A 115,343-nucleotide genomic window follows, 5' to 3' on the forward strand; every position below is an offset into this window, starting at 1 on the left:
ATTTAAAGGAATTTTCAGAACGAAATAATTATTTGGTCCTTTTAATGATTGTTCTATTCTATCTGGCCACATGGTTTGTTAAAGCCTTTTTAGCATACATCCAAGTAGGCGTATTTGTATAAGGCGGGTGAAAAGGATGAGCGGGAAATGGAAAATAGCAGCAGTCTCGATTGCGTCGATAGTGTTAATAACCGTTAACATATACCTTATTGAAAAAAAAGAAAGCAAAGTGGAACGAACTGTTTTCGTTGAACACTGGACAAAGGTAAAAAAAGATACAATTGCGGATACTATTCAAACAAATGGGGTAATTAAACCTGTAGAAGAGTATGATATCTATTTCGATACCAAGAAAAATGATTTTAAGAAATTCCTTGTAAAAGAAGGCGATGCGATTACGGCTGGATCCTCGTTGTTTGAGTATACGACGACCGAACTTGATGCGCTTAAAGCGGATTTAGAAGCGGAGAAAACGGCAGCTGAGGGGGAAATTGCAGGAATTGAAGAATACATAGGCAAGTTGAGGTCTTATCAAGGGACCCTGACCAGTGATTCTGGAAAAGCCGCCATTGATGAATCGGTGGAAAAAAACTTGAATATTGATATAACAACAAGCTCGACGGAACTTATTAAAAGTAACATTGAGCAAGAAATGTACAAGCAAGAACTGGAAAAAAACAGTTTAAATGAAAAAGTGAAAATGCTTGACGCTAAATTAAGTTCAATTGAGGAGCAGTCCAGTGCGATCGTAACGACGAGCGAGGCTGATGGTGTAGTTAAAAATATCAATAAAAACCTGAATAACCCCATTATATCCATTGTTTCAACAAATATGGCAATTGAAGGGTATTTCTCCGAAAAGGAAATGAAAAAGGCTGAAGTGGGCATGACTATAAAAGCAAGTTCCTCTGATTCAAAAAAGGCATTGAAAGGAACGATAGGCCGTATCCATTCCTATCCAGCTGAAGAGCCGTCGTTAAAAAAAGATAACAGATTTCCATTTCAGGCTTTAATCGAACCGGAAGGCGAAGAAACGGAACCTTTGTTGGTGGGATCCAAAGTGAATCTTACTGTTATAACCAATGAGAAAGCCGGTGTACCCTCCGTTCCTATAGAGGCGGTACATTACCAAAAACAGCCTTATATTTACAAATTGACTAAAAAAGGATATATGGATAAACATTACATTACAAAAGGTCTTAAAGCAGAAGGAAAGCAAGAAATCATAAAAGGACCTTCGGTAGGTGACGTCATCCTACTGAAGCCGAATGTGGCAGTGAAGAGCCATTCTTATTTTATTACTCCGATTCAATTTGAAAAAGTGAAAGTTAAAACTTATAAAAAATTCACCTCTAGGGAAAAAGTAAGATATCTGTTACTTGGCATTTTGGAAAAATAACCGTTCCTTTAACAAGAGAGGTGATGTCAAATTATTTATTAATTATATCAATATAACTTAATGTGAATAAAAATCGGGAAGAGTAATTATAGATACAATAGCTGTTAATACAGAATATTCAGACATATTTAAAGATTTTTTCTAGAACGGATGCGAATAAATATTTACAGATTATCATTTTTAGTATAATATTTTATTATAAGTTAACTCGCTTAATCTTATTCCAAGAACGGGGGACCCATTTTTGTGGATTTTATCCGCTAGGGGTGAATTCAGAAATGAAAGGGCTTTGTGTTTCCAATTCCTAACCCGACAGCTAACCTCGTCAGCGTCTTTAAGGGAACATGTGTGAATATTCACGCCAATAAGAAATCGACACATGAAGTGTCTTTTTTTTCGGCGTAAAGACAGAGTTTTTCAAAAAAAGAAAAATTACTTTCTTTTATTAGTATACTGTTTCCCTTACCGAGACAAAAATGTTTTTGCATCAAAGACTTTATGGAAGGTGAGGAAAGTAAATGAAGAAATTCAAATTAAGTTTAGCTAGCCAAATTTTCATTGGTTTAATTTTAGGGATTATCGTTGGTGCCATTTTTTATGGTAGTGAGACGGCCCAAAACTTTTTACAGCCATTCGGAGACATTTTCCTACGAATGATTAAAATGATTGTAGTGCCGATCATTGTTTCAAGCCTTATCGTTGCAGTTGCAGGTGTAGGCGATTTAAAATCAGTAGGTAAACTTGGAGCTAAATCAATATCATACTTTGTAGTGGTAACTATGATAGCGATTGCTGTTGGTTTAATTTCAGCGAATATCATCCAGCCTGGTGTTGGTGTAAACATGGATAAGTTAGAACAAACTGATATTTCTACCTATGTTGATACAGCTGAAACTAAGCAGCATGAATCTTTTGTAGATACAATCGTTCACATTGTGCCATCCAATCCAGTTAAAGCCATGGTAGAAGGCGATATGCTAGCGATCATTTTCTTCTCCGTGTTGTTTGGACTTAGTATTGCGGCCATCGGTGAAAAGGGTAAACCAGTATTCCGTTTCTTCCAAGGTGTAGCTGAAGGAATGTTCTACCTAACTAACATGGTCATGAAATTCGCTCCTATCGGTGTATTTGCACTAATCGGTGTGACGATCTCCAAGTTCGGTTTGGAATCTTTAATTCCGCTAGGAAAGTTAGCGCTTTCTGTTTACGGAACAATGATTTTCTTTGTAGTAGTCATTCTTGGTATTATTGCGAAATTTGTCGGATTCAATATCTTTACGTTGATTAAACTTCTAAAAGAAGAATTGATCCTTGCTTTCTCTACTGCAAGTTCAGAAGCGGTTCTTCCGAAAATCATGGAAAAAATGGAGAAAGCGGGATGTCCGAAACATATTGCTACATTCGTTATTCCGACTGGATATTCTTTTAACCTTGATGGTTCTACATTATACCAAGCGTTAGCAGCAATCTTCATCGCTCAAATGTACGGAATCGATTTAAGCATGTATGAGCAAATTACGCTAATGCTAGTGTTAATGATCACGTCCAAGGGGATTGCGGGTGTACCGGGTGTATCTTTCGTAGTTCTTTTAGCGACATTGGGAACTGTCGGTATTCCTATTGAAGGTCTAGCATTTATTGCCGGTATCGACCGTATTCTTGATATGGGACGTACAGTAGTAAACGTTATAGGTAATTCACTTGCAGCAATCGTCATCTCTAAATGGGAAGGTCAATTCAACCCTCCTTCCAAAAAAGAACTAGAACAAGTTTCTTAATACAAAAAATCCAGAGTGAAATATCACTCTGGATTTTTTGTATTAAAATGCTCTTCCTGATTTTTGAACGATCCAGAAGCGGCAATCGGAAGAGAAATCGTTGACATCTTCGTTTTCATCAAATAATTCACTGCGGTAAAAGCTCTCGATGACCGTAAGCCCTGCTTCCTCTAGGCAATCATTTACTTCAAGTTGTGTTGGGATATGGAGGTAAGTTTCTTTTTGAAGTGGTCCGGATGTGAGAATATCCCCAAACTCATAAAGCCTCTCATCTTGCTTACCTCCACACCAAATAATTTCCTCCTGCTCCCAAAAGTTCAAGTAATTTTCGTTTTTATCACGGTCATGTGTTGTGAAAATGAAGATTCCTTCAGGTTTTAAAATACGGTTGATTTCTTTTAAAGCCGATGTGCGGTGTTGTCGCTGGGGAATTTGCATTAAGCCATTAAAAGTGAAGATTGCTTTATCGAATGAAGCGTCCTTGAAAGGGAGGTTCGTGGCATCTCCAAGGATAAAGGGGATGTCCAGGTTATATTCATGCGCTATTTTTTCGGCTTCATTAAGAATGGCAGGGGTTAGATCGATTCCCGTTATGTTTTGAAAACCTGTTTTATATAGTGCGAAGGTGGTTTTTCCTGTACCGCATCCGATATCAAGGATTGCATCATCCTTTAATAAATATTTTTTGAATGCATATTTCTCTGATTTCCAAAGACCTAATTTTTTAGTTACATCAGCATAAAGGGAAGCGGCCTCATGAAAAGAATTAATGATAAAACCTTTTTCAATTTTATCCATGATCAATTCCTCCAAAATTTTATTTTTTACTATTATATGGATATTTATGGTTGTCGGGTGTGTTCCTTAACCTTAGGTTAATATGGAGGGTTATATAACTTACGTGAAAACCCAAAAGTTTGATAAAATAAAATTATTGATAGTGAGCTCGGAGGGGATTAGGTTATGAAGAATGATAGTAATGATATCTTATATATGCATATGCAGGCTTCCGAACGGTTTGTCCTTTTTAATGGACTCAATTTTCGTGAATTCGTCTATTCGCTGCCATATACCTTGGATTCCATCTTATTATTGAAACATCAATTTGATGGTGGGGAATACAATTTGAATGTCCTGCTAGAGAGCGCTTCATCTGAAGATATTGCAAAGCTCGTTAAAGAAAATGTCCGTGCATATGGAGATTTCTGTTGGATCGATTTTGAAGAAGCGGAAGGTCTGGATGAATTGGATGGAAGGGAAATAGCGGAACTTTTATATTTAGGGCACACAAAAACCCATCTGGATCCCCCATTTTTCCGTAAATTGAATAATCAATTTGTGTACCTTGCCCAGGATGATGGCTGGTTCAATAAAATTTATTTTCGTTCTCTTTCGACATATTATATGATGTTAGGTAGCCTGATTCCGCTAAAGCTGGAGCCTTTAAAAGTAGAGAGGACGTGGCTTGGAATCAGAAAGAAAAAAGAGCTGACGGCGATTCCGCCAGAAATCATTTCTTCCTTGGCTCATATTCTTGCAGAGGGGCTCGTTTTTTCCTTTCGTCATGTTAAGTATACAAGAACGAAAATTGAGATACCGGCATGGGTCGTAGGGGATTATTTAAACATGGATGAAATGCATGATGACTTTTCGGATAGAGATATTAAGGAGCCAGATGCCTTTATTACCTTCAATCGAAAAGAAAAGGTATGGGAAAGCGTTATTAAAAATACATCATCCTCCTAATTATCCCAACTTCTAAGGTTCGTGGATTGGATTATTTGAAATCCTTTTATTTTTTAGGTGTAAGACTTACCATCTCATGCATAAAAGATAAGAGAGGGCGACGCACAGGCTGTGCTCCGTTGATAGTAATCATTGGAAAAGCACCAGTGATGGAAGTATCGCTTTACCCCGCATAAACAGGCTGTAGGGTAGGCGGGTGTAAGTTGTAATAAAAAAGAAATGTGGAGTTTGCTTTATCCGTTTTAGTGTAAAGTGATACAATGGACATGGTTAAAAGAATATTGGAGGGTAATAACTCATGAAAACTAAACTTGGTTTGCTTTATGGTGGAAAATCTGCGGAGCATGAGGTTTCTATGCAGACGGCTTTAGCGGTCATTAAAGCTCTCGATTTAGCAAAGTTTGATATATATCCGATTTACATAACAAAAGAGGGTTCATGGATTAATGGACCGAAGTTAACAGGACCCGCTGAGAATGTGGAAGCTTTGACATTTTCACCGGAAAAATCTAGCTCGCCTCTTGCCTTGCAGGCACATTCAACTGATGAAAATAGTGAATCAACAGGGTATGACGTAATTTTCCCATTGCTTCACGGACCAAATGGAGAAGATGGGACCGTACAAGGGATGCTGGAACTATTGAACCTTCCTTATGTAGGCAATGGCGTTTTAGCTTCATCAGCAGGAATGGATAAGGTCATCATGAAAAACATTTTTGCCCAGGCGGGACTTCCTCAAGTTAAATACACTTGGTTCATTCGTTCTGAATGGGAGAAGAATACTGAAAGTGCCATTAAAAAGGTAGCGGATGAATTGGGGTATCCTTGTTTTGTCAAACCTGCCAATTTAGGCTCGAGTGTGGGTATCAGCAAATGTAATGATGCTGATGAATTGGAAAAAGCGGTAGCGGAAGCTTTTCAATTCGATCGGAAGATCATCATTGAAGAAGGGGTAGTTGCTCGTGAACTAGAGTTTGGTATTCTTGGTAATGATGAACCGTCATGTTCCGTGGCAGGTGAAATCATCCCTAAGAAAGATTTTGCCTTCTATGATTATTCAGCAAAATATGTAGACGGTAATTCAGCGATGGTCATCCCGGCGGAGATAACGGAAAGCGAGTATGCAGCTTTATCCGAAATGGCCATTACTGCCTTTAAGTCATTGGATTGCTCTGGATTGGTTCGCGCTGATTTCTTCTTAACGAATGAAGGGCAAATCTATATTAATGAAGTGAATACAATGCCTGGGTTTACTCCTTTCAGCATGTTTCCGTTATTGTGGAAGCACACAGGTGTCGACTATCCAGCGTTAATTGAAAAACTCGTGAAACTTGCCTTGGAACGTCATCAGGAAAAACAACAAATCAAATATACAGTTTGATCATGCAGGTAATGTATCAGTAAACTTCACAATCCATCAAACTTTGATTTGATGGATTCTAATCAGCAGGAACCGGTCGATTTAAACTGGTTTCTGCTTCGTTTGGTTAATGGAAGAAGAGAGCGATTAACGGTTCGATGAACGTAGGAGGAACAAAATGATAAAGAGAACGTTAAAACAAGTACATGAAATGGCAGAGGGATTGAATGATATCAGTCCATTCCAGTCCAAAGTGATTAATGGGGTTACCATCGATTCAAGAACGGTTAAGGAAGGGTGTTTGTTCATTCCGCTTAAGGGTGGGCAGGTTGACGGCCATCAGTATGTCAAGCAAGCTTTAGCGCAAGGAGCGGCGGCTTCTTTTTGGCAAAGGGATGTTCCGAATCCTCCTAATGATTTACCGATAATCATTGTCGAAAATACCGAAAAGGCACTTCAGCAATTGGCGCGTTCTTACCGTCGGCAGTTGAATATAAAAGTCATTGGGATAACAGGCAGCAACGGTAAGACGACTACGAAAGATATGACAGCTGCGCTGCTGGCTACTACCTATAAAGTTCATAAAACCAATGGGAACTTCAATAATCATTTAGGTTTGCCACTAACGGTGCTTTCTATGGAAGAGGATACTGAAGCGGCTGTTTTGGAAATGGGAATGAGCAGCCGCGGTGAGATTGAGTTCTTATCCAAAATGGCAAAGCCTGATGTAGCGATCATTACCAATATCGGTGAATCACACTTATTGGATTTAGGATCACGCGAGGAAATCGCGAATGCAAAGTTGGAAATTGTCGAAGGTTTGGCGAAAGATGGAACGCTGATTTATCATGGTGATGAACCATTGCTTCGCAATCGGATCAAAAAGGATTTTCCTGATTTAAACGTAATATCTTTTGGACGTACGGAACAAAATGATTTATATCCACAGACAATTAGCCAAGGAGCAGACAGTACTAAGTTTACAATCGCAAGTGATGAAAAGGAAATTAATTATGAGATACCCGTTTTAGGCAATCATAATGTTCTCAATGCATTGGCTGCCATCTTGGTTGCCAAAGAATTCAATGTGGATGATTCAGCGATCCGTAAAGGTTTATCAACCATTCAGTTAACTAATATGAGGATGGAATTGGTCGAGGGCGCAAAAGGGCAGAAAATCATAAATGATGCGTATAATGCCAGCCCAACTTCAGTTAAGGCAGCAGTGGAGTTAGTTGAGGGATTATCTGGATTCGAGAAAAAGATACTTGTATTGGGAGACATGTTGGAGTTAGGGCCACAGGAAAAAGACTTTCATTTAAAAATTGGTGAATTGATTTCCAGTGAGCGGATTGATATGATCTTCACGTATGGTCCTTTAGCCGAGTTTATTGCCAAGGGAGCGAGCAAGGCTTTTTCATCGGAGAAAGTTCGTCCTTTTCAAGATAAGCAGGAGCTTATAGAGGAACTTAAGTCGTCTACACAGGAAAATGACATCATTCTTGTCAAAGCTTCTAGGGGCATGAAGCTGGAGGAAGTCGTTCAAGCCTTACAAAAATAAAAAAGCGTAGAAAGGGCCGTTTCTTTTTTGAAACGGCCTTTTTTATCGTGGTTAAAAAAGTGTCCCGGCAATAATGCAGATGTCATCGTTAATTACTGAATGCCTCATCCTTGAGACCAATAGCTCCTGAAGAAGGTCATGTGTATCGAGATGGACATTTTTGATGAATTCCCTTTCGATATTGTCAGATCGGTCAATGGCGGAAGGGATGGGCGTTTTAGAGAGTCCATCTGTATATATGATGAAACGGCTTCCTGGTTCATAATGAAATACTATCTTTTTCATGGGCAATTCGGGAATCGGTCCGCTTGGTGTGGCCCCTTCGTTCAAATTGAGAATTTGATTGGTGCATGGAGAATACAAAAAGGCTGAAGGAAGTCCGTAGTTCACATATTCGATGAGTCGATCCTTTGTATTCACGTATGCGATGAAGGCTGTAATACGAACATGGTTTTTATTTTCCTGCTTAACTCCTTGAAATAGATTCCGTATATGTTTGTCCAGTTCCTCTGTTATGAAAATGGGGTCTTTTACACGTTTGATAAGGTCGGGCATCAATGTGCGTATGGACATGTTTATAAGTGCTGTATGGATGCCCTTTCCGAATACATCGATCATTATGAAGCCGTAGATTCTGTCATCAACCTCGGTCCAGTAAAATAAATCCCCTGAAAGTTCACTCGAAGGCTGGGAAAGACCTTTGACCTCTATATCTTCATTATTGATCGACAAAGGTAGACCAGAAAGTTGAATGCCCTTAGCGATTCGCAGGCTCCTTGCTGATTTTTGGTGTATCTTTTCAAGCTCTTGCCCCTTCATTTTTGCCGAAAACAGTTGCATGCTGATGTTTCGTAGTGACTTTAATTTAATCCTGACTTCTACTGAATCGGCAGGGACCGCCATGGTTTCATATAAGGTCTTTTCTGGTAAATCCAGAGGGGGCTCCATTCCTAAAGCACGTTTGTAAATGAATAAGATAGGGATTTCGTGAGATTCAGCTAAGGCGAACAAAGAAGTTTGCTGCCAAGAATCTTTTGATATGTGTAAAGGTAAAATAAATAATGATTTCATTAAGTCCGTTGAATCCTCGAATAGATGACTTTGATTGAGTGGATCCTCCAAAAAGGTGACTTTCTTGTTCATTTTCTTTAAGATTCGACAAAAATCCTTACATAAAGGAACATCTATTGTGAATATATTCATATAACCCCCTATTGTTTTGTTGATAGGTCAATCATACTGCATTTAGACTTATTTACTATAATTTTTGAGTGAAAAGATGGAATTTTCGAAAATTTAATGATGCCAAATACCTGGAAATTCAAAGGGGATCATAATAAGTCCTTTCTTTTTTCAACGGAGGTAACCTTGGAAGGTGTCCATTCATTCGGACTAATCCTTCCGGAAAAAAGGTTTGTTGAAACTATTTGATTTACACACATATCATGTATATAAATGGATGTTCGTTTTGTGAAACATATAATATTTCTGCTGCAGTTTTAAGATATAAATAAAGAATCCATTTACTCATAAATGGATACAGTTAGTCGACAAGGGGGTTCGGAATGGTCTCATAAAACAGGACTAGTTTACTGTTTTATGAAATCCTTCTAACTGGATTTCTGAAAACAACTGAAACGTTTTTTAAAGAAAAAAACTGTATGCAAACTCGCTTTCCTCGAATTTGTCTACAGTCTGAATCGACTTTCGCATGAATGGATATAGTAACTACGGTAATCCTATTGAATAAATAAGGCTGCATAATTTTCAGGTAGAAATATCCAATTTCTTCGTTTTTGAAACGTTCTAAAGTTTTTAGTAACTCTGAATGGGGCGATATCCTTTATTGCATTAACAGTTTGAAAATGGTAATATGAGTATGAGTTTAAATGTCTTATCATTGATGATTATTTAAATTAATCAGGTTGAGGCAACAAAATTGTATGTTCTTACATGTTTCATGAGTTCATTCTTGAGATTATTTTAGATTAAATAGGCCGCGCGTCTGGTCATATATAAAAGCTGCATCTCTTGGCGGCTTTAGTAGCTATTAGGGAATCAAGCCGCATTTAAGCGCTTTTCCACTTCTGCAAATCCTCAACGCACCGGGCCTGTTTTGTATAAGAATCTTGGCTCTCGTCAAGTTTTGTTCATACAGCCTTTTTAAGTCTGATGAATAATAGGTGCAGCAGCCCTCACCTGAATAAAACGGTGAAACACCCGTTTATGCTACTTTTAATTTTCCATATTGAATTTAATTTTGGTTACATGTACTTTTAAAAAGATGAGCGTATGTTAATGATAAGCCTACACGTGCGCGAAGTTAAAAATGCCAGTGAATGTCCATACTGGTATATTTCCTTTTTAAAAAATCATATTGAGTTCATTTGAACTAAAAGGCAGACATACTTTTAGGTGATAATGATAAACTTTTTATAAGAGATAAAGAAGAACATCCGTCATGATGATGAGGATTTGAACTAAAACATCTGTGCATGATCCATGAATGCACGTGTAAATTTACGATATAAAAAGGAGTACGAAAACATTGACATTGTTTAGCGAATTAGGATTAGATAGAACGTCCATGAAATCAATAGAAAAAATGGGGTTTGAAGAAGCGAGCCCGATACAATCCCAAACGATACCTCTAGCACTTGAAGGTAAAGATATCATTGGTCAAGCGCAAACGGGAACAGGTAAAACAGCGGCATTCGGTATTCCATTGATGGAAAACATCGATATTAATAACGAAAACGTGCAAGGGATTGTCATTGCACCTACACGTGAGCTTGCGATTCAAGTTTCCGAGGAACTTTTCAAGCTTGGTTACGGAAAACGCGCTCGTGTACTTGCAGTTTATGGTGGACAAGACATCGACCGTCAAATCCGTGCTTTAAAGAAAAAACCACATATTATCGTTGGTACGCCTGGTCGTCTTTTAGACCATATCAAACGTAAAAATATTAAATTAGGCGGAGTTCACACTGTAGTTCTTGATGAAGCGGATGAAATGCTTAACATGGGATTCATTGAGGATATCGAATTGATCCTTTCAACTGTTCCTGACGAAAGGCAAACATTGCTTTTCTCAGCTACAATGCCTGATCCAATCCGTAAAATTGCTGAAAGATTCATGCGGGAACCCGTACTTGTACGTGTAAAAGCAAAAGAAATGACAGTGGATCGTATCGAACAATATTACTTGGAGTTAAAAGAAAGTGAAAAATTCGATACACTTGCACGCCTTTTCGATATTCAAACACCGGATCTTGCCATCGTCTTCGGACGTACGAAACGTCGTGTTGATGAATTGGCATCTGCATTGAATATCCGCGGTTATATGGCTGAAGGCATTCATGGTGACCTTAGTCAGGCAAAACGCCTTTCTGTATTGAAAAAGTTTAAAGACCGCAGCATCGATGTACTCGTTGCTACTGATGTGGCTGCACGTGGACTTGATATTTCAGGCGTTACTCACGTATACAACTTTGATATCCCTCAAGATCCGGAAAGCTACGTTCACCGTATTGGACGTACAGGACGTGCGGGTAAACATGGTATTGCCATTACGTTTGTAACACCAAGAGAAAGAGGCCAACTGCATGCAGTTGAACATACAACGAAAAAACGTATGGAGAAACTTAAGACTCCTACGTTAACTGAAGCGTTGGAAGGTCAACAAAAAGCAGTAACGGAAAAAATCCTTAATACAATCGAAAATGAGGATTTAACATTATACCTTGGTCAAGCGGAAGAATTATTACAAAAACATAGCGCAGCGGATTTAGTTGCAGCTATGCTTAAATCAATGACAAAAGAACCGGATCAAACGCCTATCAAGTTAACGGAAGAATCTCCATCTCCAATGCGTCGCAATCGCGGAGGAAGCAGTTCTTCTAGTAACAGACAGCGCAATGGCCGCAGTTCTTCAGGCAGAAAAGATTACGGTAGCGGATCAAGTAAACGCCCAAGCACGAACCGTAAATCGAATGGTTACGGAAACCGCAGCACGAGCCAAAAAAGAGAAAAAACAAATAAGATTTAATTGAATTGGAAATGCCGCTCATTTGAGCGGCATTTTTTTATGTGCATCTCCATACTTTATAGGGTATCCGAATGGTTGGCGGTTTTTGGATGGACTACTCATTGCCTTTGTTTGAAAAGGGGTTAATTTCCAGTATTTAATTATAGTATAATGGATGAAAGCGAGGGATGGATGATGAAAATTGTTTTAAAATTACCTGTCCAGAAGAGGAGAAGCACATGGAACCTGAAAATCGTATATCTAATAAGGCCTTGACCGTATGGAAAATCAGTGGGCTTATAAGCTGTTCAATAACTTGGATTATAAGCATCGCCGTACTCGTGCTTACAATCATTTTTGATTGGACATATTGGGCGTTTGGAGCGTTGATCTTAATTTCGATTATCCAATCCTATCTGGCCATCTTTCTGATTCCATCGGTGAAATGGAAGAGATGGCGTTACGAAGTAAGAAATACCGAAATTGATATTCAAAGTGGTATTTTCGTCATTAAAAGAACACTCATACCCATGATTAGGGTTCAGCATGTTGAAACGAAGCAAGGGCCATTATTAAGAAAATACGATTTAGCCTCCGTTGAAATTTCCACTGCAGCGACCCTTCATGTTATCCCTGCTCTGGACCTGGCTGAGGCAGATGAACTGCGGCACTATATTTCTAGAATGGCAAGTGTGGAGGAAGAAGATGTCTGAACCTAAAAGGCTTCACCCTATAGCTGTATTGCTTAACATTATTAAATCGATTAAGGAGTTAGTCATCCCTTTTTTATTAGTGGTCGTCATTCCTGGGAAGAATGAAGGGATTCCTGGATGGATACAACCGTTGGTCATTGCCATTATTATACTTTTAATTATAAGTAATGCATTCCTTCAATGGGTACGTTTTACATATCGCATGGAAGATGGTGAATTTAGAATTGAGTCTGGAGTATTCGTAAGGAAGAAACGGTATATAAAGTTTGATCGGATCCATAGTATAGATATATCAGAGGGGATCATCCAACGGATATTCAGCCTGGTGAAGTTGAATATTGAAACGGCAGGCGGGTCTCAGGCCGATGCCGTATTATCAGCCATAAGCAAAAATGATGCGGATCGAATCAATGCTTTTATAAGTGAGGAAAAAAATGCGAATAATCCTTTTGATAAGGATAAAGATGAGGTCACTGATAATGAATATGCAGCAAAAACGTCTTCCGTCTTTAAGCAGACGCTGCCGCAACTATTCGTTATGGCTGCCACTTCGGGAGCGGTGGGTGTCTTCCTATCTGGGGCAATCGCTTTTATTTCACAGTTCGATGAAATGATACCCTTTGAGAGGATATTTAAGGATTATGAAGATTTTATTGAAATGGGGACCATCATTCTGACCGTGTTTGCACTTTTGGGCTTATTGGTGGTTTATGTACTGGCCACATTAAGTATGGTAATTAAATATGCTTCCTTTACCGTGATAAAAACGGAGGAGGAAATCGTTATTTCCAGAGGGCTTCTCGAGAAAAGACAGCTGACAATCCCTATCCATAAAATCCAAGGTATCCGGATCATGGAGAATTTGATTAGAAAGCCATTGGGATTGGCTACGGTTTATATTGAGTATGCGGGAGGCAGTATGGAAGATAAAGAAAGTCTATCCATCATGCTGTTCCCTTTAATCAGGAAGAAGTATTTACATGAAAAAATCCTGGAAATTTTACCGGTTTATGAAACAACCACGGAGATGACACCGATACCTAAGCGTGCGCTTTCCCGGTATGTATTTCGTAAGGTTCTATACATAATCCCGATCATTGGTGCCATGGTATGGTTTTTCAGACCTTGGGGTTATCTTTCCCTTTTGCTTGTACCATTGGCGATTTTTTGGGCTTACATGCAATATAGAGATGCAGGATGGAGCATAGACGGGGATTTGTTGCTATTGAGCGGCCGTTTTTTCTCAAAGCAAACATTGATCATGCAGAGAAGCAGAATTCAATCAATCACATATAAAAAAAGTTGGTTTCAGAATCGAAAAGAATTAGCTACGATTTCAGCATCGATTAAATCAGGAATCACCTCCCGGGTCGGCATGGTTGCTGATGTGGAAGAAAAGGATTGCCTAATAATTAAATCATGGTATTTACCTAAAAAAGCAGTCGACTCCCAATGATTGAAAGGAAGAGTCGGCTGTTTGTCCTACCATTTTTTTCTTAAGTATAATGGAGCTGTTAAAAAGCCGGTTGCTAGTCCAGCCAAATGTCCGACAACGTTGATCTGTGGTTGAATGAAAGTCATGATAATGGCAATTCCGGTCAGTGTATATACTGTATTTCTTTCGTTGTTCGTAAAATTGGTTTTATTGAACAGTACAAGATATAGAAAGAATCCGAGTAAGCCAAAAATTGCTCCGCTGGCACCAACGTGGTTATATGTCAGTGGGTTAATTAGGAAGGTTGCAATATTGGCAAGGATTCCTGTCGATAAAAAGAAGATTGAAAACTTAACGGTTCCAAGTAATTTCTCTAGGAATGGACCAAAGATGGCAAGTGAGAATCCATTAAACAGTAAATGTGTAAACGTGCTATGTAGAAAGATGGGGGTGATCAAACGCCACCATTGTCCATCAGCGATATATAAGTTCACACCTGTGCCATAATAAAAGAGTACATTACCGGGAAATATGGGGAAAAGGACGAGAACGAAAACAATCATCATAATGAGTATGAGCACAGTTACAGCTCGATATGAATTTGCGTATTCGCGGAAGCCTTCTGTTCTTGTAAACATAAATTCCTCCTTATTATCATTTTTAATTAGATACAATATTATCATTTTCAGGTAAAAGAGTCCTCCTAATAATATGCAGCTTATTAAATGAATAGAAGAGGTGTCAAAGTGATTAAAGGTATAGGCGTAGACATTACTGAGTTGGATAGAATGGAAACATTGATTAATCGGCAACCCCGTTTAAAGGAGCGTATATTAACAGAAAGTGAAATCTTGATTTTCGAAAAGTTAAATGGAAAAAGGAAGGTCGAGTATTTTGCTGGGCGTTTTGCGGCAAAGGAGGCTTTTTCAAAGGCAAACGGTACAGGGATCGGTAAGCACTTATCCTTTTTGGATATTGAAATCATCTCGGATGATAAAGGAAAGCCGGTGATTTCAAAGCCGTTTTCTGAAGGGGTCCATCTTTCGATTAGCCACAGCAGGGATTATGCAGTTGCCCAAGTCGTAATTGAAGGCTGAATGGAGTTTTGTCCAATCGGGTCATAAACCTTAAGGTTGTCTCATATACATTTAGTGCTATAGGGAGACAAGGCCCGGTAAAAGGTACATGGCAGAGTAGGTGCTCTCGAAAAGTTTTTAGCCGGATCGAGAATTTGTCCGTGTCTAAAATACTGAGGAATCTAAGACATCAGTCGAGCCAATGTCCGGATCCTGCCTTTTCCTCTCCCTTTTACGTTCAAATGACAAAAAGGGGTTGAAAAGATGAAGAAGATGTTAATGCTTTTTGCAGGGATCATGCTCTTGCTTGCTCTTTCTGCTTGCGGCCAAAAATCACAGAGTGACGTAGTGAGTGAATTGAATGAGAAGCTTGGCGAAATGAAAGGATATAAAGCTAACGCGAAGATGACATTAAAGATGGGGACGGAGCCTCAAGTGTATAATGTGGAGATTTGGCATAAGGACCCTTCTTTTTACCGCGTAAATCTGAAAAATGAAGAGAAGGATCAAAGCCAGATGATATTGAAAAATGATGATGGTGTATACGTTTTGACGCCAGCTTTGAATAAAAGTTTTAAATTTCAAAGCGAGTGGCCGGAGAACAGCAGTCAGGCCTATTTGTTCGAGTCGTTGGTGAAAGACATTACGGAGGATAAAAGTGCGACATATAAAGAAACGGATAAACATTATGTCTTTGAAACGAAAACGCGCTACCAAAACAATAAAATGTTGCCATATCAAGAGATTACTATAAACAAAAAGGACTTGTCTCCAGTCAGTGTAAAAGTCATGGACCCCGATAAGACCGCGTTGGTTCTTGTTGAATTCTCAAAAGTTAAATTCGATACGACTTTTGATAAAGATTCATTTGATATGAAGAAAAACATGACAAGTGCACAACTTGAAGCGCCCGTTATGGCAGAAGTCCAAAATGAGGGGTTTGCGGTGAAATACCCTGAAAATATTGGTGATATGAATTTAACGGAAGAAAAAGAAATTACGACGGAAAAGGGAGAGCGTGTCGTTTTGACCTATGAGGGTACAAAAAGTTTTACATTAGTTCAGGAAAAAGCTGAGGTAGTTCAAACTTCCGTATCGACGAATGTGAATGGAGAACCGGTTGATTTGGGTTATACTGTCGGAGCCATGACAGGAAATACGATTGCATGGACTTTTGAAGGTGTCGATTATATGCTTGCATCAAAGGATTTGGAACAGGAAGAGATGATAGAAGTCGCCCGTTCGGTTGGGGAAGATCCAGTCAAATAGGATTACATAACATGCTGATGTTTCCCGTCTCCTTACGAAGGCTTCTTCTAGGTAGGATAGGCGGGGAAGCAGCTTGTTGACATTTTTAATCCTTCTATTTGATTTAGGCTGGCAGCTGGGAAATTAGAATCAAGGTGAAAAAGCACTTTATCTTTCTAGCTGTTGGTTATAGAATGTTCCTATAATGAAACGAAAACTTCACTACTGGGAAGAATCTTATTGTGAGTGTAGGAAAGAAGGAAATGGTCTTGGAAACGAAAATATTTCATCGAGATACGTGGGCAGAAGTAAATTTGGATAATATTTTTGAAAATACCTCTTCAATGAAAAGAAGACTGGGAAATGGCGTTAGTCTTTTCGCTGTCGTTAAAGCGAATGCTTATGGCCACGGGGACTATGAAGTGGCTAATACGGCGCTTGAAGCGGGGGCAGATTTTTTAAGTGTCGCTTTTTTGGATGAGGCTCTCGCCTTACGAAAAAAGGGAATATTGGCTCCGATTCTTGTACTTGGGGCATCGAGGCCTGAAAGTGCAGCACTTGCTGCCGAGTATGGGATTTCCGTGACGGTTTTCGATGTAGCATGGTTGGAGAAGGCGAAGGATTTGTTGAAACCGGGACAAGTTTTGCAAATCCATGTAAAAGTGGATAGCGGCATGGGGAGAATCGGCATTCGTGATAAAGGCCAACTCATGAAAGTGGAAAATTTGCTTGAGAGGGAAGATTGTTTCAATTTCCAAGGGATATTCACTCATTTCGCGACGGCGGATGAACTGAAGACCGACTTTTATGAAAAGCAGCTCGCTTTCTTTAAAGGGATGCTTTCAGAATTGATTAGAAGGCCGGAATATATTCATGCAGCCAATAGCGCAGCTTCTTTAAGGTTCACCGATCCTGAATGGAATGCAATAAGATTGGGGATTTCCATGTATGGTTTGAGTCCTTCCGTGGAGATGAAGCCGATATTGCCATATCCATTAAAACAGGCTATATCATTGAGAACGAAGATGGTCGCGGTTAAACAGCTTGCAAAGGGTGAAAGCGTTAGTTATGGAGCGACTTATACGGCTGAAGGTGATGAATGGATTGGGACTTTGCCAATCGGTTATGCAGACGGCTGGATCCGTAAGCTGCAAGGCCAGGAAGTTCTTGTGGATGGAAAAAGAGTGCCCATAGTCGGAAGGATTTGCATGGATCAATGCATGATCAAGCTGCCTGGCCCATACCCTGTAGGAACAGAGGTCACGCTCATGGGGAATGATGGGGATGAATCGATTACTGTCGATGAGATAGCGGCAAAGCTGGAAACAATCAACTATGAAGTAACATGTATGATAGGAGCTAGAGTGCCCCGTGTATATATAAAAGATAAACAGATGAATCATGTACGCAACTTCATTTTGGAATGACCGGATTGTAAAAAAATCCTAAGAATGTGAATAAGATTTCCTTTATTATGCTGATAATAGGATTGAGAATAGAATATACTCTTTGCAGATAGGCATTTTAATGGTAATATTGAAAAGGATATATAATAAAGGTGTGTAGTGATGGTGGAGGTGTATGTTTGTGTCTGAATCCAGCGCAACAAGAGAGATATTAATTCGATTACCTCAAAATTTTTTAACAGAGTTAGATGGGTATGCGAGTGAGGAAAATGTAAATCGCAGTGAATTTATTTATCGTGCCACAAAAATGTATCTTCGCGAACGTAAAAAGAAAGAGTTTCGTGAATCGATGAAACGCGGTTATATTGAAATGGCGGCCATTAATTTAACGATTGCTTCTGAAGCCTTCCAGGCTGAATTCGAGGCTGGTCATTGCGTTGAACGATTAGTTAGCGGAGGCTGAGCCATTGATTGTTGTTAAGCGTGGTGACGTATACTTCGCAGACCTTTCCCCGGTAGTTGGTTCAGAGCAGGGTGGGACCCGTCCGGTACTAATTTTACAAAATGATATTGGTAATCGCTTTAGTCCGACTGTGATCGTGGCAGCCATTACAGCTCAAATTCAAAAAGCGAAATTGCCTACACATGTTGAGATTAATGCAAAAAAGTACGGATTCGAGCGGGATTCCGTCATTTTATTAGAACAGATCCGGACAATTGATAAGCAGCGTTTAACTGATAAAATTACGCATCTTGACGAACCGATGATGCAAAAAGTCAATGAAGCTTTGCAAATTAGTTTAGGCCTCATTGAGTTTTAAAGAAAATTTTTCCCGTTAAACCGGGCGTTATTATAATACAAATCATTCTTGATATTATTTAGATGGCACGATTCCTGTAACTGTGGGAATCGTGTTTTTTTTGTGAAACCACATAAACAAGTGTCCAAAAAGTATACAGCAGGAAATATGAGGAATTTGACGAATAAAAACAGTATACAGTTAGATATTGGATAGAACATTCATTATTTTTTTAAAATTTCTCCATAACTTTTCTTTAATTGATGTTTTTCTTCCTTAAATTTCGGGTATGTAGTTATGTTGTAAATACTTGAAAAAGCAAAAGTTGTAATGGGGATATTCAAAGAAAATCAAAATGGAAATAACATCATTACAGTTAGTTAACATCCTTGTGACGAGGACAGGGAAACATAGCAATTGTGTTAGAATGGGAGGATATTATGAATCAATTGGTTTACGATTTTATTAAGCAAAATCAGGATTACATCCTTACTGAGTGGATGGGTATCATGAAGGAAAGTACGGACGAAAGATTAATTAAAGTCGTCTCAGATCGAATGTTCACGCAAACGAGCAGTGAATTTATAGATATGATCATCGCGAATGTTGATAGTAAAAACAAGGAATTCACATTGAAGCTTTCAGATTTTGCCGAGAAAGTCGTCCAATTGGGATGGCCTCTTACATTCGTCAATGAAGGACTTCATAAATTCACGTTAATTGTCATTAATGGAATGGTGGAAAAGGGTCTGGTGACTCCTGATAATCAAGTCAATCTTGTTAACCATTTGGATAAATGGGCGACACCGATAAATAATGAAATAGTCAATATATATACCCAAACTTGGGAAAGAACTGTTTCCATGCAAAAAATAGCGTTGCAAGAACTTTCGGCACCGCTCATTCCTGTATTGGAAGGCATTACGGTTATGCCGCTTATTGGTACAATTGATACAGAACGTGCCAAACAGATAATGGAAAACTTGCTGACTGGCGTGGTTAAGCATAGATCTGAAGTTGTTCTCATTGATATAACGGGCGTGCCGGTCGTGGATACCATGGTTGCCCATCATATCATTCAGGCAGCGGAAGCAGTCCGATTGGTGGGCGCTAAATGTATACTTTGCGGCATTCGCCCTGAAATAGCCCAAACCATCGTTAATCTTGGAATTAATTTAAATGAAGTGATTACAAAAAATACATTAAAAAAAGGGATAGAAGTTGCGTTGGAATTAACGAGCCGTAAGATCGTAAAGGTGGAGGGGTAAGTATGAGGATTCCGATATTAAAGCTTTATGACTGCTTGTTAGTCTCTATACAGTGGGAATTGGATGATGTGACAGCCCTTCAATTTCAAGAGGATTTACTGCATAAGATTCATGAAACAAGCGCGAATGGGGTTGTTATAGATATTACCTCAATAGATTTTATTGATTCTTTTATCGCAAAGGTATTAGGCGATGTCTTTAGCATGTCTAAGCTTATGGGGGCCAAGGTTGTAATTACGGGGATCCAGCCTGCTGTTGCAATAACATTAATTGAACTGGGAATTAGTCTTGATGATGTTCTGACAGCATTAGACTTAGAGAAAGGCCTGGAGAAATTACAACAGGAATTGGGGGATTAAAGAATGGAGTTCCAATCCTGCGTAAAAATCATAAATGAATGGGACATCGTAGCTGCAAGGCAGCTCGGAAGAAATGTCGCTAAAGAGTTGGGATTCGGTACTGTAGACCAGGCCAGGATCACAACGGCTATTAGCGAATTGGCCCGAAACATATACCTATATGCTGGACAAGGCAGTGTTAGCATAGAAAAGCTAAATATAAATGGGAAGTCAGGATTGAAATTCATTGCAGAGGACCAAGGACCGGGCATTGAGGATATCCGCAGAGTCATGGAAGATGGATATACCACCTCAGGGGGGTTGGGCGCAGGTCTTCCTGGAGCCAAACGTTTGATGGATGACTTTGATATTGAATCGATACCAGGTGAAGGGACTAAGATTATCGCTACGAAATGGCTCCGTTAGGGGGGGACTATGGATATTAGGGAGAACATGGAGAAAAAGTATCATGAGGCGCTTTCTACTTATCTTAAAGACCAAAATGAGCAGGCACTCTACCAAGGGCAAAAGATTAGCCGCCTACATATCAAATACAATATATCTCCAGAAGAAATCATCAGTATGCATAAGAATAACTTAATGGAACTTTACCCGGAATTACCGGGAAAAGTATTGGACTCTTTCGATTTTCTGCTAGAAGTCATGATGGGCTACGGCATTGCATACCGTGAACATCAAAGCCTTAGACATCAACAGCAGGAACTGAAAACGGAAATCGAGATTGCGGCAAACGTTCAACATACTCTTTTGGAAACGAAAATTCCTGATATCAAAGCTCTTGAAATAGGAGCAATCAGTGTTCCGGCGAGACAGATGACCGGGGATTACTATCACTTCGTCCAAGATGAAAATGAGCGTATAGGGGTAGGGATAGCCGATGTCATAGGAAAAGGGATTCCTGCTGCATTGTGCATGTCGATGATCAAATATGCGATGGACAGTCTTCCGGAGCATCGTCATGAACCGAATAGTGTGCTTGAGAGTTTGAACCGTGTTGTGGAGCATAATGTGGATCCAAGCATGTTCATAACCATGTTCTATGGTTTATATGATCCGCATGACAGGCAATTTTCCTATGCTTCAGCCGGACATGAACCTGGTTTTTACTATGACGCCGCAACAGGTACTTTTAGCGATTTGGATGCAAAGGGCTTGTTGCTTGGAGTTGATAAAAAAACAAGGTATCGCCAATATGAAAAAACGGTGAATCGCGGGGACATGATCATTTTATTATCTGATGGAGTAACGGAGTGCCGGACGAATGATGGGTTCATAGAAAGGGAAACGCTTATTGGTTTCATTAAAAAGAATATGCATTTGCAAGCCCAGGAAATGGTGAATAATATATATAAACAATTGGAGAAAATGCAAAACTTCCAACTGAGGGATGATTTTACATTAATAATTTTAAAATCAAAGGTTTAGTATCTTTCCTGCGGGGTATAGATATAGGAATGAAGAGGATTTGAAGAGGTGGGTCAAGGATGAATATAACAGTGGATGTTAATGAATTAAATACTGAATTTATTGTAAAACTAAAAGGTGAAATCGATGCCTATACTGCACCAAAACTAAGAGAATCACTATTTCCAATTTCAGAGCAGGACAATGTTTCGATTACTATTGATTTAACTGAAGTTTCTTATATGGATAGTACGGGACTTGGGGTATTTGTCGGTGCTTTTAAAAGCGTAAGGGCACATAATGGCGAATTCACTTTAGTTGGCTTATCAGAAAGGTTACGACGTTTATTTGATATTACAGGTCTTGCAGATATTATTGATATAAAAAGTGGTACAGAGGGTGGGTTAGAATGAGTCAAGTATATGATTACATCGAAATGAAAATACCTGCAAAACCAGAATTCATCGGTGTCATTCGTTTAACGCTTTCTGGAATTGGAAGCCGGATGGGATTTGCGTATGATGAAATTGAGGATTTGAAAATCGCTACCAGTGAGGCTTGTACAAATGCGGTACAGCATGCATATAAAGATTCTGAAAAAGGTGAAGTGAAAGTAAGTTTCGGCCTTTATCCCGACCGTTTGGAGGTCATGGTTTCTGATAGTGGTAAGAGCTGTAATTTCGAAGAGGTTCGTCAAGGACTCGGTCCATACGAAAATGGACAAAAAGTCGAACTCTTGAGAGAAGGAGGCTTGGGTCTTTACCTCATTGAAACTCTGATGGATGATGTAAAAATTCACCAGCATGACGGGGTTACAGTATTTATGACTAAGTTTTTAGAAGGAGAGCAGGTGGAGATGGATGCAAAAACAGTCTCAACCTAATCAGGCACAAAGAGAACAGGTAAATGAATGGATAAGAGCTTACCAGCAGAATCAAGATGATGAAGCACAGAGTAATCTAGTCGTCCATTATAAAAGTTTGGTTGAAACAATCTCCCGTAAGTATGCGAAGGGGAAATCATTTCAGGAGGATATCTCCCAAGTAGGCATGATTGGTTTGTTGGGTGCCATTCGACGATATGATGAATCTTTCGGTAAGAGCTTTGAGGCGTTTGCCGTCCCTACCATAATCGGCGAAATCAAAAGGTTTTTGCGTGACAAAACATGGAGTGTCCATGTGCCAAGGAGAATTAAGGAACTTGGTCCGAAAATCAGGGTGACTGTCGAGGAATTAACGACAACTCTGCATCGTTCACCAAGAATAGATGAAATAGCCGATAGTATAGGCGTGACGGAAGAAGAAGTTTTAGAAGCGATGGAAATGGGAAAAAGCTATCAAGCTTTATCTGTGGATCATTCCATTGAGGCAGATTCTGATGGCGGTACTGTCACATTGCTTGATATATTCGGGAATGTCGATGAAGGTTTTGAAAAGGTCAATCAGCGTCTTGTGCTTGAAAAGGTGCTGCATGTGCTGAGTGACCGTGAAAAGATGATCATTCAGCATACTTATTTAGAAAATTTAAGTCAGAAAGAAGCGGGCGATAAACTTGGGATTTCCCAAATGCATGTGTCTAGGCTCCAACGCCGCGCGATAAAGAAACTTCAAGAAGCCATTAATGCTGAAAACTCGGAGTTAATTCAGTGATCAAAGATATTCTGAGGGGAGAAAAAATAGAAGTCCTTGTCTCTCAATCGTCTAAAAACGGGATGGTTTATTGTGGTGATGATTACTATTTTCTTCATACGAAAGAATACTTTGTGTGTGTACTGGCAGATGGACTAGGCAGCGGGAAAAATGCTTACGATTCCTCCCATGCCGTCATCGAGGAAGTTAAACGTAATCATGAGTTGGATGTAGAATCACTAATGGCAGTGTGTAATCAAGTTTTAATCGATAAGCGGGGGGCAGCCGTTTCCATTTTGAAGATATTTTATGACAAGAATGAATTTGTATACAGTTCAGTGGGGAACATCCGCTTTTTTCTGTATAATCCAAGCGATGATAAACTAGTTTACCCTTTACCTGTTACAGGGTATTTATCCGGCAGGAAACAAAACTACAGGACGCAGAGATACAAATATGAACCAAATGCAAAATTCATTCTTCATTCAGATGGTTTAGAACTTAAGGGAGCTAAATCTTTTTTGAAAAGACTTGCCCCTATCGATAAGAACGCCCAATGCATATTAAAAAGCAGTCCATTAACTGCAGATGATACAACTTTCATTTTAGGAAGCTTACTTTCGCCATAATTCGGAAGTGAGCTTTTTTGTATGGAATTCGCAACTTCATCACTCATTTGCTAGACTATACATATTAGATTAAAAGGTTGGAGGTAAATATAATTATGGTTGTAGAAGATACATTAAAAGAATTGATTAAACAAATATCCAATGAGCTAACTTTGAAAAATCATCAAGTCCAAAACGTCATACAGATGCTGCAAGAGGGTAATACTGTCCCTTTTATTGCGCGGTATAGAAAAGAAATGACGGGTTCACTTGATGAAGTGCAGATTCGTTCCATTATGGAAAGATGGAATTATCTAGAAAACCTTGGTCAAAGGAAAGCGGAAGTTACGCGTTCGATTGGTGAACAGGGGAAATTGACGGAAGAATTAACAAGACAAATCGAGAAGGCAACGAAACTGCAGGAAGTCGAGGATTTATACAGGCCATTCAAACAAAAAAGGAGAACGAAAGCGACAGTTGCTAAAGAAAAGGGTCTTGAACCACTGGCTAATTGGCTTCTGGAATGTCAAATGCATGCTCGAGTTAGCGAAAAAGCCGCAGAGTTCATATCGGCAGAAAAAGAAGTTTCTTCTATTGAAGAGGCTATTACGGGAGCGCAGGATATCATTGCTGAACATATTTCTGATGATGCAGAATTAAGGAAGTGGATAAGGGCTGAAATTTTCAAAGCTGGAAAAGTGGTTTCAACTGTGAAAAACGAAGAGAAGGACGAGAAAAAAATCTTTGAGATGTACTATGAATATGAGGAGCCGGTTCAAAGGATCGTACCACATCGGGTGTTAGCGCTAAATAGAGGTGAAAAGGAGGAGGTTTTACGAATCTCCATTCAGCCTAGGACTGAGATCATCATTGGTCATCTGGAACGGAAAATCATTAAAAATAACAAATCTGAAGCCCAGGTTGTTCTTAAATCTGCGATTGAGGACGGACTCAAGCGTTTGATCATGCCTTCTGTAGAACGGGAAATCAGAAAAGAGCTGACGGAAAAAGCTGAGGATCAAGCTATCCATATTTTCTCTGAAAACCTCCGGAACCTGCTCTTGCAGCCCCCGCTTAAAGGGAAAGTGGTCCTAGCCTTAGATCCGGCATATCGGACTGGCTGTAAGTTGGCTGTCATTGATGAAACCGGAAAGGTACTCGATATCAGTGTAATCTATCCGCATCCTCCTGTTGCGAAGCTTAATGCTGCCCGTGAAAAAACGATCGAAATACTACAGCGTTTCTCGGTTGAGATCGTGGCAATCGGCAATGGTACCGCATCACGTGAATCAGAGCAATTCATCGCAGATATTTTAAAAGAAGTGAAAGGGAATATTTCATATATAATTGTTAATGAAGCGGGAGCCAGTGTGTATTCAGCCTCCGATATTGCCCGTGAAGAGTTTCCAGATCTTCAAGTTGAACAGAGAAGCGCCGTTTCGATAGGCAGAAGGCTTCAAGATCCCCTTGCTGAACTTGTTAAAATTGATCCCCAATCCGTGGGGGTAGGTCAGTATCAACATGATGTGTCGCAGAAAAAGTTAACAGAGTCCCTCACCTTTGTAGTAGAAACAGCTGTTAACCAGGTTGGAGTGAATGTCAATACAGCTTCATCGTCTCTATTACAATATGTAGCTGGTTTATCAAAATCGGTTGCTCAAAATATTGTGAAGAAAAGGGAAGTGGAAGGGAAGTTTTCAAGCAGGAAGGAATTAAAGAAGATTCCACGGCTTGGTGCCAAAACATATGAACAATGTATAGGGTTCTTACGTATCATTAATGGAGATGAACCTTTGGATCAAACCGCGATACATCCTGAGAACTACAGTGCCGTGAATAAATTATTGAAGAAAATGGGATTCAAATCTGAGGATTTAGGCAGTGGTGCACTGAATGAAGAGTTAGGTAAACTAAATCCGGCTGATTTGGTCAATGAATTGGAAATTGGTGAAATTACGATTAAAGATATCATAGATGATTTGATGAAACCTGGAAGAGATCCTCGGGATGAATTATCAAAACCGCTGCTTAAGCAGGATGTACTAAAAATGGAGGATCTGCAAACTGGGATGGAATTACAAGGTACAGTGAGGAATGTTGTGGATTTCGGTGCGTTTGTGGACATCGGTGTTAAACAGGATGGACTGGTGCATATTTCTAAACTGAGCAACCGGTTTGTAAAGCACCCATTGGATGTAGTTGCCGTTGGGGATGTTGTTACGGTTTGGGTCGAACAGGTTGACTCCCAAAAGCAAAGGGTATCTTTAACGATGCTCGAGCCAAAGGATCAAAACTAGCCTATGGTAAGCTCCTTCTATATTAGAAGGGGTTTTTTTGAAGTGATGTATTTATATTTTGAACAAAGTTGAATCTATAACCTGAGACTTTCTTTTTTTTGATAAAAAAACCAACATTGATTCAACATCTTCACTTGATAATAATCCTTTTCATAAAAGGCTTTGCGGATTTGATTTTGGAACCAATTAGGCATAGCTTTTCCTCCTTTAGTTTCCTATTGTATTATTAGTCTATGTTATAATGGGTTGTCATGTTACCAAGGAAAGGGAGGGGGAAATGGATAATCGGCAATTGCAAAAACTAGTAGAAGAAATTTCGTTGAAAGACTTTAAAAAGGCCTTTAGACACCAAGCCAGCTTTAATCCGCGTCTCCGAACAACAGGAGGCCGATACTTGCTCCGTTCACATAATATAGAAATCAATAAGAAGTATCTTGAAGAACGCGGTGTGGAAGAAATCATTGGAATCATTAAGCATGAATTGTGCCATTATCATCTGCACATCGAGAAGAAAGGGTACCAGCATCGTGATGCTGACTTTAAGCATTTACTTAAAAAAGTGGGGGCACCGAGATTTTGCGAGGCGCTGCCGTCTAACCAATTAAAGAAAAAGATGAATACTATTCAATATAAATGTGAAGACTGTCAGCAGATGTATATAAGAAAAAAACGAATCGACACTACCCGTTTCGTTTGTGGTAAATGTCGTGGAACGTTGATTTACCAAGGGTTTAAGGAATGAAAAACAAAAATATAAAAAAAAACAAAAGAACCCTTGACTTTAAGTTGTAACCTCTTTATAATCATAAGAGTCGACAAGATAACAACTTGTTCTTAACGACAAACACTTAGGTCCTTGAGCGTGAAAAAGGAACCCAATTTTCATTATTCCGCAGTAGCTCAGTGGTAGAGCATTCGGCTGTTAACCGAACGGTCGTAGGTTCGAGTCCTACCTGCGGAGCCATTTTTTTTGGGGAAGTACTCAAGAGGCTGAAGAGGCGCCCCTGCTAAGGGTGTAGGTCGCGTAAGCGGCGCGAGGGTTCAAATCCCTCCTTCTCCGCCAGCTACATATTTCATCAAGGCCCATTGGTCAAGCGGTTAAGACACCGCCCTTTCACGGCGGTAACACGGGTTCGAATCCCGTATGGGTCACTTTCTTTTAGAAAATCATAATACTGGTCCCGTGGTGTAGCGGTTAACATGCCTGCCTGTCACGCAGGAGATCGCGGGTTCGATTCCCGTCGGGACCGCCATTTTTTTAAAAAAACACTTGTAAAAATAATGTTATCGTGATATAATAATATCCTGACTGTTAATCAGTATTTGATTATTGGGCTATAGCCAAGCGGTAAGGCAACGGATTTTGATTCCGTCATGCGAAGGTTCGATCCCTTCTAGCCCAGCCATTATATTTAGAGCCATTAGCTCAGTTGGTAGAGCATCTGACTTTTAATCAGAGGGTCGAAGGTTCGAATCCTTCATGGCTCACCATTTATTTTCGCGGGTGTGGCGGAATTGGCAGACGCACCAGACTTAGGATCTGGCGCCGCAAGGCGTGGGGGTTCAAGTCCCTTCACCCGCACTGATATTTTTCTACTTGACATCAAGTTGAAAAGGTGTTAAACTTACAAAGTCGCTTTCGCGGTCGTGGCGGAATGGCAGACGCGCTAGGTTGAGGGCCTAGTGGGGGAAACCCCGTGGAGGTTCGACTCCTCTCGGCCGCACCAATAACATCATAGAAATTAGCGCCCGTAGCTCAATTGGATAGAGCATCTGACTACGAATCAGAAGGTTGTAGGTTCGACTCCCGCCGGGCGCACCATATTTTACGGGAAGTAGCTCAGCTTGGTAGAGCACTTGGTTTGGGACCAAGGGGTCGCAGGTTCGAATCCTGTCTTCCCGACCATTCTTTCTGAAAATATTTTAAAATTAAATGCGGGTGTAGTTTAGTGGTAAAACCTCAGCCTTCCAAGCTGATGATGAGAGTTCGATTCTCTTCACCCGCTCCATTATTGCTCTTTGAAAACTGAACAAAACAAAGCGCCAACGTTAAATTTTAAGTGAGCACACACTATCAAAAAAGCAAATGAGCAAGTCAAACATTTCTTCGGAGAGTTTGATCCTGGCTCAGGACGAACGCTGGCGGCGTGCCTAATACATGCAAGTCGAGCGAATCGATGGGAGCTTGCTCCCTGAGATTAGCGGCGGACGGGTGAGTAACACGTGGGCAACCTGCCTATAAGACTGGGATAACTTCGGGAAACCGGAGCTAATACCGGATACGTTCTTTTCTCGCATGAGAGAAGATGGAAAGACGGTTTACGCTGTCACTTATAGATGGGCCCGCGGCGCATTAGCTAGTTGGTGAGGTAATGGCTCACCAAGGCGACGATGCGTAGCCGACCTGAGAGGGTGATCGGCCACACTGGGACTGAGACACGGCCCAGACTCCTACGGGAGGCAGCAGTAGGGAATCTTCCGCAATGGACGAAAGTCTGACGGAGCAACGCCGCGTGAACGAAGAAGGCCTTCGGGTCGTAAAGTTCTGTTGTTAGGGAAGAACAAGTACCAGAGTAACTGCTGGTACCTTGACGGTACCTAACCAGAAAGCCACGGCTAACTACGTGCCAGCAGCCGCGGTAATACGTAGGTGGCAAGCGTTGTCCGGAATTATTGGGCGTAAAGCGCGCGCAGGTGGTTCCTTAAGTCTGATGTGAAAGCCCACGGCTCAACCGTGGAGGGTCATTGGAAACTGGGGAACTTGAGTGCAGAAGAGGAAAGTGGAATTCCAAGTGTAGCGGTGAAATGCGTAGAGATTTGGAGGAACACCAGTGGCGAAGGCGACTTTCTGGTCTGTAACTGACACTGAGGCGCGAAAGCGTGGGGAGCAAACAGGATTAGATACCCTGGTAGTCCACGCCGTAAACGATGAGTGCTAAGTGTTAGAGGGTTTCCGCCCTTTAGTGCTGCAGCTAACGCATTAAGCACTCCGCCTGGGGAGTACGGCCGCAAGGCTGAAACTCAAAGGAATTGACGGGGGCCCGCACAAGCGGTGGAGCATGTGGTTTAATTCGAAGCAACGCGAAGAACCTTACCAGGTCTTGACATCCTCTGACAACCCTAGAGATAGGGCTTTCCCCTTCGGGGGACAGAGTGACAGGTGGTGCATGGTTGTCGTCAGCTCGTGTCGTGAGATGTTGGGTTAAGTCCCGCAACGAGCGCAACCCTTGATCTTAGTTGCCAGCATTCAGTTGGGCACTCTAAGGTGACTGCCGGTGACAAACCGGAGGAAGGTGGGGATGACGTCAAATCATCATGCCCCTTATGACCTGGGCTACACACGTGCTACAATGGATGGTACAAAGGGCTGCAAACCTGCGAAGGTAAGCGAATCCCATAAAGCCATTCTCAGTTCGGATTGTAGGCTGCAACTCGCCTACATGAAGCCGGAATCGCTAGTAATCGCGGATCAGCATGCCGCGGTGAATACGTTCCCGGGCCTTGTACACACCGCCCGTCACACCACGAGAGTTTGTAACACCCGAAGTCGGTGAGGTAACCTTTATGGAGCCAGCCGCCTAAGGTGGGACAGATGATTGGGGTGAAGTCGTAACAAGGTAGCCGTATCGGAAGGTGCGGCTGGATCACCTCCTTTCTAAGGATAATTACGAGAGCGCTTTTGTTTTGTTCAGTTTTGAATGAGTAATTCATTCAAATAGGAAAGACAAACATCACGATGTGATGGATTCTTTCTGCTTTGTTCCTTGAAAACTAGATAATAGATAGAAGGCAATTAATTTTTTTCAAAGCATCTGTAAGATCTTTTTTAACGGTTAAGTTAGAAAGGGCGCACGGTGGATGCCTTGGCACTAGGAGCCGATGAAGGACGGGACTAACACCGATATGCTTCGGGGAGCTGTAAGTAAGCTTTGATCCGGAGATTTCCGAATGGGGAAACCCACTGTTCGTAATGGAACAGTATCTTTACCTGAATACATAGGGTACTGAAGGCAGACCCGGGGAACTGAAACATCTAAGTACCCGGAGGAAGAGAAAGCAAATGCGATTTCCTGAGTAGCGGCGAGCGAAACGGAATTAGCCCAAACCAAGAGGCTTGCCTCTTGGGGTTGTAGGACACTCAACATGGAGTTACAAAGGAACGGGGTAAATGAAGTGATCTGGAAAGGTCCGTCAAAGAAGGTAAAAACCCTGTAGTTGAAACTTCGTTCCCTCCTGAGTGGATCCTGAGTACGGCGGGACACGAGAAATCCCGTCGGAAGCAGGGAGGACCATCTCCCAAGGCTAAATACTCCCTAGTGACCGATAGTGAACCAGTACCGTGAGGGAAAGGTGAAAAGCACCCCGGAAGGGGAGTGAAATAGATCCTGAAACCGTGTGCCTACAAGTAGTCAAAGCCCGTTAATGGGTAATGGCGTGCCTTTTGTAGAATGAACCGGCGAGTTACGATTTCATGCGAGGTTAAGTTGATAAGACGGAGCCGCAGCGAAAGCGAGTCTGAATAGGGCGAATGAGTATGAGGTCGTAGACCCGAAACCAGGTGATCTACCCATGTCCAGGGTGAAGTTCAGGTAACACTGAATGGAGGCCCGAACCCACGCACGTTGAAAAGTGCGGGGATGAGGTGTGGGTAGCGGAGAAATTCCAATCGAACCTGGAGATAGCTGGTTCTCTCCGAAATAGCTTTAGGGCTAGCCTCAAGATGAGAGTATTGGAGGTAGAGCACTGATTGGACTAGGGGCCCCCAACGGGTTACCGAATTCAGTCAAACTCCGAATGCCAAATACTTATTCTTGGGAGTCAGACTGCGAGTGATAAGATCCGTAGTCGAAAGGGAAACAGCCCAGACCACCAGCTAAGGTCCCAAAGTATACGTTAAGTGGAAAAGGATGTGGAGTTGCTTAGACAACCAGGATGTTGGCTCAGAAGCAGCCACCATTTAAAGAGTGCGTAATAGCTCACTGGTCGAGTGACTCCGCGCCGAAAATGTACCGGGGCTAAACGTATCACCGAAGCTGTGGATTGACACCGTATGGTGTCGATGGTAGGAGAGCGTTCTAAGGGCGTTGAAGTCAGACCGGAAGGACTGGTGGAGCGCTTAGAAGTGAGAATGCCGGTATGAGTAGCGAAAGAAGGGTGAGAATCCCTTCCACCGAATGCCTAAGGTTTCCTGAGGAAGGCTCGTCCGCTCAGGGTTAGTCGGGACCTAAGCCGAGGCCGAAAGGCGTAGGCGATGGACAACAGGTTGATATTCCTGTACCACCTATACATCGTTTGAACGATGGGGGGACGCAGAAGGATAGGGTAAGCGCGCTGTTGGATATGCGCGTCCAAGCAGTTAGGCCGGAAACGAGGCAAATCCCGTTTCCATTAAGGCGGAGCTGTGATGGCGAGGGAAATATAGTACCGAAGTTCCTGATTCCACGCTGCCAAGAAAAGCCTCTAGTGAGATGTAAGGTGCCCGTACCGCAAACCGACACAGGTAGGCGAGGAGAGAATCCTAAGGTGTGCGAGAGAACTCTCGTTAAGGAACTCGGCAAAATGACCCCGTAACTTCGGGAGAAGGGGTGCTTTTTAGGGTGAATAGCCCAGAAAAGCCGCAGTGAATAGGCCCAGGCGACTGTTTAGCAAAAACACAGGTCTCTGCGAAGCCGCAAGGCGAAGTATAGGGGCTGACACCTGCCCGGTGCTGGAAGGTTAAGGGGAGAGGTTAGCGCAAGCGAAGCTTTGAACCGAAGCCCCAGTAAACGGCGGCCGTAACTATAACGGTCCTAAGGTAGCGAAATTCCTTGTCGGGTAAGTTCCGACCCGCACGAAAGGTGTAACGATCTGGGCACTGTCTCAACGAGAGACTCGGTGAAATTATAGTACCTGTGAAGATGCAGGTTACCCGCGACAGGACGGAAAGACCCCGTGGAGCTTTACTGCAGCCTGATATTGAATTTTGGTACAGCTTGTACAGGATAGGTAGGAGCCTGAGAAGCCGGAGCGCTAGCTTCGGTGGAGGCGTTGGTGGGATACTACCCTGGCTGTATTGAAATTCTAACCCGCGCCCCTTATCGGGGTGGGAGACAGTGTCAGGTGGGCAGTTTGACTGGGGCGGTCGCCTCCTAAAGAGTAACGGAGGCGCCCAAAGGTTCCCTCAGAATGGTTGGAAATCATTCGTAGAGTGTAAAGGCACAAGGGAGCTTGACTGCGAGACCTACAAGTCGAGCAGGGACGAAAGTCGGGCTTAGTGATCCGGTGGTTCCGCATGGAAGGGCCATCGCTCAACGGATAAAAGCTACCCCGGGGATAACAGGCTTATCTCCCCCAAGAGTCCACATCGACGGGGAGGTTTGGCACCTCGATGTCGGCTCATCGCATCCTGGGGCTGTAGTCGGTCCCAAGGGTTGGGCTGTTCGCCCATTAAAGCGGTACGCGAGCTGGGTTCAGAACGTCGTGAGACAGTTCGGTCCCTATCCGTCGCGGGCGCAGGAAATTTGAGAGGAGCTGTCCTTAGTACGAGAGGACCGGGATGGACGCACCGCTGGTGTACCAGTTGTCTTGCCAAAGGCATAGCTGGGTAGCTACGTGCGGACGGGATAAGTGCTGAAAGCATCTAAGCATGAAGCCCCCCTCAAGATGAGATTTCCCATGGCGCAAGCTAGTAAGATCCCTGAAAGATGATCAGGTTGATAGGTCAGAGGTGGAAGCGTGGCGACATGTGGAGCTGACTGATACTAATAGATCGAGGACTTAACCAACGCTTTAAAAAAATGAAATACCTTCTTCTTATTATCTAGTTTTGAAGGAATGAAAATTTCTTCTTGCATTCTGATCTCATACATGATATGATAATGGATGTACTTCGAAAAAAGAGAATATGTTTGGTGGCGATAGCGAAGAGGTCACACCCGTTCCCATTCCGAACACGGCAGTTAAGCTCTTCAGCGCCGATGGTAGTTGGGGGTTTCCCCCTGTGAGAGTAGGACGCCGCCAAGCTATAATCTTTGTATTCTTTTTAAGTAAATGGGAATACTTATTTATAAAAGTAACATTTATACCGTCGCGGGGTGGAGCAGTCCGGTAGCTCGTCGGGCTCATAACCCGAAGGTCGCAGGTTCAAATCCTGTCCCCGCAATCATGAAAAAAACGAAACTTTGGTTTCGTTTTTTTGTTTTATCTGAAATTCGAATAATTATGTCCCTAACTTATTTGTTTCTTCTTTTGAAACAAGGTAAACTACATATAGAATGGTTGTTGTTCCATAATATTGCGTTTATGGTACTCGATATGAACTATAGGACGTTTTCCTAATAATGATAAAGGTGATTGATATATGCAACATGTTGAATTGATTTCTCAGAATGAGGAAGAAACAGCGCAATTTGCGCATAAATTGGCACAAAAGCTTTCGAGTGGAGATGTACTGGCTTTAGAAGGTGACTTGGGAGCAGGGAAGACGGCATTCACAAAAGGGCTGGCTAAAGGATTAGGTGTTACGAGAATGGTGAATAGTCCTACCTTTACGATAATAAAGGAGTACATGGGTCGCTTGCCTTTATATCATATGGATGTTTATCGGGTAAGTGAATCCGAAGAAGATTTAGGCTTTGATGAATATTTTGATGGTGATGGTGTGACTGTCGTTGAATGGGCCCATTTAATAAAGGATCACCTTCCAGAGGAAATCTTGACCATTTATATTTATCGTCTGGGCGATACAAGCCGGCGTATTGTCTTGGAAGCCAAAGGCGAACGATATGTAAAGTTATGTAAGGAGATTATTTGATGAAGGTTTTAGCTATAGATACATCGAATTTTACATTAGGGATTGCACTGGTTAACGGGAGTCAAGTAATTGGCGAGTATACGACGAACCTAAAGAAAAATCATTCGGTGCGGGTAATGCCAGCAATTGAAACGTTGCTGAGGGACTGTGATACTAAACCGAAGGAATTGACTAAGATAGTGGTCGCTCAAGGTCCAGGCTCCTATACAGGGGTCAGGATTGGCGTGACGATTGCGAAAAGCTTGGCCTGGACGCTTCAGATTCCGTTATCAGGTGTTTCCAGCTTAGAGGTTTTAGCAGCTAATGGACGTTATTTTAACGGCTTGATATCTCCCTTGTTCGATGCAAGAAGAGGGCAGATTTATACTGGATTATATGAAATGGAAAAGGATTCTCTAAAGACAGTCATTGAAGATTGTAATATTCTATCCTCTGATTGGGCGATTCAATTAAAGGAATTAAATCGTCCTGTTTTATTTGTTGGTCAAGATGTGGACATCCATAGGGATGCAATTACGGATGCATTAGGCAATTTAGCGGTATTTGCTCCAGTACAGTCATATAATTCAAGGCCAAGCGAACTGGCCTTCATTGGTCTTGATAAGACTGAAGTGGATGTTCACCAGTTTGTACCGAATTATATCCGCATGGCTGAAGCAGAAGCTAAGTGGCTTGAACAGCAGGGGAAATAAACAAGGAAAGCGACCGATTATTATGAGTAAAACATTGACATTCCGAAAGATGAATACGGAAGATATCGACCAAGTGCTTAACGTGGAAAAGCAGTCCTTTACTTTACCTTGGAGCCGGGAAGCTTTTTTTAATGAATTGAATCATAATCAATATGCTGTATACATGGTGATAGAGGATGAAGGGAAAATTGCCGGTTATTGCGGTGCATGGATCGTCATTGATGAATCGCACATAACCAATATAGCGATATTACCTGAATACCGAGGGCAAAAGCTTGGAGAAGCTTTGCTCAGGAAGATGATTGAAATCTCCATTTCGATGGGTGTGGTGAGGATGACGCTTGAGGTCCGTGTCAGTAATGCAGTAGCCATTTCGCTTTATGAAAAACTAGGTTTCCAAAAGGGTGGAATCCGAAAAAATTATTATACAGACAATCAAGAAGATGCTTATGTTATGTGGGTGAATTTTTCATGAAAAAAGATCAATTTATATTAGGAATTGAAACGAGCTGCGATGAAACTGCGGCAGCTGTCATAAAAAATGGAACGGCAATACTGAGTAATGTTGTGGCTTCACAAATCGAAAGCCATAAACGTTTTGGCGGTGTTGTCCCAGAAATAGCTTCCCGTCATCATGTAGAACAAATTACGATTGTTCTTGAAGAAGCACTGCTACAAGCCGGTGTGACATATGAAGACTTGGATGCCATTGCCGTTACAGAAGGTCCTGGACTTGTAGGAGCACTATTAATAGGTGTGAATGCGGCTAAGGCTGTAGCTTTCGCACATGGAATCCCGATTGTCGGTACGCATCATATCGCGGGTCATATCTATGCAAATCGTCTTATTCAGGAGATCGAATATCCTGCGCTTTCTTTAGTCGTTTCGGGAGGTCATACGGAATTGGTGCTTTTAGAAGAACCGGGTTCTTTCAAGGTGATAGGGGAAACGCGGGATGATGCAGCAGGAGAGGCGTATGATAAAGTAGCTCGAACCTTGGGGCTCCCTTATCCTGGTGGGCCTCATATCGATAGGCTTGCACAAGAAGGCTCACCATCTTTGAAACTGCCTAGGGCATGGTTGGATGGCAGCTACGACTTTTCTTTCAGCGGGTTGAAATCAGCGGTGATCAACACTTTGCATAATGCAGAACAGCGCGGGGAAAAAATTGAACCTAAAGATTTAGCGGCAAGTTTCCAAGCAAGTGTCATAGAAGTGCTTGTAATGAAAGCTGTAAAGGCTGCAAAGGAATATAATGTGAAGCAGGTATTGCTTGCTGGAGGAGTTGCGGCAAATAAAGGCCTTAGGGAAGCATTAACGGAAGCTTTTAAGGATTTACCTATGGATATATCCATTCCGCCACTATATCTTTGTACGGACAATGCCGCCATGATTGGTGCTGCTGGCAGTGTCATGTTTGAAAAGGGAAAACGATCTGGTTTGGATTTGAACGGAAATCCTGGATTGGATATAGAAGCATTTTAATTGACGAGAAGGCAGGATCCCAAACTTCGGAATCCTGTCTTTTTTATCCTGTTAATAAAAAAATAGAATATTCTGTGGATAAAGTTTTTTTGATAATCATACTGCATGTGTATAAAGTGGTGTTTTTGTGGATAAGTGGATATGTTTCTGTGGATAATGTGCATAACTCAAATTAATGGCTAATGAACGGTAAGTGATTTGTTAACAAGTTTGTGGATAACTTTCGTGAAACATTTTAATTGGAAAGGAAAAGACCGAGTCATTTGACTCGGTCAATTGTCATTCTTCCAGTTCAGCCCATTCTTCGAGAAGATGATCCAAACTTTCCTGTGCATTATCAAGCTTTGCTTGGACTTCCATTACTTTTTCGTGGTCCTGGAAAACATTTGGATCACAAAGGAGGTCATTATATTCGTTTATTTCGGTTTCAAGAAGCTCCATGGCTGTCTCGATTTCCTCAATACGACGTTTTCGCTGGCGTTCAGCTTTTTTTGTTTCTTTATCAATTTTGTAATTTGTTTTTTCTACGGCTGTATCTAAAGTTTTCGCCTGATCCTGCTGTTCAAGTGCTTGGATTTCCGCTTGCTCCTGTTTCTTCTCTAAATAGTAATCATAATCACCGAGGAATTCTTCGTTGCCGTCTTTGGAGAGCTCTATCACTTTCGTTGCTATCCGATTTATGAAATAACGGTCATGTGAAACGAAAAGAATGGTTCCCGGATAATCGATCAATGCGTTCTCAAGCACCAATTTACTATCGAGGTCCAAATGGTTCGTTGGTTCATCAAGAATTAAAAAATTCCCCTTTTCCATCATCATTTTAGCTAGAGCAAGCCTAGCCTTTTCGCCTCCGCTTAGAGTGGAAACTGTTTTCAATACATCGTCCCCGCTAAATAGGAAATTACCGAGTACGGTGCGAATGTCCTTTTCCGGTTTAAGGGGATAGTCGTCCCATAATTCATTGAGTACTCGTTTATTGGAAACAAGGTTAGCCTGTTCTTGATCGTAGTAGCTGACTTCTACGTTCGTTCCAAAACGGAAGTCCCCAGAAAGTGCAGGCAGCTTAGAGATGATCGTTTTCAGTAACGTTGATTTTCCAACTCCATTTGGGCCAACAAGAGCTATGCTCTCTCCTTTTGTCATCCGGGAATTTATATTCTTTGATACCGTTTCCCCTTCGTATCCGATAGCCAGGTCCTGAAGGTGGAGCACTTCATTTCCGCTTTGCCTATCAATCTGAAAAGAAAAATTCGCGGATTTTTCATCACCTTGCGGCTTGTCCAATACATCCATCTTTTCGAGTTGTTTGCGTCTGCTTTGTGCTCTTTTCGTGGTGGAAGCCCTTGTGATATTACGTTGGACAAAGTCGCGAAGCTTTTCAATTTCCCCTTGTTGCTTCTCGAACAGTTTCATGTCCCGCTCATAATCTTCCGCTTTTCCCTCTAGGTAAGAACTATAATTACCATGGTATTTTTTCATGTTATTCCGGGAAATCTCATATACCAGGTTTACTACTTTATCTAGAAAATAACGGTCATGGGAAACAATAAGGACAGCTCCCTGGTAGCTTTGTAAATATTGTTCAAGCCAAGAGAGGGTTTCGATATCCAAATGGTTCGTCGGCTCATCCAGAATCAATATATCCGGTTTCCTTAAAAGCAGTTTTCCTAATGCAAGCCTTGTTTTTTGCCCACCGCTTAAAGTGGAAATTGGGGTAGAATAGTCAAAGTCAGCAAACTGAAGTCCATGCAGTACGGAACGGATATCCGCTTCATATTGATAACCGCCCTTCTCTTTGAATGCCACCATCAAAGTGTCGTATTCATTCAGCACTTTTTGGTAAATTGTTTCGTTTTCAAAGATATCAGGTCTGGCCATATCAGACTCAAGGCGACGCAGTTCCTTTTCTTGCTCTATAAGGTCCGTGAATACAGTCAGCATCTCATCCCAAATGGTCAGTTCGGATTCCAATCCCGTATCCTGGGCCATATAGCCGATGGTGACGCCTTTTGGTTTGATTATTTCACCGCCATCATGGGAAAGCTGTCCGGCTATGATTTTTAGCAGAGTGGATTTACCGGCGCCATTTCGGCCAACAAGTGCAATTCGATCTTTATTTTGAACTTCGAGCTTCATATTTGATAAAATAAGTTCAGCTCCATAATATTTCGATAGTTGATTGATTTGTAATAAAATCATAGATTTCACCTCAATTGATTATTGTTAGTGTAACGTATTTTAGTTATTATCGGCAACAGCTTGGTTCCAAGCTAAAAGAAAAGCTGTTACATAAAGTGGAATAATAGTGTATGATTTAGGAGGGGTTACTTAAATGGGAGACTTAACGCATTTTAATGAACAGGGCAGGGCCAAAATGGTCGATGTGAGTGCTAAGCCTGAAACAACCCGGACGGCAGTAGCTCAATCGAGCATTTTATTGAATGATGAAATATATGAATTGGTCACGAACCAGAAAATGAAAAAAGGTGATGTACTGGCTGTTGCACAAGTTGCAGGAATAATGGCCAGCAAAAATACATCCAATATAATTCCGATGTGCCATCCCATTGCTCTGCAAGGGGTCAATATAGCCTTTGATTGGGAAAAAGAAGAACAAGGATATAGGCTTAGGATTGAAACGGAAGCTAAGACAAAAGGGAGTACAGGTGTTGAAATGGAAGCGTTAACAGCTGCATCCGTGACTGCCTTGACTGTTTATGACATGTGTAAGGCCCTTGATAAGGGAATGGTGATCGGGCCTACATTCTTAGTGGAGAAAACAGGCGGAGTTTCCAGTAACGATTATAAAAGACAAGTAAAACAAACAGATAGAGATTAAGTTGAAAAGCATGTGTGAAGGCGGGGAAAAACAATGAACCATGACCCAAAGATACCGCAGGCGACTGCCAAAAGGTTGCCATTGTATTATCGATTTTTAAAGAACTTACATTCCTCAGGCAAACAAAGAGTTTCCTCGGCAGAGCTAAGCGAAGCTGTAAAAGTGGATTCTGCTACCATTCGCCGTGATTTTTCCTACTTTGGCGCGCTTGGGAAAAAAGGGTACGGCTACAATGTCAATTATTTATTATCCTTCTTTAGAAAAACACTAGATCAAGATGAATTGACCAAAGTCGCTTTAATTGGGGTAGGAAATTTAGGAACCGCTTTTTTAAATTACAATTTCATGAAAAATAATAATACAAAAATTGAAATGGCTTTCGAAGTTTCTGAAGAAAAGGTCGGCAAGCGAATAGCTGATGTGCCAATCTATCATATGGATCAAATCGATACACTATTGCAGGAAAATAATATTACTGCGGCTATATTGACAGTGCCTGCACAAGTAGCCCAGACAATAACCGATCGTCTAGTCAAAGCTGATATAAAAGGAATATTGAATTTTACTCCTGCACGGCTGACCGTGCCTCCATCCATAAGGGTTCACCACATTGACCTGGCCGTGGAGCTTCAGTCGCTCATCTACTTCCTGAAACATTATCCTGTAGTGGAAGAAGCCGCATTGGAGGAATGAAAAAACGCTGCATCATTGCAGCGTTTTTTTATTTTTTATTATTTTTTTGTGCGGCTTTAATCTTAAAGTGCAGCAGGATCATCCGTAATCCCGATCCAAAGTCAAGAGTCGCAATAAGGACGAGTATGTAGGCGAAGATTCCCCATCCGGAAGAATTGACGGTTTGAATCGCGATAGCGGTAAAAAGAGCTCCTAAGCCTGCATAGATGATGCCCATGAATAATGGTGATTGACGTTTCATAATAAACCTCCGATGAAGGCCTGTGCAGTATCTAGCATCTTCTCAATATCCTCCCGATATACCACTTGAAGGATGATAACAAGCGTATTCATCGCAATATGAGCGCTCATGGAAACGAGAATGCGGCCTGTTTTTGCATAAAGGAAAGCAAAGGTGAAGCCCATTGCTGTATATAAAAGAAGATGTTCAAATTCACCATGCGCCAAGCCGAAAATAACTGAGCTGATTAAAGCTGAAATAAAGAAGTTAAAGCGTTTATGAAGTGATCCGAAAATGATTTTCCGGAAAATTAATTCTTCCAATATAGGTCCAATTACTGAAGTGACGAAAATGACCATGGGGACTTTGTAAATGAGTGAAATGAGTTGCTGCGTATTTTCAGATTCAGACTCCACCCCAAGCATTTGTTCAATGCTGCCGGCAATACTTTGCGCAAAAAGAGCCATGAAAACTCCTGCAATTGCCCATAATACGGACATGGGAACGGAAGTTTGATTTCTTGTGTCCAACTTTTCCCTCATATCTTTTCTCATTAAAAAAAGAATCAAGAATAAAGCAGCGAGAAAACTGAAGACTATCCAGTATGCTGCAGACTTCACATCGAGCTCATCAGCCGGCATTCCGGTATAAGACCCGATCAGCATGAAAATGGGTACCCCAACAATACTGGATAATTGCATGGCAATATAAGTGATGATGACGAACCAATATTCTTTTTTCAAAAATGAAAACTCCTTTTATTTAGTCACCCATTCCGCTCGGAACATATGGGGACAATCTATAAACGCATACTCCAAAATGGTATCAAATATTTAGGCAGAACACCACTTAAAGGTACCCCTAACAAAACATTTTAATTACTTTGTTCAGTAAATCATTATGCTAAAGTAGTATACCCGTAATTTATCAGAAATTAATAAAAAATTTTCAATAAGATACTTGCAAAAAAGGCTCGGTTTATTTAATATTATAAATGTGTTAGCACTCGATGATGAAGAGTGCTAATAATCATGAAACAAATTATCAAGAGAATATGAGGAGGTTGTTTCACTTGTTAAAACCATTAGGTGATCGCGTTATTATTGAACTAGTTCAAACTGAAGAAAAAACTGCAAGCGGTATTGTTCTTCCTGATACTGCTAAAGAAAAGCCACAAGAAGGTAAGGTAGTAGCAGTTGGTACTGGCCGTGTCCTTGAAAATGGCGAACGTGTTGCTTTAGAGGTTGCCCAAGGCGATCTAATTATCTTCTCAAAATATGCAGGTACTGAAGTTAAATACGAAGACACTGAATACTTAATTTTACGTGAAAGCGACATTCTAGCTGTTATCGGCTAATTATACATCATACTTAACTGAACGAAAATTTTCTTAAAATTTTAGGGAGGTACTTATAAATGGCTAAAGAAATTAAATTTAGTGAAGAAGCTCGCCGCTCCATGCTTCGTGGTGTGGACGCACTTGCAGATGCAGTTAAAGTAACGCTTGGACCAAAAGGTCGTAACGTGGTTCTTGAGAAAAAATTCGGTTCACCGCTTATCACAAATGACGGTGTGACGATCGCTAAAGAAATCGAATTGGAAGATGCATTCGAAAACATGGGTGCGAAATTGGTTGCTGAAGTAGCAAGCAAAACAAACGACGTAGCTGGTGACGGTACAACTACTGCAACGGTTCTTGCTCAAGCGATGATCCGTGAAGGTCTTAAAAACGTAACAGCTGGTGCTAACCCAATGGGTATCCGTAAAGGAATCGAGAAAGCGGTCAATACTGCAATTGCAGAATTGAAAGCCATTTCCCAACCTGTTGAAAACAAAGAATCAATCGCACAAGTTGCTGCCATCTCTTCAGCTGATGAAGAAGTGGGCCAACTGATTGCGGAAGCAATGGAGCGCGTTGGTAACGACGGCGTCATCACAATCGAAGAGTCTAAAGGTTTCACAACTGAGTTGGACGTAGTAGAAGGTATGCAGTTCGATCGTGGATATGCTTCTCCATACATGGTTACAGATTCAGATAAAATGGAAGCTGTCCTTGAGAATCCATATATCTTGATCACAGATAAAAAAATCACGAATATCCAAGAAATCCTTCCTGTACTTGAGCAAGTTGTTCAACAAGGGAAACCGCTATTGTTGATTGCTGAAGATGTAGAAGGCGAAGCGCTTGCAACTCTTGTTGTGAACAAACTTCGTGGAACATTCAACGCAGTTGCGGTTAAAGCTCCTGGATTCGGTGACCGTCGTAAAGCAATGCTTGAAGACATCGCAGCTCTTACAGGCGGCGAAGTAATCACTGAAGAAATCGGACTTGACCTTAAATCTGCAACAATCGATTCATTAGGTCGTGCGTCTAAAGTGGTTGTTACAAAAGAAAATACAACTATCGTTGAAGGTGCTGGAAATACAGCTCAAATTCAAGCTCGTGTAAACCAAATCCGTGTTCAATTAGAAGAAACAACTTCTGAATTCGACCGTGAAAAATTACAAGAACGCCTTGCTAAATTAGCTGGTGGCGTAGCGGTAATCAAAGTCGGTGCAGCTACTGAAACAGAATTAAAAGAACGTAAACTTCGTATTGAAGATGCATTGAACTCCACTCGTGCCGCTGTTGAAGAAGGTATCGTAGCCGGTGGTGGTACAGCACTTCTTAACGTATACAATAAAATCGCTGAAATTCAAGCGGAAGGCGACGTAGCAACAGGCGTGAAAATCGTTCTTCGTGCCATCGAAGAGCCTGTACGTCAAATCGCTCACAATGCTGGACTTGAAGGCTCTGTAATCGTAGAGCGCCTTAAAGGCGAAGCAGTTGGTACTGGCTTCAACGCAGCTACTGGCGAATGGGTGAACATGATTGCTTCCGGTATCGTCGATCCTACTAAAGTAACTCGTTCAGCTCTACAAAACGCTGGTTCTGTAGCAGCTATGTTCTTAACAACAGAAGCTGTTGTTGCTGACAAACCAGAACCTGCTGGCGCTGGCGGCATGGGCATGCCTGATATGGGCGGCATGGGCGGCATGGGCGGCATGATGTAATAGGTTTTTAAATCCCTTTGATATAGGGGTTTAAAGAGTATTTAGAAATAAATGCTCACCTATTTGCTCACCTAACATGTAAATATCTTTTAAAGTTGAAGGTCTTCCATCAGTTTACTGAACTGATGGGAGGCCTTTTCTTCCATGTTGTCAGTCATATGAGCATAGATATTCATCGTTGTTTGAATATCTGTATGTCCTAATCGTTGTTGAATTTCTTTCAACCCCACTCCTGCTTCGATCAGTAAGGATGTATGCGTATGCCTGAATGAATGCAACGTTATTTCCTTGTGGATATGCGGTAACTTCTTAAGAAGACGTTGTAATCGTTTTGCAGGAAGTTTTTGAACCAATGGAAATCCCTCCGGTGAAGTGAAGACAAAGTTTTCATCCAAGTAATGATGCCTGTTTTGGATTTTCATTTTATTTTGCTGTTGCAGATGCTTTTTTAGCAACTTCATGACCTGATCGTCCATTTTAATCGTACGTATAGATCCTTTTGTTTTTGGTGTAAGCAATGTGTAATTTATCTTGTTGTTCGTGGGATTATATAAAGTCTTGGATATTCTTATAGATCCACTCTTAAAATTGATATCAGGCCACTTGAGAGCTAAAGATTCACCTATCCGAATGCCTGAATAGGCTAATAGCGAAAACAGCGTATAATCATTACTAAGTCCTTCAGTACGAGCAAGGGATAAGAATCCTATGAGCTCGTTTTTTTCTAGAAATTTCTTTCTGAGATTCTCTTTTTCAACTTCCTCAATAGTAGCTTGTTGTTTAGGAAGGCTATAATTTTCTGTCGGATTCTGTTGTAACCATTCCGACTCAACGGCAAATTTGAAGATCATTCTGCCTGTTGTATGAATACCATCCATATAGTTCTGTGAATACATTTTGCTTAGCTCATTTAAATATTCTCTATAAACAGACTTACTAATACTTTTTATTGGTGTGTTTGTCCACTGTTTAAGTAATACGTTAGATTCCTTCGTTCTAGCACGAACACTACTTACTTTAGATTGAGTAGAATAACTTTCAATCCACTTTTCTGCTAACGTATGAAAGTTCATATTAGAGTCTTGTACGAATTCTCCTCTAGAAACTTTGAATTCCATCTCTTTAGCTGCATCTTTAGCTGCTGTTTTAGAAAAAAATCCTGATTTTGTAATTTGTTTTCGCTTTTTTGTAATAGGGTCTATGCCTAAGTTGACGGTGTAACTCCACTTATCCCCCCGTTTACGAAAGTAAGCCATTATGTGCCTCCTTTATTAGTCATCTTCCAATAACAATTTCAGCATCGCCTTTACTTTTTCTATTTCAGATTTTGTTAACACTTTATCTTTATATAAAACATCATGTTCCTTTTGATTGAGTAAGTTATCGAGATTGAAAAAGTTTCTTTCTAATTCTTCATAAGTGTAAGTTACGTAATACTCGACTCCATTTTCATCTGTCTTTTTATACACAGACTTTACACTGAAAGATATGGTTTCAGTGTCGCTTTCATTGTAATCCCTGATATAGCTTTCTAAAGTCTTGCTCCTTACTACATCTCTAAACCATTCTCCAAAGTTTCCTACACTTAATATCTCTCCTATTTTTTCTCCATATTCTTTAAGAAGAGATGAAGAATTTTTGAGGTTCTTTTCAAGTGTCTGATAAGTCTTACTATCCATATTTAAATGATTTGCCATTTCTTCAATGTCTATATTCCTGTGTATTCTTAGTATTTTTAGAAAGTCACCAGCAGTAGCACTAGTTGAAAGGAAAGCTTCGAAAGAATCATTAATCTCGTCTATGTCTTTGTCATCGTAATGAGACTTATCTATGGGTACCATTTTATTAGTACCTTGAGCCCAAAGTTTATCAATTTCGGTTTTTGGATTATCAAACTTGGGGAAAGAATTAAACTGGCGAAAGCGATAATCATAAAGAATTTGCTTTTTGTCCTCGATGGGAAAAGTTTTTATTAGTTCCGGTATGTTAACTGATTCTTTTTCAACTTCAAGGTTCATGAAACCCGCAATTCTCATTAAAAAAAAGTAATTGACTCCTAATCCATTTGCAATTTTTTTAATTAATTCAGGTTGTGGTACATCTCTATTACCATTTTCAATCTGAGAGATATAAGAATGAGATACCCCAGATTGTTCGCTTAGAGATCTAATAGACATTCCTTTTGACTTTCTAATTCGCTTAATTTCTTCACCAAAAGGACTCACTTTTTTCATACAACACCTTCTTTCTTATTAATCCCCTTAACTTTATCACAATTGTGAACAAATGTGTAAAATTGGTTGCAAAATTATAGGTAATGATTTACACTTCTTGTGTACACAGTTGCAACCATGTTAGTTTCTATTGTAATCAAAATAGTTAGGGGGAGAATATATGATTAGCTTTGAAATTGATCAAGAGTTGTTGAAGGCACTTTACATTCAGAAGGTAGAGGAACACCTAAGGGAGATTGAACAAGAGGTATTTTTCATGGATTCAAAACAGTTGGCAACTTATTTAAACATGTCGTGGAATACCATCGTCTCGAACCTTTTATATGATGAAGATTTTCCCAAAGTCAGATTAGGTTCGAAATGGTTGTTTAATAGAAAAGAAGTTCAAGAGTTTATGAAGGCATATTACGTTGAAGTTCGAAATAATGGCGGTGATATTTTGAAGTATAAACGAAAGCTATAATTTTTGGATGGATGTGTTTGTGATGGAAGAAAGACCAAAAAACCCACTAACTCATAGGCGTGAGTTAGTAGGCGTAAAAAAACATTACACTCTTATTTTATATTCGAATTAAGGAATAAGCAAATGCAAAAATATAAGGGGGAAGTGCTATGGCTAATGGGAAATCAGTCACTCAAAGTGTAGAAAAAGTTCTCCCAGGTGCGAAAATTATTAAATGTCTAGGTTATTTAAATGGGAATACCAACTATAGTGTAGCTAAAAGACCGTTTGAGTCATATAAAAATAAAGAAAGTTTAACTGAAGAGGAAATACAAGAACACTTATCAAAGGGTGGATGGATTGGAGCATTAATCCCAAGAGGATTAATTGTAATCGATGTAGATATTCTAGAGCATGCTTCTTATCTTGTAGAGTTGCTCAGAGGAGAAAAGATCCATCATCATCTAATCAAAACACCTAGAGGCTTTCAATTTATTTTTAAGGCAACTTCTAATGAGAACGTGCAAGTGAAAATGATTAGTCACTTCTTCTCCTCCTTAGGGATTGTAGTAGACACTCGCGTTGGCACAACTAATAGTTTAATAGTATTTCCGACTTATAACACAGAAGGCAGGTTCATATCTCAAATAACTAATCACCCCACTGAACTGCCTTGGTTCTTAAGACCAGTTTGGAATGCTGAAAGAACAAAAGGTTATGAGTTTTCAATCCCTATGCAAAATGGATCACGTAATCAATCTCTCTATGATTTTGGAAGAAGGTTGAAATCTACGGGAGTACCGATGGAGCAAGTTGAGAAAAGCATGCTATTAATCTACCAGTATTTTTGTATTGATAAAGACGCTAGCTACACTATAAATGATGTAAAGGCCTCTATTGCTAGTATTGGAAAACTAGAGTCTACTACAAGAAAAACGCAGATGGAACAGTCAGAGCTAAGCAACAATGAAATTAATAAAGTATCAGGATTTGTCATACCTGACCCATATCGTATAAAGCATGATTCACTTTATAGAGTGGAAGTGAAAAAGGTCAACGGAGAATTACAAGACATTGAAGTCTTTGTGAGCAGGAATGTTCCATTCATAACTAAGTACTTGGAACATATTGAAAAAAGCGAGATACATTATGAAATTAGTTGGCGTAACAAAGGAAAGGACTATAAGGAAACTGTTCCTGCGGGTATGTTAGCTTCAAGGCGTGAATTATTGGCACTTGCAGATAAAGGGCTAAGTTGCAATGATTCAAACTCTAAACACCTAATTGAATACTTTGATTTGTTCATAGGACTAAATGAAATACCGACAGTCAAAATGGTAAATCGGCTAGGGGATGTAAAGGGAAACTTTATACATCCAATTTCAACTAAAGACATACATATAGTTCCGAGTGATGGGGGGGAATATCAAATACTAGAGTCCTTTCGAGTGAAAGGAACTGTTGAAAGTTGGATTAAAAATGTATTTAACTTAGTGAAGGATCATCCAAAGGCTGTGTTTCCTTTACTAGCATCTTTTTCTTCGGTTATTTTACATGAGTTTGATATGAAGCCCATAGTTGTTGATGTATCAGGAGAATCCAGTAGTGGTAAAAGTGGTTTACTTCTACTCTGTTCATCTGTATGGGGGAGCCCTAAAGAGTATATTGGATCTTTTAACACAACCAAAGTGGCAGTTGAAAGAAGATCCGCATTCCTAAATTCTTATCCTCAGATACTTGATGATTCAAATGGAGTAAACGACACCAAAATGATTCAAACGATGATCTATCAATTTGTGAATAACATAGGAAAGCTAAGAGGAAGTATTACGGGCAGTCAACACACCGCATCATGGAGATCAATTATGTTAACATCCGGTGAAAATGAAATCTTGGCCTATGCAGAAGCTCAAGGAGTAGCTGCAAGAGTAATTCCTATTACTAAGTTCTCGTTCGAAGGTGAGGACGAAAGCTTTTCAGGAAAACTTTACACCTCATTTACTGACAATCATGGTGCAATTGGAATTGAGTTCTTAAATCGTTGGAAAGATAAGCGAACTACTTATTCACGGGAATTTGAAGAGTACAGAAAAATGTATTTGAAAAAATCAGTTGAGAATGATGTTGCGAGAAGAATTTCTCTTCATTACTCTTTTATAGTGTTTACTGGAAAGGTGCTAAATGACCTTTTTAATCGTGAAGGATTAGATGTGGATTTAAACGCTCTTGAGGAACTTTTCTACAATATATCAAATGAGAACAAGGCTGTTGATAGGCCTTTATTAGAGCTGGAACAGTTACTTGAAGAGATTGATTCAAATCGTAATAGATTATACGTAGATTATGAACCTACACAAACTATTAGTGCTCTATATCACAATGGGGAATTGTATTTAACTCCTGCGTACATTAAAGAGAGTTTAGGGGTAAATGCAAAACAAATTCGAAGTGCTTGGTTGAAGAGAAAGGTCACAAACACTTTTAAAAACAAGGACTTGGATGTTGATTACACAACAATTAATAAAAGAGGAAGGGCACATAAAGGAATTTTAATTAATAAAGATATTATCAAAAAGTTGGGATTTGACTTCAGCACAAAAGAGTATTGAAATAAATGAAGGGTTACATGAGGATACGTAAATTGTATTCTTTTGTAACCCTTAAAGCGTTGGTAGAGTACCTTTTTAATGATTTAAATACAATAATACAAATATTACAAGTGTTATTATATATTTATATAGACTTTGTTATTATTAGCGCTTCTAAAATATAGTATATTAATGATTTTTTTTCTTGTATTTTTGTAATTTTATCTAAAATTCAGCAAAAATATCGTTGATGTGTCAATGTTTTAAATGAATACAAAGTAGTGAATTTCAGTCCTTTTTTTGTAACTGCAAGTAATCCCATTTCCAATAATAATGAGTTTTTTCAAACAGGACGACCAACAGGAATATAGTACTTGAGAAAATAATTCGTTTTATAAAAACGACTTCAAGAATATAATTATTGTGAACTCCCTTTACTTTTTTTCTTGATGGGGAGTTGCGCGAGTAGGTATGTGAGTAGCAAATTATTAGGTAGGTTGCTACTTAAAGAGTAATAAAAAAAGATCGTTAAGAGTTTCTTGTCAAAGTAATAGGTAGCGTTACTTCAATAAGTGAATTCTATTAAAAAGAATTTATTTTAATAATATAATAACCTCCTACATATAAATGAACCACGGAGGTATCTAATGGACTTAGGTGTAAATATAAGGCCTGATGATATTAGAAGCTTTTTAGAAAGTGGACTACCTGGCTTATCAGCTTACGATTATGAAATTGCAGTTGCCGGAGAAGGATAAAACAGTATTTATTTATCAAGATCATATTTAAGAATCTCACCCACCTAAAAATATCTCAATTATTTACAATAAAATCACTTTTCTTTGCATATATATTGTAAAATAAGTATAGGTATTTTTAACCATATATATTACATTAAAAATACTTATACTGGTTCAAAGTGATTTTAAATCTTTATGTAATTTTTATGGAATATCAAATACAAAGTAGTAACTTTTTTTGGGAATTAATTAAGGAGGTACATGGTGGATAAGATAAGGATTAGAAACTTGAGGAGTTTAAAAGATACAGGTGAAGTAGAATTAAAACCACTTACATTATTGGTCGGCAAAAACAGTTCAGGGAAAAGTACATTTTTAAGAGTTTTTCCTTTGTTTAAACAAACATTGGAAACAAATACCAACGAACCGATATTATGGTATAGTAGCAGGTATGTTGATTTTGGAAGTTTTAATGAAAGTCTCAATAAGTTGGCAAAAAAAGAAGATACTAATGATAAATTCATTAGCTTCGATTTTGAATTTAGTCTGTCTAAAGACATTGTTAATAGAGAGACAAGATTAAATAACAGACTTTTTTATTATAGAGATTTGAAAAATTTTGATAATTCTCAGATTAATGAAGGTAATACACAATTTCGAGTAAGTATAGATACTAGTAAAAAGCATTTAAATAAGATTACTATACAGTTAGAAGACCATCATTTGGAAATAACTATAACAAAAGATGATAAGATTAATAAATGTGTACTAACAATTAATGGGGAAATTTTAACTAATAATCTTCAAGTGGAATATTCTAAAGATTATTCACATTTACTTCCAAAGCTCTTTGCTGATAAAGATCTTTTATCAAGTGATGAATACTTCAAATCTAAATTGTTTACAATTTTGCAAAGTATGTCTCATGCGGCAACTAAAGATGAAACTATTGATGATTTTATTACCGGTATAAGATTTGGTAATTCTGAAGACTTTATGAAAAGTTTAAAAGAGCAAAGTACAACTGCAAATATTTTATTAGAAAAAATCAGGGCTTTAGATCCAAAGAGTGAAATATTAAAAGAAATATTGAATAATTATTTAGGGATGCAAATAAATCGCTTTATTTCTATATGCAATAATTATATTGAACAATATTTTAGCTCAGTGAATTATATAGCACCTTTAAGAGCAAGTGCTGAAAGATATTATCGAATTCAAGGCCTGTCAGTAGATGATATTGATCCGCAGGGTGAAAATATACCAATGATTTTTCATAACATGAGTTTTCAGGAAAAATATGAATATAATATATGGTTACTAGGAAATTTCGGCTTTCAAATTACTAGTAATTTTGAGGGTGGCCACTCTTCAATCAGTATAAAATATAATAATGGTCAAGAAGTAAATCTAGCTGATACGGGTTTTGGTTACTCGCAAATATTACCAATAACTATTGTTTTATGGCAAATATCTAAAAAGCAAGAAAAAGAAGAAAATTCGTTGTATATGTTCTTAAATCCAAAGTATAAATTTTTTAATATTGTAATCGAACAACCAGAATTGCATTTACATCCTTCACTTCAAGCTAAGCTTATTGATACATTTGCTAAAATAATTGTTCTTTGTAAGGCGAGAGAAATAGATGTGAAAATAATTATTGAAACACATAGTGAGACTATGATTAATAGGGTTGGTTATCTCATTGCAAAAAAAATAGAGAGTTTTAATAAAGACTTGGTTAATGTTGTGATTTTTGAAAATGATGAAGTGTTTGATACAAAGTTAGAAACAACGGGTTATTCAGAAAAAGGATATTTAATAAAATGGCCATTAGGTTTCTTTGAACCGGAGGGCATTTAATGTTAATTAAGATTGATGATTCATTAGTAGAATATATAGACCTAAATAAAAGTAAACCAGATTTAATAAGTTTAGAATTACAATCACTTGCAAATTTGACGTTAGCCTATAGAGACGGTAAGCATATATTAATTGGGTCATTAGTGGCATTAGAATATCTGAAAAATCTTAATTTATTGGAAGAATCCTCTAGAAGAATCTTTAGTTTTTTGTATACAAGGTTTTCTTTTCTTGCTTCCTATGAAGAAATTTTTACAGAGCATATTATAGTTAAGAGTAGGGACTATGGATTCCAAAGAATTATAGATGATACAAACCAAATATTTGAAGTGCCAATAACCACATTTATTAATTTTGAAAGTGTAAATAAGTCTGTTTTAATATGCGAGGACATAAGTGACTTTGAATTTTATAGTGGTTTAGCTGAAAAGTATTTTACGGAAGTCTTCAAAAACCAGAATATTAAACTTGAATTTGAATTAGCCAATGGAGGTGGCGATAATACTTGGAAATTGTTTAAATACCATTCTGATAATAAGAAAATATGTATTGCGATAGCAGATAGTGATAAAGATCATCCAAATGGAAAAGTTGGGGGAACTTTAGGTAAATTAAAAAAAGAGTTTTCAAACCATAAAAATATAAGTATATCAGACTTAATTGAACTTAAAGTAAGAGAAAAAGAAAATTTGATTCCGCCTTCTTTATATCTAATTTGTTCTAATAACTCTATTAAAGAAAGATTAAAAAAGCTTGCATTATTAGAAACTATACCATCTCATCAAGAAAAATTATTATTTATTGACTACAAGGAAGGTTTAAAGGTTGGAAAGTATAAAAATGATCCTGTTTTAAGAGAATACTTTGAAAATCTATTTTCTGAAATGCATGACCTTACAGCATGTAGTATAGATGAAATAGATCAACTTAGTGATGAATCTTATATTATAGAGGGATTAGGCACTAATATTATAAATTATTTTTATAATGGGGTAATTAAGAATGGTTTAGAAAAAGAGTTAGAAAAAAAATTAAGTCTTGATGGAATCAATCCGGAAATTTTAGATGAACTGAAATTAAATGTGCAAAAAAAGGAAAATATATTTAATAATATACCGGATTTTATTAAACCACATATTGAATATATTTGTAAGAAATTAATTGCATGGGGTTGCTCTAACGGAATTATAATTTCAACATAAATATTATTTTTGAATTTTGTAAATGTATAATATTTTGAAATGTGATTTTACCAACAATACAGAGCTCGTGAAATTAGGGTTGCTAGAGAATAAGAAAAGTAGAGGAATTCCTGAAAGATTGGGTTTTGTTAATGAAGGTTAATTAGACAAGCAGAATGGTTGTATGACCATATTGTTTACGGTATGTTAGCTAAGGATTCGAATAAGTAGTAATTCATATCTTAATGAACTAACGGGTGCCTTAGCTTAAGACCGGAGCTGTCTTTAAGGCAGCTTTTTATTTATGGAATTTTCGCGGCAGGTTAGTTCAACAAGATATAAAAGTATAAATATTTTCTATTGAACAAGCTATTCCTAATGTTGAAATATGAGAGGCATTAATATGAACGAGCTTTTATAATAGGGACAGCCATCTTAGCTGTAATAACTACATTTATGTTTTCTTTTGGCTATGTTCTAATAGAAAGTTGCTACAAGTACAAGTATGGATGTTTTGTATGTCTAGTGATACTATATACAACTACTGGGTGCGCTATAAAGATAAAAGGGTATGTGCTTTCTTTTATTTATTTAGGTTTTTTATAATTTAGCTTTTGATAATTGAATTAGTAATAGAGGCACACCAAATGGATAAAATGAAATCCTTACTTTAATAAGCAAGGATTTCATTTGGGTATTCATCATATGTTCTATTATCTAATTCTCTACCATATCGATGTTTCTGAACGCCTCCCCATTGTTTAAAGAAAAATGCTACCTTTTGAGTTTTGCATTGGTCACGGATTGATCTAACCCAATCTGCTTCCATTGGTCTTGCACCTGGGCCTGACTCCCCACCAACTATGACCCAATGTATTCTGGTTAAATTAAGGTCATCAAGTGGACCAAGTAAAGGTTCGCAAGATAGAAACCTAACTTTTGCAGGCACTTGTTTTAAAAGTTCAATCCTATTAATAACTTTTACGTTCTCGACACTAGTTCCCATCCAAATATTAGGGGTGAAGTTTAACCTATCAGAAAGGTCTACAGCTCTTTCAGGCCGTTTAGTTAAAACTTGATAGGAGTGTTGGGGTGTCTCATTCATGGTCTTGAATACCTGTAGAATAAATTCAGAAGGTATCTGCTCATGAAATAAATCTGACATTGAGTTAACAAAAATTTTTTTAGGTTTAACCCACTTTTTAGGCACATCTATTAAATCATGGTGAAGTGTCACATTAAATTCATTTTCATATCTAGGGTTACCCATCGCATGTAGGCGTTTTGCCATTCTTTCTGCATAGCAGTGTTTACAACCATCTGAAACCTTGTTGCAACCAGTGACAGGGTTCCAAGTTGCTTCAGTCCACTCAATACTTGAATTACCAGCCATTTTATCCCTCCTAGGCATAGTATACATTAATAGTGCATCATTGGGAAGTTTTTACAAGAACAAACGTTCTATTTTAAAAAGGTGATCTTTACTTTATCGCCCATTGTTTTTAATCCATTCCTATTTGGCCTTTTTATAGCTGGAGGGTCAGCAATAATATAACCTTCATCTTCTAATCTCCTTAGAGCTTCTTTAAAGTTAGAAGAAGTAAAAGGGGTACCTACTTGGTGATAATCAAAAATCTGTTTAACAGTCAATGTTTGTCCTTTAAATATACTTGTTAACTCTTTTCCTAAGCTATCTAGCGGTCTCTCATATTGTGCCAAGAGAGATAATTGAACATTCTGATATTTCTCTATGTGTTTTACAGGTATGTAAGAAAAACTAGCCACACCATCATCCTTCATAGTACTTTCATTAACCATTATATCCTTCATAATGGTATATCCAAGTGTATGCTTTGAGACGAAGATTAAATAATGACTTGTTTTATTCTTCTTCTCATCTAGGAAACGGAAAGGTAAAACTAAGTTTGAATGTTCATCAGAAAGAGCTTCGGCTAATTCGTTAACTATATAAGCTTCTTTTTCTTCAGAACTCAAATCTTTAAGTTTTACACGCATCTCGTTTGCTCTTTCTTTTCCAAATAGTGCGTTCATATGTTGTACAACTAACGGATTATTAATTCCCATGCTAATACGATTATAATTAAAAAAGAAAATACAGTCCGAACCAAAGTCCTTTATGAGTGCATTTATTAATTTGGTTGTTAATCCTTTATATCCCCAAGGGTCAATAAAAGCAAGAATAGGAATTAGTTTTTTTGCAGAGAAAATACCTGCAATCTCATCTCCAACTTCAGTATTTAGAACTTGAGGTTTAAATTTTAAAGTTCCTAAATGTGGTAAATCCATAATGTTATCCTTTAATTGCTGACTAATATCAGGATGCGCATCGTTAAAAACTGTAACTATACTGTTGCGTAACTTATCATCATTGATACACTTTTCTAAAATGAGAAGTGGAGTTGATACGCTGCCATCACTAAACTTGCCTGGCCCACTAAATAAATCAACATAAGCTATCTTTCCGTTTGACCTCGGAAGAATAATTTTAGTCCAAACATCGAAATATTTAGTAAGAATTGCAGTTTTGATTCTTGATTGTTCCCTTTGTTCCACAAAAAAATTAACATCAGCCATAATAATCCTCTCCTATCTGTTATTTCATTATTGATTAAGAAAATTATACTATATTTTTACATAATAGGTGTAGGTATCCATATTTTATTTGAATTATAAATAAGGACATGGTTTAATAGCTAATTTTAAGGAGGTCTTTTAAATGACCGAACCTATAATAGTTAAGAGTTGAGATACTCATTAAGGGTAATTTTCGGAAAGTTACTTACTAACCCATTTAATATTTCATAATCGGATGAGGGAATCTAAAGTATAGTTGAATAAAATAAAAGTAAGAATAGTCTTACATTTTTAATTTATGTAAATTTTGGATATTAATAAAAAGAAGCTATGTTTTTGGGGAGTGGTATAAATGAAGAAGAGTCTAGCAAGTGAATATCCGGAATTGGCCAATGAATGGGACTATGAATTAAATGGGGATACAAAGCCTAGTGATGTTCCTCCAAAAGGAAGACAGCATGTATGGTGGAAATGCAAGGAAGGACATCCAAGTTATAAGGCTAAATTAGCATCTAGATCTAATGGAACAGGATGCCCATGTTGCAAAGGTTCAGAAGTGTGTTTTGAACGTTCATTATTAGGAAAAAGACCGGATCTAGTAGCCATGTGGGACAAAGAGAGAAATAGTTCATTAACTCCAGATATGGTGCTTGCTGGATCTGGAATTGTAAGTTGGTGGATTTGTGAAAAAGGTCATTCGTTTGATATGCCAATTAAACAAATGACTAGAAAAAGAAGGAGTAGTGGGTGCCCATTCTGTCGAGGTTTAAGGGTGAATGAAACAAACAGTTTAGCTAACCTCTATCCGCATATTGCATATGAATGGGTTGAATGTATTGATAATAAAAGTAAGACTGCAAAAGATGTCTCACCTGGCTCATCTTACAAGGTTTTATGGAGATGTAAGAAGGGACATGAGTGGAAAACAACTCCAAAACATCGGACAAGTGGTGGGACAGGGTGTCCAAGGTGTAATACAAGGAAGAAAGTGTCAAAACAATCATATGCACTCTTTTATTATTTTAAAGATCATTTTGATGATGTTGAAATGGAAACATCACTTTTAGGCACACGTATGGTTTTGGATATTTACATTTCTTCGATTAATTTAGTTATAGAGTATGACGGAGGTCTATATCATAAGGATTTTAAGCGTGATATAAAAAAAGACATTGGGTTACTAGAAAAAATGCCATATACAAAGATCATTAGAATTCGAGAACCGGAATGTCCTACATATAAATCACCAAATCCAAATACATTTTTTTATGATCTTAAAAATCATTCAATGAAAGCATTTCAAACGTGTCTTGAAAAGATATTTACTGATCATATTCAACAAAGTCCCGATATAAATATTGAAAGAGATAACGTGTTTATTCTAGATTTAATGGATCGTTGGGAATATGAAAATTCATTAGCCAATGTTAGACCCATACTTTTAAAAGAATGGGATCACCATAAGAATGGGGGGTTAAAACCAGAAAATTTTAAAGTTGCAAGTCATGAAAAAGTAAATTGGGTTTGTATTCATGGGCATCAATGGTCTGCTACAATTGCAAGTAGAACAAAAGGAGGCAACAACTGTCCAGATTGCGGGAATAGAAGGTTGCATACGGATAATAATTTAGCTGCTGTAAATCCAGAACTAGTTAAAGAATGGCACCCAACTAAAAATGAAAAAGGTCCTCAAGCTTACTTTGCAAACTCTCATTTAAAAGTTTGGTGGTTATGTAAAAAATGCAGTCACGAATGGGATGCACAAATATACAATAGAAATGGTAATCAAAGTGGTTGTCCGAAGTGTTATGAGAACAATCTTAAATATAAGCGAACAATCGCTTCTTGTGCTAACGAGCAGGTTTGTAGAAGAAGAAAAGGATACATTTGAGCAAACCTGTATCCTATTTAATATTAGTTGACATCGAAAGTGTTTACACCTCTAATAATTCCTTTGACCAATTCCAATTGCAAATTTTAAAAGTATTTGTAACATGACGTACTTTACTTGCCCCAATTATTGCAACTACTCGAACCTTAATTATTCTTGTTCACTCTCTATTTTCTCTACAAAAAAGGATAGCCATGCTAATGCAATTCCTAGATAAGTAATTAGAGGAAATAATATTTCTTTTAAAGATAATCCAAATAAGCTCGCTGTTATGGTAGCAATAATTGCTAAATATAATCTTATTCTTACTTTGATTTTTTTTGTCGAAATATCCTTTACTGAAATATGATACATGAAATAAACTATTGAAAATAAGGCGGACGTTAAGAAGAATAAATTATAACACCACCAACTTAAATCAAAATTATAATTAAATATAATACCAATTGCATAAATAATCATTCCAATATAAAGCGAGAAAAAAAACGAATAAATTATTATTCCATACAGAAAAGACCTATGACTAAATATATGAAATAGTTGTGCAGGATTTTTTGTTTCTTGACGAATAAATTTTAGAATGAATTTTGGTCGCTCACTTAAATAAGCCCTTAGATTATAAACAACAAATGGATAACACATTGTAATCATTAATAATCCTAAAATTATGGTATTTAGCACATCACTAACTCTATTAAAAAAGTATAAGATGCATATTAATAAAATAAATATTATAGCCCATATATTTACCGCTTTTAAGCTCAGTAACCCATTCATCACTTTGCTGGATTTAAAAAATATGTTTTTAAATTTTTCCTTCATTGAAAACCCCCCATGTCTAAATAATACTCCTTTTCGTATACAACAAAATATGTCAAAAGTTATAAATTTACTAAATGAAATTGGTAACTTTACATATATAATCAGATTTGGAGTATATCCTTTTTTAATTTCTGAGTCTGTTTTTTTAATAAAATATTTTTTTGAAAATATAGATAATTATATATGTTTTAAAGTTTTATAGTGTATTCTACAAACATTTAATAATAGGCACTTTAAGTACTGCAAAGGGTTGTTACGTGAAATTACTGCTAAATTGATATTTTCTATCCAAATTACAAGGATTTTTTGGGGGATATGAATATTATTATCTCTTTATTTCTTTTCTTTTTTTACATACCGTATTTCTTATAGAACTAACGGGTGCGTTAGTTCATTAATAGGGGTTGCTGCGGCAGCCTTTTTCTAATGGAACTATCGGGGCAGGATAGTTCAATTCGTACTGTGAATTAAATGCAATACAATTTGCACTACTCTGTATGAAATGGTAATATTTAGTGCTGAGGTGTTTATGAAAAAATTATATCTGGTCCCTATTTCTATACTTATTGCAGCTCCATTGTCATCGTTTCTTAGTGCTTCAATTGATAGTTTAATATCTTTAAATGAAGAACTTCCAAAAGACGAATATTTTCCTTTTTTAAATGGAGTAATTATTGGCACATTATATGAATTAGCAATATATTGCATTATTGGTATTCCTGTCACTCTAATTATTGATGCCATAACTTATTTAGTAGGTTTACGTACAGATTTAAAAGTATATCTTTTACAATTTTCTTTATATTCTATTTCTGCAATCACTCTTACCTACATATTATTCACTGATAATTATTGGGCTTATTTAATTGTAGGAATAGCAGTGCATACCTATTTTCATATATTGTTTTTTTTGAAAAAAAAATATAGCAAACCCTAAACAGAATCTATTACGAAATATTGGTCAACTCTAAAATATTCTTATATCCTGTGTGTGTTAACTAACGGGTGCTTTACTTCAATAAGAGAGGTTGCTGAGGCGGCCTTTTTCTGATGGCACTAACGGGGCAGGATAGTTCCATAAGGAATACCTAAATATTAGATCTAACGAGGAAACTATTTTAAGGAGGAAAACATGAGCTTGGAGCATGTTTTCCTCCTTATTTCTAAGATGATATAAACGTCAGCTCTATAAAGGAACGAAAAAATCTCTAATCTAAACTTTTAGAGATTTTTTTAATGCAAAAACACAACTTTTATTTAGCTAATACGTCTAAGTATTGAACATTCAAGAAAAGGAGGGTTGGTAACTTGTCGAAGTACAGAAAAGAAGAAATTTCAGATTGGTATGACCAACATAGTAAATCCATTTTAAGCTTTATTTTATTGATGGTTAAGGATTATCAACAAGCAGAGGATCTGACCCATGATACCTTTGTAAAAGCGTATTTATATCATAATTCATTTAATCAGCATTCGAGTGAAAAAACATGGCTATTCAGTATCGCTCACAATTTAACGGTCGATTTTTTAAGAAAACGTAAACCCAGCACGTTCTTTAAAGAAGTATTTCTTTTGCAAAAGAACAATAACTCATTGCCTGAAGAAATGATTCAAATAAAAGAGGAATCATTTGAACTATATAAAGCGTTAGGAGAAATCAAAGATACATATCGAAAGGTGATAGTTTTAAGAAAAATCAAAGGTTTTTCTATTGAGGATACGGCAAAGATATTGAGCTGGTCTGAGAGTAAAGTTAAATCGACTCTTTTTAGAGCTATTCCAGCATTGAAAAAACAATTAATAAAGGAGGGGTATTTGGATGAAAAAACAATATGAAGATACTGATTTTGATAGTTCCTTTAAGAAGTTAAATGCCGATTTAATGTGGAAAACAAAAGAAAAACAAGAACTGAAAAAACGAATCTTTACTGATATTGAAAAGTTGGAGTCCCAAAAGAGAAATAAAAATCCCCTCCTATCAACTCGTATCAAAAAAGTAAGTTTGATCAGAAAATTAACATACGCTGGAATCGCGTTGATATTATTATTGGGTTTATTTATTGGCTCAACATTTGTCTCTCCAGCTATGGCCCAAATTGCAGCTAAAATTATGCCACTGAAAATTACTTCAAGTTTTTCAGCTAATAATATAGATGAAAATCTTCATCAAAAACTGATAAAGATCATAGAAAATCAAGGATACAAGGTGGACTCTGTAGGATCGATTTATGATCCATTTACTATTGATATTAGTCTCATACTCTCTAACGAACAACTAAAGGAAGCAAAAGAGCAACTTACTCCATTGGTGAAAGAAACATTAAGTAATCATGGAATTGACGACTATAATTTACTGATTAGAAATATTGAATCATCTGAAAGATCTACTAGCTCATCAAAAAGAGATGTTAAAAGGCGAGTTATGTACGATTCTTTACGTCAAATCGTATTCGATGTTTTTACTAAATACGGATATGAGGAAGAGGCCAATTATGAATTAGCAGGTTTGGACCAAACATGGTTTTCAAACATTTTACTGTTAGATATGCCTGATCATATTAAAGAACGAAATTCTATTATCTCAGATATTCAACAAGAAATCGAAGCACAAAATCTAGATATCAAAGATATTAAAGTCCATTCGTTTAACTTTGAACATCGAAAGCAAGACGGTCGTTGGTCTTATATTGCTACCGATCTCCATGAATCTCTAGCTGGTAAATCGACTTACAAAGTCACTGGCTTGTCTTATCAAGTGAAAAAGGGACATGCCTATATCGACTTAGGAACAAATTGGACTACTACACCTAGCAAACAATTACTAGATGAGCTTGAAAATGCTATTAAGACGTATCTAGCTTTACCCGACGTGAAAAAACAAATGCAAGGAGATCCATATACAATCAAATTATTAATGGAAAATGGTGAAGATTTCATGGTCATTTCACCTGAGGGGTGAGTTCAACAAGGAATATAGATTTTTTATGATAAAATTAACTAGTGGGATACTCGGCAAACTCCTTTTAAAAACAGCTTTATTTCAATAAGGAAGGTTGCTGTGCTAGCCTTTTGCTTATAGAACTAACGGGTGCGTTAGCTGAAGATGAGAGCTGTCTTTTAGGCAGCTTTTTGTTATGGAACTAACGGGGCAGGATAGTTCCATAACACAAATTGGAAATATATGTGGTAATATGGGAAGAAATATATTTAAAGTAGGTAAATTTGTTTTGGAACTCTTAACAGAAAAATTAATTCTTATATCTCTATTTATATTTATTATCCATTCTATCGAAACACTTGCATATGCAGTCAGATTATCTGGTGCAAGAGTAAGATTGTTAGCTTCAGCTCTATCCTTATTTAACTTGATGGTTATGATTTCTCGATTAGCGAATATGATGCAGCAACCATTTACAGGGAGCCTGGTTGATAATGCTCCTAAAGTAAATACACTAGAGTTTGTTGAAAACCAATACAGGATCATTATTGGTTCATCAACATTAGGAACAATATTAGGTATTCTTTTACTTCCTACTTTTATTGCTATTTTTTCAAGGGCTATTGTTCATTTATCTGAAGAAAGAGGTTCTATACCATCTTTGATTAAAAAGGGGTTAACTTTCGAATACATTAAGCGTGGGGTAAAACACATTCATTTACCAAAGTTTTCTTACTTAAAGGATATTAGATTGAAAGATATTCCCATAAGATTGTTTTTAATTAATATGGTAATAACTGCAATCTATACAATTGGAGTGTTATCTGCGTTATATGCTGCTTTAATAGCTCCAGAAAGGGCAACAACTGCTATTATGGCATCGGGTCTTATAAATGGAATAGCTACAATTTTACTTATAATTTTTATTGACCCTAAAATATCTATTCTTGCTGATGACGTAATAAATCAAAAGGGAAGTTACCATAATCTCAAGGGTGTATCTCTTATGATGGTTACTTCTCGTTTATTAGGAACGATTCTAGCCCAAGTATTTTTTATTCCAGGGGCAGGATATATTGCGTGGTTTACTAAATTTATTGTCTAATAAATATCTGATTTCTTAATGAACTAACGGGTGCGTTAGCTGAAGAACGGAGCTGCCTTTAAGGCAGCTTTTTATTATGGAACTAAAGGGGCAGGTTAATGCCATAAGAGGGAATATTTAGAAGGACGTCGAATTAGGTAATTTAAAGGGAGTTATTCAAGTAACATAGCAAGTTCAGATATTATTTAGTAATTTATATTTAGCTTTGTTGGGTAGTCTTCTTCAGAAGGCTATCTTTTTTTATGAAAAAATTTGATAATTATTGTTTACTTATCGAATACTCAATCGTTAATAGTGTAGGAGGGTGGTCATGGATGAACAACAATTAAGCTTGTACCTAAATAAAAAATTGAAGGCTGTGTATTTCTTTTTGCTAAAAATGGGAGCGATCAAAGAGGATGCGGAGGATATTGTTCAAGAAACGGCTTTTCAATTTGTGCAATATCTAGATACTCTTCAGGAAGAGTATGTTGATGCGTGGCTTTACAGAGTAGCAATTAATAAATATTACGATAGCTTAAGAAAACTTAAGTATAAAAATAATTATGTAAATACATTTAATCTCGAAGAGTTACTGGATTGGACAACACCAGAGCAAATTATTATAGAGAATGAATTACATATAATGCTATCAGAGTGTTTACGTAAAATACCACAAAAATATGCAGAAATACTGTTACTCAAATATAGTGGAGATTTGTCCTTAAAGGATATTGCTATTATTTATGGTACAACCGATAAATCAATTAAAACACAGTTAGCAAGAGCAAAGAAAATAATGAGAAAGATGATTGAGGAGGTAAAATGATTTGGATAAAGATTCAATTTTCAATGCCAAGGACGGGTTCCAACCATTGATAAAAAAAGCGAAAAAGAAATCATTAAAGAAGATAATTATTGTATCAACCATTGTGACGGTAAGTATCTTTATGGTTTTAGGAATAATTTTCATCATTGCGTATAATCAAATGCAACATTCAATGTCAGAGTATTTTTCAGTGAAGTTTGAACAAAGCGAAGTTTATGGTGCGAATATCCATTATGATAAATCTACAACTAGTTTTAGTATAGATTCCTCTATTACACAGGACCAATATGTAAAAGATATTGCAGGGATTCCATACACATGGTACAACGAACAAACTTGGTTTAAAATTTATGATTCACCTACAACTATTTATGATAATTCAATAACAAAATCAACAGATAGTCGGCGATTTTATCGAAATGGACAAAGGGTGGTTAATTTTTATGTTCCTGGTGGAAAAAAAGTAGAAGATGATCGTAAGTTACTTCAATCCGTAGCTTCAACTAGTGTGGTTGAAATAGGCGTTTCATTTAAGAAAGAAATGAATACAAATCAAGTGCTGAAACAATTTCCAAATGCTCAGTGGGCATGGGTGCAAAACCCTGATGTAGAAACATCAATTGTGCCTGGGTATGTAATCGGAGACTATGCATATGGTTTTACAATTACATCTCCTGAAAAAGGGACTGACAGTATAGCAAAAGACGTAAAAAACTTCGAGAAGGTATTATCAAATTTATCTCAAAAAGACGAGAAAGATACGAATGTAGAGCCATTAATAAAATCAATCAAACAGAAAGGAACTGTTCAGGTGAGTGGTATCATATTAACAGGGAAGGTAAAAGACTTATTACCACTGATTGAACAAGATTCAGTAAACTATGTGAGCGTTGGAGTTATAATTCCTTATTAGGGATAGGAATATGATTCTCATGAAATAATTAATGTTCAACTAAATAAAGCTTTCTAAATAAAAATATGCTAGTAGCAATAAATGGATTTCACCAAATCAACATCTTAATCATACTAACGGGTGCGTTAGCGCCATAAGAAGGCCGCCAATTGGCGGCCTTTTAAAAGTATTTTTTATACAATCATACATTCAAATTAAAGTGAAAAAATCTAAGAATTGTTGAGTCCAGTCCAGATAGGTAAGAGAATATACATTTTAAATTGTGATTAGTCATTTTTAATTTGGAGAAAACAGAACCATTTTTCTATGTGAATCGTCTAACTATAGAAAAAGAGGAGGATATGAATGCACGTGAAAAAGAAAATGGAGGAGGCTTCTTTTTTTGAAGTCAATGAGACCACCGAAGAAATTCATCTCGAAACAATTATGGAGCAATATGGCGATATGGTCGTACGCCTAGCTTATACATACGTGAAGCAAAAGCCATTAGCAGAAGACATAGCCCAAGAAGTGTTTATAAGTTGTTATCAACATATGGATAAGTTCCGTAATCAATCGTCGGTAAAAACATGGATTTATCGGATAACCGTAAATAAATGTAAAGATGAACTAAAAAGCTGGTCTTTTAAAAATTTGTTTTATACCGATTTAATCAGTTCCTTTTTTAAAAATGGAACGAATACAACGGAGCTTAAACTTTTAGATTTAGAAGAAAATCGGTGGATTTCGAAAATAATTCTATCTCTTCCCCTGAAATTGAGAGAAGTAATAATCCTCTATTATTACGAGGATCTTTCCATTTTAGAAATAGCAGATTTATTAAATGTTAAGGAAAATACAATAAAGACTAGACTCTACCGTGCACGAAATTTATTAAAAAGTATATTTAAGGAGGGAAATATGGATGGAAGATAAAATGAAAAACCTCCAAGATAAAATGAATAAAACCGTACTGAAAGAAATACGCTTTGAGGAAAAACATAAACAAAATGTTTTGAGAAAAGTTGGACACTTAAATAAGACATCTAACTTTGAAAGAACCAAAAAACATAGGTACAGTTTAGGGAAAAAAATCACTTATTCTGTTTGTTCAGCCCTATTACTATTTACACTTCTCATTGGCTCTGCATTTGTCTCTCCAGCTATGGCTAGAATGCTATCCGAAATTCCGTATTTAAGTTATTTTTTAAATCAGGAAGATCAAATCATAGATATAGAGAGAATTATTTTGGATGTAGCCAACAAAGAGGATTATGATATTTGGGACATACAAGTTTCAAAAGCAGATAAAGAAATCATCCTAGCTATCAGAGATCCAGAAAATAAGCTGTCTTCTTTGCAAAATAACATTAGAAAAAGCGTGAATGATGCACTTCAATCGGAGAATTTAGGTCCATATTCAATTAAAATACAAAGATACGAAGAAGACCCTCTTGAGAAAGAGCTAAACGCGAAACAAGATATAAGGATGGCTGAAGTCAAGTTACTTTCCGATGAACTTTCAAAAGAGTTAAAAAAACAGAATTTCAATATTTTGGAATTGCGAGTGAACTATACTGAAGAGGCTCGCTTGATTAAATTAGAAGTACCCGACACTGAGAACCAGATAGAAGAAATAAAAGAAGAGATAAATAAAGTTATCCAAAGTGAAGAATTAGATTCCTACAAAATTGAAATCGATAAAATTAACTTGAAAATTAGGGAACGAGAACAAAGGTGGAAACCCATTACTAACGTATTGGAAAGAAGGTTACAATTTAACGAAGATTACAAAATTAATCTTTTATCATTCTCATTCGAATCCTTACCAGTAACATTTACTATAAATACGTCGGTAAAATCTTCTGATTCGGATGCTAAGGAATATGGTAATATGATTGAAAGAGAAATTAAGCAGTACATCAAATCTGACGAATCTTATGAAGTAGTGAAAAATGACCCTTATAAAATCATTGTATATAGCGAAGATAAAAAGAAAATAAATTAAACATTGGTACTAAATTAGCTATATTTGATTAAAAAAATATCCCCCTTCAACTAACGGAGCAGCATTCCTGATAATGAATAAAAATGAGTTTTGAGCACATCTTTCTTATTAAACAAAACCAGCTAAGTTTGTGATTTAATACACTTAAACTAACGGGTGCGTTAGCTGAAGATCAGAGCTGTCTTTAAGGTAGCTCTTTCTTTATGCAATTATCGGGACAGTTTAGTTGAGTGAAATTGAGAAACATTTCCAATAGAAAAATAAGCTAATACAGGTTAAGGTAAGCCTTTAAGAACAGAACAGGAGGTTTTGATGTTGAAACCACATACTCAAAGTTTCATCGCCTGCCTTATAGCGGTCATTTTAGCTGCGTTAGCTATTTGGTTTAAGTCTGGAACAGTTAATTTAGAACTTATAATATTTTTTATTACTTGCCTCTATGGTACTTATCTTCTCATTTCTTTTTTTTATAGTCGAAAAAGTAAAAACTAGGTTGGTTCCTCAACGAGTCGTATTAGTTAAAGAACATAGATTGATTGGGACAGTTTCTTTTTTATGGAGCTAACGGGGCAGGTTAGCAAGATTGTGAAGGTTTGTAATTAAACTAACGGGTGCTTTACTTCATTATCAGGAGCTGATCAGCAGCTCCTTTTCTTATGCAACTAAAGGGACAGAATAGTTAAATAAGATATTAAAAAAATTATTTAATAACAGAGGGGAAATTTATGAAAATAATAACTATTGGCATAATATTGGTTGTTGTTGGATGTAGCATTTTAGGGTGGCTAATTAAAGAAGCCTACAAAAATAATAAGGATGAAAGTACAAAAAATAAAATTCTCTATTTATTATGGGTAATATTAGGTGTCTTACTAGATACAAGTGGATTAATCATTATCTTTGGTCTTATTTTATTAGGAGTTCTTTTAATAATCTATTACCCACTCTTCAACTAACGAGTGCGTTAGCTTTAGATCAAGCTGTCTTTAAGGCAGCTTTTTCTTTATGCAACTAACGGGGCAGGTTAGCTCAATAAGGGACTATGATACAATTACAAAAAACAATGTACATAGAAACCAATAAAGGTTTTAATCCAAGGAGATTTTTATGAATAATCACTGCTGCGAAACTATGAAAGACCAAGTTAATATTAAGTGCAAGATTCACGCTAACCCATTTGATTGTCCAGACATTTTGATTACCTATGATAAAAAGTTTGATGAATATGGGTTAATAATTCACGATGGAGGCAGCTCAAGTATAGAGATAACCTATTGTCCTTGGTGTGGCTCGAAATTACCTGATTCTAAAAGAGATTTATGGTTTGAAATCCTTGAACAATTAGGATTTGATGACCCTGTTGAGCAATCGATTCCAGAGGAATTTAAAACAGATAAATGGTATAAAAAATAGTAAATGAGCAGAAGATTCACTAGCTTGTTGAGAGATGCTTTGGGAGCTTTTTTCTTATTTAAAACAAAATTTGTGAAGGATTGTACTTAAACTAACGGGTGCATTAGCTGAAGATCGGAGCTGTCTTTAAGGCTGCTCTTTTCTTATGGAACTACCGGGGCAAGTTAGTTGAATATGCGTAGTGTATTCGTACTATACGAAAATAAATTTACTGATTTTTTCACTATTTGATAGAATATGAAAAAGGGGTATTTTTATTTTAAATAATCTTCCAAAATACATTTTTGATTTTATCCTTGCACTAATTTTTTTAATTTTAGGTATCGTAATTTCACAATTTCAAACCCCTGCCATTGCTATCACTATTTTCGGTACTTCTTTCCTTATCTACTTAGTTAGAGGCTTTTATAATTTAAGGAAAAATAAACAAAAAAGTAATATGGATTAGCCGATGCATTGACTTCGGCTTTTTTTATGCACAGTTTGTGTCAACTCTACAATAAGTCTTAAGAAACTAACGATTGCGTTAGCTAAAGATTGGAGCTGTCTTTAAGACAGCTTTTTCTTATGAAACTAAAGGGGCAGTTTAGTTTAATAAGGATTATAATCTGGTTGTAGGAATAGAACCCTATAAGGTGGTTAATAAATTGGAAACAAATGCTTTATTTTACAAGATTCATAAGAGAACTATTTGGACTGAGGATTATGTAAATTGGTCGCACAACTTGTTAAAAACCGATGTGTCATCACCATCCGTAAATATTATTTCTTCATTTCCATTTGACGAAAATATTTTCGAAGTGGAAGTTTATTTTAAAAGAGCTTTGAATGAATTGGTAATAGAGAAACCAACCCTTGAGATATGTGCTAGAGCCTATATAGGTCATTTAGCAAATGAAATTATTAAAGAAAATAACCATTCATTGACCTTTGATTTTGCTTATATGATTTATCGGATTGTTGCTTCGGATTTAGATTATCCAAATGATTTGATGGAGTGGTATGAGATAAGTGAAATGATTGATGAACTACGAAATGGTGATATACCTTTAGAGTTTAATGAGAACGATGTAATATCAAGGATTAAAAATGAGGCAGGTAAATATCTTGTTAGGGATTAGTATTTCTTCTTCAACTAACGGGTGCGTTAGCTGAAGATCGGAGCTGTCTTTAAGGCAGCTTTTTCTTATGCAACTATAGGGGCAGGATAGTTCATCAAATTTAATGGATATTTGTGGTAAAACTTATTAAGCTAACGTGGCAGGTTAGCAAGATTGTGAAGATTTGTACTTAAACTAACGGGTGCGTTAGCTGAAGATCGGAGGTGTCTTTAAGGCAGCTCTTTTCTTATGGCCTAACGGGGCAGTTTAGTTGAACAACCGCATCAGCCATAGAAATGAGGATGCAATGATAAGTAAAATGATTGTTGATAACTGCCTGTTCTCAACAGAAACAACCTATGATAAACTTGAATTTCTACAATTTACCAAATGTTCGATATTTGTTTATTTCAGTAAGGAGGCAAAATTGTTGATGAAACATTAATATTAGGGAGTTGAATATGAAAAAGATTATATATGGAAGTTTAATATTTCTAATCTTATCAATGCTAGTAGCGTGCACGAATGAAAAAGATGATTTCGCTCGAATTCATCCAAATCTTTTACCTAGTGAAGGTCACAGGTATTCGCTACAAGCTGTTGGAAAAGAAATTACAGTGGATTTACTAGAGGACAACAACATAACCAATGTGGGACCTATTACAAATACATCATCTTATGAGTCATTGAATGAGCAATATCCTAAACTTGAATTAAAGAAAGAACCTGCATTCATTGTGTTCGATGAAAATGGTTTGGTATTAAAAACATATGATTATGAAGAAATGATTGATTTTTTACAAAATCCAGACAAATAATTCTAACCTTCATAGCTTAGATAAAAGAAAAAGGGAATAAGAAGTATGATGGCGGTGGGAGATATGCAAAATTATTCACCAAATGGTGGACCGACGGTGAATTAATGGTTTCAACCAGAAATATTTGGCTGAACTTATTTTACTAACGGGTGCTTTACTTCAATAACAGGGGGATAATTAAGCTGTGAAAGATTTTCTTTTAGGCATTCTTTCCGCAGGATTCGGTGATAATTCTTTGGATACTCGAAAAATTGATCGAAATATAGAAATGCTGAAGAATCATACTTGGTTTAAAGATATATACGAAGATGAAAAATATCATCGATTGTTTTTTTGTAAATAGAAATGTTAGGCAGTATTTACAAAGTACAATGCGTGTAAAAAGAATTATAAAAAGGGAAAAATCTCAAAGAGTATTTCTTTTATTTTTAAATAATCAGTTAAAAAATAAAATATCCTTAATGAACTAACGGGTGCTTTAGTTCAACAAAAAGACCGAAATAATTCGGTCTTTTTGTTTTTCTTGTTATTCAGCAGTGAATGTAAATGTTTCTTTTAAAGGTCTACCTTCGCTACCCTTTTCAGTCCAAACGATTTCCACTTCCAATTCTGTTGCTTTTTCAGCCAAAACGAAATTGCTAAATCTATAAGGATACCCATCATTCATTTGATCTGCTAAAGAAATCGCATCTTCAAAGCTGTTTTTATTGCAATCCACTTCACCAGGACAACCGAAAAGTGCAAACTTCGTCGTAGAATTAGGTTCATTTCTATACATATAAATTTTCGCAGATAATACATCCTTACCAATGTTATCAACCTCTAAAGCATAAGTATGAAATTTCCCCTTTTCGGGCATTGCTAACCCCTTACCTTGTTCAGCTTCGCCTACTTGAACTGACCATTGTTTCGATGTTTGTTTGGTTGGTAATTCATCAAAGGTTAAAGCTTTTGCTTCTAGAGTTGGTGCGACTATGTTCAAAAGAAATAATGTACATATAGCAAGTATCGTTTTCTTAACCATGACTGCCTCCTTGTTTTAGTTACAGTTACTTTGCCCAAAATGGAATGGAATATGTTTTGAACTAACAGGTGCTTAATATCAGGAAGGTTGCTGCGGCAACCTTTTTTCTTACGGAACTAAAGGGGCAGGTTAGTTGACGAAGACCCTTTTGCTTTATGGTATAGTTTATTAAATTCAGTTTGTAGTTTATGGGGGAAATTTAGTGTCAAATAAGTTGAAATATGTAATGGGATTGTTTTTTGAAAAAAGAGAAAGTACTAAACGTACTAAACCATTTATACTGATTGGATATTTAATGAGAATATTAATGGGCTTAATTTTAATCTTAGTTATAATTAATGATTTTAATTTTAATTTCATAAAATATATAATTCTTTTATTAGGAATTGGTTCAATAATAGATGGATTTGAAAGTTTTTTAAAAAAGGAAAATAAGAGGCAGATGTTATTAGATTTTGGCATTGCTTTTATATGGTTCGTGGTATTTTTAGTATCGTAATGTTTTTTATAGAACTAACGGGTGCGTTAGTTCATTAAGGATCACTAAAAGTAAAAGCTCTTCTCTGGAATAGGCATTTTTTTCTGCCTTTCATAAGAACGTTAGTTCGTATATAATGAATGAAAAGGAGGAATCTTTCTAATGGGTACAATTCGTGATAGAGGAATCATTAAATGGCAAGCAGCATTGATGTTACCAGAACATAAAGCATTAAATAAAAAAAAGGATAAGGACGATTATTTCTTAAATAAAAAACCTATCCTTGATGAATACCAGGTTGAAGAATTTGAAAACAACATTCATTATGCAATGGAATATCATTTACCGATAAGCTTTAGATTGCATAACGAGGGAAATCCAATTGAACTGCATGGATACTGTGTGTATATTGATCCTGTCACGAAAGAGTTAAGTATTCAGAAGAAAGATAGTTCCTTCGAGAAAATTAAATTTAATGAAATTATTAATGTGATCGTTGAGGATTAAAAAAAGTCCTTTTTAAATTCAGGAAGGAAAAGACACAGAGATTTAGGAGTATACAAAATGGAAATTCAGATTGAGGTTCAATTGTTTGCGAACGGTGCTAAGTTCTTACAGTCTGGTAGTTGTACAGTGATAACAACTGATTTTAGAAAAGAACCGGAATGGACAGCTGCTGTATCAGCTTATGAGTGGTTCCTAAAGATAAAAAGCTCTGTTGGCTATCCAGATGACTTTCAAATTATCAGGGTTGTTTACAATTTAGAAAATGACATTACAAGTTTAGTAAGAAAGGTACGCCCTAAAATAAAAGATGATTTACCTTTTTAAAATTAATTAACTAAAAATTTGGACTGGACAACTCTTAAACCAAAGAATTAAGAGGGCTTTTTTTATATTCATTTCCATTGTTTTTTTTACATGCGATAATAAAGAAAAAAAGCTAATTTTCGGGGGAAAGATATGTTCTTAATAGGAGCAGCAGTTCAAAGTACAGGGTTACCACCCAGTTTTTATGGTTCATTAATCGGTTCATTTATATCAGGTTCGGTAGCAGTAGGAATATTGATTTACAACAACTGGAAAAAACAAGGAATTTAATTTTCGTTGCTACGGTACAATGAAAGTTATTAAAGATCGGTTGATTCAACTATCTGAGGCGGAAGATATGACAGTGGAGGCTTTAAGAAGCGTGCTCGCATACAAAGAAATAGGCGAAGAACTTTTAAACCTTCTTACAGCTAGCAAAGGTTTTTTTGAAAAAAGTCATTCATTTTTAGAAAAAGAGAGAGCAAATATCCCTTATGACTTTACAAGCAGGTACTTCACAATCAAAAGTGCCATCAACTCGGTCATTGTTGGATATGATGTACTCATGGAGGAACCTAGCAATCTGAAAAAATTCAAACCTCTTATTGATGATTTGGAGTATTGTAACAAATTGATAAAAGAATTTAACAAGAATACTACTCAATACCTGAGAAACGTGGAAAAGAAATATAAAATACAAGATTTTTATTAATTAGGGGGGTGTTAATAAAATACCAAAATTATCTATAGTCTTTATCTGTGCATGTTTTAGTCCCTGCAACCGAAGACTGGAATACTTGGAAAACGTCTCGTATGATTTATGATGAAAATGGAATAGAAAATAAAACTAAAAAGAAGACGTTATTTTCTTAAAGATTACATTTTAATATCGATTAGTACTTAGAAGAAAAAAGGAAGGGGGGAATCCTTCCTTTTTAATTATCAATTTCAATATACAATTTATTATTCCTTGAATTTATTTGCTCTTTTACATTTTGAATTAAACAAAAATTCTTCAAGAAAATATATCAAATGGTTTGTTTATTCCTCCATGAGTTCATATATTAAATTCTGAAGCATTTCAACAGCCTCTGTCATTTTTTCCATGACGATAATATTTTTTGAAATAATCATTTCCAGCCGCATGTCTTTTTCATTTTGTTCCTTTTCATATGCTGATTTTTCAATGACAGCTTTTAAAATTTCTTGTCTCGAAATAGATTTTTTCTTTGCCATTTCATCAAATTTTTTTACTGCGATTGGGTCTATGTTTCTTAAAAATATATCCATGATTTATCTCTCCTTTTGGATAAAAACCCAAATTGGGTTAAAGGCTTATAGAGTTAGAAAGAGCATAAGGAAAACCTGATATCACCAAGGGTGATATCCTAGGCAAAGCCTAGTGTTTTATATGATATCGTTAATTTTTTTTAGGTGGGCTGACATGGGACTCCTTATTGATATAGGTGGGCTGACGTGGGATACCTGAACTTTTTCAGATGGACTGATGTGGGCACTGAATAATAATTAAAAAGCAGTTATTTAGTGATATCACTAAATGTTAATCAATGTCCCCTTTGTGTCCCCCTATTTTCGACAAATGTCCCCTTCGCGTCCCCCTATTTAATTGAATGTTACTTAAAAAAAGAGAAGGGAACCTTCTCTTTCATTTCAATTTTTTATTGGTTTTTTCGACGGAATTTAGCGATGTTGTTTCTTAGACTTTCTCCAGTATTTTGACCAATTTGATATGTCCGTTTAATCGTTTTTACTGATTGACTGTTTAGGACATTATTAGCAATTAGGCTTCCAACATGAAGAGTTTCTCGGTCAGTTCCTTTTTCTTGTATTGGTGTTTCCTTATTAGGTTCTGCTTCCATTTCAGAAGAACCCGAAGGATAATTTGATTGTGAAAATGAAAGTGATGAAGGACTGACACTGTCATAGTCACCCGACATTTTTTCATTTTTTTGTATATCGCCAATGTTCATTTTGTTTGAAGATCCAGACGAAATGGAGTGTGGACTGTTTACGGCTGCTGCACTCAGTTTTCCATTACTGGAGACACCATTCAAAACCATTTGATCATGCAACCCTATTACTCTCCCTTTTCCTGTTTGTCCCTTTTCTTGTTGTTGTTGAGTCATTTCTTGCTCAATGGACGAAGCACCTTCTTGTGTTCCAGTTTCAATTTCCCCAGAACTTTTAGAGCCATTTGGACTTTGTTTTTCTTGATTTTGCTCTCGTGCTTTTATATCTGCAGAATGACCACGGTCAGAACCATTCGAAGTTTGTTCTGTGCATTGGTCCTGTCCTTTTGTTCTAAGGCCTTGTGCCATTCCTGCAACTCCTGCAATACCACTTACACCCTTCAATGCGGCCGATTTACCTTCACTTGATAATCCTTTCAAAGTATTTGCAGTACCCTTTGTTGCACCGGTTACACCTTTTGCAACAGCGTAACCACCAGCTACGGCTCCCCAGCTAGATTTCAGTCCTGCATCAATACCAAATAACCGTTCAACGATATTGGGGCCATCAATTACAGCAAGAGAGAAAGCAAATAATGCGATTAAATAAGCGACACCATCCAATTTATCGGTAATAAACTCTGTACCAAGTAGATAGATTTTCATTGATAGGAAAATCATAATTGTCACTAGAAAAGTATTTATGATACTTTGTAGGATTTTCTTTGTCTTTTGTCCTGAATGAATATCAGCAGGGGCTATAATGATTGCTAATACATAGTTGAATGTTAATTCATAGAACAGTTTTGCTAGTTTTAAAGAGATTGTCAGCATTGTAAAAGCCGTTATACTTAAAGTGATTGTAATTGTCCAAAAGTTCCAGTCCCAACGGTAATATTTTTCTTTAAAGGCAGTAAAGAAACCATTATCTAATTTAACTTTCTTGGCATTACCAAGATCGTCATACTCCAAACGATGAGAGTAGACCTCACGCCCTGTATCTGTCATTTTTTCTCCTGCAAGTTCAAAATCTTTATCAATAGATTGTGTTATATTAATTTTTAAAATTCGATCTTTTGGAATTCGATTTGGATGTTTAAGTTCAGTTGTATTCCAACCCGTTACGTCAAATTGAGCAAGGTCAGTCATATTGTCTTTAATAACTTTTTGACTAATTGAGCCTTCTTCAACCACATCAAGAGCATCAATAGCTTTATCTGTGAATTGATTTGCCTTTTCCATGCCTTCTTGTATCAAAGCGAAAAAAAACATTATCATAAACACATTCACAATAATGGCTTCACGATCCAACTTTTTTTGAAAAATGAGCTGATATCCTGTATAGAGAAGCGAAAACCCCATCAATATCACAGAAAGGGGAATAAGAAATTCTACAAAACTTGTAATTTCAACACTGTCGTAAAACATTTTTAATCCCAGGATTGAATCTGTTATGTTTGATAGGGAATCAACAAGCCATGCAAGCCCCTTAATAATGGCCCATCCTATCCAACGAAGCATATAACTGATTGGATTGGTTACTTCGAGAAAATCAGAGAATTTTTCAAGTATCCTTGCTACTTCTTCATCCATGCAATCTCCCCCTAGTTCACCTATTTCAAATATTCCTGCTGCACACTTTGAACAAATGTTGCTACTTCAAAATGAATATCATCTTCTGAGAGATCGATAAAATCTAGTTTCTTTTTTACTTCACCATCTTGATAAAAAGCAAATGTTAACGAATTTTGTTTTAAGCCAAGTTTTGAAGTATCTTCTTTAGCATGATAAATATTTAAATCAATGTTTTTTTCTTTTGCTACACGTTCAATTTCCTTAATTTTAAAATCTTCTTCTTCTTTTCTACTCTCAAATGGTGACCTTACATATAAAAAGCCTGTTTTAAACTTCTCAGCTTCCTCTAGACTCAATTCAGTTGTTTTACCATAACCTTTTACACCATCACTCCCGCAAGCTGAAACATTCAATGCAAAGAATAAAACAAGACACCCATTAAGAATCTTTTGAAAGCTCATTTATAAAATCCCCTCTCAATTTTTATAATAATATTGCACCTTTTACAGTTTTGCAGGGAGATTCAAATTTATAGACAAAGAAAATCATATCTTCTGTTCCTTTTAAAACGAAAGCTTCAGTTAAAATGCCACCCTTATCTTCACACTCATTTATGTGTTTATTTAATAATGCAGCTTGTATTTGATTTAGTGGTTTTTTCAAGTTCAAGTTCATGATAATCTCTCCTTCGCGTATAATAATGAATTAGAATTATTTAAAAAATATGATCCTCTTGTAATAGGGGAGGCTTTCTTCAAAGTCTTCATATCAGTTATTTATAAGAAGATAATTGAAAATGCTCACCTATTTGCTCACCTGACATTGAAATAACATGACACTAAGTGAAGTTATTTTAGGTGGCTTTGACCAAAAGTGTTGATATTATTACCTTGTTACTTCTTATTAAATTATTAATTGAATGGGCGGCATGATGTAATCATCGCCTAGAACCCTTGGTATATAGGGGTTTGTAAGGTGAAGATTAGTGAAATGCTAACTTTTTGCTAACTTTCAGTTTTTGAAACAACTTTATTTCACCAATTAGAGGAGGCCTTTCGTAAGTTCACTGAACTTATGGGAGGTCTTTTCTTCGATATTTTTGGTCATATGAGCGTAAATGTTCATCGTCGTGTCTATGTCTGAATGCCCTAATCTTTCTTGAATCTCTTTTACGCCTGCCCCAGCTTTAATGAGAAGGGATGTATCTCCTCTTAAACCAACCGCAATTTTTATCCACCTTTAAAATACGTCCCATATGTTTTCCAGAGGAACGATTTCTTTTCACCAGCTGGGAAACAAATGTTTTCCATGCTAAGGGAATCGCTGAGAACGGGATCTGATGTTAAAAGAACGGCTGAGGGACGTGCAAGAGCAAAGGCCCAACTGTATAATAAATCACCAGAAAAGTTCCATTTTGATCAATCTTTATTACCACAGTACAGTATCGGAAATAATTTTATAAAAGAAGACCATGACTTATAAAAAATCATGGTCTTTTCAATGCTCTAAATTTTGATGCCCGTTTCACTGATCGAATTCGTTATCGGACGTTCGTTAGGTAATTTGCGTGTACATAACCTGTTCCCTTACCGTACTGAATTTTGTACCAAGAACTGCTCTTAGTAATTACGGTAACGATTTGGTTTTTCTTCAAAGAGCCAAGAACTTTCCCTGATGTTGATGGTTTGGAACGGACATTTAACTTCGTAGCATTGACCTTGCCAGTCAAATTCTTCGCTGCCGGTTTGTTTAATGTGTAGGAAGTCGTCGTTGTACGTTTGTTCTTGCTTGGATCGATAGCTGTAATGGTAAATGTATACTTTCCGTTCGATTCCTTTGTTACATTCCATGATGCACTTTGGATACCGGCATTTTTCTCTGCATTATTGGTCAGTGTCACCAAGATTTTGCCTTTTGCATCTTTTACTTGAACGGTGACCTTCGCCTTTTCGTTAATATCATACTTCAAATCAACTTTACTCGTTTTTGAATCATATGAGGTTTTTATATGATTAATGGAAGGTGCCGTTGTATCGGGTTTCGTTAATGTAAATGGAACCGTTGCTGAGCTTTTATTTTGATTGCTGTCGATCGTTGCAATTTCAAATGAATACTTACCGTTCGAAACCTTCGATACATTCCACGATGTCCATTGGACACCGGCATTTTTCTCTGCATTATTGATCGGAGTAGCTTGGATTTTGCCTTTTGCATCTTTTACTTGAACGATAACCTTTGATTTTTCATTGATCTCATACTTCAGGAAAACTTTATTCGTTTTTGAGTCATATGAGGTATTTGTATTTTTAATAACTGGAGCCGCTGTGTCGGGCTTTGTTAATGAAAATGGAACAGATGCTGAACTTGCATTATTACTACTATCAATCGCTCTAACTTCAAAGGAGTATGAACCGTTACTTACCTTCGATGCATCCCAAATGGCTAATTGCGATCCTGATGGCTTTTGATCCCCTTTGACAAGAGAAGCGATGATTTGCTCTTTTTCATCCTTAACTTCCACTGTCACCTTCGCTTTTTCATTTGTATCAAAGGTTATTTTGACTTGGTTTGTTTTAGAATCGTAATACGTTTTTATATCTTTAATCGCTGGTGCTGTTTCATCCTTAGGTGCAGGGTCCGGAACTGGTGTTGGGATTGGGGTTGGAATGACAGGTGCAGGGTCCGGCTTGACTGGTTCTACTTCTTCAGGCTCTGGCTCATAAGCTTGTTTTAAGCTTGTCCCTTCATAATAGAAAGCAAGAATCTCGTGATACGTATTTCCCTTTTCGCCAGCCTTTTTCGCTCCATACTGACTTAGTCCGACACCATGGCCGTAGCCCTTGCCTGAAACGTTAATCACATCCCTTGCAGTATCCACTTTGTCTACTAAAAAGCTTTTCATGAAACTCAGACCGATAATGTCTCTAATTTTCGAAGCCGTTACATCTTCTAATATTACACTTTGCTGTAGCGCTTTCCCCTTTTCTTTCACTATAAATTCAATCGTAATACTTCCTTTACTCACCCTGCCGCCACTTGTTAGTGCGTGAAGGGATAGATGAGGGACAGCCGTTATTTTAATGTCTTTGCCGGTATAGCCATTTTTCTGTAGCCATGCTCTTATATTAGAAATTACTGGTGTTTGTTCAGTTTCCTTGGTATTAGCCCACCATGTATCTGCTTTTGTCAGATCTAAGTTTGTAAGGTCTATTTGTTGCTTTTTTACACTAAAACTCCAGACAGCTTGCGGATCATATGGATCTTCTTTAACCATTAAATATGGTAGCTCTGGACCAACCCAAACATTTTTGTTGGACTCGGTTTTCCCTCCATTGCTAGAGGAAAAAAGTGCATCTGAACCTATATGTAGTTTTTCACCATAACCAATGACCTGACCTTCTGTTGCTTTAACAGCTTTTGTTGAGTTTTCGTGCCAAGTGTAGCCACCGTATACCTGGTAACTCATTGTGTCATCGGGCGTTCTGTTAATGTAGCTCATCGCATAGGTTCTTGCCGCAACAGCCTGTGCCTTTAAGGCTTCCTGATTCCATAAAGCCGGCATTTCAGCTGGAACAACCCCTTTTAAATAATCTTCAAGACCAATTGAGTTATACGGACGGATGAATTTCCCATCTTCCATAATAAAACGGAAACTACCTAAGTATGTACGGCCATTAATCGAAAGTGGACCGTTCCCTGTTTCAGGTTTCACTTCAATCTCAGAAGCTTTGCCTATTTCTTTTGAATCTGTCAGAACAACAATGTCCGTACCGCTGACCCTCAACGTATACTTCTTGTTCGATTCTAGCTTTACATTTGCTAGATTCGTAGTGTACGTGACTTCCGGTTCGACGGTAATCTCAGATTTGTTACCAAGATAGCTTTTTAATTTAACCTTAATGATCGGATCGGATGTCGCCTTAACTGATATTTCTGGAAGCAAAAATAGCATGAGAACGAGTGAAACAAACATCCATATTCCAAACCGTACCTTTTTCATTGAATAACCTCCTCTGAATTTGAAAATATACCTAAATAATAGTATACCATCCATAATTAGACATATGATATATTTTACTATTTTAGGAGTCCCACCTAATTGCCATCACTAGCACAGGTTTAACATGTCAAAAATTCTGGATTAAAAGATAACTAGCTGTTAAGTTAACCGGAATTGGGGATCGAGTAAAGAAACTAAAACATGAATTCGTGTTTTTAGGAGACATACCACAAACCCGTTCTTTTCTCCGGTTTCAAGGGGAGAACATGGAAAAAAGCAGTTTGCATGTATATGTTCTTTTGCATGAAAAGGAAAGCGTATGTGTTTTAGAGGAACACACCTTTTAGGACTCATATAAGTAATAAAGAGGTGAATGAGGTCCAACCTACGATAGTACAGAAGGCAGCTAAATCCCCGCAAGTAGCGACCTATGCTCGCTCGGACACCACAACAAGTCTACAAGCAAGGCAAGGAGAACAAGGCTAAGGCCGAAGATAAAGAGAGGAACCCAAAGGCCAGGGATACATTTCTCGTGGCGAAGCCAAGCCCGCGCAGGGGCCACTCAAGAATTATCAAAGATTTTTCTGCATTTTTTACCTTTTGGAGAAAAATGGACAAAATCTCACCTATATGAGAAGAAAACGGTCTTTGATATCTTAGGTGTTGTATATATTGTACGATGTCACAAAAGCTCAAATCTGCATAATGATATTTTAAAATACTTATTCAATAGGTTTATTTGCTATGCGTCTTTTTGGTGTAGTCTTAGAAAATCAATGAGAACCCACCACCATTTTACCCTTTGGTATGCTTAGCTTGATGGCGATGTGGCGAGACCTCGTTTGGGAATAAAAATATGAAAAACTCTTTCGAAACGGATATGAAATAGTTATATTAATTTCATAATGCGAAAAAACCATGTAAGGAATCCTAACATAAACGACTTTTCCTGTAATGTTTGTTGTTATAATAACCCCAATATTAGGAAAACTTAAGGGGGATATGAATGAAAAAAACACATCCAGCAATTGTTATTTTTCTTTTCTTTTTAGGTTGGGTTTTTATGTATGCTGATCGAAACATACTTTCGCCAGTTATGGGGAGTATTGGTGATGAATGGGGACTTGATAATTCTCAATTAGGGTTAATGTCGACTGTATTTTTTGCCGCTTATGCACTTATGCAAATTCCAACTGGATTTTTAGCAGATAAGTTTGGAAGAGTGAGAGTTTTAGTTATTGGATATATACTATTCGGTGTTGGAACATATTTTAGTGGACTAGCTGCAAGCTTTGGTATTTTTCTATTAATGCGTGCGTTAACAGGTCTTGGCGAAGGTACATATTATGGTTCACAATATGGAATTTCATCAAGTATAACTCCTAAAAAATATAGGGGACTAATTTCTGCACTTATAAATAGTGGAATGGCCTTTGGTATTTCTCTTGGATTTATTGCATCGAGTTATTTTACATATATTTTAAATAAAGGATGGCAATTTCCATTTTATGTTTTTGCTATACCTACTATCATTGTTGCGATTTTAATTGGACTATTTGTACGAGACAATCAAAAACAAGAAAAGAAACAAAAACAGGTAATACGAGAAAAAGGTAGTATAAAACAATTATTTACAAAAAATCATATATTGGTATATATTTTAATCTTTTGTTCATTGTATGGATTTTTTGGAATGCTGACATGGCTCCCTTACTATTTACAAACAACGCGTGGAGTTGAAGCTTCACAAACAGGAATCATCGCATCGTTGGTACCATGGGCTTCAATACCAGGAGCAATTATCTTTGGTTACTTGTCAGACAAAATAAAAAGCAAAAAACCACTTATTATCATATTAGCAGTTGCGGGAGCTGTTTGTCAGTTTGCAATTCCATATATTGAAAACTATTCCTTGCTTCTTATTGGATTAATCTTATATGGGTTCCTTGGAAAGTTGGCACTTGATCCAGTATTAATATCTTATCTGGCAGATATAACTCCTTCTTCAATGTATTCAAGAGTATATGGATTTTTCAACTTTAGTGGAATGCTCTCTTCCATATTCGCCCCTTATATTACTGGATATTTCGCTGACAGAACAGGGAGCCTAGAATTCGGTTTTTATCTATCAGGAGGTTTATTGTTAATTGGAGCAATGTTGTTTATTTTTACGGATAAACGATTAAAAGCAACAGTCGTTACTTCAAAATCAATGAACTTGTCTAAGGAGGAAACAGCATGATGAATAAAACAATTGTTGGATCCAAAACAATGGTAGTTAGTCCTCATTATCTTGCATCACAAGCTGGAAATTCCATTCTCCAAAAAGGCGGAAACGCATTTGATGCTGCAGTAGCTGTTAGCGCTTGTTTAGCAGTCGTATATCCACATATGACGGGACTTGGTGGTGACTCCTTTTGGCTTACATATAGTGTAAAGGATCAAAAGGTTCGTGCTTATAATGGGAGTGGCCGTTCAGGTTCTAAACTTACACGCGAAGTATTTAAGGGGAAAAAATCGATTCCCCATCGTGGTGTAGAAAGTATCATTACAGTACCTGGAATGGTGGATAGTTGGGATGCTTTGTTAACAGAATATGGGCAACTATCTTTAGCTGAAGTTTTAGAGCCAGCCATTCAGTATGCGTCAATAGGTTTTCCTTTTTCAAAGGATCAGCATGAAAATACGGTAAAAAATGCTGATTTACTACGGATTGATCCGGATACAGCAGCAATTTTTTTACCAAATGAAAGAATACCTGATTTAAATGAAAGATTTGTACAAACTAATCTAGCAACTACATTAAAAGATCTTGCTCGATATGGAAGAGAAGGTTTTTATAAAGGAGAGTTGGCAGCTCGAATTATTTCGAGTTTAAAAGAAAAGGGTGGAATGTTAACGCTGGAAGATTTTGCTAATCATCAAGGTATGTGGACTGATCCGCTTTCAACGTCATATCGAGAGTATCAAATATACCAGGTTCCTCCAAATTCACACGGGTTTGTCGGATTAATGGCTCTTAATATATTAGAGAATTTTGATCTTTCTTTAATACCAGAAGGTTCTTATGAATATTATCATTTATTAGTAGAATCATTAAAAAGGTCCTTTCAAGATCGTAATGCAGTACTAACAGATCCTGATTTTCACTCCATTCCCTTAGAGCAATTATTAAGTAAATCCTATGCGAAAGAAATCGCAGATTCAATTGATCTACATATTGCAAGGGATATTCAAACGCAATCAGTCGGTAGTGATACAGCTTATGCTGCCATTATGGATGAGGAAGGCAATGCGGTTTCCTTTATTCAGAGTCTTTACTTCGAATTTGGCTCTGGGGTCGTAACAGGTAATACGGGGATTATTATGCAAAATAGAGGGTCATTCTTTTCACTTGATGAATCGCATGTAAACTGTCTAGAGCCAAATAAGAGAACTTTCCACACTCTTATGCCAGCGATGGCATTAAAAAATGAACGACCGCGGATTCTGTACGGTACACAAGGAGGGGAGGGACAGCCGCAAACCCAAACTGTCATCATCACGAGAATGATTGACTATGGTATGGATCCCGGGAGAGCAATCAGTGAACCTAGATTTGTTTGGGGAAGAACATGGGGAGCTGATTCACAAGAATTAAAAATAGAAGGACGAGTTAATCTTAACGTAATTGAACAGCTAGCAAAAGCAGGACATTTAGTTAATAGAGTAAAAGAATTTGACGGTGTTATGGGTCATGCAAATGTAATTTTAATAGATGATCAAGGCTTTGTTCATGGTGGTGTCGATCCAAGAAGTGATGGTGCAGCTGTAGGCAGGTGAAAATAAAAATGATAATGGTAACCCGTTTTCATAATACTTTTAACGAGGATTCAGTAATGAATGCTCACCTAACATGTGAATATTAATTTTAAAGAAAAAGGCCTCCCACAGTTTACTGTGGGAGGCCTCTTTCTTCTTTGTTGTCAGCCATTGAACATACATCGTTATTTGAATATCTGTATGTCCTAATTGTTGTGAACTGTTGAAAGTTGGATTAAAAATGTTTTTAACTTAGTGAAGGATCATCAAAGGCGGTTTTCCCTTATTTCGGTGGATGTTTGATTTGTAGATTGATAAAATTGTTAACGCTTACATTTTTTGCAGATTGAAGTTGCAAAAAGATGTACTAAACTATTTGAATATGTCCATTTATAATCAAATTATGAAAGGGGTTACTATCATGAAAGAACGGTCTCAACGAGTACTTACCAGATTTTTGAAAGTAAATACCTTTTTGACTTGTGAGGATTTAAGTAAAGAGTTCAATATTAGTGAGCGTACTTTTCGAAACGAATTGGTTCTGATTAATAAATATCTGTCTGAAAATAATTATCCATCCATTACGACGATAAGAGGAAAGGGGTTGAAGTTAGACCTGTCTGATGTGGACCGCGGAAAGCTCCAATTGAAAATTGGTGATGATAGGGAAACGGATTATTATAGGCCCAATGAACGTTTTCTTGCCTTACTTTTAGATATTGCCGATACCACAAAAAGGACAATGCTTTTTGAAATGGAAGAAAAACTGCAGGTATCGAAAAGTACATTGGATGAGGATATGAGAAGACTTCGCCAGTTTTTAAAGGAATATGGTATTTCTGTAGTGAGTTTAACGAAGCAAGGGATTGTATTAAAAGGAGATGAACGATCAATACGCACTATGCTGTACGACGTAATTAATAGTGTTACAGATATTTCTAACCTATTGGGGTACCGAGATAGAGATACTGTGAATACCTTTGCAGATCAATTTGTCCTTGATTATTTGGATACAAGTGTATTGAGGGTCATTGGAGAACATTATGACGAAGTCTTTGAAAAGTCTAGAGTAGAGATTAATCATGTATATCGAAATCAAAGCATTCTATTTTTAGGTATATGGGTAAGGCGGTTGCAAGAGGGAAATAACCTTAGGGAATTAGCCAAAGTTAGAGCCGAGATAAAAGAAGATCCTGTCAGAAATTTTGTGGATTTCATCTGTATGGAGTTTGGTTTATATCCATCATTAAATGAAATAAAATATACTACCTTTACAATCGAATCGTTTAATCCAAAAGATATGAATAATTCATTCGATTGGGTTACCGCACAATTATTAGCTATTCAATTAATTGAGCATGTAGAAAAAGTAACCAGAATCCCCTTTTCTCAGAGAGAAGAAGATTTGTATGAAGGTTTGTATAAGCATATCACGGGGTTATTAAGCAGGGCGAAGAACGATTTACAGGTATTTAATCCGTTGAAAGACACTATTAAGGAGTCCTTTGCCGAGATTTATCAGGCAGTCACTTGCTTTAGTAAGCAAATAGAGGACTATATAAAAAAACCATTATCAGAAGATGAGATCGGGTTTTTGACCGTTTATTTTTCAACTTCTGCCAGCCAGATAAAGCAGAAAGAACAATATGTTTATCAGGCGGTTGTGCTTTGTAATCATGGGATTTCAACTGGAAAGCTATTGGCAGCGAATTTGAAAGAGCAATTCAATATCGAAATTGTAGCAGTATTGAGTTCGTTTGAATTAGCCTTTATTGACAAGCTGGATGTTGATTTAGTTTTTACGACCATTTCAATTGATTATCCAAGAAAACCCGTATTATTGCTTAATCCAATATTAAGAGAAAGTGATAAGAAGGAAATTAAAGATTTTTTACTCAAAAATAAGAATAAGAGAAGGATCGTTTCCAATAAGTTAGATGCCACAATGCTAATGCAGGATATTCTTATGTTAATTGTAGAAAGCGGCGGTACGGTAACACAGGAAAGCTATCAGAAAGTAGAAGAGACTTTTAAAGAACATCATTTAAAAATTAATACAAGGGAGATACAGCCGATGTTGCAGGATATTTTGAGGGATTCCAACATTCTACTAAAGCAAGAATGTAAAGACTGGAAAGAAGCGATTACGAAATCTGCCCAGATATTGTTAACAGAAGAGGTCATTGAAGAGCGATATATAAACGCCATGATTAAATCTGTTGAAGAGTATGGGCCTTATATAGTAGTAGGGAAGCATTTAGCGTTAGCACACGCAAGACCAGAAGATGGAGTAAATAAATTAGGTATTAGTGTCATGACGTTAAAGGAACCGGTGAATTTCGGAAATCCGGATAATGATCCGGTGAAAATTGTTTTTTGTCTAGCTGCAGTGGATTCTTATTCGCATCTAAATGTGATGAAAAATCTGATTGAGTTAATTAATGATGAAGAGAAATTAGACCAGTTAATTACAGCACAAGATGTAACCATGTTTAATCAGGTGTTATATGGAAGTGAAGTAATGGAATGAGGAAAGCTGTGGTTATTACAATTGGTGTAGATGCAAGTAGGAGAAGATGAATTATATAAAACAAAAAACGAAAGAGGAGAGAGTGACATGAAAAAAGTAAATATCTTATTTGTATGTGGAGCAGGTTTAGGAAGCAGTTTTGCTTGTCAAATGGCGGCAGAGGATGTATTAAGCAAGTTGGGTATTAATGCCAAGCTAGATCATAGTGATATCTCGTCTGCTGTTTCAGTAAAACCCGATATTATTATTACGGCACAGAATTTCAAATCCCAATTTGAGAAATTTTCAGTTGATCCAAAACAAACGACAATTGTTTATTTGAGAAATATTGTATCTAAACTAGAGATTGAAGAAAAAATCACCCCGGTATTAAGGGAAAAAGGCGTTTTAGTTTAAAAATAAATAGAGATAGCTAGAGATGGGGGGAGAAAATGGGTGTAGTCAACTTTATTATCGAGAATATTTTGACACAGGCATCAGTCACAATCGCATTGATTGCTATGTTGGGGTTAATTTTGCAAAAGAAATCAACAGGGCAAGTTATTTCTGGTTCGTTAAAGACGATGTTAGGATTTATGGTATTGTCAGCCGGATCTAGCATTATAGTTGGTAGTTTAATATATTTCGGTGAAATTTTTACAGAAGGTTTCCATATGCAAGGGATTATTCCTTCGATTGAAGCCATTAATGGCCAAGCAATGAATGAGTTAGGCTTGGGTCGTGATATCGCACTAACTTTCTTAGCTATCTTTGTTTTTAATATTTTAATTGCCCGGTTTACTAAATGGAAATACATCTTTTTAACTGGTCAGGCAATTCTTTGGATGGCTACTATGACAACAGTATTTGGTTACTTTGCAGGTTTACGTGGTGTTGCATTGATTTTAGTAGGCGGTTTCATTGGAGGCGTCTTTGCGGTAGCAATGCCTGCGATTGCACAACCATTTGTTCGGAAGATTACTGGTATGGATGATATTGCATTAGGACACTTTTGTACGGTTGGGTATGTGTTTGAAGCAGGTGTAGCAAAACTAGTTGGGGGAAAAGGCGAAAAGAAAAAATCTGTTGAAGATTTGAAATTACCAGCTCAATTTGAATTCTTACAAGATACCTATCTATCTTTGATGGTGGTAATGACTCCTCTTTATATTATTACAGCAGCGTTCGCAGGTGAAGAGTTCGCTTCTAAAATATCAGAAAATACAAACTATTTAATGTTTGCTTTCTTACAATCTATCCAATTCGTAGTGGGGGTGTATGTATTACTAGCAGGGGTTCGATTATTACTAGGTGAAATTGTTCCGGCATTTAGAGGGATTGCCATGCGGTTGGTTCCAAATGCAAAGCCTGCATTAGATTGTCCAGTCCTATTTCCATTTAGCCCTAATGCAGTCATTGTAGGGTTTATCACAACTACTATAGGTTCAATTATTGCAATGTTTGTATTACCAGTCTTTGGGTTGGCAATGATCTTACCAGGCATTCTGACAGCCTTCTTCGCGGGTGGGACTGCCGGTATCTTCGGTAACTTAACAGGTGGTATTCGCGGTGCAATTATTGGTGGTATTGTACATGGTTTCTTCATTACATTATTACCAGCACTGTTAGTAACGACTTTCAATTCTATGGGATTTGTCAATGCAACAGCTACAGATGTTGATACAGTAACAGCTGCTTTACTATATGCATGGCTCATTGGTCCACTTTTAAAAGCTTTCTAGGATGTGGAAAGAGAAAAGGAGGTTCAAGTAATGTTTGGATTTGGTAAGAAAAAACCTAAAGAACCGAAAAAAGAAACAACCGAAAAGGTAGTGTTAACAGTAGAACGAAAAGAAAAGTTAGTACGTACCATCTCAATTAAAAAGGAAGAAGTAAATCAAACAGTTGGAGAAGAACAAGCAAAAATTCATGAGGAGATTGGCCTAGCATTTAATGAACTTGGTGAAGAAGATAATGCTATTGATTCGTTAGAAAAAAGTATTCAGGCTAAAAAGTCATTAGGCGATGGTTACAAAACTTTATTAAAACTTTATAACAAGAAGCGTGCAGAAGCAGCAAAAGTGAATGATGAAGAATTATTACAGATATATCTAAAGAAAATGGATCAAATGATGCAAGTTTCTAAAGAGGTTACGCGTGGTGTTCGATAAGGAAGAAAATAAAAGATTAGTATAAAGGGAGAGTAATTGATCATGTATATAACATTAAAAGAAGTAACACTTAGGGCTGAAGAATTGAATTATACAGTTGGTTCATTTAATGCACATAATTTAGAGATGTTACCTGATATGATACGTGCAGCAAAAGAGCAAGGAGCACCAATTATTATTCAAACAAGTATAGATACTGCGAAATACATTGGTCATGAAAATTTTGTTGCTGTATGTAAAACTATGGCCACAAATGAAATGGTAGATGTGGTATTGCATTTAGACCATGCAAGGGATTTTGATGATATTAAAGAGGCAATCAATAAAGGATATACATCAGTGATGTTTGATGGTTCTCATTTACCATTCAAAGAGAACATTATGAAAACAAGAGCAGTAGTAGAATATGCACACAAAAATGGTGTTTCGGTAGAGGGCGAACTAGGGACAATTGGTGGTACTGAAGAAGGGATTCATGTAGATGAGGATGATAAGGTTTATACTGACCCAAAAGATGCAGAAGAGTTTGTTAAAGCAACAGGGGTTGATGCTTTGGCCATTGCAATCGGTACTAATCATGGTCAATATAAATCTAAAACAGAAGTAAATCTACCGCTATTAAAAGAAATCAATGCTGTAGTAGATGTACCTTTAGTTATTCATGGAGGTACAGGTGTTAATGAAATGGATATTCATGAATTAATAAATAATGGCATTCGTAAATTTAATGTTGGTACTGAGTTGTTAGTAGCATGGACGAAAACAGCGAAAGAAACATTCGGAGAAACAAAAGTAACTAAATCATTACGACATAATATTATTCCATGTAATAAGGCAGTAAAAGAAATTGTCAAACATAAAATTGGAATCTTCATGAATAAAGAAGACAGTACGCTTCAAGTAAAATAGTCAAAAAAAAGTTCATTTGGCATTTTTGTAAGAGTTGGATAAGATTGATAATAAAGAGAGTACGGGGGATTCCTAGTACTCTTTCTTCGTTAGATTATGAGGTGGTAAGATGGATAAAGCATTAATCTTATTAGCAGGTTTACCAGGAACAGGGAAAACCTACTTGAGTAATATCATCAATAGTAAATTAGGGTCATTTTATAATCTTTCTCAGGATGACTTGAAAGAATATTATTGTGATATATATGGTTATCGTAATTTAGAAGAAAAGCAGAAGATAGAAAAGATAGCATGGGCAAAGTACTATGAAATAATGGAAAAGCAAATGCAAGTAGGCGACAATATTATGTCTGATTATCCTTTTAGTCAGAAACAAAAGCCTTATATTCAGCAATTAGTAGATAGATATGGTTATGAGGTCGTTACTATTCGGTTAATTGCAGATTTAGATATTTTGTTTGAACGGCAAAAAAAGCGAGATTTGGATCCGACAAGGCATTTGAGTCATATCGTGACTTCCTATAAAAAAGGGGATCATTTAGCTAATAGAAGTAATGCAGATAATTTATTGATCTATGAGGAATTTATAAATAGATGTACAACAAGAGGATATGACACGTTTGAATTAGGGAAATTATATGAAGTCGATGTATCAGATTATACAAAAGTGAATTATTCTAGGTTGTTGGAAGATATAGAACGGGGATACATTAAAAGGTACATTTCTGAAACTAGCAAAGAATTGTGAAATCCAAAACTTAGAGGCTGTTCTTCAAAAAGCTGAATTCCCTCCACACATTTTTATTCAATGTGTTAAAAAAAATCATTGTAACTATTAAAGAGATAGTCATCAAAATGTTTTTTAAAACGGAATTCTTCAGGTAGAGCTGTATATGCTCTACAATTGATTCGAAGTACGCCTGGCCTGGAAAAATTTTCGGAAAATGTGATGGGTACTGATGAAAATGGAATATATGAGTTTAACAAAAAATACCTAAAATGATCAGGTGATTAAATCTAGATTTGCGTTCGAAATGAATAAGAAGAAACAGCATAACTAGAGCCCATCTCAAACGAGAAGGGCTTTCTTTGTCCTCCGGTTTGTCCTCTTCTTAATAATATCGCATTTAAATTAATTTAGTCGAACCCTTGCGAAATATTGATATATAGTCCTTTTTTGTATCCTATTACTTTCTATTTTATCTAAAGATGAATGGGCGGCATGATGTAATCATCGCTTAAATTCCTTGAAATATAGGGGTTTAACGAGGATTCAGAATGAATCTCGCTTAACATGTGAATATCTTTAAAGTTGAAGGCCTCCCACAGTTTACTGTGAGAGGCCTTTTCGTTTAGCATCCTCCTTAACAGAGGATGAGGGTTGAAATTTTAATGAGTAAGAACTCCGCAGAAAGTTGGGGGACATCCATTTTGCTTTAAAATATCCTTCAATGGCAGGTCGTTACTGGTATTTAGAAAAGAATAAGACATCAGAGATCTTATGGAACTAAAGGGACAGTACCTATTTTTCATGGTATCGTCCCTTTGTCCCTGTGTGATTTATTTTTTCAAACCAGCTGCAAAGAAGGGACCATTAACTGTAATGGTTGATAGGATACGAGCCATTTCTTGAGGGGATTCTTTCCTGCCACTATCCAACCATTGTTGAACTACTCCGATATGTGCAGATGCAATGTAAGAAGCAAAATATTGTCCTGGAACAAGTAAATTTTCCTCCTTAATAAGCGCGTTTGGATTATTTCCAAACAGTGTTTTCCACATAAATTCTTTCAGTCTTGTTTGAAATGATAAATCTCCTTTTGGTCCCAACACAGCTTTCATAAATCCACTATTTTCATTAAAATACTCAAATATTGAAACTGCGAGGGTAAACGGTGCTAAAGTCGGAGAGTCGGTTCCAAGTGCGGTAATAACACCTGGAAAGTTCTGTTTTGCAATTCTGGACATTTCAAGCATGATTTCTTCTTCGTATTTAGTCATTAAATCAAATTTGTCTTGGTAGTGAGCATAAAATGTGCCTCTATTAATTTTTGCTTTGGTTGTTATGTCTTTAACCGTAATTGCTTTGAACCCTTTTTCATCGATTAATTCTACTAGTGCATTTCGGATGGACTCTTTTGTCCGAATGATCCGTAAATCCGTATTACTATCTAGCAAGTTAATTCCTCCTTGATTTTATCCAACACATTTATAAAAGGTGTTCCGTATCCAACACATGTGCCATTTTTGATTATTGATACAGAACTAGTCCCCAAATTATAATTTGAATGTAGTAAACAAAACAACAGGTTGTTCTTTATTATAAACTCAAAACAAGGAGGGGCAAAATATGTTTAAAAATAAACTGGTATTGGTTTCACCGATCATCGCATTTGCAGTTATCTTTATTTTTTCACTGACATTATTTCCATCGGTTCAATCACAACCGAAAAATCTGCCGATTGCAATCGTAAATGAGGATGAAGGAGTGGAAATTCCTAATCAACCAAAGATGAACATGGGGCAAACGATTGTTGAGATGATACAAAAGTCTTCAGCATCAACAAAGGATAAAGACCCTACTGTAAAATGGGTGGAAGTAGACAGTATTGAGGCAGTCCAAAAAGGTTTAGATAATCAAAAGTATTATGCGGCTTTAGTTATTCCCAAAGATTTTAGTCCAAAGCAAGCATCATTACGGACACCAGCACCTTCTGCACCTGAAGTACAAATATTTATTAATCAGGGAATGAATACGGCTGCTTCAACGATGGCAGGACAGGTCTTGAATGGAGTAGTTGACAACATGAACAACACTGTCCGAAAACAACTACTTGATGGATTTGAAAAACAAGGAGCAACTTTGACTGCAAAACAGGCAGCAAGCCTTGCAGTTCCAATCGCTAAGAAAGTCACAAATGTCAATGAAATCAGCACGAAAAGTGCGAATGGAAATGCTCCTGTTTCCTTATTCCAGCCATTATGGATGGCTAGTTTGGCGAGTGCTGCGATAATCTTTATTTCCATTAGCAAAATGCCGATCCGTACTAGAAAAGAAAACCTTGTCACAAAGATAGGGCAAATTTTTATGGGGGCGGTTGTAGCTTTGGTAATTGGATTTGGCTTAACCTGGATAGCAGATGGTATGGTTGGTTTGAATATCCCGAATTTAATGGATACAGCTTTATTTTTATCAATTACATCCTTTAGCTTTTTTCTAATGATATTAGCTGTACTTTCACTAATGGGGCTTAAAGGTATGCCTATTTTTATCTTAATGCTTTTCTTTGGTGCACCATTGCTTGCAATGGCTCCAGAAATGATGTCTCCATTTTATCACGATTGGATTTATTCTTGGTTGCCAATGCGATTTATGGTAGAAGGGCTTCGAGGATTATTCTTCTTTGGGGAAGGCTTAACCTGGAATACGCCTGTTTCTGTTCTTGTTTGGCTTGGATTAGTAAGCATGATTGTGATACTTAGTACTACTTTAAAACGCAATGGAGTGAAGGAAGTAGCATCGGATTCTCGAAATATATAAAAAGTAATTGCATGGATACAACGTTGTTTACCAAAAGAGTCGTTTCTTTTATAGGGAAAACGACTCTTTTTATTGAGTATGTAAAAAATGTACTTAAAAGTCTTAGTAATCGTGCTCATTTATAACTGGGTGTTTTCACCAAGAGGAATGTCTATAATTTCAACCATTATGGTAAATATAATACTTGAATGAATAATGAAAACGAAAAATCAATAATATTAAATAATAAATTAATATCATTGATTTTTTTGATTTAAAAAATTAAATTTTACTATTTGTATTTTGAATTCCTTGTTGTATAATTGAATCAACTAAAAGGAAGGAATTTGATTATGGCTTATAAAGTACTCACACATTGTCCTGTCTGCAGTAAAACATTGAAAATTACAAAGTTGCAGTGCTCTCATTGTCACACTACGATTGAAAATGAGTTTGAATTATCTAAGCTGGCATCCTTATCAAAGGATCAGCTTCATTTTGTGGAAGTATTTTTAACATGCAGAGGGAATATCAAAGAAGTTGAAAAGGAACTGGGGATTTCGTATCCAACGGTTCGAGGCAAGCTAACAGACATCATTTCATCCCTTGGATATGTGCAGAAGAAGAAAAATGAAGTTGACGAGAAAAAAGTTGTCACCATGTTGGAAAATGGCGAAATCACACCAGAAGAAGCCATTAAGCTCTTAAAAGAGGAATAGGGAGGAGTTTATCATGAAAGAGGAAATTACAAGAGTGTTAACAATGGTTCAAGAAGGGAAGATTGATGCAGATAAGGGATCAGAACTGATTCAAGTATTAAAAGAGAAAGAAGAAAAAGGTAATAAGCTTTTTGAAAAACCGACTAAATATTTAGATAAAACACTAAAAATTCGTGTTGTATCAGCCGAAGATGATAACGTTACGGTCAATTTGCCTATAAAACTTGTCAAGGTAGTATTAATGGCTGGACACAGCATCGCAGCGAGTATTCCTCAATCGGAAAAATACGTTAAAGATATAGACATAAGCCTTATTATTGAAGCAATCGAAAACGAATTAGATGGCCAAATTGTTGATATTAAATCGGCAAACGGGGATACCGTTTCGGTCATCATTGATTAGTAATTTGCTTATGATGCATGTAAAAGTGAAAGCAAAAGACGTTCGGTTTACCATCCCAATTCCATATGCTTTTTTAAACATTGTTATTTCAATTTTATCTTCAAAATTTATTCAACAAAATGTAAACAAATGGACAAAAGAGCACTTCGAAAGAAAAAAACTGGACTTTACCTTTCCACTAATAGACAAAAAAACGCTAAAGCCTATCGTCAAGGAACTGAAAAATTATAAGGGGATCGTGCTAGTAGATGTCAAAGCTAAGGACGGTACTGAGGTTAAGGTTAGACTATAATTTATTATAGAATACACCAACTACTGACTGACATTTTTAAGAAAAAGCTAATTTCTTGCTTACAATACCGAGAAAATTGTAAAAAGAAAATAAAGTTATTTAATTTTAAAAGAACTTTTCTTCACTAAATTAGTGAAGTGTCACTTCTGCTTAACAAATAGACTTTATAATCAGAACTGAAAGGATAATTCACTTATAAATGAATTATATCGACTCACATTGTGATAAATTGTACTTAAACAAATGGGTGCGTTAGCTGAAGATCGGAGCTGTCTTTAAGGCAGCTTTTTTGTATGAAAACATATTCGTGAAAGGCCATACTAAAATAAGCCCACCATATTCTAATTTTTTTGAAGGACGTAAATGTACTATGTCGTTATTTTAACTGGTTATGCAGTTTGTTGTTCAGATGGAGCGATTGTATAGCCTTTCTTTTTTAGGTATTCGATCATTTTTAATTCTTTGTTCATTTGTTTTTCTTCAAGGTAATTTGAGCCTAGTTCTTGATAGGGTTCCCCTGTTTTTAAGATGTTGTAAGCAATCGTTAATAGTAAATGAGCAGAAGCGATTCGTCCCTTCATTTTTCCCTGCCGTTTGGTAATCCTTTTTCGATGTGAAGCAATTCGATTATTTTGCCTTGATGTCGCTAGTACACACTCTACAGCCATCGTTTTTAAAGCTTTGTTACCTTGTGTGGTTTTACTCGTTTTTTTTTACCAGCACTTTCGTAATTTCCGGGACTCACACCAGCCCAAGAGGCAAGGTGTTTAGCTGACTTAAATACGGACATATCAACGCCCATCTCTGCAATAAAAGTAGCTGCGGCAGCTTTGTTCACACCAGGTATTCCATCCAATAATTCTACTTCTTTACGATAGGGGGACAGGAGTTGATCGATTTGTTTTTCCAATTCTTCTATGGCTTTTTCTAAATAACTCATATGCTCCCAATGGTAACGCAACATATCACGATGATGACGGCGAATACGACCATTAATTGCACTGGCAATGTCAGTAATACTTGCTTTTGTTCGCCAATCCACCATTTTTCGAAGACCATCGGTCTCTATTTTTTCACCGTTTAGAATCGCTTCAAGGATACGGCGTCCCGATACACCAAAAATGTCTGATAGTACGGATGTTAGCTTGATATTAGCATCTTGAAGAATTTTGTGAATGCGATTCTGCTCTGAGGTGCGATGATGAATCAATTTTTTTCGATAACGAGTAAGATCTCGTAAATCACGAATATCCTCCGGTGGAACAAAATTGCTTTCAATAAGTCCGCATCTTAGAAGCTTGGCAAGCCATTCGGCATCTTTCACATCAGTTTTACGCCCTGGAACATTTTTGACATGTCTGGCATTGGCAAGAACAAGGTGAAAAGAATCTTCGAGTATATTCCATATTGGTTTCCAGTAGACTCCAGTACTTTCCATCACAACATCGGATACCCGAAGGGTAGTTAACCAATCACTTAAAGCCAAGAGTCCTGTTGTTGTAGTTGAAAAAGTTTCAATAGAGGTATTTGGCTTTTTATCTAATGGACCAAATAATACACAGGCTACTACTGTTTCTTGGTGTACATCTAGGCCAGCACACCGTTCAATCATTGCTTCCATAGGAGAATCACCTCAATAAAAGATTAACAATACATATGACAGGAGATTTGTTACAAAAATTTTTGTATACGTACTTGTAGTACACTAAATGGTTCTTCAATACTGTCACAACCAGTTTCTTATACAGGGTATCTTCCTTAAGATCCACCAAAAAAGGTTCAGCCTGGTTGTATTGTTATCATCCATTATCGTCAAGGAGTTAAAGGGTTAGACTCTATTTTGAGTTTAGATTTTCGTAGTAGATGGTGGCGGCGAGAATCGCCGCCATAGAAGTTTCTTATGGAACTAAAGGGGCTGTTTATATCCACCAAAAACGAGGGTTTAGGGGTCCTGCCGGCAAAACGCCGATATTATACGATAATACATTTTTTGGAAGTTAAAACCTTAATTTTTCTTACGCTAAGAGAGGAAATCAGGATTATCTTAATACTCTAAGTAGTCGTAGAGTATTAAAAGAGCTTGAAACCTCATGTTTAAACGAATACTCCACTAGAAAGTTCACGTGCTCCCATCCCAGGGGGAAATATGAGGAAGTAATTTTTCTTTATATTTTCCTGTCGTTTTCATATGCTCAATTGCTTGGGATAGATACACTGTATTCCAAATGCTAATCGCATTGATCTTGAAAGCTTTGTTCGGACCTAAAAGGTGCTCAATCAATGGGGCATAAACGCCTATATTGATCATTTCCGTAGATCTCACACTGAAAATGCAGCAAAAAAGCCGGCAACTGCCAGCTTTTCAGGAGTACTTATTAAAGATATTTTTATCAGATGGGATATTTTCTAAATATACAATTTTTCCATGCTGATCCAGTTTTGCACGATCAATTCCAGATAAGGCATATACTTTACCTGAGCTGGTTTTCCCGCAAACAGCCCAATTTGTTTCATAATATTCTCCGTTATTTTTGAGCTCCCAGTTTTCATACATGTGTTTGACTTCCGAGTTATTCTCGTAAAAAGCCTTAATAAAGGTTTCGAAACCGATTTGTTTTGCCCCATTTAAAACAATAACGACATCTGGTGAAAATAAACTTAACAGCTCGTCCATTGCATTAGAATCCTGTCCAGCTTGATCGAACAAATAAAAGTAGTCGTTTAAGATTTTCATGATGATTTTTAACTTCTTCCTATTTAAAATTAAATCCTTGATTTTCCAGCATTTTTCTTACTTCTGGATAATAAATTCTGTTATAAAGCGAGGACACTGTTTGTGACCAATTTCTTGTTTCCTGTCCGTTCGTGCGCTTCCTCATATAATCTGAGACTTCTTCGTCATATTGTTTAATGTAGTCTTCAAGATCTGAATTGTATTTCTCTTTATGCCAGACTGCTGCTTGCGGCAAACGCGGTTTTTTAGCAGAAAGATCTGCAGGATGACCCACAACAAGACCGCAGACTGGAAAAACATATTCTGGAAGTCCGAGCAATTTGATCAATTCCAGTGGCTCTCTTCTTGCACCGCCTATAGGAACAATTCCTAGGCCAAGTGATTCGGCTGCTGCTATCGCATTTCCCATTGCTATGCCAACATCTGTTGAACCGACAATGATTGATTCTAAGCCTTCGGTAATGACAAGCTCTTCGCCGCTTAGATCCGCTGCCAATTTGGCTCTGTTAAAATCAGCACAGAACAGCAAGAAGACAGGGGCTTGTGCAATCCAAGCCTGATTTCCAGCAAGCTCTGCAATTTTGGCTTTTGTTTCTTTCTCCTGTACGCTGATGACAGTCACTTGCTGTCCATTAATAGAAGTTGGAGCTGCACGAAACGCCTCAATAATGGCTGTCAAATCTTCATCATTGACCGGCTGAACTGTATAGCTTCTGATGGATCGGTGATTTGTTAACGTATTAATTACTTCATTCATATTTTGTCATTCCTTTCTAAGATGTGTGATTAGCTGATGCGTTTGATTACAGGTGCTTCTAATAGAAAGCTTTGAGCTAATTTTAAGAAATGTTGAAAATGCTCTGTTTTTCCGTGAATTTCTATTGCTTCTTCATCCTGCCATTCTTCAAGCATGACGAAATGATTTTGCTCCTGTGTATTTTCATAGAGGTTATAGCTAATGTTTCCTGTTTCTGCACGGGAAGCAGCGATCACGTCCTTCACTTTTTCAAGAAACTCTGTGCGGTGGTCCTTATTAATTTTCATATATCCATGCATGGTAATCATGTTAGATTCCTCCAATAGTGATAAATAGTATAGATCTTTATCGAACGATAATTGCTATTATAACCGTGCTTCAATAAAATATGAAGAAGGCACATTTTTGTTAGATAACGAAAAATAATAAAGCAGGTTACCTTTTGTTAACTATCTTAATTTTACTAAAGGCGGTCTAAACCATGAAGAATGAAGACGATAAAACAACATCAAGAAGTTCATGTATCCCAATTATAGAGAGTACAATTAGTATAATTGGGGGGAAATGGTCATTTCTAGTGCTGGTTCAATTATGGGTCAGTAAAAAGAAACGATTCTCGGAACTTCAAAAATCACTTCCAAAAATCAGTTCAAAGGCCCTTACAGATACATTGAGAAACCTTGAAAACAATGGCATGATTATTCGAGAAGTCTTCCCTACAGTTCCAGTTACGGTTGAATATTCATTATCAGAAAAAGGAGCGGACTTTCAAAATGTCCTTCATGCGATGGAAGTATGGGGTGAAAAATGGGGAGGCGAGTCCATACATACGAATTAAGAAGCCGATTTTATATGAGTTTTATGCTGGGACTTAAAATAGTTAATTTAATCCTTCGTTTTATCCTCGAATTGCGCACTTACTGCTGCAGACTATTATGTTATTCAATAAAAGGGCGCGATTCTGGAAGAAGCTTCGCATTTCTTATAGAACTAAAGGGTGCGTTAGCTGAAGATTGGAGCTCTTTAAGGCAGCTTTTTCTTATGGAACTAAAGGGGGCAGGTTAGTTTGTTTAATAAGCGTAGTATATTCGAACTGCGCATAGTTATATCTATTAACTTATCGATTTCCTTTCTTTTAAAAGTTGAATAAAAAGCACTTTCTATTCAACTTTTCTAGAAATATAATTAAACGGAAAGGAGGTAATAAGAATGAAACATAATTCTATGCACCAATGGCATAAAGAGCATAATAAACGCGTAGCAGATTTTCACAAAAACCACGCTGCTCAAGTAGCTAATGGAGAAAACGGAAACGGTTGGTTAGCCAAGCTCGAAACGTCTTTTTTTAATAAAGTACTTGTTCCTCTTAAAGTTGTGAAATAACATCTTTTTTTTCTGCTCCTGCTCTTTTAGGAGCAGTTATTTTTTGATTTTATATAAATACTTGTGACACAGTATGTGTCAACTCTACACTAAGCCTTATAGAACTAACGGGTGCTTTACTCCAATAATAGAGGTTGCTGAAGCAACCTTTTTGTTATGCAACTAAAGGGGCAGGATAGTTCCATAAGGAATACTGTTAAGTGACATTAAAGTCGATTAAAAACGTCAGTCCTGTTATTCCATTAAAGGGCCGGATTGTGGAGGATTGGAAAATTTTGATTCTACAAATAATTGGGGGATTGGAAGAAGGAAAGCTATACATAATTAGTGATGTAAGTTTATGCTTTTTATGTAATAATTATTCTGTAGAAATGTAAAGTTACAATTCATACATAGTGAAGGTGGGGATCATAATGGCAACGGGAACGCATACTGTAGTAGTTCCAGTAGATGTACAAGCAGTTTGGGATTATGTCAGTGATCTCGAAAAATGGGCAACGACAGTACCAGCCTATAAAGAACATGAAATCATAAATGACAAGCAATCTATTTGGACATTTGAAGGTAGTGTGAAAGGTATTAAAAAAACAATACAAGCGCAGGTAGATATTACCGAATGGAATGAACCTTCAAATATTAAGTTTGAACTAAAAGGTTTATCAGATAATTTTACAGGAAGCGGTCACTTTACTGCAGAAGATGTTAATGGTAAAACAATAATGACTTGTACGGTGGAAATCCATGCAGGCGGATTATCTGGTGCGGTGTTAACACCAATTATTAAATGGGCTGTTCCAAAAGTAGCATCTCGTTTAACAGAATCTATCGCACGTAAAATTGCAGTATTCTCATAGTTTTCAAAGATTGAAAGCCAATTCATTTTGGAGATACCTTCTCTGAAGTATAGATGGTAACATTCTGAAGTGACCAATATAATGATATCGAGCTCTACTAGAAATTTTATAATTAGCGGAAAGGGGGCTGTCCAAAAAGGATGGCCTCTTTTTTTCAATATTCAAGGATCGCTTTTCTTAATGAACTAACGGGTGCGTTAGCTGAAGATTAGAGCTGTCTTTAAGGCAGCTTTTTCTTTATGCTACTATCGGGGCAGGTTAGTTCATCAAGCATAGTTTGTTCCTAATTGTGAAGTCTACAATTTTAAAATAATTGTGGTTCCATATTATAATACTTCTTTAAAATATCATTAATCATCTGTACATTTCCATCTTCATTCTGAGCTTCCATCGAAAATTCCTCACTGCAGTTATTCTTTCTTAGCTTAAATCCTGTATAAGTAATATCAATATTATCCTCCAGAGTAGTTCCACCTGCTCCAAATGTACTTACACATTTATTATCTATAGGTGTTCGATGTCCTTTTTCACTAACATAGAAGTATTTGTCTGTTACTGTACCGTAGTCCAAGTCCTTAGTCCGGGTCGCATAATAGCCTTTTTCATTGATTTTATGCACCTCATAACCATCTTCTTTCTCAATTTCAGGAGCTCCTTTAACATTGTAAAAGACAAAAACATCTCCTTCATATCCTTCAGGTATTAGATATATATCATTGGTCTTTCTTTCATCACTTAGCGCTAATGAAATGATTATTCCTAATCCAATTGTACCCCCTAAACTAACAGTCACCTTAACCCATTTTGGTAAACGCCTATTCTTACGTAACGATGAATAGACTACAAAAGAACCTACACTGAGTATAATCAACACAGGAGTTAAATAAATCATACCGTAAATAAAACTTTCAACTATTGTAGGATAATATACATCTGGATCTCTATCTAAATATGGAGTATAGAACATTATTGATCCAATAATAGAGATAATGAAGGATAAAATCACTGCTGCTAATATCACTTTTAATAAATTCACAACTAAATCAGCTTCCCCCAATAACCTGTAATAAAAACAACTCAATTTTAACAAACTAAGATCTGGAAGAATACCCCTACTGATTATAATATTAAATGAAAAAAGAGGAATCCGTTTAGAGTCCTCCTATTGATATATTCAATGTTGCTTAACTTACAATTTGTGTCAACTCTACAAAAAGTCTTAATGAACTAAAGGGTGCGTTAGCTTAAAATCGGAGCTGTTTTTAAGGCAGCTTTTTCTTATGGCACTAACGGGGCAGGTTAATTCAAGAGTGCTGCTGATCTTTGTTCAACAATAGGGCCATGTTCTTTAATAACTATCGACAGTACACTTGTCATAAGAAAGAGTCTATCAAGGTAAACTCTTTCTATTTTCCTTTTAATAACCAAAAACCAATTAATATAATTGTGATACCAATCCCTGTTCGCCAATTGGGAATTTCTTTTAGAAATATATATCCAATTGCGACACTAACTAGTATCTCCATTCCTTTAGAGACAATAAGTGAGAAGGTTAAGTTATCTACAATTTTTGTTAAAAACTTCACTCCGTATCCAATCATCATACTCGCAGACAGGAAAAGAGGTAAAAGCTTTATGTAGTACCATAAAGTGGATAAAAAATTTGAGTCAATGTGCTTGGTGTGATAAGCGTAAATAGTATTAATAATTAATAAACCGCCTAACATTAATAAAAGGGCAAGGAAAATCATAAATGTTGTTCTCCAATTGAATTTGTTTCTATAATTTTGCCCAAATGCAAAATCTTTATGTAAAGTAAAAATGAAGTTACTCATTAGCATGAACTGTTTTCAGAATCGCTTTTCTTAATGAACTAACGGGTGCGTTAGCTGAAAATCTGAGCTGTTTTTAAGGCAGCTTTTTCTTATGAAGCTATCGGGGCAGTTTAGCTTAATAAGAAAATAATAACTGTCGAAATCTACATCTAAAGTTGTATGGAAAATTTATCCTTAATAACTCTTGGATGACCTATGTTTCTGTAAAGATGAAATCTTGATCTTCATTTAATAACTGTTAGCTTCCATTTCAATTTCATAGAAATTAACACAGGGTTCCAACAAGGTGATCCTGGCTAAATCTATGATTTATAGCCAGGCACAACCCAACCCGATCCTGGTCCCGATCCTTTAGAAAACTGGCCAGCCTTATCCTCATAGTCCATAAGAAAAGCGATTCTTATTAAAGAATCGCGCCCTAAACTTAAAACCTTTTAATTAATACTGGCTTTTCCGGGAAAAGATTTCCCTAATTAAAGAGATACTTTAGGGCTGGACTTTTTGTAACACCCACAATGGATAAGGATAGATAGAGGCTATGCAAGAGAAGGAAGGTAAGCGAATAGATGATTAAATCCTAGATGGAAACAGAAGAAAGGAAAAGGAAATCTTATCGGTACCCCTAACAACTTCTGGATAGGCTATACTTATCTAGACAGAAAATTTAAGGTCAGGTAGACTACAGATACAACTAGTTATAGAAAAGAGGTCCGATATGCGACGTGATATAAAACTGAATGAGCGAGCTTTCTCTTCCAAGGAAGTGGCAGAAGAAGTGGGGATTGCAACTCCCACTGTTCGAAAGTATGGTCAAATCTTAGAGCGGAATGGATATGAGTTTTTGAAAGATGGAGATCGACGTATCTTTGTTCAATCTGACATCGTAGCGCTTATAGCGCTACGCGATACGGACAAGCCCTTAGACGATACAGCTAAGGACCTTGTATATCAACAAAAAGAAAGATTAGAAGAATCCAATGAAACACAGATAGCGATACCCGATACATATGAAAATTTACCCCACGACCCTAATCAATTAAACGAGGTCTTAATGTTTTTAGTCAATGAACTCGCAGCCACACGTGAAATGAATGTCCAACTGTCAAACGATATGTCACAGCTTAAAACAAAGGTTTCCCGGCTCCAGCAAGATCATCATGTTATAAGTTCTAGTATTGGAAATTCAGCGCAAAGAACTAATGCTAAAATTGAACAATTAACTGAACAACAAAATACCCATTACGAAACATTGCTGGAACAAGAAAAACAAAAAAGTGAACTCTTACAAAGAGAAATACAAAATATGCGGGAAGAACAGAAAAAAGAATGGAGTTCACAAAATGAATTTAATAAACGTTTAGAAGTGACTATACAAAAACGTTCCGAAAAATGGTGGGGGCTTTTCACCATATTCAAAAAATAAGGTGACTGTTTTTTTGCCTTAGCTTTGTATTTTTGTAGAAACATTTGATAAAGCTTTTTTTAATAACTAATGATGGATAAAAGCATTGAGATGCGAATCCACAAAACTTATAAAAATCATAGTGCCATATATGATTCACGTAGCTGAAACACAGAATTAAGAAAGAATATTTCGACTTTATAGGATTTGGTGCCTGCTATATAAGAGCTCGGCGATACCAATGTATTGGACGTTCTACCAAAGGCAAACGAAGGCTCAATTGAAATTCATTAGAGATTTGTTTAAGCGATATGCATCTAAAACAAAATACACAATTTGAGGCAAGCAAAAAAGGCAGTTTGATAAAATGGGAGTTGAGACGGTTAAGAACTTGCATTCAAACATCCTTACTAGAGTTGCTCCAGACAGGGATTGATCGGCTCTTTTTGTATGTGTTTCATATCGCTGGGCGATATAACTTGCAAATAGATTCAAAACCTTTATGTTTAATAGAAAAACGGCGTTCGATATGCAAACATGATATACATCCAAATGAACGAGTATTCTTTTCTAAGGAGTGGAAGAAGTGGGGATGCAACACCCACTGTTCAAAAGTATGGTCAAAACTTAGAACGAAACGGATATGAGTTTTTAAGATGGAGGTTGCCTATCTTTATTCAATCTGCCATCGAATCGCACATAGCGCTACGCGATACGGACAAGTTCCTAGAAAGTACAGCTAAAGACCTTGTGTAGCTATAAAAAGATGGATTAGATGAATCTAATGAAACAGAGATAGCGCTACCCGATATATACGACAACTTAACCCATAATTCCAAACAAATAAAAGAGATTATAATTGTTTTAACTAATGAACTCGCAGCTACGCTTGAAATGAACGTCCACTGACAAACGATATGTCTCAGCTTAAAACAACGGTTTCCCAGCTCCAGCAAGATCCATATCCTTAATAGTGTTCCTCAAGAAAGGGGCTTATCGGTTCTTTTTTGTGTTTCGTATCGCTGGGCGATATAACATGAAAATAAGTCCACAGAACCTTCATCTTTAATAGAAAGGGAGGTCCGATATGCGACAAGATATACATCCGAATGAATGAGCATCCTCTCCAAGGAAGTGGAGATGCAAAATCAATGTTCGATAGTATGTTTAAAACTTAGAGCGAAACGGATAGTTGTTGTTAAAAAATGGGAATTAAACACCTTCGTTCAATCCGATATCGAAACGCTTAAAGCGTTACGCGATACGGCCCCCCTAAACGACAGAGCTAAAGACAATTGTATCAAGAAAAAGAAAGATTAGATGGAACCAATGAAACAGAGATAGCGCTACCCGATACATATGACAATTTAACCCATGTTCTCATTTGATTAAAAGAGAGCTTCATTTTTTGACCAATGAACGCGCAGCTACGTGTGAAATGTACATCTAACTGACAAACGATATGTCATAGCTTAAAACTGAACAATAAAAAAACCAATACGAAACATTACTTCAATAAGAAAAAGGTTTCATTACCTTTTTTTAGTCTCTTTTACGATATTGAGGTGTTAATTTGCGTTAATAACTATTTAAACCTAAGGCAATCAAATCAAAAGTGTAAATTCTTTTGTTCCAACTATTCAGAATCACTATTTTCAAATTTCAACAATTTCCCGAGAAATATCTACAAATTCTGAGTAGATATCGACAAAATTAGAAGCTTCTAAAAGATGTAGTAAAACATAAGTACATTAAAAAGAGTAAATATGACTAAACTCTTAGCCAGGCACACTTATTGAGTAAAATTGATAAATTATTGCAGGATTTTCAGATAAAGTTGTAAAGATATATTTTTATGATAGTGCTTTTCTACTTTACTAGTAATAAGTTAGTAAGAGTTGACTTTAGCTTTAATAGTAGGGTATTAAAAAAATTCAAATAAGAATGTAAATAATGTATGTGATGACGCTTTTTTAACTTATATACAAGTTGCAAAATAGGATTTCTTTATCGAGCATAACGAAGAGTTTAATATTAATGAAGTTAATACGTTAATGGAAATTATGACCAACTATGCTGTTTTTTCATTTAAACTGCGGGATAATGGCTGTGGAAATGGAAAAAAATTAAATTGATGATTCACTTTATTAAGTTTACATAATACTCCTTATCGGACTTTTGTAAAAAGCTAGTCTTAGCAATAATTACTGCATTTAGCTTCTATATTATCTAGCCTTACCAAGTGACGGCTTCCAAGCCTCTAGGGTATAAGTAGTTTTCTGTCTTGCTCCTCCAAACAATAAAGCAGTGATCCCAATTTTCGGGATGCACTGCTTTGTTGTTTGGAGATATTCTACGCATTCATCATTAGCTCGATATCTTCTTACCATTCCGTAAATCAAAATCAGCAAAATCCTGAACCCTTTCGATTTTACCAACCAAGAAAATGTAGGACAGGGCTCCCGCAAAGGTTATACAAGCAATAAAGGTAAGTGCAGGAGAAAAATCACCGCCCTTGGCCAGGAAGCCAATCACAATCGGTATAATAATTGATGCTGTACCACCAATGAAATTGAAGGTACCTCCAGCAATTCCAATCAGCCTTTTTGGGGCAATCAATGAAACAAACACCCAGGTGATTGAAGCGAAACCGTTTCCAAAAAAGGCGATACACATGAATAAAATAACTAGATTAGTATTGTCAACGAAATTCGCACCAATGATTGAAGTGGAAAGCAATAATCCTGATATTACCGGAACTTTCCTTGCAATATCCACAGATACTCCTTTTTTAACAAGGAAATCTGATAGGAAGCCTGCGAATAAAACTCCGACAAATGCTGCTAAGAATGGTAAGGAAGCCAGAAGACCAGACTTAATGAATGTTAAGCCTCTGTATTCAACAAGGTAAGTAGGGAACCATGTTAAGAAAAACCATAGTGTGGAAGCTACTGCAAACTGCCCTATATATATTCCCCATAGTTTTCTGCTTGACAGAACAGCCAAGAAATCTTTTTTACCTATTTTTCTAACAGGTGAATCATCATTTCGAGAAGAAGATTCAATGATAGCTCCACCTTTTTTGATATAATCCATTTCAGCCTTGTTTATGCTCTTACTATGCTGTGGATCTCTATATAAAACATACCATAAAATGGACCAAGCCACCCCTATGATACCTGTTATAATGAAAAGCCCTCGCCAGCCTACGGACTGCTGGAGAAACACTAATGTTGGAGTTAAAAAAGCCAGGCCTACAAATTGACCAGATGTGTAGATGGAGATGGCTCTTGCTCGTTCATTTTCTGGAAACCAGCTAGCCGCAACCTTACTGTTGGTCGGGAAGGCAGGAGCTTCGAACGCTCCAAGTCCGACCCGTAACAAGAAAAACCCTGAAAACCCGCTTGCAAATCCCTGTAGAAGCGTTGCGATGGAAAATCCCGCAATTCCGTATGCGTGAGTTCTACGATTTCCTAGTTTTTCTAAAAGCCACCCGCCTGGAATCTGCAAAGCACAATAAGTCCAGCCGAACGCAGAAAAGATTAACCCCATACTTACGGAATCCAATCCTAGTTCTTTTGAAATAAAAGGTGCTGCTATGGAAATATTGCTTCGATCCATGTAGTTAATAATTACGGTGAAAAATAGCATCATTACAATTCCGTAACGAACTTTTGTCATTTTCTTATTCACTGTACTCACCTTTTTCATTTGGGATTTTCTTTTACCACTCCGCGATACTACCGTCCTTGTGTCTCCAAACAGGGTTTCTCCAATTATGACCAATCTCCGTCATTTTTCTCACATGCTCCTCATTTATCTCAATTCCCAGTCCTGCCCCATCCGGAATCTTCACATAGCCTTCCTCGTATTTGAACACGTGATTATCAACTATGTAATCCAGCAAATCACTACCTTGGTTATAATGAATGCCTAGGCTTTGTTCTTGGATAAATGCATTATGGCACGTAGCATCCACTTGTAGGCAGGCTGCCAAAGCAATCGGTCCTAATGGACAATGAGGAGCAGCTGCTACATCAAAAGCCTCAGCCATCGAGATGATTTTCTTACATTCTGTTATTCCCCCAGCGTGAGATAAATCAGGCTGAATTATATCGGCATATCCATCTGTAAGCAGCTTTTTAAAATCCCACTTAGAGTACATTCTTTCACCGGTTGCAATCGGAATCGCAGTATGATTCACAATTTCCCGCAAAGCTTCATTATTCTCTGGTAATACAGGCTCTTCAATGAACATCGGTCTGTATGCTTCCAGCTCTTTTACAAGGATTTTGGCCATTGGTTTATGGACCCTTCCGTGAAAGTCAATTCCGATTCCAATATGAGGGCCTACTGATTCACGTACAGCAGCAATTCGCTCTATCACCTGATCAATTTTTTCATATGAGTCCACATATTGGAGTTCCTCAGTCCCATTCATTTTAACCGCTGTGAATCCCTTAGATACCACTTCTTTAGCTGCTTCACCAACATCGGAAGGACGGTCTCCGCCAATCCAAGAATAAACCTTAATAGAGTCTCTGGCTTTTCCTCCAAGAAGCTGGTGGACCGGGGCGTTATAATATTTCCCTTTGATATCCCAAAGAGCTTGATCAATTCCGGAAATCGCACTCATTAAGATTGGGCCTCCACGATAGAATCCTGCTCTGTACATGAGATTCCAATGATCTTCAATATTAAGTGGATCTTTACCAATTAGATTTTCCATTAATTCGTCAACTGCAGCTTTAACAGTTGACGCTTTTCCCTCAATTACGGGTTCTCCCCAGCCAACAATGCCTTCATCTGTTTCTATTTTTAAAAATAACCAACGGGGTGGTACTTGGAATAATTCATAGCTTTTAATTTTCATAGTTAATCTCTCCTTAGTAGTTTTAGGTTAATTGATAGCCATCTATGTTTTTAAGATCGAATAGCAGAAACAAATGATCTAGCTTTTTGCGTCAATTCCATTAAGTACCTTTCATTTACTTCCTGTTTTGCGTCGACAAGCGAGCTGCCAATTCCGAAACCAACAACTCCAGCTTTTTGGAACTCGGCTATATTGTCTAAAGTAACTCCCCCTGTAGGTAAAAGAGGGATATGAGATAACGGACCACGAATATCCTTAAAATAATTTGGACCGGCACTTGCCGGAAAAACCTTGATAATATCTCCTCCATTTTCATATGCTGTTAGAATTTCTGTAGGGGTGAAAGCTCCTGGTATACTAACTGCACCATATCTTTTCGTCATTTTAATGGTTTCTAGATGTACGGTTGGAGATAAGATGAATTTTGAACCTGCGAGGAGGGCTGCCCGGGCTGTTTCAGGGTCTAATACCGTACCAGCGCCCACCACCATTTCCTCGCCAAGCTCTTGAGAAATTAGTTCAATAGATTCTAGAGCATTAGGAGAGTTAAGAGTGATCTCAATTAATCTGATACCACCATCCCGTAAAGCCTTGGCAATTTTTAATGTATCCTCTGGCTTAGCCCCTCGGACAATGGATATAATTTTATTTTCAAAAATACGAGTAAGCGTATTCATTCTGAACACTCCTTTAACGGATTACATCCTCTTTATTGGTTTGGTTCATATATTTTTCAAGTGTTTCTTTATCTGGAAGCCCTTCAATATCACCATTTACAGATGTAACAATTGCTCCTATCGCACAACCACGTTTTACCGCTTCATGAATAGGTATTTCATCCAATATCCCGGATAATACGCCGGCAGCGAATCCATCGCCAGCCCCAATAGGATCGATTACCGTTTCGACTTGATAAGGCTGAACATAACCAGAAGTATCAGAAGTGGAATAGTATGCTCCCTTTTCTCCTAGTTTCACTATTACCATTTCAGCACCTAACTGTTTACATTCTCTCGCTATCTGCTCACAATCTGTTGACTTGAATAAGTAGTATCCTTCCGAGATTCCTGGAAGAATGATATCGGACTTTGCTGCTATTTCCAATAACGTTTCTCTACCTGTTTTATCATCAAGAAGCGTCTTTCGTACATTGGGGTCAAATACGATTTTTTGACCATTTTTCTTGGCAAGCTCTATTGCATGTAAAACGGTATTTTTACAAGACTTACTAAGTGCGGGTGTTATTCCAGTAAGATATAGGAACTTTGCTTTGGCTATATAGCTTTCTTCCATATCTGCAGGGACCATTTTACTGGCCGCAGATTGATTTCGGTAATAGAAGACTCTTGAACTATTGATAGTTGTTCTTTCTCTTAAAAACAAACCCGTGGGTGCGCTTTCATCTTCTTTTACAAAGGAAGTGTCTACGCCTTCCCCCCGTATTCTTGAAAGGATACGTTTTCCAAGCTCATCCTTGCCTACTCTGCTCATCCAGCCCGTTTGATAGCCAAGCTTCGCTAATCCAATAAGTGTATTTGTTTCAGCACCGGCAACTCTCGAAGTAAAATTCCGGTTGTAACGTAATTGACCTGTTTCTTCAGCAGAAAATAAGATCATCGTTTCCCCTAAACTTACAACATCCATATGAACACCTCGTTTCATTAAAACTGACTATTCCCTGCATTTCCAATACTGGTTGCAACGTCTTTTGCGGCGGTAATCAATTTTCCTACAATAAAATCCTTTTGCTTAATCATCCTATCCTTTGGACCTGCAACACTGATGGCTGCTTGAATGGTATGGTTGGTTCCATAAATCGGAGCAGCAAGACAGAATAAACCATCTTCATTTTCCTCATCATCTATCGAATAACCAAGCTCATTAAACAATGTTAGCTGCTGTTCAAGCAGCTTTTTGTCTGTGATGGTGTGCTCGGTGATAGGGCGTAATTCAAGACTATCTAGGATAGCAGTCCTTTGTTGCTGAGGTAAAAAGGCCAAAAAAGCCTTTCCGAGACCTGTGCAATATAAGGGTTTTTGACTTCCAGGCTGTGCAGTAGTGCGAATAGAACGGTTGTTATCAATTTTCGCAACATATACCAGTTCATTCTCTGATAACACCGCCATGAATACCGTTTCTTGAACATCCTCCATCAATTTTTTTAAATAAGGCAACCCTTGAGAGGAAATATCCAACGAATCCATAGCAGCGCTACCAATTTGAATCAGCTTTGGTCCTAACTTATATTTATTATAGGAATCGAGAGAGAGATACCCCTCATTTAACAACGTTTTAATGAGACCAGAAGTACTGCTTTGTGGAAAAGACAAGGATTCACTAATTTCCTTGATTGTTAAACCATGCTGATTCTGGCTTAATAATTCAAACACTCTTAAAACTCTTTCTGCAGATTTAACGGACATTTGTTTACTCTCCTTTAAATCACATATATGATTTGATATCCTATATATGATTTGATGATTTAATATTATCATAGGGAAACTAAATATCAAGATTTAAATTTTAAATTTTCTAAAAATAATAAATTTTAAGAATTGAAATTGATTGTTTTTTTGAATGAGGAAGAACTAGATGGCGTAACGTGGATAACAGGTAAGGGAAAAGGGGGCAGTGAAAAGCTTCGATAAAGAGACTGGTCAGTTGAGATAGAGTCTATGAAAAGCAGTATTAAACCTCGAGTTAAAGAAAACTACATCTCTTTAGATGTAAACATTGAATCGGAGGGAAGGCTATCTGAAAATTGGGCGGGAAATTCTTTTAATAATGAGTTTCTAAAAAAACAGAAAAAACCTCTGAAATAGAAGTGAAACGCTTGGTGAGGAATGTAGTGAAAAAAAAGCAAAAGAATACCAAGTCGACGGTGCTGGCTTCGGGAATCGATTGAATTGAATCCCCTAGAGTATGGAAGAAGGTCAAAAAGGATTGGGACCAAACATTAAGTGGAATTCCGATCAACTACCATGTGAAATTAACTATTAAAAATCATGGAACATCAGGGTGAAAGAAGTGAGACTTTAAGTTCAATACGATTAGACCCTCTTATCCTCTATAGACGTGAAAATTGAAAAGATTAAAAGAAGATGTTTAGACTAAAATGTCTAAACATCTTCTTCACATAGAACCTAATGATCTATTCAAATAGTTAGTATTAATATTTTAAAAGTTAAAATGGTTCTAGGGCATACCGGGTACTCCACAATGAACTCATTGTGCTTTTCCAAGTTCATTGTCTTCACCACTTTTGTGCTTTTTTCTCTTCTTTATTATTACGTGGTAATAAATATAACAGGCAACCATGAAAGGTATACCACAGTATAGCCCTAGTCTTTGATTAGGAATAAAAATAAGGCTAATTAACACAACTCCGTATGACACGAATCCCAAGATCGGAACGAGTGGGTAAAGAGGTGTTCTGAATTTTAAATCTTTTACATTTCCACCTTCTGCTATAAACCGTTTTCGAAAAAAGAACTGTGATGCACAAATAGACATCCATACGACAATGGTAATCACACCAGATATAGAAATAAGCCATACATAGACAGTTTCAGCAGCCACGACACTAGAAAGGAGTGAGAGGGCCGATACGGATATCGTGATAATCAGTGCATTCATCGGAATACCTTTTGAAGATAATTTACCTACTGATGATGGGGCCATGTCAGTTTTAGAAAGTGAATAGAGCATTCTTGATGCTGCATACAGTCCTGAATTGGCTACAGATAGCACAGCGGTAAGAATAACAAAATTCATGATATCTGAAGCATATGGTATTCCAATCATGTCAAATACGGTAACAAACGGACTTTCAACCAATCCCGCAGTTTTCCACGGTATTAGTGCAACAAGTACGAACATCGACAATACAAAGAAAAACAAGGTACGCCAAATGATATTGCGAATGGAGCTAGGAAGTGTCTTGTCTGGATTTTCACTTTCTCCAGCAGCAATTCCAATGAGCTCAGTTCCTTGAAAAGAATAGTTCACAGTAACCATTGTTAAAAATATGGCGAGAATCCCATTTGGGAAGAGACCACCGTCACCTGTGAAATTCGAGAAAAATGGGGCAGATTCATTACCTTTTAAGTCAATGAGACCAAACATAGCTGCCCCCCCAAGGATAATGAAGAGAACAATAGCGGTCACTTTAATACTAGAAAACCAAAATTCTGTTTCTGCAAAGCTACGAGTGGACAAAGCATTGAGTGAGAATATGATAATACCGAATACCATACACCAAACCCAAACAGGAACTTCCGGAAACCAACGCTGCATAAGAATACCTGCAGATGTAAATTCTAATCCAATCGTATTCGCCCAACTCAACCAGTAAAGCCAGCCAATCGTAAATCCGGTTGAAGGGCTAATATATTTCGTAGCATATGCTTGGAAAGAGCCTGAATTTGGCATAGCTACTGTTAATTCTCCGAGACAAAGCATAACAAGATACATTAGAAGCCCACCTAGTATATAAGCAAGGATGGCTCCTCCGGGTCCTGCCTGACTAATTGTAAATCCTGAACCGAGAAATAATCCAGTTCCAATGACACCACCAAGTGCAATCATGAACAAATGTCTGCTTTTCATCGTGCGCTTTAATTCATCGTTCCCTTTGTTTATTCCCAATTTTCACCATTCCCTCTTGGATGATTAATAAAACGAAATCAATGCAAATATTAGGCTGATTTATACCTTCCTTCGTGGACATTTCTACTTTTATTCATATTTAATACGAGTTACCAAAGTCTGGAAATATAGTAAACTACACAAACTTTTAACCATTTTTATAATTCGAGATTCTGTTTTAAAAGCACATATAAATAAACATCAAATTTTTAGGGAAGCTTGGAAGGAATAAGAGCTTCTTTCTCCTCCCAGCTTCTGAAGCCATTACATTTCCGGATCTACTTACTGAAAATTTCCTCATTTTTTTTTAATAACTTAAGCGTTACATTTCTTAAAAGTCCGGGTAAAACTCCAAAAGTATAAGGTTTATAAACTCGTTCTGTCCATTTATGAGCGTCTTTTCCATATACCCCGATATTAATGGACGGAATATTGAGATTTCTAATGTCCTTTATAGGCAAAGGATAAATGGACTCCCATTCTGGGAAATTATTTAATAACGTCAGGATGTCCTCGTCAGTTTCGTGCAATGATAAAAAGCTGCCATCTGCCAAATAGGGGAAGAACTTTTTCAGTGCAAACTTTTCGTCGGTTTCTTTTGCTACTTCATCTAATACTTCTTTTAGCGCATTTTCCAGATTAGCGTCCCTTTCATTATCTTGATTTAAATAGTTGTGCGGAAGATAAGGTGGCGCGAAAAAGATGATAACCCGAGGCTTTTTATTCGGATCAAGTTCTTGTAAGGCTTCGATAATTTTGAAGCAAAGCATTCTTGGCTCTAAATTTTCATTCTCATTAAACACTTTCTTCATTCTTTCCGATGTATTAATACCCATCTTTTCCAACTCTTCCACATAATCGGCTAAACTCGTTACTTCAATATTCCAGGATAGTGTTTTCGGTGGCAACCCTGTACGCATGAGAAAATCGTTGTAATGCTTGAATAGAACATGTTCTGTTTCCCTGCAGGCCTCAACCGCAACAGCAATTAATTTATCCATGACTTCTTTCGTCGTCGCTTTATAAACAAAGTAGTTAAAATAGAGGTAGCTACTAGTAGCGGTTTGAACATTGTAAAATTCTTTTGTATCGCGTTGATACAAACAAGAAGGAGGGAGAACCAATTCACCGTCAATATTTTCGGCTAGATCCAAGTTATTATGGACACGGCGCGTTATCTCAGCCGCAATAAAGTTTGGATCAATACCGGATAACGTGTCACCTACGTGGGCCTCGCGACCATAAATATAGAAACTCGGCAGAAGCTTTCCTGCTGCTCCCGTATAAATATAGCGGTGAGGGTCATTATCATATAAAGGAGTAATAAAGTCATCATTAATGGCTACCGTATAAGACAATCCTTGCTCCTCTTTCAATCGATTCAACTCAGCAATGGCAGATATCACTCCCTTATGCTGACTTTCTTCATCAGGGTTCACCATTAACAGAATATTACCCGTTAATTCTTCGGGATGTTCGGAAAAGTGGAGAACATTGGCAATGTGTATTGCGATCCCGCTTTGCATATCAACGGACCCTCTTCCAAACAGCCACTCTCCTGATTGAGCGTCTTTTTTTACATCTTTGTCAAATTCATACATTTTGAAAAAATCTTCTAACGCATCCGGATTCATCGCATTTTTTTTCATGTTGCTATAATCTTCAATACCAACCGTATCCAAATGTGAATGGTAAATAATTGTATCTTTTGTCTCTGTTTTCCCTTTGACTAAAGCAAATATATTTTTCCGGCCCAGTAGATCGTTTGGAACCGGCTGTTCCCATACTTGAGATGGGTTTTGTTGAAAATACGGAAAGCCTAGAAGAGTTTCTTTTACAAAGTTAGCAACTTCCACCTCGCCAATTGTTCCGTTAATGCTGTTAATACTTACAAGAGCACGTGTAAGTGTTTCTACTTTTTCAGGCATTGTCATGTTGTGAATTTTGTTGTACATGATTGTTATCTCCTTAAAAATTTTTTTATTTAATAGTTGCTAACGGCTTATGCTTTAATGAATGGACAAATTGCTCCATTCGGTTTAATCCTTCTTCAAGCGTTTCGATAGAAGCCGCATAAGAAATCCTTATGTACCCTTCTCCAAACTCTGAAAACGCATCGCCAGGAACAACTGCAACACTTGTCTCTTGGAGCAGCTTCAGCGCAAAATCAAACGATTTCATCTTTGTACACTTTATAGAAGGGAAAACGTAAAAGGCACCATCTGGTTTGACCACATCTAAACCCATGTCGGTAAGCCGTGTGCAGATGTACTCTCTTCGTTTTCGATACTCTTCAACCATCTGTCTCGGATCATCCTTCCCTTGGGTTAAAGCTTCGATTGCGGCATATTGGCTAATTGTGCTGGCACATACTGAATTATAAAGATGGACTTTTAACATTTGGCTAGATAAATAGGAAGGCGAAAAAGTAAAACCAATTCTCCAACCTGTCATAGAATGGGATTTTGCAAGTCCGTTAATGATGATGGTTTTTTCCCTCATCCCTGGAACAGAGGCAATTGAACAATGCTTTTTATCATAAGACAGTTCACTGTAGATTTCATCTGATACAACAAAGATGTTTTTATTTCTAAGTACATTAGCAATTTCAACGATATCTTCTTCACTTAACATCCTTCCGGTAGGGTTTGAAGGTGAGCAAAGAACAATGCAGCGTGTTCGTTCCGTTAGTTTATTCTTAATCATTTCAGCATTCATTTTAAAAGAATTTTTTGACGTATCAACGTAAACCGGAACTGCTCCGCATAATGTAATTAACGGTTCGTATCCAGGATAAATGGGAGAGGGAAGAATGACTTCATCCCCTGCTTGTAAAATGGTTCGGAACGCACTATCAATGGCTTCAGTTGCACCATTTGTTACAATGATTTCATCCTCAGGATTGTAGACGAGATTGTACTTTTGAAATACATAATCTGCGGCAGCCTCCCGTAGGCTCAATAGGCCCGCGTTATGTGTATAGGCTGTACGATCTTGTCTAATCGCTGTTATTGCAGCTTCTTTTATATGTTCAGGTGTTGCGAAATCTGGCTGACCAAGGGTAAGGTTGATCGCATCGGTATAATGGATCACCATATTGGAAAATGTCCGTATACCGGGAATCTTGATGGTTGAGACGCTTTTATTTATCGAAATTTCCATTTGTCCTATCACCTTTTTTATTAATTTTGATCTTACATGGTGTTTCTAATTTTCAGCCGGAATTAATGGACGATCAGGTTTAATGAGAAACCATAAGAAAATAGCAAGTCCGATAGGGATGATGTTGATTAAAAGGGTTGTATTCCAACCCATTTCCTGTGCAAACCATCCGCAGATAATCGGAGACGTTATTCCTCCAATACTTCCCCAAAGGTTCATCCAACCACTGACAGATCCTGCGAATTCTTGACCTAAATCGTTTGCGGTTGCCCAAGAAGTAACTATTGGCAGCCCAAGAGCGCCAAGTGCTAGTGTCAACCAGACAACGTTCATCCAAGGACTTGTGGAGTAGGCAGCGAAATACAAACCGATAATGAAAAAAATGAATCCGATCAATGCTAGACTACCTCGAGCCTTCATTCGTGAGTTTGTTCTTTGTAAGATGATATCCGATACGGCGCCTCCAGCTAGAACAGTGAAACAAATAGCCAGCCAAGGGAAACTTGCAGCAACCCCCATTTCTTTTAATGAGAAATTTCGTGCTTCCATTAAATAAGTAGGTAACCATGTTAAAAAGAAGGTGTTCATATAGATGACGACAAAGTATTGTATCCCAACTGCCCAAAATCGGATGTTTCTAAGATACATCTTCCACGGGGCGGTCTTCTTTTCTGTTCCGGTGATGCTTCGATTTTCACATATAAGAACTTTTTCTTTTTCAGAAATCCAAGGATGATTTTCTGGTTTATCACGACCTACAATATACCAAATGAAGCCAATTCCGATGCCGAGAATAGCGAAACTATAGAAAACGCCTTGCCATCCAAAAAGCAGCATGATTGCCACTGAAACTCCTGGTGCTATAACAGGTCCGAAGAAAGAACCGGCTAATAATGCACTTGCTGCTCGTCCCTTTTCATGTTTTTGGAACCAGTATGTATTGAAGACAGCGTTGGCTGGATACATTGGACCCTCTCCAACACCAAATAAAAATCTTACAATGCATAATACAACGTAAGACGTAGAGGCCGCTGTAAGTGCTGTAAATGCAGACCACCAGGTAACCGCAATTATAATGATTTTCCTTGACCCGAACCTTTCTGCCAGCATCCCCCCTGGAATTTGAGCAATACAATATCCTGCGTAAAAGAGGGAAGACAAAAGTCCAAATTCAACTTTGTTCATATTT

The 115,343-nt window shown here is 37.2% G+C and carries 107 protein-coding genes, 12 tRNA genes, 3 rRNA genes, 4 pseudogenes and 1 riboswitch (2 of these 127 cut by a window edge); of the genes and pseudogenes, 89 read left to right on the plus strand and 37 right to left on the minus strand.

Going from position 1 to position 115,343, the window contains the following annotated elements:
- From NYE63_RS01400 to NYE63_RS01410, 3 genes are all read left to right on the plus strand, one after another.
- Positions 1-122, plus strand: the 3' end of a protein-coding gene (locus NYE63_RS01400) for a hypothetical protein (protein WP_342603804.1). 541 nt of this gene lie to the left of the window's left edge; the window shows 122 of its 663 coding nt (coding positions 542-663); the start codon falls outside the window, past its left edge; it ends in the stop codon at positions 120-122.
- A gap of 14 nt (positions 123-136) precedes the next feature.
- The gene (locus NYE63_RS01405) at positions 137-1,399 is read left to right on the plus strand and encodes an efflux RND transporter periplasmic adaptor subunit (RefSeq protein WP_342603805.1); all 1,263 of its coding nucleotides are present in this window, start codon (positions 137-139) and stop codon (positions 1,397-1,399) included.
- A 199-nt stretch (positions 1,400-1,598) separates the two neighbouring features.
- A riboswitch (cyclic di-AMP (ydaO/yuaA leader) is annotated at positions 1,599-1,745 on the plus strand.
- A 172-nt stretch (positions 1,746-1,917) separates the two neighbouring features.
- Complete coding sequence (locus tag NYE63_RS01410) at positions 1,918-3,177, plus strand: cation:dicarboxylase symporter family transporter (protein WP_342603806.1); 1,260 nt, start codon at positions 1,918-1,920, stop codon at positions 3,175-3,177.
- A 42-nt stretch (positions 3,178-3,219) separates the two neighbouring features.
- On the opposite strand, the gene NYE63_RS01415 is transcribed toward NYE63_RS01410, so the two are convergent.
- On the minus strand, positions 3,220-3,975 hold the full coding sequence (locus tag NYE63_RS01415; protein WP_342603807.1) for a class I SAM-dependent methyltransferase: 756 nt from the start codon (positions 3,973-3,975) through the stop codon (positions 3,220-3,222).
- A gap of 165 nt (positions 3,976-4,140) precedes the next feature.
- Between NYE63_RS01415 and NYE63_RS01420 the strand changes: the two genes are divergently transcribed.
- The 3 genes from NYE63_RS01420 (at position 4,141) to murF (ending at position 7,844) form a co-directional block, all read left to right on the plus strand.
- Positions 4,141-4,923, plus strand: coding sequence for a hypothetical protein (locus tag NYE63_RS01420; protein ID WP_342603808.1), 783 nt, complete (start codon positions 4,141-4,143; stop codon positions 4,921-4,923).
- Positions 4,924-5,221: 298 nt separating this feature from the next.
- Positions 5,222-6,304: a D-alanine--D-alanine ligase gene (locus tag NYE63_RS01425; RefSeq protein WP_063236345.1), complete on the plus strand. Its 1,083-nt coding sequence runs from the start codon at positions 5,222-5,224 to the stop codon at positions 6,302-6,304.
- A 157-nt stretch (positions 6,305-6,461) separates the two neighbouring features.
- Entirely contained in the window at positions 6,462-7,844 is a 1,383-nt protein-coding gene (murF, locus tag NYE63_RS01430; protein ID WP_342603809.1) for a UDP-N-acetylmuramoyl-tripeptide--D-alanyl-D-alanine ligase, read from the plus strand.
- Between the two features lie 51 nt (positions 7,845-7,895).
- Here murF and NYE63_RS01435 read toward each other — a convergent pair whose 3' ends face one another.
- Positions 7,896-9,047, minus strand: coding sequence for a PP2C family protein-serine/threonine phosphatase (locus tag NYE63_RS01435; RefSeq protein WP_342603810.1), 1,152 nt, complete (start codon positions 9,045-9,047; stop codon positions 7,896-7,898).
- A gap of 1,345 nt (positions 9,048-10,392) precedes the next feature.
- On the opposite strand from NYE63_RS01435, the gene NYE63_RS01440 reads away from it, so the two are divergent.
- The 3 genes from NYE63_RS01440 to NYE63_RS01450 all read left to right on the plus strand — a co-directional run bounded on the left by NYE63_RS01440 (position 10,393) and on the right by NYE63_RS01450 (position 14,040).
- Positions 10,393-11,892, plus strand: coding sequence for a DEAD/DEAH box helicase (locus tag NYE63_RS01440; RefSeq protein WP_342603811.1), 1,500 nt, complete (start codon positions 10,393-10,395; stop codon positions 11,890-11,892).
- 218 nt (positions 11,893-12,110) lie between these two features.
- Positions 12,111-12,584 carry a PH domain-containing protein gene (locus NYE63_RS01445; protein ID WP_342603812.1) on the plus strand — a complete coding sequence of 158 codons (474 nt, stop codon included), beginning with the start codon at positions 12,111-12,113 and terminating at the stop codon, positions 12,582-12,584.
- Entirely contained in the window at positions 12,577-14,040 is a 1,464-nt protein-coding gene (locus NYE63_RS01450; protein WP_342603813.1) for a PH domain-containing protein, read from the plus strand. The genes NYE63_RS01445 and NYE63_RS01450 overlap by 8 nt, the downstream gene beginning before the upstream one ends.
- Positions 14,041-14,066: 26 nt before the next feature.
- On the opposite strand, the gene NYE63_RS01455 is transcribed toward NYE63_RS01450, so the two are convergent.
- Positions 14,067-14,657, minus strand: coding sequence for a rhomboid family intramembrane serine protease (locus NYE63_RS01455; protein WP_342603814.1), 591 nt, complete (start codon positions 14,655-14,657; stop codon positions 14,067-14,069).
- Between the two features lie 108 nt (positions 14,658-14,765).
- On the opposite strand from NYE63_RS01455, the gene acpS reads away from it, so the two are divergent.
- From acpS to NYE63_RS01525, 14 genes are all read left to right on the plus strand, one after another.
- Positions 14,766-15,116 carry a holo-ACP synthase gene (gene acpS, locus NYE63_RS01460; protein ID WP_342603815.1) on the plus strand — a complete coding sequence of 117 codons (351 nt, stop codon included), beginning with the start codon at positions 14,766-14,768 and terminating at the stop codon, positions 15,114-15,116.
- Between the two features lie 243 nt (positions 15,117-15,359).
- Positions 15,360-16,364, plus strand: coding sequence for an outer membrane lipoprotein carrier protein LolA (locus tag NYE63_RS01465; protein WP_342603816.1), 1,005 nt, complete (start codon positions 15,360-15,362; stop codon positions 16,362-16,364).
- 242 nt (positions 16,365-16,606) lie between these two features.
- Complete coding sequence (gene alr, locus NYE63_RS01470; protein WP_342605658.1) at positions 16,607-17,770, plus strand: alanine racemase; 1,164 nt, start codon at positions 16,607-16,609, stop codon at positions 17,768-17,770.
- Between the two features lie 160 nt (positions 17,771-17,930).
- Positions 17,931-18,212 (plus strand): antitoxin EndoAI, encoded by a 282-nt coding sequence (locus NYE63_RS01475; RefSeq protein WP_034306380.1) that lies wholly within the window; start codon positions 17,931-17,933, stop codon positions 18,210-18,212.
- Between the two features lie 7 nt (positions 18,213-18,219).
- Positions 18,220-18,570 carry a type II toxin-antitoxin system PemK/MazF family toxin gene (locus NYE63_RS01480; RefSeq protein ID WP_034306610.1) on the plus strand — a complete coding sequence of 117 codons (351 nt, stop codon included), beginning with the start codon at positions 18,220-18,222 and terminating at the stop codon, positions 18,568-18,570.
- A gap of 419 nt (positions 18,571-18,989) precedes the next feature.
- Positions 18,990-19,817, plus strand: a complete 828-nt coding sequence (locus NYE63_RS01485; protein ID WP_063236353.1) for an RsbT co-antagonist protein RsbRA — start codon at positions 18,990-18,992, stop codon at positions 19,815-19,817.
- A 2-nt stretch (positions 19,818-19,819) separates the two neighbouring features.
- Positions 19,820-20,176: an STAS domain-containing protein gene (locus NYE63_RS01490; protein WP_048682053.1), complete on the plus strand. Its 357-nt coding sequence runs from the start codon at positions 19,820-19,822 to the stop codon at positions 20,174-20,176.
- Between the two features lie 3 nt (positions 20,177-20,179).
- Positions 20,180-20,581: an anti-sigma regulatory factor gene (locus NYE63_RS01495; protein WP_342603817.1), complete on the plus strand. Its 402-nt coding sequence runs from the start codon at positions 20,180-20,182 to the stop codon at positions 20,579-20,581.
- 9 nt (positions 20,582-20,590) lie between these two features.
- Positions 20,591-21,601 (plus strand): PP2C family protein-serine/threonine phosphatase, encoded by a 1,011-nt coding sequence (locus NYE63_RS01500; protein ID WP_342603818.1) that lies wholly within the window; start codon positions 20,591-20,593, stop codon positions 21,599-21,601.
- A gap of 59 nt (positions 21,602-21,660) precedes the next feature.
- Complete coding sequence (locus NYE63_RS01505) at positions 21,661-21,993, plus strand: anti-sigma factor antagonist (protein WP_063236355.1); 333 nt, start codon at positions 21,661-21,663, stop codon at positions 21,991-21,993.
- Positions 21,990-22,463, plus strand: a complete 474-nt coding sequence (gene rsbW / locus NYE63_RS01510; RefSeq protein ID WP_034306366.1) for an anti-sigma B factor RsbW — start codon at positions 21,990-21,992, stop codon at positions 22,461-22,463. The genes NYE63_RS01505 and rsbW overlap by 4 nt, the downstream gene beginning before the upstream one ends.
- Complete coding sequence (sigB, locus tag NYE63_RS01515) at positions 22,441-23,229, plus strand: RNA polymerase sigma factor SigB (protein WP_342603819.1); 789 nt, start codon at positions 22,441-22,443, stop codon at positions 23,227-23,229. Before rsbW ends, sigB begins: the two co-directional genes overlap by 23 nt.
- A complete protein-coding gene (locus tag NYE63_RS01520) occupies positions 23,226-23,837 on the plus strand; it encodes a PP2C family serine/threonine-protein phosphatase (RefSeq protein ID WP_342603820.1) in 612 nt (203 codons plus the stop codon). Before sigB ends, NYE63_RS01520 begins: the two co-directional genes overlap by 4 nt.
- Before the next feature lie 95 nt (positions 23,838-23,932).
- Entirely contained in the window at positions 23,933-26,113 is a 2,181-nt protein-coding gene (locus NYE63_RS01525) for a Tex family protein (RefSeq protein WP_342603821.1), read from the plus strand.
- A 74-nt stretch (positions 26,114-26,187) separates the two neighbouring features.
- On the opposite strand, the gene cmpA is transcribed toward NYE63_RS01525, so the two are convergent.
- Positions 26,188-26,307 carry a cortex morphogenetic protein CmpA gene (gene cmpA, locus NYE63_RS01530; RefSeq protein ID WP_089364909.1) on the minus strand — a complete coding sequence of 40 codons (120 nt, stop codon included), beginning with the start codon at positions 26,305-26,307 and terminating at the stop codon, positions 26,188-26,190.
- A gap of 83 nt (positions 26,308-26,390) precedes the next feature.
- Between cmpA and NYE63_RS01535 the strand changes: the two genes are divergently transcribed.
- The 20 genes from NYE63_RS01535 to tsaD all read left to right on the plus strand — a co-directional run bounded on the left by NYE63_RS01535 (position 26,391) and on the right by tsaD (position 36,082).
- Complete coding sequence (locus NYE63_RS01535; protein ID WP_342603822.1) at positions 26,391-26,855, plus strand: SprT family protein; 465 nt, start codon at positions 26,391-26,393, stop codon at positions 26,853-26,855.
- Between the two features lie 147 nt (positions 26,856-27,002).
- Positions 27,003-27,077 (plus strand) — tRNA-Asn (locus NYE63_RS01540).
- Between the two features lie 8 nt (positions 27,078-27,085).
- Positions 27,086-27,176 (plus strand) — tRNA-Ser (locus tag NYE63_RS01545).
- A 17-nt stretch (positions 27,177-27,193) separates the two neighbouring features.
- Positions 27,194-27,265, plus strand: a tRNA-Glu gene (locus NYE63_RS01550).
- A 25-nt stretch (positions 27,266-27,290) separates the two neighbouring features.
- Positions 27,291-27,366 (plus strand) — tRNA-Asp (locus NYE63_RS01555).
- Positions 27,367-27,444: 78 nt separating this feature from the next.
- A tRNA-Gln gene (locus tag NYE63_RS01560) sits at positions 27,445-27,519 on the plus strand.
- A 9-nt stretch (positions 27,520-27,528) separates the two neighbouring features.
- Positions 27,529-27,604 (plus strand) — tRNA-Lys (locus tag NYE63_RS01565).
- Between the two features lie 9 nt (positions 27,605-27,613).
- Positions 27,614-27,695, plus strand: a tRNA-Leu gene (locus NYE63_RS01570).
- 59 nt (positions 27,696-27,754) lie between these two features.
- Positions 27,755-27,840, plus strand: a tRNA-Leu gene (locus NYE63_RS01575).
- An 18-nt stretch (positions 27,841-27,858) separates the two neighbouring features.
- Positions 27,859-27,935: transfer RNA gene (locus NYE63_RS01580), tRNA-Arg, on the plus strand.
- Positions 27,936-27,942: 7 nt separating this feature from the next.
- Positions 27,943-28,019 (plus strand) — tRNA-Pro (locus NYE63_RS01585).
- 29 nt (positions 28,020-28,048) lie between these two features.
- Positions 28,049-28,122 (plus strand) — tRNA-Gly (locus tag NYE63_RS01590).
- A gap of 95 nt (positions 28,123-28,217) precedes the next feature.
- Positions 28,218-29,768, plus strand: a 16S ribosomal RNA gene (locus NYE63_RS01595).
- 176 nt (positions 29,769-29,944) lie between these two features.
- Positions 29,945-32,877 (plus strand): 23S ribosomal RNA (locus NYE63_RS01600).
- Between the two features lie 122 nt (positions 32,878-32,999).
- Positions 33,000-33,115: ribosomal RNA gene (gene rrf / locus NYE63_RS01605) — 5S ribosomal RNA — on the plus strand.
- Together the 16S, 23S and 5S rRNA genes with 12 tRNA genes alongside form the textbook arrangement of a ribosomal RNA operon.
- Before the next feature lie 65 nt (positions 33,116-33,180).
- A tRNA-Met gene (locus NYE63_RS01610) sits at positions 33,181-33,254 on the plus strand.
- Positions 33,255-33,452: 198 nt separating this feature from the next.
- The gene (gene tsaE / locus NYE63_RS01615) at positions 33,453-33,905 is read left to right on the plus strand and encodes a tRNA (adenosine(37)-N6)-threonylcarbamoyltransferase complex ATPase subunit type 1 TsaE (protein ID WP_148359438.1); all 453 of its coding nucleotides are present in this window, start codon (positions 33,453-33,455) and stop codon (positions 33,903-33,905) included.
- Positions 33,905-34,597 carry a tRNA (adenosine(37)-N6)-threonylcarbamoyltransferase complex dimerization subunit type 1 TsaB gene (gene tsaB, locus NYE63_RS01620; protein WP_342603823.1) on the plus strand — a complete coding sequence of 231 codons (693 nt, stop codon included), beginning with the start codon at positions 33,905-33,907 and terminating at the stop codon, positions 34,595-34,597. The genes tsaE and tsaB overlap by 1 nt, the downstream gene beginning before the upstream one ends.
- 22 nt (positions 34,598-34,619) lie before the next feature.
- A complete protein-coding gene (gene rimI / locus NYE63_RS01625) occupies positions 34,620-35,072 on the plus strand; it encodes a ribosomal protein S18-alanine N-acetyltransferase (protein ID WP_101225599.1) in 453 nt (150 codons plus the stop codon).
- The gene (gene tsaD, locus NYE63_RS01630) at positions 35,069-36,082 is read left to right on the plus strand and encodes a tRNA (adenosine(37)-N6)-threonylcarbamoyltransferase complex transferase subunit TsaD (RefSeq protein WP_342603824.1); all 1,014 of its coding nucleotides are present in this window, start codon (positions 35,069-35,071) and stop codon (positions 36,080-36,082) included. Before rimI ends, tsaD begins: the two co-directional genes overlap by 4 nt.
- A gap of 279 nt (positions 36,083-36,361) precedes the next feature.
- Here the strand turns inward: tsaD and NYE63_RS01635 are convergent, their stop codons facing one another.
- On the minus strand, positions 36,362-38,281 hold the full coding sequence (locus NYE63_RS01635) for an ATP-binding cassette domain-containing protein (protein WP_342603825.1): 1,920 nt from the start codon (positions 38,279-38,281) through the stop codon (positions 36,362-36,364).
- A 133-nt stretch (positions 38,282-38,414) separates the two neighbouring features.
- Between NYE63_RS01635 and moaC the strand changes: the two genes are divergently transcribed.
- Positions 38,415-38,921: a cyclic pyranopterin monophosphate synthase MoaC gene (gene moaC / locus NYE63_RS01640; protein WP_342603826.1), complete on the plus strand. Its 507-nt coding sequence runs from the start codon at positions 38,415-38,417 to the stop codon at positions 38,919-38,921.
- 33 nt (positions 38,922-38,954) lie between these two features.
- Positions 38,955-39,614: a redox-sensing transcriptional repressor Rex gene (locus NYE63_RS01645; RefSeq protein ID WP_034306345.1), complete on the plus strand. Its 660-nt coding sequence runs from the start codon at positions 38,955-38,957 to the stop codon at positions 39,612-39,614.
- 28 nt (positions 39,615-39,642) lie between these two features.
- On the opposite strand, the gene NYE63_RS01650 is transcribed toward NYE63_RS01645, so the two are convergent.
- Together NYE63_RS01650 and NYE63_RS01655 are read right to left on the minus strand one after the other, a co-directional pair.
- Positions 39,643-39,855: a YdiK family protein gene (locus tag NYE63_RS01650; protein ID WP_342603827.1), complete on the minus strand. Its 213-nt coding sequence runs from the start codon at positions 39,853-39,855 to the stop codon at positions 39,643-39,645.
- Complete coding sequence (locus NYE63_RS01655) at positions 39,852-40,577, minus strand: CPBP family intramembrane glutamic endopeptidase (RefSeq protein ID WP_342603828.1); 726 nt, start codon at positions 40,575-40,577, stop codon at positions 39,852-39,854. Before NYE63_RS01655 ends, NYE63_RS01650 begins: the two co-directional genes overlap by 4 nt.
- Before the next feature lie 329 nt (positions 40,578-40,906).
- On the opposite strand from NYE63_RS01655, the gene groES reads away from it, so the two are divergent.
- Both groES and groL read left to right on the plus strand, forming a co-directional pair.
- Positions 40,907-41,191 (plus strand): co-chaperone GroES, encoded by a 285-nt coding sequence (gene groES, locus NYE63_RS01660; protein ID WP_034306337.1) that lies wholly within the window; start codon positions 40,907-40,909, stop codon positions 41,189-41,191.
- 59 nt (positions 41,192-41,250) lie between these two features.
- Positions 41,251-42,888, plus strand: a complete 1,638-nt coding sequence (groL, locus tag NYE63_RS01665) for a chaperonin GroEL (protein WP_063235581.1) — start codon at positions 41,251-41,253, stop codon at positions 42,886-42,888.
- Between the two features lie 89 nt (positions 42,889-42,977).
- Here groL and NYE63_RS01670 read toward each other — a convergent pair whose 3' ends face one another.
- Both NYE63_RS01670 and NYE63_RS01675 read right to left on the minus strand, forming a co-directional pair.
- Positions 42,978-44,144, minus strand: a complete 1,167-nt coding sequence (locus NYE63_RS01670; protein ID WP_342603829.1) for a site-specific integrase — start codon at positions 44,142-44,144, stop codon at positions 42,978-42,980.
- A 15-nt stretch (positions 44,145-44,159) separates the two neighbouring features.
- Positions 44,160-45,122, minus strand: a complete 963-nt coding sequence (locus tag NYE63_RS01675) for a helix-turn-helix transcriptional regulator (protein ID WP_342603830.1) — start codon at positions 45,120-45,122, stop codon at positions 44,160-44,162.
- Between the two features lie 160 nt (positions 45,123-45,282).
- Between NYE63_RS01675 and NYE63_RS01680 the strand changes: the two genes are divergently transcribed.
- The 4 genes from NYE63_RS01680 (at position 45,283) to NYE63_RS01695 (ending at position 51,957) form a co-directional block, all read left to right on the plus strand.
- Positions 45,283-45,585, plus strand: coding sequence for a helix-turn-helix domain-containing protein (locus NYE63_RS01680; RefSeq protein WP_057915811.1), 303 nt, complete (start codon positions 45,283-45,285; stop codon positions 45,583-45,585).
- 149 nt (positions 45,586-45,734) lie between these two features.
- Positions 45,735-48,173, plus strand: coding sequence for a DUF927 domain-containing protein (locus NYE63_RS01685; RefSeq protein ID WP_342603831.1), 2,439 nt, complete (start codon positions 45,735-45,737; stop codon positions 48,171-48,173).
- Between the two features lie 983 nt (positions 48,174-49,156).
- Entirely contained in the window at positions 49,157-50,755 is a 1,599-nt protein-coding gene (locus tag NYE63_RS01690) for an AAA family ATPase (RefSeq protein WP_342603832.1), read from the plus strand.
- Entirely contained in the window at positions 50,755-51,957 is a 1,203-nt protein-coding gene (locus NYE63_RS01695) for a hypothetical protein (RefSeq protein WP_342603833.1), read from the plus strand. Before NYE63_RS01690 ends, NYE63_RS01695 begins: the two co-directional genes overlap by 1 nt.
- Positions 51,958-52,606: 649 nt before the next feature.
- Here the strand turns inward: NYE63_RS01695 and NYE63_RS01700 are convergent.
- On the minus strand, positions 52,607-53,329 hold the full coding sequence (locus NYE63_RS01700; protein WP_342603834.1) for a phage Gp37/Gp68 family protein: 723 nt from the start codon (positions 53,327-53,329) through the stop codon (positions 52,607-52,609).
- A 68-nt stretch (positions 53,330-53,397) separates the two neighbouring features.
- Positions 53,398-54,531 carry a three-Cys-motif partner protein TcmP gene (locus NYE63_RS01705; RefSeq protein ID WP_342603835.1) on the minus strand — a complete coding sequence of 378 codons (1,134 nt, stop codon included), beginning with the start codon at positions 54,529-54,531 and terminating at the stop codon, positions 53,398-53,400.
- A 352-nt stretch (positions 54,532-54,883) separates the two neighbouring features.
- Here NYE63_RS01705 and NYE63_RS01710 point away from each other — a divergent pair, with 352 nt between their 5' ends.
- A complete protein-coding gene (locus NYE63_RS01710; RefSeq protein WP_342603836.1) occupies positions 54,884-56,422 on the plus strand; it encodes a zinc-ribbon domain-containing protein in 1,539 nt (512 codons plus the stop codon).
- Between the two features lie 150 nt (positions 56,423-56,572).
- Here the strand turns inward: NYE63_RS01710 and NYE63_RS01715 are convergent, their stop codons facing one another.
- Complete coding sequence (locus NYE63_RS01715; protein ID WP_342603837.1) at positions 56,573-57,244, minus strand: hypothetical protein; 672 nt, start codon at positions 57,242-57,244, stop codon at positions 56,573-56,575.
- Positions 57,245-57,773: 529 nt separating this feature from the next.
- Between NYE63_RS01715 and NYE63_RS01720 the strand changes: the two genes are divergently transcribed.
- The 13 genes from NYE63_RS01720 to NYE63_RS01780 all read left to right on the plus strand — a co-directional run bounded on the left by NYE63_RS01720 (position 57,774) and on the right by NYE63_RS01780 (position 68,669).
- Positions 57,774-58,181, plus strand: coding sequence for a hypothetical protein (locus tag NYE63_RS01720; protein WP_342603838.1), 408 nt, complete (start codon positions 57,774-57,776; stop codon positions 58,179-58,181).
- A 371-nt stretch (positions 58,182-58,552) separates the two neighbouring features.
- Positions 58,553-59,080 (plus strand): RNA polymerase sigma factor, encoded by a 528-nt coding sequence (locus NYE63_RS01725; protein ID WP_342603839.1) that lies wholly within the window; start codon positions 58,553-58,555, stop codon positions 59,078-59,080.
- On the plus strand, positions 59,064-60,203 hold the full coding sequence (locus NYE63_RS01730; RefSeq protein WP_342603840.1) for a DUF4030 domain-containing protein: 1,140 nt from the start codon (positions 59,064-59,066) through the stop codon (positions 60,201-60,203). The genes NYE63_RS01725 and NYE63_RS01730 overlap by 17 nt, the downstream gene beginning before the upstream one ends.
- A 268-nt stretch (positions 60,204-60,471) precedes the next feature.
- Entirely contained in the window at positions 60,472-61,287 is an 816-nt protein-coding gene (locus NYE63_RS01735) for a lipid II flippase Amj family protein (protein WP_342605659.1), read from the plus strand.
- Between the two features lie 310 nt (positions 61,288-61,597).
- On the plus strand, positions 61,598-62,095 hold the full coding sequence (locus NYE63_RS01740) for a sigma-70 family RNA polymerase sigma factor (RefSeq protein WP_342603841.1): 498 nt from the start codon (positions 61,598-61,600) through the stop codon (positions 62,093-62,095).
- Between the two features lies 1 nt (position 62,096).
- Positions 62,097-63,008 carry an anti sigma factor C-terminal domain-containing protein gene (locus tag NYE63_RS01745; protein WP_342603842.1) on the plus strand — a complete coding sequence of 304 codons (912 nt, stop codon included), beginning with the start codon at positions 62,097-62,099 and terminating at the stop codon, positions 63,006-63,008.
- Positions 63,009-63,353: 345 nt separating this feature from the next.
- Entirely contained in the window at positions 63,354-63,923 is a 570-nt protein-coding gene (locus NYE63_RS01750) for a sigma-70 family RNA polymerase sigma factor (protein WP_342603843.1), read from the plus strand.
- Positions 63,913-64,995 carry a DUF4030 domain-containing protein gene (locus NYE63_RS01755; protein WP_342603844.1) on the plus strand — a complete coding sequence of 361 codons (1,083 nt, stop codon included), beginning with the start codon at positions 63,913-63,915 and terminating at the stop codon, positions 64,993-64,995. The genes NYE63_RS01750 and NYE63_RS01755 overlap by 11 nt, the downstream gene beginning before the upstream one ends.
- Before the next feature lie 725 nt (positions 64,996-65,720).
- Positions 65,721-65,951: a hypothetical protein gene (locus NYE63_RS01760; RefSeq protein WP_214922463.1), complete on the plus strand. Its 231-nt coding sequence runs from the start codon at positions 65,721-65,723 to the stop codon at positions 65,949-65,951.
- A 151-nt stretch (positions 65,952-66,102) separates the two neighbouring features.
- Positions 66,103-66,408, plus strand: a complete 306-nt coding sequence (locus NYE63_RS01765; RefSeq protein ID WP_342603845.1) for a hypothetical protein — start codon at positions 66,103-66,105, stop codon at positions 66,406-66,408.
- A 647-nt stretch (positions 66,409-67,055) separates the two neighbouring features.
- Positions 67,056-67,529 carry a hypothetical protein gene (locus tag NYE63_RS01770; protein WP_342603846.1) on the plus strand — a complete coding sequence of 158 codons (474 nt, stop codon included), beginning with the start codon at positions 67,056-67,058 and terminating at the stop codon, positions 67,527-67,529.
- A 440-nt stretch (positions 67,530-67,969) separates the two neighbouring features.
- On the plus strand, positions 67,970-68,326 hold the full coding sequence (locus NYE63_RS01775) for a hypothetical protein (protein ID WP_155727430.1): 357 nt from the start codon (positions 67,970-67,972) through the stop codon (positions 68,324-68,326).
- Between the two features lie 184 nt (positions 68,327-68,510).
- Complete coding sequence (locus tag NYE63_RS01780; RefSeq protein WP_342603847.1) at positions 68,511-68,669, plus strand: hypothetical protein; 159 nt, start codon at positions 68,511-68,513, stop codon at positions 68,667-68,669.
- A gap of 183 nt (positions 68,670-68,852) precedes the next feature.
- Here the strand turns inward: NYE63_RS01780 and NYE63_RS01785 are convergent, their stop codons facing one another.
- Positions 68,853-69,350: a hypothetical protein gene (locus NYE63_RS01785; protein ID WP_342603848.1), complete on the minus strand. Its 498-nt coding sequence runs from the start codon at positions 69,348-69,350 to the stop codon at positions 68,853-68,855.
- Between the two features lie 202 nt (positions 69,351-69,552).
- On the opposite strand from NYE63_RS01785, the gene NYE63_RS01790 reads away from it, so the two are divergent.
- From NYE63_RS01790 to NYE63_RS01810, 5 genes are all read left to right on the plus strand, one after another.
- Positions 69,553-69,849 carry a hypothetical protein gene (locus NYE63_RS01790; protein ID WP_133352812.1) on the plus strand — a complete coding sequence of 99 codons (297 nt, stop codon included), beginning with the start codon at positions 69,553-69,555 and terminating at the stop codon, positions 69,847-69,849.
- 141 nt (positions 69,850-69,990) lie between these two features.
- Positions 69,991-70,335, plus strand: a complete 345-nt coding sequence (locus tag NYE63_RS01795; RefSeq protein WP_342603849.1) for a YolD-like family protein — start codon at positions 69,991-69,993, stop codon at positions 70,333-70,335.
- Positions 70,336-70,392: 57 nt separating this feature from the next.
- Positions 70,393-70,659 (plus strand): hypothetical protein, encoded by a 267-nt coding sequence (locus NYE63_RS01800; RefSeq protein ID WP_342603850.1) that lies wholly within the window; start codon positions 70,393-70,395, stop codon positions 70,657-70,659.
- A 132-nt stretch (positions 70,660-70,791) separates the two neighbouring features.
- Complete coding sequence (locus NYE63_RS01805; protein WP_342603851.1) at positions 70,792-70,929, plus strand: hypothetical protein; 138 nt, start codon at positions 70,792-70,794, stop codon at positions 70,927-70,929.
- Positions 70,930-70,948: 19 nt separating this feature from the next.
- Positions 70,949-71,350: a hypothetical protein gene (locus NYE63_RS01810; protein WP_342603852.1), complete on the plus strand. Its 402-nt coding sequence runs from the start codon at positions 70,949-70,951 to the stop codon at positions 71,348-71,350.
- 329 nt (positions 71,351-71,679) lie between these two features.
- Here the strand turns inward: NYE63_RS01810 and NYE63_RS01815 are convergent, their stop codons facing one another.
- The 5 genes and pseudogenes from NYE63_RS01815 to NYE63_RS01835 form a co-directional block, all read right to left on the minus strand.
- The gene (locus NYE63_RS01815; protein WP_342603853.1) at positions 71,680-71,928 is read right to left on the minus strand and encodes a hypothetical protein; all 249 of its coding nucleotides are present in this window, start codon (positions 71,926-71,928) and stop codon (positions 71,680-71,682) included.
- A 389-nt stretch (positions 71,929-72,317) separates the two neighbouring features.
- Entirely contained in the window at positions 72,318-74,201 is a 1,884-nt protein-coding gene (locus NYE63_RS01820; RefSeq protein ID WP_342603854.1) for a pLS20_p028 family conjugation system transmembrane protein, read from the minus strand.
- A 20-nt stretch (positions 74,202-74,221) separates the two neighbouring features.
- Complete coding sequence (locus NYE63_RS01825) at positions 74,222-74,644, minus strand: hypothetical protein (RefSeq protein ID WP_342603855.1); 423 nt, start codon at positions 74,642-74,644, stop codon at positions 74,222-74,224.
- Between the two features lie 22 nt (positions 74,645-74,666).
- The gene (locus NYE63_RS01830; protein WP_342603856.1) at positions 74,667-74,858 is read right to left on the minus strand and encodes a hypothetical protein; all 192 of its coding nucleotides are present in this window, start codon (positions 74,856-74,858) and stop codon (positions 74,667-74,669) included.
- Positions 74,859-75,224: 366 nt separating this feature from the next.
- Positions 75,225-75,386: pseudogene (locus NYE63_RS01835) on the minus strand (tyrosine-type recombinase/integrase); the annotation flags it as partial.
- Between the two features lie 96 nt (positions 75,387-75,482).
- Here NYE63_RS01835 and NYE63_RS01840 point away from each other — a divergent pair.
- On the plus strand, positions 75,483-75,665 hold the full coding sequence (locus NYE63_RS01840) for a hypothetical protein (RefSeq protein WP_063235580.1): 183 nt from the start codon (positions 75,483-75,485) through the stop codon (positions 75,663-75,665).
- 58 nt (positions 75,666-75,723) lie between these two features.
- Here the strand turns inward: NYE63_RS01840 and NYE63_RS01845 are convergent, their stop codons facing one another.
- The gene (locus NYE63_RS01845) at positions 75,724-78,183 is read right to left on the minus strand and encodes a SpoIID/LytB domain-containing protein (RefSeq protein WP_342603857.1); all 2,460 of its coding nucleotides are present in this window, start codon (positions 78,181-78,183) and stop codon (positions 75,724-75,726) included.
- 1,006 nt (positions 78,184-79,189) lie between these two features.
- Between NYE63_RS01845 and NYE63_RS01850 the strand changes: the two genes are divergently transcribed.
- The 9 genes and pseudogenes from NYE63_RS01850 to NYE63_RS01890 form a co-directional block, all read left to right on the plus strand.
- Complete coding sequence (locus tag NYE63_RS01850; protein ID WP_342603858.1) at positions 79,190-80,425, plus strand: MFS transporter; 1,236 nt, start codon at positions 79,190-79,192, stop codon at positions 80,423-80,425.
- Positions 80,425-82,005 carry a gamma-glutamyltransferase gene (gene ggt / locus NYE63_RS01855; RefSeq protein ID WP_342605660.1) on the plus strand — a complete coding sequence of 527 codons (1,581 nt, stop codon included), beginning with the start codon at positions 80,425-80,427 and terminating at the stop codon, positions 82,003-82,005. Before NYE63_RS01850 ends, ggt begins: the two co-directional genes overlap by 1 nt.
- A 400-nt stretch (positions 82,006-82,405) precedes the next feature.
- Positions 82,406-84,514: a PTS sugar transporter subunit IIA gene (locus NYE63_RS01860; RefSeq protein WP_342603859.1), complete on the plus strand. Its 2,109-nt coding sequence runs from the start codon at positions 82,406-82,408 to the stop codon at positions 84,512-84,514.
- 87 nt (positions 84,515-84,601) lie between these two features.
- A complete protein-coding gene (locus tag NYE63_RS01865; RefSeq protein WP_063235572.1) occupies positions 84,602-84,910 on the plus strand; it encodes a PTS sugar transporter subunit IIB in 309 nt (102 codons plus the stop codon).
- A 35-nt stretch (positions 84,911-84,945) separates the two neighbouring features.
- Entirely contained in the window at positions 84,946-86,235 is a 1,290-nt protein-coding gene (locus tag NYE63_RS01870) for a PTS sugar transporter subunit IIC (RefSeq protein WP_342603860.1), read from the plus strand.
- A 30-nt stretch (positions 86,236-86,265) separates the two neighbouring features.
- Positions 86,266-86,664 (plus strand): hypothetical protein, encoded by a 399-nt coding sequence (locus NYE63_RS01875; RefSeq protein WP_063235570.1) that lies wholly within the window; start codon positions 86,266-86,268, stop codon positions 86,662-86,664.
- A gap of 42 nt (positions 86,665-86,706) precedes the next feature.
- Entirely contained in the window at positions 86,707-87,573 is an 867-nt protein-coding gene (locus tag NYE63_RS01880; protein WP_342603861.1) for a class II fructose-bisphosphate aldolase, read from the plus strand.
- Between the two features lie 109 nt (positions 87,574-87,682).
- Positions 87,683-88,321, plus strand: a complete 639-nt coding sequence (locus NYE63_RS01885; protein ID WP_342603862.1) for an AAA family ATPase — start codon at positions 87,683-87,685, stop codon at positions 88,319-88,321.
- 643 nt (positions 88,322-88,964) lie between these two features.
- Positions 88,965-89,063 (plus strand): annotated as a pseudogene (locus NYE63_RS01890) (DUF6584 family protein); the annotation flags it as partial.
- Positions 89,064-89,133: 70 nt separating this feature from the next.
- On the opposite strand, the gene NYE63_RS01895 reads toward NYE63_RS01890, so the two are convergent.
- A complete protein-coding gene (locus tag NYE63_RS01895; RefSeq protein ID WP_342603863.1) occupies positions 89,134-89,751 on the minus strand; it encodes a TetR/AcrR family transcriptional regulator in 618 nt (205 codons plus the stop codon).
- 172 nt (positions 89,752-89,923) lie between these two features.
- Here NYE63_RS01895 and NYE63_RS01900 point away from each other — a divergent pair, with 172 nt between their 5' ends.
- From NYE63_RS01900 to NYE63_RS01915, 4 genes are all read left to right on the plus strand, one after another.
- Positions 89,924-91,114 carry an ABC transporter permease gene (locus tag NYE63_RS01900; protein WP_342603864.1) on the plus strand — a complete coding sequence of 397 codons (1,191 nt, stop codon included), beginning with the start codon at positions 89,924-89,926 and terminating at the stop codon, positions 91,112-91,114.
- Positions 91,115-91,446: 332 nt separating this feature from the next.
- Positions 91,447-91,812 carry a DUF2089 domain-containing protein gene (locus NYE63_RS01905; RefSeq protein ID WP_342603865.1) on the plus strand — a complete coding sequence of 122 codons (366 nt, stop codon included), beginning with the start codon at positions 91,447-91,449 and terminating at the stop codon, positions 91,810-91,812.
- Positions 91,813-91,825: 13 nt separating this feature from the next.
- On the plus strand, positions 91,826-92,215 hold the full coding sequence (locus tag NYE63_RS01910) for a hypothetical protein (protein ID WP_342603866.1): 390 nt from the start codon (positions 91,826-91,828) through the stop codon (positions 92,213-92,215).
- Positions 92,216-92,225: 10 nt separating this feature from the next.
- On the plus strand, positions 92,226-92,507 hold the full coding sequence (locus NYE63_RS01915; RefSeq protein WP_342603867.1) for a hypothetical protein: 282 nt from the start codon (positions 92,226-92,228) through the stop codon (positions 92,505-92,507).
- A 389-nt stretch (positions 92,508-92,896) separates the two neighbouring features.
- On the opposite strand, the gene NYE63_RS01920 is transcribed toward NYE63_RS01915, so the two are convergent.
- The 6 genes and pseudogenes from NYE63_RS01920 to NYE63_RS01945 all read right to left on the minus strand — a co-directional run bounded on the left by NYE63_RS01920 (position 92,897) and on the right by NYE63_RS01945 (position 96,306).
- Entirely contained in the window at positions 92,897-93,175 is a 279-nt protein-coding gene (locus NYE63_RS01920) for a hypothetical protein (protein WP_255264142.1), read from the minus strand.
- Between the two features lie 5 nt (positions 93,176-93,180).
- Positions 93,181-94,128, minus strand: a complete 948-nt coding sequence (locus NYE63_RS01925) for an IS110 family transposase (RefSeq protein WP_342602057.1) — start codon at positions 94,126-94,128, stop codon at positions 93,181-93,183.
- A gap of 418 nt (positions 94,129-94,546) precedes the next feature.
- Positions 94,547-94,749, minus strand: a pseudogene (locus tag NYE63_RS01930) (Tn3 family transposase); the annotation flags it as partial.
- Positions 94,750-94,869: 120 nt separating this feature from the next.
- Positions 94,870-95,241 (minus strand): nuclear transport factor 2 family protein, encoded by a 372-nt coding sequence (locus NYE63_RS01935; protein WP_342603868.1) that lies wholly within the window; start codon positions 95,239-95,241, stop codon positions 94,870-94,872.
- Positions 95,242-95,260: 19 nt separating this feature from the next.
- On the minus strand, positions 95,261-95,998 hold the full coding sequence (locus tag NYE63_RS01940) for an NADPH-dependent oxidoreductase (protein ID WP_342603869.1): 738 nt from the start codon (positions 95,996-95,998) through the stop codon (positions 95,261-95,263).
- A gap of 29 nt (positions 95,999-96,027) precedes the next feature.
- On the minus strand, positions 96,028-96,306 hold the full coding sequence (locus NYE63_RS01945) for a putative quinol monooxygenase (protein ID WP_342603870.1): 279 nt from the start codon (positions 96,304-96,306) through the stop codon (positions 96,028-96,030).
- Positions 96,307-96,479: 173 nt separating this feature from the next.
- On the opposite strand from NYE63_RS01945, the gene NYE63_RS01950 reads away from it, so the two are divergent.
- From NYE63_RS01950 to NYE63_RS01960, 3 genes are all read left to right on the plus strand, one after another.
- Positions 96,480-96,836, plus strand: coding sequence for a helix-turn-helix domain-containing protein (locus NYE63_RS01950; protein ID WP_342603871.1), 357 nt, complete (start codon positions 96,480-96,482; stop codon positions 96,834-96,836).
- 371 nt (positions 96,837-97,207) lie between these two features.
- Positions 97,208-97,381, plus strand: a complete 174-nt coding sequence (locus NYE63_RS01955) for a hypothetical protein (protein WP_342603872.1) — start codon at positions 97,208-97,210, stop codon at positions 97,379-97,381.
- Between the two features lie 413 nt (positions 97,382-97,794).
- A complete protein-coding gene (locus NYE63_RS01960; protein ID WP_053347531.1) occupies positions 97,795-98,235 on the plus strand; it encodes an SRPBCC family protein in 441 nt (146 codons plus the stop codon).
- A gap of 304 nt (positions 98,236-98,539) precedes the next feature.
- On the opposite strand, the gene NYE63_RS01965 is transcribed toward NYE63_RS01960, so the two are convergent.
- Together NYE63_RS01965 and NYE63_RS01970 are read right to left on the minus strand one after the other, a co-directional pair.
- A complete protein-coding gene (locus NYE63_RS01965) occupies positions 98,540-99,271 on the minus strand; it encodes a hypothetical protein (protein ID WP_342603873.1) in 732 nt (243 codons plus the stop codon).
- Positions 99,272-99,641: 370 nt separating this feature from the next.
- Positions 99,642-99,986, minus strand: coding sequence for a hypothetical protein (locus tag NYE63_RS01970; RefSeq protein ID WP_342603874.1), 345 nt, complete (start codon positions 99,984-99,986; stop codon positions 99,642-99,644).
- 799 nt (positions 99,987-100,785) lie between these two features.
- On the opposite strand from NYE63_RS01970, the gene NYE63_RS01975 reads away from it, so the two are divergent.
- Positions 100,786-101,493, plus strand: a complete 708-nt coding sequence (locus tag NYE63_RS01975) for a hypothetical protein (protein ID WP_342603875.1) — start codon at positions 100,786-100,788, stop codon at positions 101,491-101,493.
- Positions 101,494-103,839: 2,346 nt separating this feature from the next.
- On the opposite strand, the gene NYE63_RS01980 is transcribed toward NYE63_RS01975, so the two are convergent.
- Genes NYE63_RS01980 through NYE63_RS02000 form a run of 5 tightly spaced genes read right to left on the minus strand, consistent with a single transcriptional unit; the run spans position 103,840 to position 108,768 of the window.
- Positions 103,840-105,165 carry an MFS transporter gene (locus tag NYE63_RS01980; protein WP_342603876.1) on the minus strand — a complete coding sequence of 442 codons (1,326 nt, stop codon included), beginning with the start codon at positions 105,163-105,165 and terminating at the stop codon, positions 103,840-103,842.
- Between the two features lie 31 nt (positions 105,166-105,196).
- Entirely contained in the window at positions 105,197-106,345 is a 1,149-nt protein-coding gene (dgoD, locus tag NYE63_RS01985; RefSeq protein WP_342603877.1) for a galactonate dehydratase, read from the minus strand.
- A 50-nt stretch (positions 106,346-106,395) separates the two neighbouring features.
- The gene (locus NYE63_RS01990; protein WP_342603878.1) at positions 106,396-107,022 is read right to left on the minus strand and encodes a bifunctional 4-hydroxy-2-oxoglutarate aldolase/2-dehydro-3-deoxy-phosphogluconate aldolase; all 627 of its coding nucleotides are present in this window, start codon (positions 107,020-107,022) and stop codon (positions 106,396-106,398) included.
- Between the two features lie 13 nt (positions 107,023-107,035).
- Positions 107,036-107,989, minus strand: a complete 954-nt coding sequence (locus NYE63_RS01995; RefSeq protein WP_342603879.1) for a sugar kinase — start codon at positions 107,987-107,989, stop codon at positions 107,036-107,038.
- Between the two features lie 17 nt (positions 107,990-108,006).
- Positions 108,007-108,768 carry an IclR family transcriptional regulator gene (locus NYE63_RS02000; protein ID WP_342603880.1) on the minus strand — a complete coding sequence of 254 codons (762 nt, stop codon included), beginning with the start codon at positions 108,766-108,768 and terminating at the stop codon, positions 108,007-108,009.
- Between the two features lie 135 nt (positions 108,769-108,903).
- Between NYE63_RS02000 and NYE63_RS02005 the strand changes: the two are divergent.
- A pseudogene (locus NYE63_RS02005) lies at positions 108,904-109,367 on the plus strand (Ger(x)C family spore germination C-terminal domain-containing protein); the annotation flags it as partial.
- Positions 109,368-109,570: 203 nt separating this feature from the next.
- Here the strand turns inward: NYE63_RS02005 and NYE63_RS02010 are convergent.
- From NYE63_RS02010 to NYE63_RS02025, 4 genes are all read right to left on the minus strand, one after another.
- A complete protein-coding gene (locus tag NYE63_RS02010) occupies positions 109,571-110,953 on the minus strand; it encodes an amino acid permease (protein ID WP_342605661.1) in 1,383 nt (460 codons plus the stop codon).
- Between the two features lie 317 nt (positions 110,954-111,270).
- The gene (locus NYE63_RS02015; RefSeq protein WP_342603881.1) at positions 111,271-112,947 is read right to left on the minus strand and encodes a M20/M25/M40 family metallo-hydrolase; all 1,677 of its coding nucleotides are present in this window, start codon (positions 112,945-112,947) and stop codon (positions 111,271-111,273) included.
- A gap of 25 nt (positions 112,948-112,972) precedes the next feature.
- Positions 112,973-114,154 carry an aminotransferase A gene (locus tag NYE63_RS02020; RefSeq protein ID WP_342603882.1) on the minus strand — a complete coding sequence of 394 codons (1,182 nt, stop codon included), beginning with the start codon at positions 114,152-114,154 and terminating at the stop codon, positions 112,973-112,975.
- A gap of 45 nt (positions 114,155-114,199) precedes the next feature.
- On the minus strand, positions 114,200-115,343 hold the 3' portion of the coding sequence (locus NYE63_RS02025) for an MFS transporter (protein ID WP_342603883.1). The gene runs 173 nt beyond the window's last position; only the last 1,144 of its 1,317 coding nucleotides appear in the window; its start codon lies off the right edge, out of view; it ends in the stop codon at positions 114,200-114,202.

Source organism: Peribacillus sp. FSL E2-0159, from assembly GCF_038643155.1.
Classification (GTDB): Bacteria; Bacillota; Bacilli; order Bacillales; family DSM-1321; genus Peribacillus; species Peribacillus simplex.

What these genes read in the sequence shown, in the direction of transcription:
- NYE63_RS01800 (WP_342603850.1), top strand. Translation starts at nt 70,393, where the DNA reads ATGGAAATTCAGATTGAGGTTCAATTGTTTGCGAACGGTGCTAAGTTC.
- NYE63_RS01785 (WP_342603848.1), bottom strand. Translation starts at nt 69,350, where the DNA reads ATGGTTAAGAAAACGATACTTGCTATATGTACATTATTTCTTTTGAAC.
- NYE63_RS01670 (WP_342603829.1), bottom strand. Translation starts at nt 44,144, where the DNA reads ATGGCTTACTTTCGTAAACGGGGGGATAAGTGGAGTTACACCGTCAAC.
- NYE63_RS01775 (WP_155727430.1), top strand. Translation starts at nt 67,970, where the DNA reads ATGAAAAAGATTATATATGGAAGTTTAATATTTCTAATCTTATCAATG.
- NYE63_RS01995 (WP_342603879.1), bottom strand. Translation starts at nt 107,989, where the DNA reads ATGGATGTTGTAAGTTTAGGGGAAACGATGATCTTATTTTCTGCTGAA.
- tsaB (WP_342603823.1), top strand. Translation starts at nt 33,905, where the DNA reads ATGAAGGTTTTAGCTATAGATACATCGAATTTTACATTAGGGATTGCA.
- NYE63_RS01920 (WP_255264142.1), bottom strand. Translation starts at nt 93,175, where the DNA reads ATGGCTGTAGAGTGTGTACTAGCGACATCAAGGCAAAATAATCGAATT.
- NYE63_RS01955 (WP_342603872.1), top strand. Translation starts at nt 97,208, where the DNA reads ATGAAACATAATTCTATGCACCAATGGCATAAAGAGCATAATAAACGC.
- NYE63_RS01485 (WP_063236353.1), top strand. Translation starts at nt 18,990, where the DNA reads ATGAATCAATTGGTTTACGATTTTATTAAGCAAAATCAGGATTACATC.
- NYE63_RS01945 (WP_342603870.1), bottom strand. Translation starts at nt 96,306, where the DNA reads ATGATTACCATGCATGGATATATGAAAATTAATAAGGACCACCGCACA.
- NYE63_RS01990 (WP_342603878.1), bottom strand. Translation starts at nt 107,022, where the DNA reads ATGAATACGCTTACTCGTATTTTTGAAAATAAAATTATATCCATTGTC.
- NYE63_RS01500 (WP_342603818.1), top strand. Translation starts at nt 20,591, where the DNA reads ATGGATATTAGGGAGAACATGGAGAAAAAGTATCATGAGGCGCTTTCT.
- NYE63_RS01880 (WP_342603861.1), top strand. Translation starts at nt 86,707, where the DNA reads ATGTATATAACATTAAAAGAAGTAACACTTAGGGCTGAAGAATTGAAT.
- sigB (WP_342603819.1), top strand. Translation starts at nt 22,441, where the DNA reads ATGCAAAAACAGTCTCAACCTAATCAGGCACAAAGAGAACAGGTAAAT.
- NYE63_RS01975 (WP_342603875.1), top strand. Translation starts at nt 100,786, where the DNA reads ATGCGACGTGATATAAAACTGAATGAGCGAGCTTTCTCTTCCAAGGAA.
- NYE63_RS01505 (WP_063236355.1), top strand. Translation starts at nt 21,661, where the DNA reads ATGAATATAACAGTGGATGTTAATGAATTAAATACTGAATTTATTGTA.
- NYE63_RS01425 (WP_063236345.1), top strand. Translation starts at nt 5,222, where the DNA reads ATGAAAACTAAACTTGGTTTGCTTTATGGTGGAAAATCTGCGGAGCAT.
- NYE63_RS01465 (WP_342603816.1), top strand. Translation starts at nt 15,360, where the DNA reads ATGAAGAAGATGTTAATGCTTTTTGCAGGGATCATGCTCTTGCTTGCT.
- murF (WP_342603809.1), top strand. Translation starts at nt 6,462, where the DNA reads ATGATAAAGAGAACGTTAAAACAAGTACATGAAATGGCAGAGGGATTG.
- NYE63_RS01525 (WP_342603821.1), top strand. Translation starts at nt 23,933, where the DNA reads ATGGTTGTAGAAGATACATTAAAAGAATTGATTAAACAAATATCCAAT.
- NYE63_RS01915 (WP_342603867.1), top strand. Translation starts at nt 92,226, where the DNA reads ATGATGCATGTAAAAGTGAAAGCAAAAGACGTTCGGTTTACCATCCCA.
- NYE63_RS01935 (WP_342603868.1), bottom strand. Translation starts at nt 95,241, where the DNA reads ATGAAAATCTTAAACGACTACTTTTATTTGTTCGATCAAGCTGGACAG.
- NYE63_RS01700 (WP_342603834.1), bottom strand. Translation starts at nt 53,329, where the DNA reads ATGGCTGGTAATTCAAGTATTGAGTGGACTGAAGCAACTTGGAACCCT.
- NYE63_RS01840 (WP_063235580.1), top strand. Translation starts at nt 75,483, where the DNA reads ATGTTTTCCATGCTAAGGGAATCGCTGAGAACGGGATCTGATGTTAAA.
- NYE63_RS01905 (WP_342603865.1), top strand. Translation starts at nt 91,447, where the DNA reads ATGGCTTATAAAGTACTCACACATTGTCCTGTCTGCAGTAAAACATTG.
- NYE63_RS01760 (WP_214922463.1), top strand. Translation starts at nt 65,721, where the DNA reads ATGAAAATAATAACTATTGGCATAATATTGGTTGTTGTTGGATGTAGC.
- NYE63_RS01860 (WP_342603859.1), top strand. Translation starts at nt 82,406, where the DNA reads ATGAAAGAACGGTCTCAACGAGTACTTACCAGATTTTTGAAAGTAAAT.
- NYE63_RS01405 (WP_342603805.1), top strand. Translation starts at nt 137, where the DNA reads ATGAGCGGGAAATGGAAAATAGCAGCAGTCTCGATTGCGTCGATAGTG.
- NYE63_RS01970 (WP_342603874.1), bottom strand. Translation starts at nt 99,986, where the DNA reads ATGATTTTCCTTGCCCTTTTATTAATGTTAGGCGGTTTATTAATTATT.
- NYE63_RS01730 (WP_342603840.1), top strand. Translation starts at nt 59,064, where the DNA reads ATGAAAAAACAATATGAAGATACTGATTTTGATAGTTCCTTTAAGAAG.
- moaC (WP_342603826.1), top strand. Translation starts at nt 38,415, where the DNA reads ATGGGAGACTTAACGCATTTTAATGAACAGGGCAGGGCCAAAATGGTC.
- NYE63_RS01875 (WP_063235570.1), top strand. Translation starts at nt 86,266, where the DNA reads ATGTTTGGATTTGGTAAGAAAAAACCTAAAGAACCGAAAAAAGAAACA.
- NYE63_RS01535 (WP_342603822.1), top strand. Translation starts at nt 26,391, where the DNA reads ATGGATAATCGGCAATTGCAAAAACTAGTAGAAGAAATTTCGTTGAAA.
- NYE63_RS01450 (WP_342603813.1), top strand. Translation starts at nt 12,577, where the DNA reads ATGTCTGAACCTAAAAGGCTTCACCCTATAGCTGTATTGCTTAACATT.
- NYE63_RS01410 (WP_342603806.1), top strand. Translation starts at nt 1,918, where the DNA reads ATGAAGAAATTCAAATTAAGTTTAGCTAGCCAAATTTTCATTGGTTTA.
- NYE63_RS01490 (WP_048682053.1), top strand. Translation starts at nt 19,820, where the DNA reads ATGAGGATTCCGATATTAAAGCTTTATGACTGCTTGTTAGTCTCTATA.
- NYE63_RS02020 (WP_342603882.1), bottom strand. Translation starts at nt 114,154, where the DNA reads ATGGAAATTTCGATAAATAAAAGCGTCTCAACCATCAAGATTCCCGGT.
- groL (WP_063235581.1), top strand. Translation starts at nt 41,251, where the DNA reads ATGGCTAAAGAAATTAAATTTAGTGAAGAAGCTCGCCGCTCCATGCTT.
- NYE63_RS01720 (WP_342603838.1), top strand. Translation starts at nt 57,774, where the DNA reads ATGAAAAAATTATATCTGGTCCCTATTTCTATACTTATTGCAGCTCCA.
- tsaD (WP_342603824.1), top strand. Translation starts at nt 35,069, where the DNA reads ATGAAAAAAGATCAATTTATATTAGGAATTGAAACGAGCTGCGATGAA.
- rimI (WP_101225599.1), top strand. Translation starts at nt 34,620, where the DNA reads ATGAGTAAAACATTGACATTCCGAAAGATGAATACGGAAGATATCGAC.
- NYE63_RS01820 (WP_342603854.1), bottom strand. Translation starts at nt 74,201, where the DNA reads ATGGATGAAGAAGTAGCAAGGATACTTGAAAAATTCTCTGATTTTCTC.
- NYE63_RS01705 (WP_342603835.1), bottom strand. Translation starts at nt 54,531, where the DNA reads ATGGCTGATGTTAATTTTTTTGTGGAACAAAGGGAACAATCAAGAATC.
- NYE63_RS01805 (WP_342603851.1), top strand. Translation starts at nt 70,792, where the DNA reads ATGTTCTTAATAGGAGCAGCAGTTCAAAGTACAGGGTTACCACCCAGT.
- NYE63_RS01755 (WP_342603844.1), top strand. Translation starts at nt 63,913, where the DNA reads ATGGAAGATAAAATGAAAAACCTCCAAGATAAAATGAATAAAACCGTA.
- NYE63_RS02015 (WP_342603881.1), bottom strand. Translation starts at nt 112,947, where the DNA reads ATGTACAACAAAATTCACAACATGACAATGCCTGAAAAAGTAGAAACA.
- NYE63_RS01870 (WP_342603860.1), top strand. Translation starts at nt 84,946, where the DNA reads ATGGGTGTAGTCAACTTTATTATCGAGAATATTTTGACACAGGCATCA.
- NYE63_RS01815 (WP_342603853.1), bottom strand. Translation starts at nt 71,928, where the DNA reads ATGGATATATTTTTAAGAAACATAGACCCAATCGCAGTAAAAAAATTT.
- NYE63_RS01715 (WP_342603837.1), bottom strand. Translation starts at nt 57,244, where the DNA reads ATGAAGGAAAAATTTAAAAACATATTTTTTAAATCCAGCAAAGTGATG.
- NYE63_RS01435 (WP_342603810.1), bottom strand. Translation starts at nt 9,047, where the DNA reads ATGAATATATTCACAATAGATGTTCCTTTATGTAAGGATTTTTGTCGA.
- ggt (WP_342605660.1), top strand. Translation starts at nt 80,425, where the DNA reads ATGAATAAAACAATTGTTGGATCCAAAACAATGGTAGTTAGTCCTCAT.
- NYE63_RS01940 (WP_342603869.1), bottom strand. Translation starts at nt 95,998, where the DNA reads ATGAATGAAGTAATTAATACGTTAACAAATCACCGATCCATCAGAAGC.
- NYE63_RS01925 (WP_342602057.1), bottom strand. Translation starts at nt 94,128, where the DNA reads ATGGAAGCAATGATTGAACGGTGTGCTGGCCTAGATGTACACCAAGAA.
- NYE63_RS01415 (WP_342603807.1), bottom strand. Translation starts at nt 3,975, where the DNA reads ATGGATAAAATTGAAAAAGGTTTTATCATTAATTCTTTTCATGAGGCC.
- NYE63_RS01680 (WP_057915811.1), top strand. Translation starts at nt 45,283, where the DNA reads ATGATTAGCTTTGAAATTGATCAAGAGTTGTTGAAGGCACTTTACATT.
- NYE63_RS01960 (WP_053347531.1), top strand. Translation starts at nt 97,795, where the DNA reads ATGGCAACGGGAACGCATACTGTAGTAGTTCCAGTAGATGTACAAGCA.
- rsbW (WP_034306366.1), top strand. Translation starts at nt 21,990, where the DNA reads ATGAGTCAAGTATATGATTACATCGAAATGAAAATACCTGCAAAACCA.
- NYE63_RS01740 (WP_342603841.1), top strand. Translation starts at nt 61,598, where the DNA reads ATGGATGAACAACAATTAAGCTTGTACCTAAATAAAAAATTGAAGGCT.
- NYE63_RS01850 (WP_342603858.1), top strand. Translation starts at nt 79,190, where the DNA reads ATGAAAAAAACACATCCAGCAATTGTTATTTTTCTTTTCTTTTTAGGT.
- NYE63_RS01810 (WP_342603852.1), top strand. Translation starts at nt 70,949, where the DNA reads ATGAAAGTTATTAAAGATCGGTTGATTCAACTATCTGAGGCGGAAGAT.
- NYE63_RS01495 (WP_342603817.1), top strand. Translation starts at nt 20,180, where the DNA reads ATGGAGTTCCAATCCTGCGTAAAAATCATAAATGAATGGGACATCGTA.
- NYE63_RS01845 (WP_342603857.1), bottom strand. Translation starts at nt 78,183, where the DNA reads ATGAAAAAGGTACGGTTTGGAATATGGATGTTTGTTTCACTCGTTCTC.
- NYE63_RS01635 (WP_342603825.1), bottom strand. Translation starts at nt 38,281, where the DNA reads ATGATTTTATTACAAATCAATCAACTATCGAAATATTATGGAGCTGAA.
- NYE63_RS01420 (WP_342603808.1), top strand. Translation starts at nt 4,141, where the DNA reads ATGAAGAATGATAGTAATGATATCTTATATATGCATATGCAGGCTTCC.
- NYE63_RS01825 (WP_342603855.1), bottom strand. Translation starts at nt 74,644, where the DNA reads ATGAGCTTTCAAAAGATTCTTAATGGGTGTCTTGTTTTATTCTTTGCA.
- NYE63_RS01765 (WP_342603845.1), top strand. Translation starts at nt 66,103, where the DNA reads ATGAATAATCACTGCTGCGAAACTATGAAAGACCAAGTTAATATTAAG.
- NYE63_RS01910 (WP_342603866.1), top strand. Translation starts at nt 91,826, where the DNA reads ATGAAAGAGGAAATTACAAGAGTGTTAACAATGGTTCAAGAAGGGAAG.
- dgoD (WP_342603877.1), bottom strand. Translation starts at nt 106,345, where the DNA reads ATGAAAATTAAAAGCTATGAATTATTCCAAGTACCACCCCGTTGGTTA.
- NYE63_RS01650 (WP_342603827.1), bottom strand. Translation starts at nt 39,855, where the DNA reads ATGAAACGTCAATCACCATTATTCATGGGCATCATCTATGCAGGCTTA.
- NYE63_RS01950 (WP_342603871.1), top strand. Translation starts at nt 96,480, where the DNA reads ATGAAGAATGAAGACGATAAAACAACATCAAGAAGTTCATGTATCCCA.
- NYE63_RS01830 (WP_342603856.1), bottom strand. Translation starts at nt 74,858, where the DNA reads ATGAACTTGAACTTGAAAAAACCACTAAATCAAATACAAGCTGCATTA.
- NYE63_RS01645 (WP_034306345.1), top strand. Translation starts at nt 38,955, where the DNA reads ATGAACCATGACCCAAAGATACCGCAGGCGACTGCCAAAAGGTTGCCA.
- NYE63_RS02010 (WP_342605661.1), bottom strand. Translation starts at nt 110,953, where the DNA reads ATGAAAAGCAGACATTTGTTCATGATTGCACTTGGTGGTGTCATTGGA.
- NYE63_RS01865 (WP_063235572.1), top strand. Translation starts at nt 84,602, where the DNA reads ATGAAAAAAGTAAATATCTTATTTGTATGTGGAGCAGGTTTAGGAAGC.
- NYE63_RS01900 (WP_342603864.1), top strand. Translation starts at nt 89,924, where the DNA reads ATGTTTAAAAATAAACTGGTATTGGTTTCACCGATCATCGCATTTGCA.
- NYE63_RS01710 (WP_342603836.1), top strand. Translation starts at nt 54,884, where the DNA reads ATGAAGAAGAGTCTAGCAAGTGAATATCCGGAATTGGCCAATGAATGG.
- NYE63_RS01885 (WP_342603862.1), top strand. Translation starts at nt 87,683, where the DNA reads ATGGATAAAGCATTAATCTTATTAGCAGGTTTACCAGGAACAGGGAAA.
- NYE63_RS01795 (WP_342603849.1), top strand. Translation starts at nt 69,991, where the DNA reads ATGGGTACAATTCGTGATAGAGGAATCATTAAATGGCAAGCAGCATTG.
- NYE63_RS01695 (WP_342603833.1), top strand. Translation starts at nt 50,755, where the DNA reads ATGTTAATTAAGATTGATGATTCATTAGTAGAATATATAGACCTAAAT.
- NYE63_RS01455 (WP_342603814.1), bottom strand. Translation starts at nt 14,657, where the DNA reads ATGTTTACAAGAACAGAAGGCTTCCGCGAATACGCAAATTCATATCGA.
- alr (WP_342605658.1), top strand. Translation starts at nt 16,607, where the DNA reads ATGGTCTTGGAAACGAAAATATTTCATCGAGATACGTGGGCAGAAGTA.
- cmpA (WP_089364909.1), bottom strand. Translation starts at nt 26,307, where the DNA reads ATGCCTAATTGGTTCCAAAATCAAATCCGCAAAGCCTTTTATGAAAAG.
- NYE63_RS01750 (WP_342603843.1), top strand. Translation starts at nt 63,354, where the DNA reads ATGCACGTGAAAAAGAAAATGGAGGAGGCTTCTTTTTTTGAAGTCAAT.
- NYE63_RS01675 (WP_342603830.1), bottom strand. Translation starts at nt 45,122, where the DNA reads ATGAAAAAAGTGAGTCCTTTTGGTGAAGAAATTAAGCGAATTAGAAAG.
- NYE63_RS01685 (WP_342603831.1), top strand. Translation starts at nt 45,735, where the DNA reads ATGGCTAATGGGAAATCAGTCACTCAAAGTGTAGAAAAAGTTCTCCCA.
- tsaE (WP_148359438.1), top strand. Translation starts at nt 33,453, where the DNA reads ATGCAACATGTTGAATTGATTTCTCAGAATGAGGAAGAAACAGCGCAA.
- NYE63_RS01445 (WP_342603812.1), top strand. Translation starts at nt 12,111, where the DNA reads ATGGAACCTGAAAATCGTATATCTAATAAGGCCTTGACCGTATGGAAA.
- NYE63_RS02000 (WP_342603880.1), bottom strand. Translation starts at nt 108,768, where the DNA reads ATGTCCGTTAAATCTGCAGAAAGAGTTTTAAGAGTGTTTGAATTATTA.